Source organism: Trabulsiella odontotermitis (genome assembly GCF_030053895.1).
Lineage (GTDB): Bacteria > Pseudomonadota > Gammaproteobacteria > Enterobacterales > Enterobacteriaceae > Trabulsiella > Trabulsiella odontotermitis_C.
Genome location: NZ_CP125781.1, coordinates 1,198,361 through 1,313,703 on the forward strand (window position 1 = coordinate 1,198,361; position 115,343 = coordinate 1,313,703).

Annotated in this window: 97 protein-coding genes, 6 tRNA genes, 3 rRNA genes, 1 other RNA gene, 2 pseudogenes and 1 other annotated feature (2 of these 110 running past the window's edge); of the genes and pseudogenes, 44 read left to right on the forward strand and 65 right to left on the reverse strand. The window is 53.3% G+C overall.

Annotated features, from left to right (window positions below; genetic code table 11):
- From alaS to luxS, 12 genes are all read left to right on the forward strand, one after another.
- Positions 1 to 1,182, forward strand: the 3' end of a protein-coding gene (gene alaS / locus QMG90_RS05800) for an alanine--tRNA ligase (protein WP_283282981.1). The gene continues 1,449 nt to the left of window position 1, outside the view; 1,182 of the gene's 2,631 nt are visible here — the last part of the coding sequence; the start codon falls outside the window, past its left edge; its stop codon occupies positions 1,180 to 1,182.
- 237 nt (positions 1,183 to 1,419) lie between these two features.
- On the forward strand, positions 1,420 to 1,605 hold the full coding sequence (csrA, locus tag QMG90_RS05805; protein WP_000906486.1) for a carbon storage regulator CsrA: 186 nt from the start codon (positions 1,420 to 1,422) through the stop codon (positions 1,603 to 1,605).
- 283 nt (positions 1,606 to 1,888) lie between these two features.
- A tRNA-Ser gene (locus QMG90_RS05810) sits at positions 1,889 to 1,981 on the forward strand.
- A gap of 4 nt (positions 1,982 to 1,985) precedes the next feature.
- Positions 1,986 to 2,062: transfer RNA gene (locus QMG90_RS05815), tRNA-Arg, on the forward strand.
- Between the two features lie 62 nt (positions 2,063 to 2,124).
- Positions 2,125 to 2,201 (forward strand) — tRNA-Arg (locus QMG90_RS05820).
- A 164-nt stretch (positions 2,202 to 2,365) separates the two neighbouring features.
- A tRNA-Arg gene (locus tag QMG90_RS05825) sits at positions 2,366 to 2,442 on the forward strand.
- 165 nt (positions 2,443 to 2,607) lie between these two features.
- Positions 2,608 to 2,684: transfer RNA gene (locus QMG90_RS05830), tRNA-Arg, on the forward strand.
- A gap of 178 nt (positions 2,685 to 2,862) precedes the next feature.
- On the forward strand, positions 2,863 to 3,177 hold the full coding sequence (locus tag QMG90_RS05835; protein ID WP_283282982.1) for a BON domain-containing protein: 315 nt from the start codon (positions 2,863 to 2,865) through the stop codon (positions 3,175 to 3,177).
- A gap of 119 nt (positions 3,178 to 3,296) precedes the next feature.
- Complete coding sequence (gene yqaB / locus QMG90_RS05840; RefSeq protein WP_283282983.1) at positions 3,297 to 3,863, forward strand: fructose-1-phosphate/6-phosphogluconate phosphatase; 567 nt, start codon at positions 3,297 to 3,299, stop codon at positions 3,861 to 3,863.
- Positions 3,860 to 4,288, forward strand: coding sequence for a YqaA family protein (locus tag QMG90_RS05845; protein WP_283282984.1), 429 nt, complete (start codon positions 3,860 to 3,862; stop codon positions 4,286 to 4,288). The genes yqaB and QMG90_RS05845 overlap by 4 nt, the downstream gene beginning before the upstream one ends.
- A 78-nt stretch (positions 4,289 to 4,366) precedes the next feature.
- Complete coding sequence (gene gshA, locus QMG90_RS05850; RefSeq protein WP_283282985.1) at positions 4,367 to 5,923, forward strand: glutamate--cysteine ligase; 1,557 nt, start codon at positions 4,367 to 4,369, stop codon at positions 5,921 to 5,923.
- 151 nt (positions 5,924 to 6,074) lie between these two features.
- Positions 6,075 to 6,590, forward strand: coding sequence for an S-ribosylhomocysteine lyase (gene luxS / locus QMG90_RS05855; protein ID WP_054177681.1), 516 nt, complete (start codon positions 6,075 to 6,077; stop codon positions 6,588 to 6,590).
- 52 nt (positions 6,591 to 6,642) lie between these two features.
- Here the strand turns inward: luxS and emrB are convergent, their stop codons facing one another.
- The 6 genes from emrB to QMG90_RS05885 form a co-directional block, all read right to left on the reverse strand.
- Complete coding sequence (gene emrB / locus QMG90_RS05860) at positions 6,643 to 8,181, reverse strand: multidrug efflux MFS transporter permease subunit EmrB (RefSeq protein WP_283282986.1); 1,539 nt, start codon at positions 8,179 to 8,181, stop codon at positions 6,643 to 6,645.
- A 15-nt stretch (positions 8,182 to 8,196) separates the two neighbouring features.
- Positions 8,197 to 9,369 carry a multidrug efflux MFS transporter periplasmic adaptor subunit EmrA gene (gene emrA, locus QMG90_RS05865; protein ID WP_283282987.1) on the reverse strand — a complete coding sequence of 391 codons (1,173 nt, stop codon included), beginning with the start codon at positions 9,367 to 9,369 and terminating at the stop codon, positions 8,197 to 8,199.
- Between the two features lie 128 nt (positions 9,370 to 9,497).
- Complete coding sequence (gene mprA / locus QMG90_RS05870) at positions 9,498 to 10,028, reverse strand: transcriptional repressor MprA (protein ID WP_049849900.1); 531 nt, start codon at positions 10,026 to 10,028, stop codon at positions 9,498 to 9,500.
- 91 nt (positions 10,029 to 10,119) lie between these two features.
- Complete coding sequence (ygaH, locus tag QMG90_RS05875) at positions 10,120 to 10,455, reverse strand: L-valine transporter subunit YgaH (protein ID WP_283282988.1); 336 nt, start codon at positions 10,453 to 10,455, stop codon at positions 10,120 to 10,122.
- A complete protein-coding gene (locus QMG90_RS05880) occupies positions 10,445 to 11,191 on the reverse strand; it encodes an AzlC family ABC transporter permease (RefSeq protein WP_283282989.1) in 747 nt (248 codons plus the stop codon). The genes ygaH and QMG90_RS05880 overlap by 11 nt, the downstream gene beginning before the upstream one ends.
- A 135-nt stretch (positions 11,192 to 11,326) precedes the next feature.
- Complete coding sequence (locus tag QMG90_RS05885) at positions 11,327 to 12,511, reverse strand: MFS transporter (protein WP_283282990.1); 1,185 nt, start codon at positions 12,509 to 12,511, stop codon at positions 11,327 to 11,329.
- Between the two features lie 189 nt (positions 12,512 to 12,700).
- Between QMG90_RS05885 and QMG90_RS05890 the strand changes: the two genes are divergently transcribed.
- On the forward strand, positions 12,701 to 13,969 hold the full coding sequence (locus QMG90_RS05890; protein ID WP_283282991.1) for an RHS repeat-associated core domain-containing protein: 1,269 nt from the start codon (positions 12,701 to 12,703) through the stop codon (positions 13,967 to 13,969).
- 48 nt (positions 13,970 to 14,017) lie between these two features.
- Here QMG90_RS05890 and proX read toward each other — a convergent pair whose 3' ends face one another.
- The 8 genes from proX to QMG90_RS05930 all read right to left on the reverse strand — a co-directional run bounded on the left by proX (position 14,018) and on the right by QMG90_RS05930 (position 22,001).
- A complete protein-coding gene (gene proX, locus QMG90_RS05895) occupies positions 14,018 to 15,013 on the reverse strand; it encodes a glycine betaine/L-proline ABC transporter substrate-binding protein ProX (RefSeq protein WP_283282992.1) in 996 nt (331 codons plus the stop codon).
- A gap of 16 nt (positions 15,014 to 15,029) precedes the next feature.
- Positions 15,030 to 16,100 (reverse strand): glycine betaine/L-proline ABC transporter permease ProW, encoded by a 1,071-nt coding sequence (gene proW, locus QMG90_RS05900; protein WP_283282993.1) that lies wholly within the window; start codon positions 16,098 to 16,100, stop codon positions 15,030 to 15,032.
- Entirely contained in the window at positions 16,093 to 17,295 is a 1,203-nt protein-coding gene (gene proV / locus QMG90_RS05905; protein ID WP_283282994.1) for a glycine betaine/L-proline ABC transporter ATP-binding protein ProV, read from the reverse strand. The genes proW and proV overlap by 8 nt, the downstream gene beginning before the upstream one ends.
- Before the next feature lie 354 nt (positions 17,296 to 17,649).
- Positions 17,650 to 18,612: a class 1b ribonucleoside-diphosphate reductase subunit beta gene (gene nrdF / locus QMG90_RS05910; RefSeq protein ID WP_283282995.1), complete on the reverse strand. Its 963-nt coding sequence runs from the start codon at positions 18,610 to 18,612 to the stop codon at positions 17,650 to 17,652.
- Positions 18,613 to 18,622: 10 nt separating this feature from the next.
- On the reverse strand, positions 18,623 to 20,767 hold the full coding sequence (gene nrdE, locus QMG90_RS05915; protein ID WP_283282996.1) for a class 1b ribonucleoside-diphosphate reductase subunit alpha: 2,145 nt from the start codon (positions 20,765 to 20,767) through the stop codon (positions 18,623 to 18,625).
- Positions 20,740 to 21,150, reverse strand: coding sequence for a class Ib ribonucleoside-diphosphate reductase assembly flavoprotein NrdI (gene nrdI / locus QMG90_RS05920; RefSeq protein WP_283282997.1), 411 nt, complete (start codon positions 21,148 to 21,150; stop codon positions 20,740 to 20,742). The genes nrdE and nrdI overlap by 28 nt, the downstream gene beginning before the upstream one ends.
- A complete protein-coding gene (gene nrdH / locus QMG90_RS05925; RefSeq protein WP_283282998.1) occupies positions 21,147 to 21,392 on the reverse strand; it encodes a glutaredoxin-like protein NrdH in 246 nt (81 codons plus the stop codon). The genes nrdI and nrdH overlap by 4 nt, the downstream gene beginning before the upstream one ends.
- 282 nt (positions 21,393 to 21,674) lie before the next feature.
- Complete coding sequence (locus QMG90_RS05930; protein WP_283282999.1) at positions 21,675 to 22,001, reverse strand: ElaB/YgaM/YqjD family protein; 327 nt, start codon at positions 21,999 to 22,001, stop codon at positions 21,675 to 21,677.
- Between the two features lie 162 nt (positions 22,002 to 22,163).
- Here QMG90_RS05930 and QMG90_RS05935 point away from each other — a divergent pair, with 162 nt between their 5' ends.
- Complete coding sequence (locus QMG90_RS05935) at positions 22,164 to 22,511, forward strand: DUF2002 family protein (protein WP_054177695.1); 348 nt, start codon at positions 22,164 to 22,166, stop codon at positions 22,509 to 22,511.
- Between the two features lie 33 nt (positions 22,512 to 22,544).
- Here the strand turns inward: QMG90_RS05935 and alaE are convergent, their stop codons facing one another.
- Positions 22,545 to 22,994: an L-alanine exporter AlaE gene (alaE, locus tag QMG90_RS05940; RefSeq protein ID WP_283283000.1), complete on the reverse strand. Its 450-nt coding sequence runs from the start codon at positions 22,992 to 22,994 to the stop codon at positions 22,545 to 22,547.
- 475 nt (positions 22,995 to 23,469) lie between these two features.
- On the opposite strand from alaE, the gene stpA reads away from it, so the two are divergent.
- A complete protein-coding gene (stpA, locus tag QMG90_RS05945) occupies positions 23,470 to 23,871 on the forward strand; it encodes a DNA-binding protein StpA (RefSeq protein ID WP_283283001.1) in 402 nt (133 codons plus the stop codon).
- 71 nt (positions 23,872 to 23,942) lie between these two features.
- On the opposite strand, the gene QMG90_RS05950 is transcribed toward stpA, so the two are convergent.
- From QMG90_RS05950 to QMG90_RS05970, 5 genes are all read right to left on the reverse strand, one after another.
- Positions 23,943 to 24,470: a rhodanese family protein gene (locus QMG90_RS05950; protein WP_283283002.1), complete on the reverse strand. Its 528-nt coding sequence runs from the start codon at positions 24,468 to 24,470 to the stop codon at positions 23,943 to 23,945.
- Positions 24,471 to 24,479: 9 nt separating this feature from the next.
- Positions 24,480 to 24,779: an ArsR/SmtB family transcription factor gene (locus QMG90_RS05955; RefSeq protein WP_283283896.1), complete on the reverse strand. Its 300-nt coding sequence runs from the start codon at positions 24,777 to 24,779 to the stop codon at positions 24,480 to 24,482.
- Between the two features lie 115 nt (positions 24,780 to 24,894).
- Entirely contained in the window at positions 24,895 to 26,559 is a 1,665-nt protein-coding gene (tcp, locus tag QMG90_RS05960) for a methyl-accepting chemotaxis citrate transducer (protein WP_283283003.1), read from the reverse strand.
- Between the two features lie 102 nt (positions 26,560 to 26,661).
- Complete coding sequence (locus QMG90_RS05965) at positions 26,662 to 27,294, reverse strand: homoserine/threonine efflux transporter (RefSeq protein ID WP_283283004.1); 633 nt, start codon at positions 27,292 to 27,294, stop codon at positions 26,662 to 26,664.
- 251 nt (positions 27,295 to 27,545) lie between these two features.
- Positions 27,546 to 27,860: an ArsR/SmtB family transcription factor gene (locus QMG90_RS05970; protein WP_283283005.1), complete on the reverse strand. Its 315-nt coding sequence runs from the start codon at positions 27,858 to 27,860 to the stop codon at positions 27,546 to 27,548.
- Between the two features lie 202 nt (positions 27,861 to 28,062).
- Here QMG90_RS05970 and QMG90_RS05975 point away from each other — a divergent pair, with 202 nt between their 5' ends.
- The 4 genes from QMG90_RS05975 to QMG90_RS05990 are packed head-to-tail and all read left to right on the forward strand — an operon-like array spanning position 28,063 to position 32,443.
- Positions 28,063 to 29,052 (forward strand): ScbA/BarX family gamma-butyrolactone biosynthesis protein, encoded by a 990-nt coding sequence (locus QMG90_RS05975; protein WP_283283006.1) that lies wholly within the window; start codon positions 28,063 to 28,065, stop codon positions 29,050 to 29,052.
- 6 nt (positions 29,053 to 29,058) lie between these two features.
- Positions 29,059 to 29,712 (forward strand): HAD family hydrolase, encoded by a 654-nt coding sequence (locus tag QMG90_RS05980; RefSeq protein ID WP_283283007.1) that lies wholly within the window; start codon positions 29,059 to 29,061, stop codon positions 29,710 to 29,712.
- The gene (locus tag QMG90_RS05985; protein WP_283283008.1) at positions 29,709 to 30,932 is read left to right on the forward strand and encodes a cytochrome P450; all 1,224 of its coding nucleotides are present in this window, start codon (positions 29,709 to 29,711) and stop codon (positions 30,930 to 30,932) included. The genes QMG90_RS05980 and QMG90_RS05985 overlap by 4 nt, the downstream gene beginning before the upstream one ends.
- An 8-nt stretch (positions 30,933 to 30,940) precedes the next feature.
- On the forward strand, positions 30,941 to 32,443 hold the full coding sequence (locus QMG90_RS05990) for an MFS transporter (protein WP_283283009.1): 1,503 nt from the start codon (positions 30,941 to 30,943) through the stop codon (positions 32,441 to 32,443).
- A gap of 81 nt (positions 32,444 to 32,524) precedes the next feature.
- Here the strand turns inward: QMG90_RS05990 and QMG90_RS05995 are convergent, their stop codons facing one another.
- The 10 genes and pseudogenes from QMG90_RS05995 to QMG90_RS06035 form a co-directional block, all read right to left on the reverse strand.
- Complete coding sequence (locus QMG90_RS05995) at positions 32,525 to 32,797, reverse strand: GNAT family N-acetyltransferase (protein WP_283283897.1); 273 nt, start codon at positions 32,795 to 32,797, stop codon at positions 32,525 to 32,527.
- Positions 32,798 to 33,096: 299 nt separating this feature from the next.
- Entirely contained in the window at positions 33,097 to 33,297 is a 201-nt protein-coding gene (locus tag QMG90_RS22425; protein WP_346733137.1) for a hypothetical protein, read from the reverse strand.
- Positions 33,279 to 34,259, reverse strand: coding sequence for an IS5-like element ISKpn26 family transposase (locus QMG90_RS06000; RefSeq protein WP_000019473.1), 981 nt, complete (start codon positions 34,257 to 34,259; stop codon positions 33,279 to 33,281). Before QMG90_RS06000 ends, QMG90_RS22425 begins: the two co-directional genes overlap by 19 nt.
- 68 nt (positions 34,260 to 34,327) lie before the next feature.
- Positions 34,328 to 34,624: pseudogene (locus QMG90_RS06005) on the reverse strand (IS3 family transposase); the annotation flags it as partial.
- Positions 34,625 to 34,896: 272 nt separating this feature from the next.
- Positions 34,897 to 37,521 (reverse strand): autotransporter outer membrane beta-barrel domain-containing protein, encoded by a 2,625-nt coding sequence (locus QMG90_RS06010; RefSeq protein ID WP_346733138.1) that lies wholly within the window; start codon positions 37,519 to 37,521, stop codon positions 34,897 to 34,899.
- A 1,270-nt stretch (positions 37,522 to 38,791) separates the two neighbouring features.
- Positions 38,792 to 39,115, reverse strand: a complete 324-nt coding sequence (locus tag QMG90_RS06015) for a TA system toxin CbtA family protein (protein ID WP_080781780.1) — start codon at positions 39,113 to 39,115, stop codon at positions 38,792 to 38,794.
- A gap of 31 nt (positions 39,116 to 39,146) precedes the next feature.
- Positions 39,147 to 39,470 (reverse strand): type IV toxin-antitoxin system YeeU family antitoxin, encoded by a 324-nt coding sequence (locus QMG90_RS06020; RefSeq protein WP_080781779.1) that lies wholly within the window; start codon positions 39,468 to 39,470, stop codon positions 39,147 to 39,149.
- Positions 39,471 to 39,491: 21 nt separating this feature from the next.
- Complete coding sequence (locus QMG90_RS06025) at positions 39,492 to 39,713, reverse strand: DUF987 domain-containing protein (protein WP_080781778.1); 222 nt, start codon at positions 39,711 to 39,713, stop codon at positions 39,492 to 39,494.
- A gap of 8 nt (positions 39,714 to 39,721) precedes the next feature.
- The gene (radC, locus tag QMG90_RS06030) at positions 39,722 to 40,192 is read right to left on the reverse strand and encodes a RadC family protein (protein WP_032642914.1); all 471 of its coding nucleotides are present in this window, start codon (positions 40,190 to 40,192) and stop codon (positions 39,722 to 39,724) included.
- Positions 40,193 to 40,224: 32 nt separating this feature from the next.
- Entirely contained in the window at positions 40,225 to 41,043 is an 819-nt protein-coding gene (locus tag QMG90_RS06035; RefSeq protein ID WP_080781777.1) for a DUF932 domain-containing protein, read from the reverse strand.
- A gap of 345 nt (positions 41,044 to 41,388) precedes the next feature.
- On the opposite strand from QMG90_RS06035, the gene QMG90_RS06040 reads away from it, so the two are divergent.
- The 3 genes from QMG90_RS06040 (at position 41,389) to QMG90_RS06050 (ending at position 45,557) form a co-directional block, all read left to right on the forward strand.
- Complete coding sequence (locus tag QMG90_RS06040) at positions 41,389 to 42,300, forward strand: restriction endonuclease (RefSeq protein ID WP_080781776.1); 912 nt, start codon at positions 41,389 to 41,391, stop codon at positions 42,298 to 42,300.
- Positions 42,301 to 42,532: 232 nt separating this feature from the next.
- Positions 42,533 to 43,513 carry an IS5-like element ISKpn26 family transposase gene (locus tag QMG90_RS06045; RefSeq protein WP_117308960.1) on the forward strand — a complete coding sequence of 327 codons (981 nt, stop codon included), beginning with the start codon at positions 42,533 to 42,535 and terminating at the stop codon, positions 43,511 to 43,513.
- 226 nt (positions 43,514 to 43,739) lie between these two features.
- A complete protein-coding gene (locus tag QMG90_RS06050) occupies positions 43,740 to 45,557 on the forward strand; it encodes a hypothetical protein (protein WP_204572864.1) in 1,818 nt (605 codons plus the stop codon).
- 245 nt (positions 45,558 to 45,802) lie between these two features.
- Here the strand turns inward: QMG90_RS06050 and QMG90_RS06055 are convergent, their stop codons facing one another.
- From QMG90_RS06055 to QMG90_RS06075, 5 genes are all read right to left on the reverse strand, one after another.
- The gene (locus QMG90_RS06055; RefSeq protein WP_063845098.1) at positions 45,803 to 46,165 is read right to left on the reverse strand and encodes a hypothetical protein; all 363 of its coding nucleotides are present in this window, start codon (positions 46,163 to 46,165) and stop codon (positions 45,803 to 45,805) included.
- A gap of 35 nt (positions 46,166 to 46,200) precedes the next feature.
- Positions 46,201 to 46,641 carry a hypothetical protein gene (locus QMG90_RS06060; RefSeq protein ID WP_080781775.1) on the reverse strand — a complete coding sequence of 147 codons (441 nt, stop codon included), beginning with the start codon at positions 46,639 to 46,641 and terminating at the stop codon, positions 46,201 to 46,203.
- Between the two features lie 8 nt (positions 46,642 to 46,649).
- Positions 46,650 to 47,336 carry a helix-turn-helix transcriptional regulator gene (locus QMG90_RS06065; RefSeq protein ID WP_063845096.1) on the reverse strand — a complete coding sequence of 229 codons (687 nt, stop codon included), beginning with the start codon at positions 47,334 to 47,336 and terminating at the stop codon, positions 46,650 to 46,652.
- Between the two features lie 20 nt (positions 47,337 to 47,356).
- Entirely contained in the window at positions 47,357 to 48,094 is a 738-nt protein-coding gene (locus QMG90_RS06070) for a YaaW family protein (protein WP_283283011.1), read from the reverse strand.
- A gap of 141 nt (positions 48,095 to 48,235) precedes the next feature.
- Positions 48,236 to 48,736, reverse strand: a complete 501-nt coding sequence (locus tag QMG90_RS06075) for a hypothetical protein (protein ID WP_283283012.1) — start codon at positions 48,734 to 48,736, stop codon at positions 48,236 to 48,238.
- 617 nt (positions 48,737 to 49,353) lie between these two features.
- Here QMG90_RS06075 and QMG90_RS06080 point away from each other — a divergent pair.
- A complete protein-coding gene (locus QMG90_RS06080; protein ID WP_117308960.1) occupies positions 49,354 to 50,334 on the forward strand; it encodes an IS5-like element ISKpn26 family transposase in 981 nt (326 codons plus the stop codon).
- Positions 50,271 to 50,501 (forward strand): annotated as a pseudogene (locus QMG90_RS22435) (hypothetical protein). The gene QMG90_RS06080 and the pseudogene QMG90_RS22435 overlap by 64 nt, the downstream one beginning before the upstream one ends.
- On the opposite strand, the gene QMG90_RS06085 reads toward QMG90_RS22435, so the two are convergent.
- Together QMG90_RS06085 and QMG90_RS06090 are read right to left on the reverse strand one after the other, a co-directional pair.
- Complete coding sequence (locus QMG90_RS06085; RefSeq protein WP_430381674.1) at positions 50,467 to 50,847, reverse strand: DUF3987 domain-containing protein; 381 nt, start codon at positions 50,845 to 50,847, stop codon at positions 50,467 to 50,469. The pseudogene QMG90_RS22435 and the gene QMG90_RS06085 sit on opposite strands and share 35 nt — an antisense overlap.
- A 95-nt stretch (positions 50,848 to 50,942) precedes the next feature.
- Positions 50,943 to 51,158: an AlpA family phage regulatory protein gene (locus tag QMG90_RS06090; protein WP_007678426.1), complete on the reverse strand. Its 216-nt coding sequence runs from the start codon at positions 51,156 to 51,158 to the stop codon at positions 50,943 to 50,945.
- A 95-nt stretch (positions 51,159 to 51,253) separates the two neighbouring features.
- On the opposite strand from QMG90_RS06090, the gene QMG90_RS06095 reads away from it, so the two are divergent.
- Positions 51,254 to 52,552 (forward strand): hypothetical protein, encoded by a 1,299-nt coding sequence (locus QMG90_RS06095; protein ID WP_227113552.1) that lies wholly within the window; start codon positions 51,254 to 51,256, stop codon positions 52,550 to 52,552.
- 310 nt (positions 52,553 to 52,862) lie between these two features.
- Here QMG90_RS06095 and QMG90_RS06100 read toward each other — a convergent pair whose 3' ends face one another.
- The 11 genes from QMG90_RS06100 to smpB form a co-directional block, all read right to left on the reverse strand.
- On the reverse strand, positions 52,863 to 53,705 hold the full coding sequence (locus QMG90_RS06100; protein ID WP_080781770.1) for a hypothetical protein: 843 nt from the start codon (positions 53,703 to 53,705) through the stop codon (positions 52,863 to 52,865).
- A 147-nt stretch (positions 53,706 to 53,852) separates the two neighbouring features.
- Positions 53,853 to 56,477, reverse strand: a complete 2,625-nt coding sequence (locus tag QMG90_RS06105; protein WP_126802441.1) for an AAA family ATPase — start codon at positions 56,475 to 56,477, stop codon at positions 53,853 to 53,855.
- Positions 56,478 to 56,682: 205 nt separating this feature from the next.
- Positions 56,683 to 57,803 (reverse strand): IS3-like element ISSen4 family transposase gene (locus QMG90_RS06110; protein ID WP_108716776.1). Its coding sequence is split into 2 segments (ribosomal slippage): positions 56,683 to 57,545 and positions 57,545 to 57,803, totalling 1,122 coding nucleotides; the frame shifts between segments, so codons are not numbered across the junction.
- 475 nt (positions 57,804 to 58,278) lie between these two features.
- On the reverse strand, positions 58,279 to 61,908 hold the full coding sequence (locus QMG90_RS06115; RefSeq protein WP_126802447.1) for a DEAD/DEAH box helicase: 3,630 nt from the start codon (positions 61,906 to 61,908) through the stop codon (positions 58,279 to 58,281).
- 138 nt (positions 61,909 to 62,046) lie between these two features.
- Positions 62,047 to 63,288, reverse strand: coding sequence for an integrase (locus tag QMG90_RS06120; RefSeq protein ID WP_058682795.1), 1,242 nt, complete (start codon positions 63,286 to 63,288; stop codon positions 62,047 to 62,049).
- Positions 63,289 to 63,492: 204 nt separating this feature from the next.
- Positions 63,493 to 63,856, reverse strand: a transfer-messenger RNA (tmRNA) gene (gene ssrA / locus QMG90_RS06125).
- A gap of 60 nt (positions 63,857 to 63,916) precedes the next feature.
- A complete protein-coding gene (locus tag QMG90_RS06130) occupies positions 63,917 to 65,080 on the reverse strand; it encodes an HlyD family type I secretion periplasmic adaptor subunit (RefSeq protein WP_283283898.1) in 1,164 nt (387 codons plus the stop codon).
- Between the two features lie 7 nt (positions 65,081 to 65,087).
- The gene (locus QMG90_RS06135; protein WP_283283013.1) at positions 65,088 to 67,274 is read right to left on the reverse strand and encodes a type I secretion system permease/ATPase; all 2,187 of its coding nucleotides are present in this window, start codon (positions 67,272 to 67,274) and stop codon (positions 65,088 to 65,090) included.
- The gene (locus QMG90_RS06140; protein ID WP_283283014.1) at positions 67,271 to 68,677 is read right to left on the reverse strand and encodes a TolC family outer membrane protein; all 1,407 of its coding nucleotides are present in this window, start codon (positions 68,675 to 68,677) and stop codon (positions 67,271 to 67,273) included. The genes QMG90_RS06135 and QMG90_RS06140 overlap by 4 nt, the downstream gene beginning before the upstream one ends.
- 78 nt (positions 68,678 to 68,755) lie before the next feature.
- Complete coding sequence (locus QMG90_RS06145) at positions 68,756 to 78,211, reverse strand: BapA/Bap/LapF family large adhesin (protein WP_283283015.1); 9,456 nt, start codon at positions 78,209 to 78,211, stop codon at positions 68,756 to 68,758.
- A gap of 655 nt (positions 78,212 to 78,866) precedes the next feature.
- Complete coding sequence (smpB, locus tag QMG90_RS06150) at positions 78,867 to 79,349, reverse strand: SsrA-binding protein SmpB (protein ID WP_038157326.1); 483 nt, start codon at positions 79,347 to 79,349, stop codon at positions 78,867 to 78,869.
- Between the two features lie 152 nt (positions 79,350 to 79,501).
- Here smpB and QMG90_RS06155 point away from each other — a divergent pair, with 152 nt between their 5' ends.
- Together QMG90_RS06155 and QMG90_RS06160 are read left to right on the forward strand one after the other, a co-directional pair.
- Positions 79,502 to 79,939, forward strand: a complete 438-nt coding sequence (locus QMG90_RS06155) for a type II toxin-antitoxin system RatA family toxin (RefSeq protein WP_200906033.1) — start codon at positions 79,502 to 79,504, stop codon at positions 79,937 to 79,939.
- On the forward strand, positions 79,929 to 80,219 hold the full coding sequence (locus tag QMG90_RS06160) for an RnfH family protein (protein ID WP_054177791.1): 291 nt from the start codon (positions 79,929 to 79,931) through the stop codon (positions 80,217 to 80,219). The genes QMG90_RS06155 and QMG90_RS06160 overlap by 11 nt, the downstream gene beginning before the upstream one ends.
- A gap of 60 nt (positions 80,220 to 80,279) precedes the next feature.
- Here QMG90_RS06160 and bamE read toward each other — a convergent pair whose 3' ends face one another.
- The 3 genes from bamE to nadK all read right to left on the reverse strand — a co-directional run bounded on the left by bamE (position 80,280) and on the right by nadK (position 83,395).
- Positions 80,280 to 80,621 carry an outer membrane protein assembly factor BamE gene (bamE, locus tag QMG90_RS06165; protein ID WP_054177792.1) on the reverse strand — a complete coding sequence of 114 codons (342 nt, stop codon included), beginning with the start codon at positions 80,619 to 80,621 and terminating at the stop codon, positions 80,280 to 80,282.
- Positions 80,622 to 80,769: 148 nt separating this feature from the next.
- Positions 80,770 to 82,431 carry a DNA repair protein RecN gene (gene recN, locus QMG90_RS06170; RefSeq protein WP_283283016.1) on the reverse strand — a complete coding sequence of 554 codons (1,662 nt, stop codon included), beginning with the start codon at positions 82,429 to 82,431 and terminating at the stop codon, positions 80,770 to 80,772.
- Between the two features lie 85 nt (positions 82,432 to 82,516).
- Entirely contained in the window at positions 82,517 to 83,395 is an 879-nt protein-coding gene (nadK, locus tag QMG90_RS06175) for an NAD(+) kinase (protein ID WP_038157349.1), read from the reverse strand.
- Between the two features lie 121 nt (positions 83,396 to 83,516).
- Between nadK and grpE the strand changes: the two genes are divergently transcribed.
- A complete protein-coding gene (grpE, locus tag QMG90_RS06180; RefSeq protein WP_283283017.1) occupies positions 83,517 to 84,110 on the forward strand; it encodes a nucleotide exchange factor GrpE in 594 nt (197 codons plus the stop codon).
- 52 nt (positions 84,111 to 84,162) lie between these two features.
- On the opposite strand, the gene QMG90_RS06185 is transcribed toward grpE, so the two are convergent.
- Together QMG90_RS06185 and QMG90_RS06190 are read right to left on the reverse strand one after the other, a co-directional pair.
- Entirely contained in the window at positions 84,163 to 85,449 is a 1,287-nt protein-coding gene (locus tag QMG90_RS06185) for an HlyC/CorC family transporter (protein WP_283283018.1), read from the reverse strand.
- A gap of 19 nt (positions 85,450 to 85,468) precedes the next feature.
- Entirely contained in the window at positions 85,469 to 86,260 is a 792-nt protein-coding gene (locus QMG90_RS06190; protein WP_283283899.1) for a cytochrome C assembly family protein, read from the reverse strand.
- A 166-nt stretch (positions 86,261 to 86,426) separates the two neighbouring features.
- On the opposite strand from QMG90_RS06190, the gene ffh reads away from it, so the two are divergent.
- The 5 genes from ffh (at position 86,427) to rplS (ending at position 90,040) form a co-directional block, all read left to right on the forward strand.
- Positions 86,427 to 87,788 carry a signal recognition particle protein gene (gene ffh, locus QMG90_RS06195; RefSeq protein ID WP_038157311.1) on the forward strand — a complete coding sequence of 454 codons (1,362 nt, stop codon included), beginning with the start codon at positions 86,427 to 86,429 and terminating at the stop codon, positions 87,786 to 87,788.
- 249 nt (positions 87,789 to 88,037) lie between these two features.
- Positions 88,038 to 88,286, forward strand: a complete 249-nt coding sequence (rpsP, locus tag QMG90_RS06200) for a 30S ribosomal protein S16 (RefSeq protein ID WP_038157309.1) — start codon at positions 88,038 to 88,040, stop codon at positions 88,284 to 88,286.
- Between the two features lie 18 nt (positions 88,287 to 88,304).
- A complete protein-coding gene (gene rimM, locus QMG90_RS06205) occupies positions 88,305 to 88,853 on the forward strand; it encodes a ribosome maturation factor RimM (RefSeq protein ID WP_283283900.1) in 549 nt (182 codons plus the stop codon).
- A 30-nt stretch (positions 88,854 to 88,883) separates the two neighbouring features.
- Positions 88,884 to 89,651, forward strand: a complete 768-nt coding sequence (trmD, locus tag QMG90_RS06210; RefSeq protein WP_283283019.1) for a tRNA (guanosine(37)-N1)-methyltransferase TrmD — start codon at positions 88,884 to 88,886, stop codon at positions 89,649 to 89,651.
- A gap of 41 nt (positions 89,652 to 89,692) precedes the next feature.
- Positions 89,693 to 90,040 (forward strand): 50S ribosomal protein L19, encoded by a 348-nt coding sequence (rplS, locus tag QMG90_RS06215; protein WP_002437770.1) that lies wholly within the window; start codon positions 89,693 to 89,695, stop codon positions 90,038 to 90,040.
- A gap of 70 nt (positions 90,041 to 90,110) precedes the next feature.
- On the opposite strand, the gene QMG90_RS06220 is transcribed toward rplS, so the two are convergent.
- Genes QMG90_RS06220 through yfiR form a run of 3 tightly spaced genes read right to left on the reverse strand, consistent with a single transcriptional unit; the run spans position 90,111 to position 92,435 of the window.
- The gene (locus QMG90_RS06220) at positions 90,111 to 90,593 is read right to left on the reverse strand and encodes an OmpA family protein (RefSeq protein ID WP_283283020.1); all 483 of its coding nucleotides are present in this window, start codon (positions 90,591 to 90,593) and stop codon (positions 90,111 to 90,113) included.
- A 17-nt stretch (positions 90,594 to 90,610) separates the two neighbouring features.
- Positions 90,611 to 91,831, reverse strand: coding sequence for a diguanylate cyclase DgcN/YfiN (gene dgcN / locus QMG90_RS06225; RefSeq protein WP_283283021.1), 1,221 nt, complete (start codon positions 91,829 to 91,831; stop codon positions 90,611 to 90,613).
- Positions 91,824 to 92,435: a regulatory sequestration protein YfiR gene (yfiR, locus tag QMG90_RS06230; RefSeq protein ID WP_283283022.1), complete on the reverse strand. Its 612-nt coding sequence runs from the start codon at positions 92,433 to 92,435 to the stop codon at positions 91,824 to 91,826. Before yfiR ends, dgcN begins: the two co-directional genes overlap by 8 nt.
- Positions 92,436 to 92,727: 292 nt before the next feature.
- Here yfiR and aroF point away from each other — a divergent pair, with 292 nt between their 5' ends.
- Together aroF and tyrA are read left to right on the forward strand one after the other, a co-directional pair.
- Complete coding sequence (gene aroF, locus QMG90_RS06235; RefSeq protein WP_283283023.1) at positions 92,728 to 93,798, forward strand: 3-deoxy-7-phosphoheptulonate synthase AroF; 1,071 nt, start codon at positions 92,728 to 92,730, stop codon at positions 93,796 to 93,798.
- A gap of 10 nt (positions 93,799 to 93,808) precedes the next feature.
- A complete protein-coding gene (gene tyrA, locus QMG90_RS06240) occupies positions 93,809 to 94,930 on the forward strand; it encodes a bifunctional chorismate mutase/prephenate dehydrogenase (protein ID WP_283283024.1) in 1,122 nt (373 codons plus the stop codon).
- Positions 94,931 to 94,987: 57 nt separating this feature from the next.
- Here the strand turns inward: tyrA and pheA are convergent, their stop codons facing one another.
- The 4 genes from pheA to bamD all read right to left on the reverse strand — a co-directional run bounded on the left by pheA (position 94,988) and on the right by bamD (position 97,745).
- Entirely contained in the window at positions 94,988 to 96,148 is a 1,161-nt protein-coding gene (gene pheA, locus QMG90_RS06245; protein ID WP_283283025.1) for a bifunctional chorismate mutase/prephenate dehydratase, read from the reverse strand.
- Positions 96,149 to 96,170: 22 nt separating this feature from the next.
- Positions 96,171 to 96,297: a sequence feature (Phe leader region), on the reverse strand.
- The gene (gene pheL / locus QMG90_RS06250; RefSeq protein WP_211252867.1) at positions 96,225 to 96,296 is read right to left on the reverse strand and encodes a pheA operon leader peptide PheL; all 72 of its coding nucleotides are present in this window, start codon (positions 96,294 to 96,296) and stop codon (positions 96,225 to 96,227) included. It overlaps the preceding feature by 72 nt.
- 106 nt (positions 96,298 to 96,403) lie before the next feature.
- Positions 96,404 to 96,736, reverse strand: coding sequence for a ribosome-associated translation inhibitor RaiA (gene raiA / locus QMG90_RS06255; protein WP_038157291.1), 333 nt, complete (start codon positions 96,734 to 96,736; stop codon positions 96,404 to 96,406).
- Positions 96,737 to 97,007: 271 nt separating this feature from the next.
- Complete coding sequence (gene bamD / locus QMG90_RS06260) at positions 97,008 to 97,745, reverse strand: outer membrane protein assembly factor BamD (RefSeq protein ID WP_038157288.1); 738 nt, start codon at positions 97,743 to 97,745, stop codon at positions 97,008 to 97,010.
- A 132-nt stretch (positions 97,746 to 97,877) separates the two neighbouring features.
- Here bamD and rluD point away from each other — a divergent pair, with 132 nt between their 5' ends.
- The 8 genes from rluD (at position 97,878) to QMG90_RS06300 (ending at position 109,356) form a co-directional block, all read left to right on the forward strand.
- Positions 97,878 to 98,858, forward strand: coding sequence for a 23S rRNA pseudouridine(1911/1915/1917) synthase RluD (rluD, locus tag QMG90_RS06265; protein ID WP_283283026.1), 981 nt, complete (start codon positions 97,878 to 97,880; stop codon positions 98,856 to 98,858).
- Positions 98,855 to 99,586, forward strand: a complete 732-nt coding sequence (yfiH, locus tag QMG90_RS06270) for a purine nucleoside phosphorylase YfiH (RefSeq protein ID WP_283283027.1) — start codon at positions 98,855 to 98,857, stop codon at positions 99,584 to 99,586. Before rluD ends, yfiH begins: the two co-directional genes overlap by 4 nt.
- Before the next feature lie 128 nt (positions 99,587 to 99,714).
- A complete protein-coding gene (gene clpB, locus QMG90_RS06275) occupies positions 99,715 to 102,288 on the forward strand; it encodes an ATP-dependent chaperone ClpB (RefSeq protein WP_283283028.1) in 2,574 nt (857 codons plus the stop codon).
- Positions 102,289 to 102,707: 419 nt separating this feature from the next.
- Positions 102,708 to 104,248: ribosomal RNA gene (locus QMG90_RS06280) — 16S ribosomal RNA — on the forward strand.
- An 84-nt stretch (positions 104,249 to 104,332) separates the two neighbouring features.
- Positions 104,333 to 104,408 (forward strand) — tRNA-Glu (locus QMG90_RS06285).
- Positions 104,409 to 104,732: 324 nt separating this feature from the next.
- Positions 104,733 to 107,639, forward strand: a 23S ribosomal RNA gene (locus QMG90_RS06290).
- Positions 107,640 to 107,703: 64 nt separating this feature from the next.
- Positions 107,704 to 107,819, forward strand: a 5S ribosomal RNA gene (rrf, locus tag QMG90_RS06295).
- The 16S, 23S and 5S rRNA genes sit together here with 1 tRNA gene alongside, the layout of an rRNA operon.
- Positions 107,820 to 108,057: 238 nt before the next feature.
- A complete protein-coding gene (locus tag QMG90_RS06300) occupies positions 108,058 to 109,356 on the forward strand; it encodes an MFS family transporter (RefSeq protein ID WP_283283029.1) in 1,299 nt (432 codons plus the stop codon).
- A gap of 3 nt (positions 109,357 to 109,359) precedes the next feature.
- Here QMG90_RS06300 and QMG90_RS06305 read toward each other — a convergent pair whose 3' ends face one another.
- The 5 genes from QMG90_RS06305 to trxC all read right to left on the reverse strand — a co-directional run bounded on the left by QMG90_RS06305 (position 109,360) and on the right by trxC (position 115,091).
- Positions 109,360 to 109,683: a YfiM family lipoprotein gene (locus tag QMG90_RS06305; protein ID WP_283283030.1), complete on the reverse strand. Its 324-nt coding sequence runs from the start codon at positions 109,681 to 109,683 to the stop codon at positions 109,360 to 109,362.
- A 51-nt stretch (positions 109,684 to 109,734) separates the two neighbouring features.
- Positions 109,735 to 111,090: a CDP-diacylglycerol--serine O-phosphatidyltransferase gene (pssA, locus tag QMG90_RS06310; protein ID WP_283283901.1), complete on the reverse strand. Its 1,356-nt coding sequence runs from the start codon at positions 111,088 to 111,090 to the stop codon at positions 109,735 to 109,737.
- A gap of 110 nt (positions 111,091 to 111,200) precedes the next feature.
- Positions 111,201 to 113,864: a bifunctional acetate--CoA ligase family protein/GNAT family N-acetyltransferase gene (locus QMG90_RS06315; RefSeq protein WP_283283031.1), complete on the reverse strand. Its 2,664-nt coding sequence runs from the start codon at positions 113,862 to 113,864 to the stop codon at positions 111,201 to 111,203.
- Positions 113,865 to 113,897: 33 nt separating this feature from the next.
- Positions 113,898 to 114,596 (reverse strand): tRNA-uridine aminocarboxypropyltransferase, encoded by a 699-nt coding sequence (gene tapT, locus QMG90_RS06320; protein WP_283283032.1) that lies wholly within the window; start codon positions 114,594 to 114,596, stop codon positions 113,898 to 113,900.
- Positions 114,597 to 114,665: 69 nt separating this feature from the next.
- Positions 114,666 to 115,091: a thioredoxin TrxC gene (trxC, locus tag QMG90_RS06325; RefSeq protein WP_283283033.1), complete on the reverse strand. Its 426-nt coding sequence runs from the start codon at positions 115,089 to 115,091 to the stop codon at positions 114,666 to 114,668.
- 206 nt (positions 115,092 to 115,297) lie between these two features.
- Between trxC and QMG90_RS06330 the strand changes: the two genes are divergently transcribed.
- Positions 115,298 to 115,343, forward strand: partial view of a tRNA/rRNA methyltransferase gene (locus QMG90_RS06330; RefSeq protein WP_283283034.1) — the start only. Its footprint extends 1,025 nt past the window's final position; only the first 46 of its 1,071 coding nucleotides appear in the window; its start codon is at positions 115,298 to 115,300; its stop codon lies beyond the right edge, outside the window.

Sequence of the window (115,343 nt, forward strand, 5' to 3'; positions counted from 1 at the left end):
AGTGCGGGTCAGAACGCGGTTGTCGTGCTGGATCAAACCCCGTTCTATGCAGAATCTGGCGGCCAGGTGGGTGATAAAGGCGTGTTGAAAGGCGCGGGCTTTACCTTCACCGTCAGCGATACGCAGAAGTATGGCCAGGCAATCGGTCATCTTGGTACGCTGGAAACCGGTTCGCTGAAAGTGGGTGATGCGGTACAGGCCGATGTCGATGAAGCGCGTCGCGCACGGATCCGCCTGAATCACTCCGCAACCCACCTGATGCACGCCGCACTGCGCGAAGTGCTGGGTACGCATGTTGCGCAGAAAGGCTCGCTGGTCAACGACAAAGCGCTGCGCTTTGACTTCTCCCATTTCGAAGCCATGAAGCCGGAAGAGATCCGCCGCGTGGAAGATCTGGTCAACGCCCAGATCCGTCGCAACCTGCCGATCGAAACCAATATCATGGATCTTGATGCGGCGAAAGCAAAAGGGGCGATGGCGCTGTTTGGCGAGAAATATGACGAACGTGTGCGCGTTCTGAGCATGGGCGATTTCTCTACAGAATTGTGCGGCGGGACTCATGCCAGCCGTACCGGTGATATCGGTCTTTTCCGTATCACTTCCGAATCGGGTACTGCCGCAGGCGTTCGACGCATTGAGGCTGTTACCGGTGAGGGTGCCATGGCTAACCTGCATGCAGAAAGCGATCTTCTGAATGAAGTGGCACAACTGCTGAAGGGCGACAGCCATAATCTGACTGATAAAGTACGAACTGTCATGGAACGCACCCGTCAGCTGGAAAAAGAGCTGCAGCAGATGAAGGATCAGGCTGCGGCGCAGGAGAGTGCAAATCTCTCCAGCAAAGCCATCGATATCAACGGTGTGAAGCTGCTGGTTAGCGAGCTGTCCGACGTTGAACCTAAGATGCTGCGCACGATGGTCGACGACCTGAAAAATCAGTTGGGTTCCACGATTATCGTTCTGGCGACAGTGGCTGAGGGTAAGGTTTCTCTGATTGCGGGCGTGTCGAAAGATGTTACCGACCGTGTCAAAGCAGGCGAACTGATTGGTATGGTTGCTCAGCAGGTAGGCGGGAAGGGGGGCGGACGTCCGGATATGGCTCAGGCCGGTGGTACCGACGCGGCTGCACTCCCGGCAGCTCTGGCCAGTGTTAAAGACTGGGTGAGCACAAAACTGCAATAACTATAAACGCTTGCAGGCGCCAAAACTCAGGGGTTACGGCGCCTTGCTATGCGGTATCGATAACGATAAAGTCAGGTTGAAATTGTGTATATCGGCTAAACTTACGTTTAACAGAATGTGATGCCATGACTGCTTACGCGCTTGCGCGTTTGTCATCGCTTACTTTTTGGCGTTATATGATGGATAATGCCGGGATACAGAGAGACCCGACTCTTTTAATCTTTCAAGGAGCAAAGAATGCTGATTCTGACTCGTCGAGTTGGTGAGACCCTCATGATTGGAGATGAGGTCACTGTGACAGTTTTAGGGGTTAAGGGTAACCAGGTACGTATCGGCGTAAACGCCCCTAAAGAAGTCTCTGTTCATCGTGAAGAAATCTACCAGCGTATCCAGGCTGAAAAATCCCAGCAGTCCAGTTACTAAGGTTCTTGCGTCTCACTGTGTGGTGAGACGCAACCCACGATTTACCTCCTTTTTCATCGTATTTAACTCCACTTCCGCCGCGCCGACATTGCTGTGCTGACGCTGGTTGGCTGTTGATAAAACACCCTTTTTGCCGTTTTTGCAGGCTAATTGCGCGTGAAGTGTGCAAACGATGAAAGGTTCGGAAAAATTGTTTGACTTATAAGTCTCAGAAAGTAATATGTGCGCCACGCAGCGACGATGAGCTTAAATAAGTTCTTCGAAGCACTCGTAAGAGGCGTGTGGTGAGGTGGCCGAGAGGCTGAAGGCGCTCCCCTGCTAAGGGAGTATGCGGTCAAAAGCTGCATCCGGGGTTCGAATCCCCGCCTCACCGCCATTTTGCATCCGTAGCTCAGCTGGATAGAGTACTCGGCTACGAACCGAGCGGTCGGAGGTTCGAATCCTCCCGGATGCACCATCTTACTCAGTGTTGCAACGTAGTGTGATACTGAATCAGCGTATTAAAATCAGTTTCCTGATGCATCCGTAGCTCAGCTGGATAGAGTACTCGGCTACGAACCGAGCGGTCAGAGGTTCGAATCCTCTCGGATGCACCATCTTCTCCAGGATAACAGCGATACTGTTGTTTCATGGTCTGCGGAATACCCGCAAGCACCAGAGAGGATAACGTTGCGTAAGCAACGGCCCGCAGGGCGAGGCGCAGCCGAGTCATCCTCTCGGATGCACCATCTTCGCTGAATTTTAAAGTATGTTTTCCGATGCATCCGTAGCTCAGCTGGATAGAGTACTCGGCTACGAACCGAGCGGTCAGAGGTTCGAATCCTCTCGGATGCACCATCTTCTCCAGGATAACAGCGATACTGTTGTTTCATGGTCTGCGGAATACCCGCAAGCACCAGAGAGGATAACGTTGCGTAAGCAACGGCCCGCAGGGCGAGGCGCAGCCGAGTGCATCCTCTCGGATGCACCATCTTCTCTGAATTTTAAAGTATGTTTTCCGATGCATCCGTAGCTCAGCTGGATAGAGTACTCGGCTACGAACCGAGCGGTCGGAGGTTCGAATCCTCCCGGATGCACCATCTTCTCCAGGATAACAGCGATATCGTTGTTGCATGGTCTGCGAAATACCCGGATGCACCATCTTTCTCTTCGCTACTTCCTTCTTTCCCGACTGTGCTGTTTCATATTGGCAACTTTCTCCGTTCCGGCTAATTTATACATGTTATCAATGTGTTTAGATTGCAAGGAGAGTATTCCATGAAAGGTTTCAAAGCACTGGCTGCATTTGGCGTTGCGGCACTGGTTGCACTATCCCTGTCCGGCTGCGCAGGCTCTTCTACAAAGGAAAGCACCGGCGGCTACATTGACGATACCGTCGTGACCACTAAAGTGAAATCCGCGCTATTCGGCGACAAAGCGATAAAATCCAGCCAAATCAGCGTTGAGACATTCAAAGGGCGTGTACAACTGAGCGGCTTTGTGAATTCTGAAGCTGATGCGAAACGGGCGGTGGATGTGGCGCGTAAAGTGCCTGGCGTACGCGTTGTTGAAAATGACCTGCGGATCCGTTAAATCAGGCATAACTTCCCTAAAGGCACCGTAAGGTGCCTTTATCGTATCGCTATCCGGTGGCGACAAAAAACGCCTTTTGCGATAAAGTAACGTTTTGATATTCGGTTTGTGAGGGCGCAATGTACGAACGTTATGCAGGGCTGATTTTCGACATGGACGGCACGATCCTGGACACTGAACCCACCCATCGGAAAGCGTGGCATGAGGTGCTGGGCCGTTACGGAATTCGCTTTGACGAACAGTCCATCATTGCGCTGAACGGTTCGCCGACCTGGCGTATCGCAGAGGCCATTATCGCTCTGAATCAGGCTGATCTCGATCCTCACGCGCTGGCCCGCGAGAAAACAGACGCGGTTAAAATCATGCTGCTGGATTCGGTACAACCCTTACCGCTGATTGACGTTGTTAAAGCGTGGCATGGCCGTCGCCCGATGTCGGTCGGCACCGGCAGCGAAAGCGCGGTAGCCGAGGCGTTGCTGGCGCATCTGGGATTACGCCACTATTTTTCTGCCGTCGTTGCCGCCGATCACGTCCGGCATCACAAACCTGCCCCTGATACTTTCCTGCTTTGCGCTGAGCGTATGGGCGTCGAACCTGCAAAATGCATCGTGTTTGAAGATGCGGATTTCGGCTTACAGGCCGCAGCAAGCGCAGGCATGGACGTTGTGGATGTCCGGCTATTGTGAGTGATGGCCTGTCGCTCCTTTCACTGTTTGCCAGCAGTTTTCTCAGTGCAACCTTGCTGCCCGGCAACTCTGAAGCGGTGCTGGTCGCACTGTTGCTTGCCGGTGCCAGTAAACCCTGGCTTCTTGTGTTAATAGCAACAATAGGTAATAGCGCAGGAGGGGCAACTAACGTTATTCTTGGTCGCCTGTTTCCGTTGCGTAAGTCGTCGCGGTGGCAGGAAAAAGCAATGGGATGGTTAAAGCGCTACGGCGCGGTCGCGTTGCTGTTGAGCTGGATGCCCGTTATGGGCGATTTACTGTGCCTGCTGGCGGGATGGATGCGCATTCCCTGGGGGCCGGTACTCTTTTTTTTATGCCTTGGAAAAGCGTTGCGCTATGTCGTCGTTGCAGCGGCGACACTCCAGGGGATGATGTGGTGGCACTAATTGCTTTTTTGGTGACCTTTAATCGTCCACCATTACAATTATGCTTAATAAAACGATTTTGACAGGCGGGAGGTCAATTTGATCCCGGACGTATCACAGGCGCTGGCCTGGCTGGAAAAGCATCCTCAGGCGTTAAAAGGGATCCAGCGTGGTCTTGAGCGCGAAACGCTGCGTGTGAATGCAGACGGCACGCTGGCGACTACCGGACACCCGGAAGCGTTAGGCTCGGCGTTAACGCATAAATGGATTACCACCGATTTCGCCGAAGCTCTGCTGGAGTTTATTACCCCAGTGGATGGCGACATCGACCATATGCTGACCTTTATGCGTGACGTGCATCGTTACACTGCGCGTCATCTGGGTGAAGAGCGGATGTGGCCGCTGAGTATGCCCTGTTACATCGCACCCGGTCAGGATATCGAACTGGCGCAGTACGGCACCTCGAATATGGGGCGGCTGAAAACGCTCTATCGTGAAGGACTGAAAAACCGTTATGGCGCGCTGATGCAAACCATTTCCGGCGTCCATTACAATTTCTCGTTGCCGATGGCCTTCTGGAAAGCGAAGTGTGGTGTTGATGATATCGACAGCGGCAAAGAGGCGATTTCGGCAGGCTATTTCCGCCTGATCCGCAACTATTACCGTTTTGGCTGGGTGATCCCTTACCTGTTTGGCGCGTCACCAGCGATCTGCGCCTCGTTCCTGCAGGGTAAGCCAACAACGCTGCCGTTTGAGAAAACTGACTGCGGCATGTATTACCTGCCTTATGCGACTTCGTTGCGCCTGAGCGATCTCGGCTATACCAATAAATCGCAAAGCAATCTCGGAATTACGTTTAACGATCTCCACGACTATGTGGCAGGATTGAAGCGCGCGATCAAAACCCCGTCGGAAGAGTACGCGAAAATTGGCCTGCAGAAAGACGGTAAGTATCTGCAAATCAACAGCAATATCCTGCAGATTGAAAACGAGCTGTATGCGCCAATCCGCCCGAAACGCGTGACCCGCAGCGGTGAAACGCCGTCAGATGCGTTGCTGCGCGGTGGTATCGAATATATCGAAGTGCGTTCGTTAGACATCAACCCGTTCTCGCCAATTGGCGTTGATGAGCAGCAGGTGCGTTTCCTCGACCTGTTCATGGTCTGGTGCGTGCTGGCGGATGCGCCAGAAATGAGCAGCGACGAGCTGCTGTGCACCCGCACTAACTGGAACCGGGTGATCCTCGAAGGCCGCAAACCGGGGCTGACGTTAGGTATTGGCTGCGAAACCGCACAATTCCCGCTGCCGAAGGTGGGTAAAGATCTGTTCCGTGATCTCAAGCGCGTGGCGCAGACGCTGGACGGTATCGACGGCGGAAATGCCTACCAGAACGTGTGCGATGAACTGGTTGCCAGCTTTGATAATCCGGAATTAACTTTCTCAGCACGCATTCTGCGTTCTATGATTGATGAAGGCATTGGTGGAACGGGAAGGGCACTGGGAGATGCGTATCGCAATCTGTTGCGTGAAGAGCCGCTGGAAATCCTGACGGAAGCCGATTTTGACGCGGAGCGCAGTGCATCACTGCAGCGCCAGCGTGAGGCGGAAGCGGCGGACAGCGAGCCATTCTCAGCACTGGTTGCGCGACACGCGTGACAGAAAAGAAAAAGGCCACATCACTGTGGCCAAACTTTCATCTCTGAATACAGGGATGATGATAACAAATGCGCGTCTTTCATATACTCAGACTAGCTCCACCAGAAAGAGTTCATTTTATTTTAAAAAAAATCACTGTCGGAGGTGACGAATGCCATTACTAGATAGTTTCACTGTCGACCATACCCGAATGGAAGCACCTGCAGTCCGCGTCGCAAAGAATATGCACACCCCACATGGCGATGACATCACCGTCTTCGACCTGCGCTTTTGCATCCCGAACAAAGAAGTGATGCCGGAAAAAGGGATCCACACCCTGGAGCACCTGTTCGCCGGTTTCATGCGTGATCATCTCAACGGTAACGGCGTTGAAATCATTGATATCTCCCCGATGGGCTGCCGCACCGGTTTTTACATGAGTCTGATTGGCACGCCGGATGAGCAGCGCGTTGCCGATGCCTGGAAAGCGGCGATGGCCGATGTGCTGAAAGTCAAAGATCAGAACCAGATCCCGGAACTGAACGTGTATCAGTGCGGCAGCTACACCATGCACTCGCTGGATGAAGCGCAGGACATCGCCCGTCACATCATCGAGCGCGGCGTTCGCGTTAACAGCAACGCAGAGCTGGCGCTGCCGAAAGAGAAACTGCAGGAACTGCACATCTAGTCTCGTTTCCCGCAGCAAAAAAAAGCCAGTTCAATATGAACTGGCTTTTTTGTTAGTGCGCACCACCTCCGCCACCACCTGCACCAAACGGCGGTCGGGCAAACCATACCAGACCCAGCAGCACGAGGAAGATCCCGGCGGAGATCCAGAAAATCTCGTTAGCCGAGATGATCAGACCCTGATCGGTTATCTGCTGCGCTATCCAGCCGGAAGCCTGTTGTTGCGTCATCCCCATTCCCTGTAGCTGATCATACGTCTGCTGCGCGTTCGGGTTGAACGGGGTCACTGACTCCGTCAGTTGTGCGTGATGCATCGCTTCACGGTTCGTCCACATAGTGGTAGTGATCGACGTGCCGATCGAGCCCGCCAGCGTACGGGTAAAGTTCGACAGACTCGACGCCGCCGCCAGACGTTCCGGCGGCAGACCCGACAACGTGATGGTGGTCAGCGGCATAAAGAAGCAGGCCACGGCGAAGCCCTGAATAAACTGCGGCCACGCGGAGGCGCCAAAATCCATGCCCGGTTCAAAAGTGTATGCGCGCCAGTAGAAGCACACGGCATACATAATGAAGCTGAAGGTCACCAGCCGTCGCATGTCGAGTTTATGGGCGAAACGCCCGATAATCGGCGACAGCAGTACCGGGATCACCCCGACCGGCGCGGACGCCAGCCCTGCCCAGGTGGCGGTATAGCCATACACCTCCTGCAACAGCTGCGGCAGCAGAACGATAGCGCCAAAGTAGAGCATATAGGCGAGGCTGATACACAGGCAGCCGATAGTAAAGTTTCGCGACTTAAACAGCGACAAATCAACGATCGGGTTGTCGTCTGTCAGTTCCCAGACCACCAGGAAGCTTATCGCCACGACCGCCACAATGGTCAGCGTCACCACTTCAGTGGAGTTAAACCAGTCCAGCTCTTTACCACGGTCGAGCATGATTTGCAGGCTGCCGATACCCACCACCAGCAGCGCCAGACCAATCCCGTCAATCCGCCGCTGTTCTGTGCGGGTTTCGCGACCGCGCAGGGTTTGCAGGGTCATCAGCACCACGACCAGACCAATTGGCACGTTGATGAAGAAGATCCAGCCCCAGTGATAGTTGTCGCTGATGTAACCGCCGAGGATCGGGCCGCAGATAGGCGCCACGATAACAGTCATTGACCACAACGCCAGCGCGATGGAACGTTTGGCGGGCGGATAGTTACTTAACAGCAAACTCTGCGACAGCGGGATCAATGGCCCGGCGACAACACCCTGAATGACGCGGAAGAAAATCAGCATCGTCAGGCTGTTTGACATGCCACAGGCCCAGGAGGCGATGACGAAGGCGACAGTGGACCACAAAAACAGTTTCACTTCGCCGACGCGCTTCGCCAGCCAGCCGGTAATCGGAATGGAGATCGCGTTCGCCACCCCGAAAGAGGTGATAACCCAGGTCCCCTGGCTCAGCGACGAGCCAAGGTTACCGGCGATGGTAGGGATCGCCACGTTAGCAATGGTGGAGTCCAGCACCTGCATGAAAGTCGCAAGAGACAACGCAATGGTCATAATGACCAGCTGCGCCCCCTCCAGCGGTTTTTGCTGTTGCATTACACTCACCCCGGATTAGTTAGCGTTCGCCTGGACGATGTCGTTGATCTCTTTATTCACCGGATCGAGGCTGATTTCACGGGCATCACTTTCATAGGCCGGGTCGGTACGCACCTGGCTTGCCAGCATCTGGCCGTCGCGGTTGGAGGTATCCACTTCCACCAGCGTTGACAGACCAATACGCAGCGGGTGATCGGCGAGCTGCTTCGCATCCAGCTCAACACGCACCGGCAGACGCTGAACCACTTTGATCCAGTTACCGGTGGCGTTTTGCGCCGGGAGCAGGGAGAACGCGCTGCCGGTACCCATGTCCAGACCCACCACTTTACCGGTGTATTTCACGTCATCGCCGTAAATATCACTGATAACCGTGACAGGCTGACCAATGCGCATATGCGCCAGCTGCGTCTCTTTAAAGTTGGCATCGACCCACAGGTTGTTCGCCGGAACCACCGCCATCAGCGGCGTGGTCGGGCTAATCTGCGCGCCAGGCTGCACCGAGCGACGGGAGACGTAACCGGTCATCGGGCTGACAATCTTCGTACGCTGCAGGGCCAGCCATGCGTTACGCACGTCGGTTGCAGCTTGCTGAACAGCAGGCTGTTCTTCCAGTCTGGTGGCCAGCACCATCGCCTGATTGGCATTGTACTGTTGGATTGCCACGTCCAGTTCAGCCTGCGCACTGGCGACGGCATCACGGGCGTGTTGCAGCTCTTCACGACCAATCAGATTAGCGCTGCCGAGCGGAATACGACGGTTAAGGTCGGTCTGCGCCTGAGACAGTGCGGTTTTTTTGACGTCGATGTTCGCCTGCAACTGCTTGCTGTTGATCATCAACTGGCGGGTCTGGCGAACGCTGGAAGCCAGCTGCGTTTTGGCTTTTTCATAAGCCTGCTGCGCGTCGGTGGGATCCAGGCTGACCAGCACGTCGCCTTTCTGTACAAAATCGGTGTTGTCAGCCCAGACTTTCGTCACGCTGCCAGACACCTGCGCCATAATCTGAACCTGATTTCCCGCCACGTAGGCATCGTCAGTTTCTTCATAGTGGCGAAGGACCAGGAACCAATAAATGCCATAGGCCACGGCAATAATAATAAAGAGCAAAGTCAGCAGCAGAAGGGCACGTTTACGTTTACCTTTCTTACTGGCAGGTTGCTGCGGGGTTTGCATCTCCGCATTCGCGCTCATTGTGTATCTCCACGATCTTCTTATTTCACATCGGCTGGGCCGACCTGTTTATCAGAAAGGCCAGCAGTTGAGACCTGCTGGCCTGACGGTTTCTTTTTTTGAATCAGGATAGGTGAGCGATCCCTGGCTTAACGAAGGGCCTCTAAAACGGCGCCATCTTCATCCATTTGGTCAAGACGAGTCAGTAACTTACGGGTGATGTGCTCAAGCTGGTCTTTCTCTGCAGTTGTCAGAGAGGACCAGAGTTGATGCAGGCAGTGGTGTTGCGGAGGCAGAACCTCGCGCAGGAACTGGTGACCTTTTTCGGTCAGCTGCAGGTGCAGGCAGCGGCGATCATTGTCACTTTCGCGACGCTCGATCCAGCCACGTTTTTCCAGTTCATCAGCGATACGGGTAGCGTTGGTACGTGAAGAGCCCAGCGCACAGCTCAGCTCAGACGGCTGAATACTGTGGTTTTCCTGAGACTCAAGCGTAATCAGCGCCATAAACAACGTCTCGTTAATCCCCTGAGCTTTCAGCATTTTATTACGGTTTTCCAGCAGTTTTCCCTGCATATGCATGCTTAAACGGGTAAGGAGGATCTCCTGATAGGGAAAATCTTCATGACGGCTGGCGCGGAATTTTAGCATTTGTTCAATGGGCGTGAACGAACTATCCATTTGGGTATAACCTCATTAATTGCAGCCGATATAGTAACGATAGTGACAAATAAAGTAAATGAATTATTTGTGCGAAATTGATTATTCAAGTCTATAAAAGGAATAAATATTTCCATGCCAGCCCATAGGCCAGTGCGCTCAGCAGCACAGGGAAAATAATGCTGCGCGTTTTCCAGAAACTGACGCCCAGCACAGCAAAACCAAGCAGGGTCGGTAACAGGCGGCGGGCATCCGCCATCACTTCCGGCGCAGTAGACACCACCAGCAACGCGCAAATCGAGGCGATGCCGATAGTGTCGAGCAATACGCCAACCGCTCCCCGGCGTGACGGACGATGGTGCCCGGCCCGCAGGCGTAACGGCAGATAACGGAAGAGATAGTTAGCGCACCCCACCAGCAGGCCAAGGAACAGGACCTCAGTGCTCATTGAGTTCTCCCCGCAGGATGGACTGCGTCAGCGCGGTCAGACAGCCGCAGACGATACCGGCGAGGATCGCGGCGGGAATCGAAAACAGCGTTACGCCAGCCAGCGCGCCGACGAGCGATGCGGTGACGCACAGCGACTGCTTACGCTGGAATGACGCCAACAAAAAACTCAGGAACAGCGCAGGCAGCATAAAACCGAGCGCCGCTTCCACTGCCGGGAACCCCTCCAGCAGGCCGCTGCCGGAATATGCGCCCATTACCGTGCCGAGTACCCAGGACGCCCAGGAGCAAAAGGCGATGCCGATCATCCAGTTTTCGCTCCAGCCGCGGTTGTCGCGTACCAGTTTGGCAGTGGCGGCGGCAAACACTTCATCTGTCAGCCCGAAAGCCCACAGCGCGGTTTTGGGTTTTCGCATCTGCGCTGTGATGCGACTGCGCAACGAGGGGCCATACAGCACATGGCGCACATCCATCGCCATCACGGTCAGCGCCGCCACCCACAATGAACTGCCGGCAGCCAGCATCGCGGTGATCACGAACTGGCTGGCGCCCGCGTAAATAATGCAGGAGAAGAAGACGCTTTCGAGCGGCGTAAATCCGAGTTTCGTGGCATTCAGTCCAAAGGCAAACGCGACGGGAATGTAGCTAATGACAATCGGTAAACTGTCTTTCACGCCTTCGAACAGCGTTGACGGACCTGGCGACGGTACACCCGTCACTTCAGCAGGGGTTTCCATATTGCTTTTAATTGAATGACGAATAAATAACGGGAGAAAAAATCACCCGGGTTAATAAGTCGTTACACCTTAACAGACTGAAGGGCGGCTTAACACCCCGCAGTCTGGTATAGGTATGAGATGGGTGAATTTTACTTAGGATTCGGCAGCCATACGGTGAAAGCCGCGCCACCAGACCAGCAAATTCAGCGCGGCGACGACAGCGCCAGCGAGGCACACCCCGGTCCATCCCGCATGTTGCCAGGCCGATGCGGAAATCAGCGACCCCGCCGCACCGCCAATAAAGTAGCTGGTCATGTAACCCGCGGTCAGACGGTTGCGCGCCTCGGGTTTAATGCGGTAAATCACCGTCTGGTTAGTGATATGCACTCCCTGAACGGTGAGGTCGAGGATCAGGATCCCGATAATCAGCGCCAGCACGGAAACATGACCAAACCAGATGGCGATCCACGACAACAACAGCAGTATCAGGCCGATGGTGGTAGTGAGGTGAGACTTGCCTTTGTCCGCCAGCCCGCCAGCCGGACGTGCGCCCAGCGCGCCCGCTGCGCCAGCGAGACCAAACAGACCGATCACGCCTTCGGAAAAATGAAACGGCGCCCCCGCCAGCAGGAAGGCCATCGAGGTCCACAGGATGCTGAAATTGGCGAAGGTCAGACAGCCGAGCAGGGCGCGAGTGCGTAGCAATTTTTCCCCGGCAAACAGGTGGAAAATCGACCCCAGCAACTGCGGGTAGTTGAGGTGATTTTCCTGCTTAATTTTCGGCAATCCGCGCCACAGCGCCAGCGCCATCAGTACCATCAATGCGCTCGCGACCCAATAGACGGTGCGCCAGCCGCCGAGACTGGCGAGCAGACCCGCGACGGTGCGCGCCAGCAGGATCCCAAGCAGCAGGCCGCTCATGATCGTACCTACGACTTTGCCGCGTTTATCCGGCGTGGCGAGTGTGGCCGCCAGCGGCACCAGAATCTGTGCTACCACGGAAAACAGCCCGGTCAGCGCCGTGCCGATAATCATCAGCGTCAGCGACTGGCTGCTGGCGGTGATCAGCATCCCGCCCGCCGCCAGCAGCGTCATAGTGACGATAAGCCCGCGGCGCTCGAACATGTCTCCCAGCGGCACCAGAAACAGCAGTCCGGCGGCGTAACCGAGTTGTGCGGCAGTGACGATAAAACCCGCCTGACCGGCGGAAAGCGAAAAGGCGCGAGCGATGGTGTCGAGTAAAGGTTGTGCGTAATAGTTGCTGGCGACGGCCAGCCCGGTCGCCACTGACATCAGGGCGATCAGCGCCGGGCTAAGTCCGGAAGGATGTTTAGTCATCAATATTCATCAGGTAAGGAATTAAGCGATAGCATCATGATAACCAAAGAGAGAAAAATGAGGAGCGCATCAGGTGTCGGAAAGTGCCATTTGCCTTTATTTTGCCTGGCTCTGTTTTTTTAAGGCGCAATCCTGGTATTGCTGAAATGCCACACTCCCGTCTCATCTCACCAGACTGGAGTAACTTTTATGACATTACAACTGACCGGGAATGACCTTCATGGCAGTCCCTTTATGTCCGTCGCCAACGGCAGCCATTCGACCTTCGGCTGGTCGCCGTTTGGCGCGACTGCGCAACGCAACGGGTTGTCGGCCTCTCTGCCGGGCTTTAACGGCGAACGCGCCGATCCTCTCTCTGGCGTCACCCACCTCGGCAATGGCTATCGTGCCTACAGTCCGGTATTGCGCCGCTTCACCTGCGCGGATAATGCCAGCCCGTTTGGTGAGGGTGGCATCAATCCTTATGCCTACTGTGAGGGTGATCCGATTAACCATACCGACCCCAGCGGCCACGGGATTATTACCCTGATTATTCGTGCGATTGCTTTTGGTATCCGCGTGGGCCTGAAGGTGGCGATGTCAGAGGGAACAGCAGCAACAGTGGCGACGGCAGGGACGGTCGAAACCGGCGTGACAACGGCGGCAAGTGTGGCGACCGGGGTATCTGCCAGAGTGGTGAAAAGTAAAAACCCTGAAGCGTCGCGCAAACTGAAATGGGCTGCGATAGGTATGGGTGTTGCTGCTACTGCGGGCATCGCGGAATCCATCGGTACGAAAATTATGAGTTGCAGGAGAAGTGTTTCACAGGCCGCACAGCGGGTTCAGGGAGTTTCATTTAACGCAAGTGGTTCTATAGCGGAAATTTTCAATGAAACAGCAGAAATCACCGGGGAAACGATTGAAGCGACTAATGAAGCGCTTACCTCTGTCGCCGGACCTTCTCGTGCTGTTCAGTCCACCTTTATTGGCTTTCATGGCACGAACATTGAAGGGGCTGCCGGGCTAATGAGTGAAGGACCGAAGGGATTCTGCTTCTTTGTCACCAATACCTGGGAAAATGCGAACCACTATGCGCTAGCGGCAGCGGCGGGACGTGGTGGACAGCGAAGAATTATGCGTGTAGTGACCAGCGATCTCGAATTGGTAAGAGCGAATGCGGCTTTCAGGCCGTCAAACGCCGCGAATATCGCGGAAACCAGAATTGGACCTGCGGCCTATAAGTCGCTCAGTTTTGAATTCGTGAATACCCCGACGGATGCGACAGTTGCTTTTGAGGATATGTTCCACACCCAAACGGATATCATGCAAGCGGCCCAGAGAGAGTTCCTGGCACAACGTGGTTTGCAGGCTGTCAGCAGGAGTTCGTCGAGTGTTTCTTCATCGTCTGTAGGTAGTGCTATCAGTGAATCTGAAGCTGCCAATAACATGATGCAAGCACGGTTGGCGGGACGCCGTTAAAGGTTAAAAAAGCCCCGGGCTTCACTTCAGCGCCCGGGGCTTTTTATGTTATTTCTGCGCAGCCAGCGCTTCTTTCACCCAGCCGTCAAATTGCTGCTGGTGGGCTTTGATCCAGCCATCAACATGACCCTGAATGTCTGCTTCGGAGGCTTTGCCCTGATGCATCATGGCGTTCTGGGCGTTGATATCCGCAATCGGCAGTTTCATCACCGCGAACAGCTTCGCCGCCGCCGGGTTTTTCTCTGCCCAGGCTTTGTTAGCGACAATATGCATGGTATTCACCGGGAAGCCGTAGTTCGCGCCGTTCGGCAGTTTGGTATCGATGTCTTTCTGCTCGCCAGGCATCGAAGAGAACGGGACCTGCAGCCAGACCACATCTTTACCCGGTTTCAGCACATCACTCACCCAGTACGGCGTCCAGGTGTAATACAGCACCGGTTTGCCTTCTTTAAAGCGGGTGATGGTATCGGCCATCATCGCCGCGTAGTTCCCCTGATTATGCTCGACGGTTTTGCTCAGGTCGTACGCGCCAATCTGATGGTTAATCACCGCTTCGCAACCCCAGCCCGGCGTACAACCGGTCAGATCCGCTTTGCCATCGCCATTGGTATCAAACAGTCTGGCGATCTTCGGATCTTTCAGTTGATCGATGCTTTTGATGTGGTACTGCTCGGCGGTTTTTTTGTCGATCAGGTAACCCTGCGCTGCGCCAGTCACAAACACACCTTCACGATAGAACTTCTTGTCACCGCCTGCGGCGGCGTACATGTCATCATGCAGCGGCTGCCAGTTGACGGCGGTAAAAGTAGCATCGCCGGAAGCGATGGAGGTATAGCCGACGTTGTAATCCACTTCGCTCGGTTTGCTGACGGTATACCCCAGTTTTTCCAGTGCGCGGCTGACCAGCAGCGTCTGGAAGGTTTCTTCCGTGATGGTGCTTTGTACCGGTAAAACGGTAATGCCTTTGCCAGGCAGATCGGCAGCAAATGTGCTGGTGGATACAAGGGTGGCAAACGCTGTGGCAAAAAGTACGCGATGTCGCATCGTTGTTCCTTATTCGTTATTTAGTGAAAGGGCGTGTAATCAACCCAATGGGGCCGGTAGAGTACCAGCGACGATTGCCGCGACTGCGGGCGTCGCGACCCATTGCCTGGGTCAGGCGGTCGAGAATAATGGCGAGAATGACAATCCCCACGCCACCGACAGTCGCCAGACCCATGTCGAGACGGCCAATGCCGCGCAGAACCATCTGGCCGAGACCGCCAACGGCGATCATCGAGGCGATCACCACCATCGACAGCGCCAGCATCAGCGTCTGGTTCACCCCGGCCATGATGGTCGGCATCGCCAGTGGCAACTGCACTTTGAACAGCATCTGACGTGGGCTTGCGCCAAACGAGCGCGACGCTTCAATCAGATCCGCAGGCACCTGGTTAATCCCCAGAATGGTCAGACGGACAATCGGCGGCAGGGCGAAGATAATCGTCACCACGACGCCCGGCACGTTGCCGATACCGAATAACATTACGATCGGTACCAGGTAGACGAACGCCGGTGTGGTTTGCATGGCATCCAGCAACGGACGAATGACTTTTGATGCGCGTGGGCTGCGCGCCAGCCAGATCCCGAGCGGCAGGCCAATGATCATGCAGAAAAACAGCGCGGTGAGCACCAGTGCCAGCGTTACCATCGCCTGCGACCAGGCACCAATGGCGCCGATGGCAATCAGCGATACCAGCGTCGCGATCCCCATACCGAAGCTTGAGATCTGCCAGGCAATCAGTGCGAAAAGAATGATGGCGACCGGGGCAGGCATTCCCATCAGCAGTTGCTGGAAGGTGCTCAGAATGTAATCCACCGGCACGCGAATGCCCTGGAACACCGGACGGAAATGCATCACCACCCAGTCAATGCCGTGCGTCACCCAGTTGTCGAGCGGGATCAGCGTTTTATGGAAAGGATCCATAAAAGTAAAATGCTCCGGTTGCGGTGCAGGCGCGCTGTTCAGCCAGTCGGCGCCACCGCCGTCAGTCGGTGCTGGTGTTGAAGCGCCGCTCCCCCAGGCATCTGCCGATGCGGTCGCATTGTCCGTTGCCGGTGCGGCATCCCATGGATTATTTTGATCAGCCATTGTTTGCCCCCTCGCGATCTAAAGCCTGTAGCAGCATGCGTTTTGAAATGATGCCAACGTACTGTTGTTCTTCGTCCACCACCGGCACTGCGCAGGGCGCCTGACCGACGTGGGAGAGCAACTCGCTGAGCGGTGTCTGGGCATCGACGGCTAACGGTGCGTCAATCAATGCGGCGTCAATGTTCTGACCTGCGGTCAGCGCGGCTTTCAGGGAATCAATAGAGACAACGCCGAGAAATTTATTGCCACGTTCGATGACATAGCCGAATTCACGGTCTTCATCCTGTAGCAATTTCAGCGCTGAGCGCGGGCCGAAACCAGGTGTACGACGAAGCAATCCGTTCGGCGACCGGCGGGCAATATCTTTGGCGCTGAATACATGGCTAATATCCACACCGCGGAAGAAGGTGCGGACATAATCGTTAGCCGGGTTATTCAGAATTTCATCCGGCGTACCGACCTGAACCACTTCGCCATTTTGCATAATGGCAATACGGTCACCAATTCTCATCGCTTCATCGAGGTCGTGCGATATAAAGACAACGGTACGCTGGTGTTTGGCCTGCAATTTCACCAGCTCATCCTGCATTTCAGTTCGAATTAAGGGATCGAGCGCCGAGAAAGCTTCATCCATTAATAAGATATCAGGATTGATGGCTAATGCGCGGGCCAGCCCAACACGCTGCCGCATCCCGCCGGATAATTCGTCCGGATAAGCATGGGCATAATTCTCCAGCCCAACCTGGCGCAATGCATCAAGGGCTTTTTCCTGACGCTCCTGTGGCGATATTCCGGCAAGCTCCATACCGAACGCAGTATTATCTACTACGGTCATATGCGGCATTAGGGCGAATGACTGGAATACCATCGCAATTTTCTTTCTGCGAACCTCACGGAGTTCGGCGTCTGATATTTTTGCAATATCCACGCCGTCAATCAGCACCTGTCCGCGGGTGGGTTCAATCAGGCGATTGAGAAGGCGTACCATGGTCGATTTACCGGAGCCGGATAATCCCATGATGACAAATATCTCGCCTTCTTCAATGGCCAGACTGGCGTCTTTAACGCCAAGCGATAGTCCCGTTTTTTCCAGAATTTGTTCTTTCGAAAGTCCTTTTTCGATATATTTGAAAGCCCGCTGCGGATGCTCGCCAAATATTTTATAGAGATTTTTGATTTCTAATTTAATTGCCATGCAATAAGAGATTTCCTGTTATTTATTTGCGCTATAAATTACCCGATTAAAAATAATTGTCTGGCAATACCCTAACATACTCAGAATCTGAGACAACCCTTGATGGGAGAATGGCATGGCATTGAATGGGCGAGATTTGCCGGAGTTTCCCATGAGATAAGGGCTGAGCGGGAATTGAATTTTTGTCAAAAATTTGATGTCACCCAGCACAATTTCGGCTGGATCGTGATGATTCAGTCGAATATGAAGGTCCGATGACAGTGTAGTCGGTGGTAAATATTTGTGTGGAAAAAAAGGCTGGAAAGGGGAAATATTTCGGTAAAGTACCGTAAATAGTTTCCCCGAATATTATTATCAGAAATCCCAGTCTTCGTCTTCGGTGTCGACGGCTTTACCCATTACATACGATGATCCTGAGCCGGAAAAGAAGTCATGGTTTTCGTCCGCATTCGGTGACAGCGCGGCGAGGATCGCCGGATTCACCGCCGCCATTTCTGGCGGGAAAAGCGCCTCGTAACCAAGATTCATCAGCGCTTTATTGGCGTTGTAGCAAAGGAACGCTTTAACGTCTTCTTCCCAGCCACTGCCGGCGTACAGTTCTTCGGTGTAGGCAATCTCGTTGTCATACAGATCCATCAGCAGTTCCAGCGCAAAATGCTTAAGTGCTTCGCGTTTTCCGGCGCTCACTTTCTCCAGCCCTTTCTGATACTTATAACCGATGTAGTAACCGTGAACGGCTTCATCGCGGATGATCAGCCGGATAAGATCCGCGGTGTTGGTCAGCTTGCCACGGCTGGAGAAATACATCGGTAGCCAGAAACCGGAATAGAAGAGGAACGATTCGAGAAACACGCTGGCGATTTTCTTTTTCAGCGGTTCATCGGCGGCATAATAGTTGAGGATTAACTGCGCCTTACGTTGCAGCGGCGCGTTGTCTTCACTCCAGGCATAAGCGGCGTCGACGTCCCGGGTCTGGCACAACGTCGAGAAAATCGAACTGTAAGAACGGGCGTGCACCGCCTCCATAAAGCTGATGTTCGACAGCACCGCCTCTTCGTGTGGCGTCAGCGAATCGGGCATCAGCGACGGCGCGCCCACCATATTCTGAATGGTATCGAGCAGCGTCAGGCCGGTAAACACGCGGATAGTCAGTTGCTGCTCCGCGGGGGTGAGTGTCTGCCAGGCCGGGATATCGTTCGACAGCGGTACTTTTTCCGGCAGCCAGAAGTTGCTGGTCAGGCGGCTCCAGACCTCAAGATCCTTATCATCCTGGATTTTGTTCCAGTTGATGGCGCTGACGCGTGATAAACGGTTCATCCTTCTCTCCTTACAGCGCGCAGGACACGCAGCCTTCAATTTCAGTGCCTTCCAGCGCCAGCTGGCGCAGGCGAATGTAATACAGCGTCTTGATCCCTTTCTTCCACGCGTAGATCTGCGCTTTGTTGATATCACGCGTTGTGGCGGTATCGGGGAAGAACAGCGTCAGCGACAGCCCCTGATCGACATGGCGCGTCGCTTCGGCATAGGTATCGATGATTTTCTCCGGTCCGATTTCATACGCATCCTGATACAGCGCCAGGTTGTCGTTGGTCATAAACGGCGCCGGATAATACACGCGCCCGGTTTTGCCTTCCTTGCGAATTTCCACCTTCGAGACAATCGGATGAATGCTGGAAGTGGCGTGGTTGATGTACGAGATAGACCCGGTCGGCGGTACCGCCTGCAGATTCTGGTTATAAATGCCATAGCGCATCACGTCATCACGCAACTGCCGCCACATTGCGCGGTCGGGCAGGGTGATGCCAGCGCGGGCAAAAAGCGCACGGACTTTCCCGGTTTTTGGCTGCCAGTCGCCTTCCAGGTACTGGTCGAAAAACTCACCGCTGGCGTAGCGTGACTGCTCAAACCCGGCAAAGCGCTGACCGCGTTCGCGCGCCAGCATCATCGAGGTATGCAGCGCATGCCAGGTGATGGTGTAAAAATAGAAATTGGTGAAATCCAGCCCCTCTTCGCTGCCATAGGCGATCCCCTCGCGGGCCAAATAACCGTGCAGATTCATCTGCCCGAGGCCAATGGCGTGAGAGGCGGCGTTGCCCGCTTCGATTGATGGCACAGAACGGATGTGGCTCATGTCGGAGACTGCCGTCAGGCCGCGTACTGCCGTTTCAACGGTGCGACCAAAGTCGGGTGAATCCATGGTGTGGGCAATATTCAGCGACCCCAGATTGCAGGAGATATCGCGCCCGGTGTCGGCATAATCAAGATTCTCATCGTAAGTGGACGCGCTGTTGACCTGCAAAATCTCAGAACACAGGTTGCTCATGTTGATACGCCCGGCGATGGGGTTGGCACGGTTGACCGTGTCTTCATACATGATGTACGGATAGCCGGATTCGAACTGAATTTCGGCAAGCGTCTGGAAGAAGTCACGGGCCGAAATCCAGCTTTTGCGTACCCGTGCGTCGGCGACCAGCGTGTCATACATCTCGCTGACGGCGATATCGCCAAACGCTTTCCCGTACAGGCGCTCTACGTCGTACGGTGAGAACAGCGCCATTTGCGCGTTTTCTTTCGCCAGCCGGAAGGTGATGTCCGGGATAACCACGCCCAGCGACAGCGTTTTGATGCGGGTTTTTTCATCGGCGTTTTCGCGTTTGGTGTCGAGGAAACGCAGAATGTCCGGGTGATGCGCATGCAGATAAACCGCGCCTGCACCCTGACGCGCGCCGAGCTGATTAGCGTAAGAGAAGGCATCTTCCAGCATCTTCATCACCGGAATGACCCCGGAGGACTGGTTTTCAATCCGCTTGATTGGCGCACCGGCTTCACGCAGGTTGGAGAGCAGAAACGCCACGCCGCCGCCGCGTTTTGACAACTGTAGCGCTGAATTCACTGCACGACCAATCGACTCCATATTGTCTTCAATGCGCAGCAGGAAACAGGAGACCAGTTCGCCGCGCTGCTGTTTGCCGCCGTTGAGGAACGTCGGTGTGGCAGGCTGAAAGCGCCCGGAGAGTATTTCATCGGTCAACTGGTGGGCGAGAGTTTCATCACCCTGCGCCAGCGTGAGCGCCACCATCACCACCCGATCCGGGAAATGTTCCAGGTAGCGTTTGCCGTCGAAGGTTTTCAGCGTATAGCTGGTGTAATACTTCCACGCGCCAAGGAACGTCTGAAACTGAAAACCGCTGGCGTGCGCGTGGGCAAACAGTTCGACCACAAAAGTGCGCGAGTAGCGCGCCAGCACGTTGGCGTCGTAATACCCTTGTGCCACCAGCCAGTCAAGACGGGCATCCTGCGAGTCAAACACAACGCTGTTTGGCTGCACGTGGCTGGCCATAAACACCGCCACAGCGTCCCGGTCTTTGTCGAACTGAATGCGGCCCTCTGCATCATACAGATTCAGCATGGCGTTCAGGGCATGGTAGTCCGGCGTGCTCTGCATCACGCGCTCTGTGGTTGTCGTTGCCAAAATTCGTTCACTCCTTTTCGAACGCTGTCGATATCGTATTGGGTGCCCATCAACTCAAAGCGCCACAGGTACGGGACGCCGCATTTTTGCGCGATGACGTCACCGGCACGCGCGAACGCCTCGCCGAAGTTGCGGTTGCCCGAAGCAATCACCCCACGGATCAATGCGCGGTTATGGGGATCGTTTAAAAAACGGATCACCTGCCGGGGCACGGCGCCAGCGGTTCCGCCGCCGCCGTAACTGGGAACCACCAGAATGTATGGCTCGTCCACCTGGAGGCGTTCGCGCTCATTGAGCGGGATCCGCACCGCAGGCAACCCCAGCCGCTCAATAAAGCGGAGCGTGTTTTCGGAGCTGCTGGAGAAGAAAACGAGGTTGCTCATGCGCTGGCCGCAATGGCATCCGGACGCAGACGGTTAATCATATCCGGGCGAAAACCGGACCAGCTCGTCTCACCCGCCACCACAACCGGCAACTGGCGGAAACCCTGCGAGCGCAGCGAATCCACAGCCTCGGGGTGCTGGTCGACGTTAACCATCTCAAATTCAAATCCACGGCTTTCCATCGCCCGTTTCGTGGCGTGGCACTGAACACAATCATTTCGAGTGTAAATAGTAATGCGCATGATTCGTATTTCCGTTTAAAATGACAATGCGGCGCAAAAGCTGAGCGTCGGTTCTTGTGTGGTAATCACAGATGAAATACTAGATGTAGTTGAATTAAACTTCAACCATACAATATATAGTATTTTTAGGTTGATACGCCCTTGTTGATGAACGTGACGGGGAAGGGGGTTTTATCCCGATATTACAGGGTGATACCGCATTGAGAGCCTAAAAATAAAAACCCCTGTGGGCCGAAGCCAACAGGGGTAGACGCGTATTTATTCTCATCACTGACAGTATGATTATCGGCGTAAACTCAATAATGCGCCAATAAAAATTCCGACAGCGGCAGCCGCGCCAACACTCTGCCAGGGACGATCGCGTACGAAGGTACAAGCACAACTGACGGCATCGCGGGCTGTCTGTTGTACCACGGTCCGGCCATGCATTCTGGCGCGGGTTTCACGCAATAGCGACTGCGCCTTGCGACGCGCGGCATCGGCTTCGTCTTTGGCATCGCTGCCCCAGGATTTCAGCACGGCCTCCAGCGAGTCGGCCAGTTGGCTGACATCATTCTGAATATCCTGCACACCGTCATTCACGTCGTTTCTGTTTGGTCGGTTAAACATGTGACCCTCCTTCGTTTTCGCGGTGAAGTAAAGTGTAGAACAGAATTTTTATCCTCTGAGATAAATCACGCCTTATTCCTCCCTTTGTGGAATTTTCTGAAAGCGATGCTATTGCTGAATACGATAAGGTAGCGATGCAGTAAAAGATAACGAGGAATTCTTATGTATTTACGACCCGATGAGGTGGCGCGCGTTCTTGAAAAAGCGGGATTTACGATGGATAGCGTAACCCAAAAAACGTACGGATATCGCCGTGGTGAGAATTATGTATACGTCAATCGTGAAGCCCGCATGGGGCGTACGGCATTAATCATCCACCCGGCGCTGAAAGAGCGCAGTAACATGCTGGCGGAACCTGCGTCGGAAATTAAAACCTGCGATCATTACCAGCAATTCCCCCTCTATCTGGCGGGTGATGCGCGAGAGCATTATGGTATCCCTCATGGTTTCAGTTCGCGTATTGCGCTGGAGCGTTTTTTAAACGGATTATTTGGTGATTCCGTCAATTAGAAAAACGACTGGCGTTATGCCAGTCGCTAAATATCAGGCTTTGGCCTGATGATAATTGCCCACACGGAACAAGCGGCGGCAATAATCGAGGAAGTAACCGTAAGCGGCGCCCATCAACATCGAAATAACGATATTCGAACTCACCGCCGCGACAATCTGATGCCAGTCAGCACCTACTGTCAGCAGGATTGCGACATACACTGGCGACTGAAACGTCACATACGCCAGCACATCCGCCAGATTTTTCATCCAGCCCGCCGGACTAAGGCGTTTTGCCTGACGCATAATCACATCGCGATACATACCGTACGGCCATGCAATAAGAATATTGACCGGAATCGCCACCAGACGCGATGAAAGCGACTGCTCGAAGGTCATACCGGAGAGAAAAACTTCAATCAGCATGTTCACGACGGAACAGTAGACCACCATAGCGAAGGTATCTGCTGCTGCATGACGCAGGCGGGACTGCGCAGAGAACATCGATTTGCTCCTCAAAAGTAAGTCGTAAACACCAGGGAATGCCCTGTTTAGTAGCTTGATTTGTTGGGTGATTCGGTTGTTTATAGAATATACAACTGGATAAAAAGTAACAACTAGTGTTAAATTTTTATTTACGGACGTTTTGTCAATAAAATGCTCTACGATCGGCGATTTTTTACGCTTTTTGCTATTTTAATTGCTGACTATTGATAATTTTATTTTATTTCAATGAGTTAAGTTTATCACTTGTGAGTGATATGTCGTCTCAAGAAACAGACGTGCCGACGGTCATTCACTGCCTCATTATTAACGTCAGACGATAATGCCTGAGCAATATTTAATAATTAAGCAACTAATGTGAGTGCTAATAATTAAATCCGGCCCACACAAATATGAGTTTCAAAACGTTGGTGATTATATTAAACTACCCGTGTAGTGTATTATGTCATGTTTTAAATAAAGGTCTGGAATATATATGTCTTTAATTTTGCAAAAACTTAATAATATTCGTAGCTTGCGTGCGATGGCGCGGGAATTCTCCATTGACGTTCTTGAAGATATGCTGGAAAAACTCAGGATCGTGACTGAAGAAAAGCGTGCGGATGAGCAGGAGATGCGTCAGGAACGTGTGCAGCAGCAGGAAAAAATCAATGCCTGGCTTGAACTTATCAAAGCCGATGGCCTCTCGCCGGAAGAATTACTGAAGGGCAACAGCACGCTTTCACAAGGTCCGGCGAAACGCAAAGCGCGTCCGGCAAAATATCGCTTTACCGACACTAACGGTGAAGAAAAAACCTGGACCGGTCAGGGAAGAACACCGAAACCGATTGCCCACGCGCTGGCAAACGGTAAATCACTGGACGATTTCCTGATTTAATCTCAGGCGGTGAGGGTGACTTCACCGCCTTATTTTTGGCATTGTTTAATGTAAGCGTTAATAAATTCTGATTACGACGCCTGGCGATTCCACGGCATTACCGCCAGCAGTCGCGCCATTCCGCAAAATCCGCTCATGCCCGCCAGCAATAATCCGGCGCCGACAAACCCGCTTAACAGGAAAAAGCCTTCCGCAACGGTGTAGCCGAGGATCACACCGCAGAGGATTAACACCCCTGCCGCAATCTGTACCTGACGCATTAACGGCAGCGGCTGCGATTTATCTTCTTCTGTCGGCAGTCCGGCCTGTTTCCAGGCGTCAATCCCGCCCTCCATCAGCCAGACTTTGCCGGGCGCGGCGGCAGCAACGAGCTTCGCGGCATTATCCGACGACCGTTTTCCCGCCTGGCAATGAAAAATTACCTCATCGGCGGCCTGCAACGGCAGGCGTTCGCCTTTCTCTATGGCGCTGAGGGGAAACAGCCGCGCCTGCGCAATATGCTCGCGGGCATATTCATCGGCTTCGCGAATATCAATCAATTGAGCGCCCTGGCGGATGCGGGTTTCTGCATCGCGCGGGCTCAGGGTAGTACAGGTCATATCGTCTCCTTACGGGCACCAGATGGTTTTCAGTGTGCTGATGATTTGATTCACCGCCGGATGCCTGATGAAGTAATGCTGGCGCTGTGCGTTACGTTCGCAGTCAATCAGCCCTTCGTCACGCATTCTGGCGAGATGCTGGGAGGTCGCCGAGGGGCTAAGCCCGGTGATTTGCGCCAGCTCACCCGCAGTGGTACCGGGCGAACCGCTCAGCATGCACAGAATGAGAAGGCGACTGGGATGGCTCATCGCTTTCAGCATGGCAGCAGCCTGATCGGCGCTTTGTTGAAGTTGTTCGAGTTCGGTCATTTCTTTGTTTAGCATTTTCTAAATTTAGTAAATACTAAAATAAAAAAGAGCAAATGACCAGCGGAAACTAGAACGCATGACGCCCTCTCCGCTCGGAGAGGGCTGGAGGGAGGGATCAGAACGTTTCCCAGTTGCTGTCGCCGCCGGTTGGTGCCGAGGCCACCGGGCGCAGCAGTGCAGGTGTTTTCACACTGGCTGTCGGTTTCGCACTGAGCGTTGGCGAGCTGTTCAGGCGAAACGCGGCCACCGCCTGGCGCAACTGTTCGGCCTGATCTTCCAGCGCCGCCGCCGCCGCTGCGGATTCCTGTACCAGCGCGGCGTTCTGCTGCGTCACGCTGTCCATCTGCGACACGGCCAGGCTCACCTGTTCAATGCCGCGGCTCTGCTCATCGGACGCCGAGGCAATTTCACTCATGATATCCGTCACGCGGGTTACCGCTTCCACCAGTTCTTTCATAGTGTTACCGGCGTCGGTCACCTGACTGGAACCGGTATTCACGCGGCTGACAGAGTTGTCGATAAGCCCTTTGATTTCCTTCGCCGCCTGCGCGCTGCGGCTGGCAAGCGTGCGCACCTCACCGGCCACCACGGCGAAACCACGTCCCTGTTCTCCGGCGCGCGCCGCTTCCACTGCCGCGTTCAGCGCCAGAATATTGGTCTGGAAGGCAATGCTGTCGATGACGCTGGTAATGTGGGCGATTTGCTGTGAACTGTCGGCAATTTCGCTCATCGTGTGGACTACGGTATCCACGACACGCCCCCCGCGTGCGGCGGTTTCCGAGGCGGTTTTCGCCAGTTGTGTCGCCTGACGGGCGTTGTCGGTATTCTGTTTCACCGTCGCGGTCAGCTGTTCCATGCTGGCGGCGGTCTCTTCCAGCGATGACGCCTGTTGTTCGGTGCGGGAAGAGAGATCATTACTGCCTGCGGCAATTTCCCCCGCGCCGGTGTAGATGGAGTCCGTGCTGCCGCGTACGGCGCTGACGGTGGTCACCAGCGACAGCTGCATCTCATTAAGGCTCGCCGCCAGTTGCCCCATTTCGTTGCGGCTGTCGATGGCAATGGTCTGCGTCAGATCGCCACGGGCGATAGTACGAATGTGGTTCATAATGCTGCGAAGTGGTTTCAGCAGCAGATGCTGCAGGCCGAGCCAGATCACAATCAGCACGGCAATGACGGAGAGCAGGATCACCCCCAGCGTCCAGTGCATGTTAATGAAGCTGCGCTGGTTATCATCGGCGGCGCCCTTCAACAAGGTGTTGTTTTCCGCCCGCCAGCGATTGTAGCTGGCTTCCATGTCGTCCTGCGCCTGTTGGGCGTCGAGGTCGCCATAGGCCTGATAGTTGTCGGCGCGCAGATAGTCTATCGACTGGCGCAGCACGTCATGCATCTGACGGAAGGTTTTATCCATCTCCGCCGTCAGCGTCGCGCTCTGCCCGGCTACGGGCGGCAATCCTTGCCAGGATTTATAATAATTTTCGGCCTTGTTAAGGGAGTCGCCTGCGGTGTTGAGCAGTTTATTGATCGCCTCCAGAGAGGCCGGATCGCGCTGATTTTTTAGAAAACGGATCGCCACACGGGTGACGGTGACGCGGGTTTTGATCAGGGTGTTAACGCTGTCGCTTAGATTTTCCTGTTGAGCATTGAGGATCCCGGAGCGCTGGAAATTGTGCCGGTCATTACTGACCGCAGAATAAAACAGGCCCCCTGTTGCCGCCTGGAGTAAGCAAAATACCCCCAACGCGATAATAATTCCGGTTTTAACGCGAGTATTTTTCAGCATAGCGATCGTCCATCATTTAGGCAGGGTTGCCTAAGTAATATCGGCGCGAAACTATCAAACTTAAATTTAACAATCGCGCAATAAACGACCCTTTTGCAGATGTTATTTCCGCATCACGCCTTCCCAGATTAGCCTGATGGCAAACAGGCCGATCACCGCGCCAATCACCCGGCTGGCGATGCGCTGCATGCTGGCGTATGACCGCCGGACGGCGGGCAGAGAAAAGGCCTGGCTTAAGAACAGCCGCCAGGTGATGGAGCTGAGCACAATCCCCAGCCATGCCAGCAGTTTGGCCCAGCCAGGCGTCGTGGCGCTGAGGGTGACGGAAAAGATACTGATAAAAAACAGGACCGTCTGCGGGTTGGAGAGACAAGTGATCATCCCGGTACGGAAAAAGATATACCACGGTGCGACGATGGGGCGGGTCAGCGCGGGTGTCATCGGCGATGGCTGTCGGCGCATGCTTTTAAACGCGAACCACAGCAGATAGAGGCCGCCGCCAATTTTGATCGCCGAAAAGAGTCCCTCGCACTGAGTGATGAGCGTCGCCATGCCGAACAGGCCGAGGCCGGAATAGAGCGCATCGCCCAGCGCCACGCCAAGCCCGGTCAGCACACCTGCGCGCCGCCCGGAGGCGAGGCTGGTCTGCACCACCACGAACAGGTTGGCGCCGGGGTTGAAGAAGGTCAGCACAAACAGACCGACGGTAAGCAGAATGGCGTGCAAAGGATCCATGGCGAATTCACCTGCGTTGCATAGTCAGAGAAATCATAGCGGTATGATAAACCCTGTGCTGCGAAGAGGGTCACGGGTTAGCGTGAAGTTGAAAAAAGGGTTAACAGAAAACCGGTGCGTAAGGAAATAAAACAGGCGCTTCTGGCTGGACTATTCAGAACAGCCAGAAGTTTGTTCCACTGATATGTATTTAATAACGATATTCACACATTCAGTGTGTTATTTTCTGATGATACTCCATAGCACATTGATTATTCTTTGTCAGTATGACGAATAAGCTGAACCAGGCCTGGAAGCTCGTGTTCAATTTCATCCCATCGCAGCACGGCGACGGCCATATTACCCTTGTCAACGACGCGGATCAGCCCCGCTTCACGCAGCACTTTGAAGTGATGTGAGCGAGTAGCGCGCGTGACGGTGAGCCCAAAAGTGGAACAGTGACGCTCCGCTCCCGGACTGTCAGCCAGCAAACCCCGCACAATGGTCAAACGGACAGGATCGGCGAGAGCTTTAAATACTTTAACCATATCAAAGGGTAACGCTTCTTCACTTACCTTTTCTTCCATTCTTTCTCCTGATTTACAGATTTCTCTTAACAGATTCTTGACAAATTTCCAGGAATCCTGAATTTTATATATGTTCGATGAGTATCGAACGTACGCGTGGGGTGATACGTACGATGTGTGGCGAACGATTAATGGTTATCTTACTACGACTCAGTGAGATAACCCTAATCCTGAGATTAATGATTGATTTAATGGGGTTAACATGTCTTTCATCGAAGATGTTGAATCAGAATTCATAATCAGGACCGGTTCATATAATTATCAGAACACCATACCGAAATCATGTGTGCATCGTGCGGCGGTGGGCGAAGTCTTTTTAACAGACATCAGAAAGATCCACGATAATAAATACATAACCGCCGGGTATTTACCCAAATCACATATTTACTTTAACGATCTCCCTTTCCGAAAATCGAGTGAACGGGTGTATGACGCGATCCTGTTACTGGAAATTTGCCGTCAGACCTCGATTTACGTTACGCATAACTTTTTCGCCGTTCCCTACAGCGCCAAATTTGTCTTTGATGACGCCGATTTCACCCTTTTTGAAAGTGAAATTCCTTACAAAACGGAGTGCTCAAACGTCATTGTCGAAGTCGATATTATTGAGCGCAAATTCAGAAAGTCAGAGCTGACCGGCCTTATTTTCCGCATGGATATTTATGTCGATGGGCTGTGCTGTGCGCAGAAAATCATGAATATCTCGTGGATGGATGACAAAAAATGGCATCGTCTGCGCAGCCAGCGTCCGCTGGAAAATCACGATTATTCTGCCGTTGTGCCAGCGGAAATGCTGGAAGTCGGACGCCAGCTACCGCTGAATGTGGTCGTCGGCAACGCCGACATCAGCGAGCCCGGCATCACCACGACGGTGATTGTTGACCAGTCGCACCCGTCCATTTTTGACCATCCGCTCGACCATGTGCCGGGCATGCTGTTGATGGAAGCCTACCGTCAGACCGCGCTGCTGGCGATGCGCAGTCGGCTGGGAACCCGCTGTTATGATCTGGTCATTAGCCGTTACAATGTCAATTTTACCCGCTTCTGCGAATTTAATTCGCCAGCGTATTGCCATGCGTTGCTGGGTGAAATTTATCTGACAGAAGATAAAAAAAGCACCGTCATTCCGATGACGATTTCTCAGGATGAGAAAACAGTCTCTACGGCTGAACTCACTATTACCTTTAAGTAAAACAGTATGAAAATTATTTGGTTTGATTTTGGGGGCGTGCTGTCGCCATCGATTCCGGATCTCTTTACCTCGTATTACCTGAAAACCGGTATTCCGCCAGCCATATTGCAGCGGGGGATGAAAGAGGTCGCTGACGATATGAATATGGGTGTGCTGACTCCCATTGAAAAGGCGTTGATTACCGAAGCTGAGTGGGGTGCGCGTATTCGTCAAAAGATTGCGCTGTCGTCACCGGAAATCGATCTCTCGCGGGCGCAACTGGAAATGTTCGGCGCGCAGTGGTTCGACGGGATCTTACCGAACCAACTAATGATTGACCTGTTTCACAAGGTGAAAGCTGCCGGGTTAATGGCCGGGATCCTCACCAACAACGTGGTGGAGTGGGAGGATCACTGGAAACGGGTGATCGGTATCAGCGACCACGCGGATGCGATCGTCGATTCCTGCAAGGTGGGTTACCGCAAGCCCGAAGCGGAAATCTTCGACATCGCCGCAAAACAGGCGGGTGTCCGCCCGGACGAGTGCCTGCTCATCGACGACATGCTGGAAAACTGCATGGCCGCCGAACGCAGCGGCTGGCGAAGCGTGCATTTTAAAGAGAGTTCAAGCGTGGTGGCGGAGATCGCCCAACTGCTGCAGAAACAGGAGATCGTCCTATGAGCGTGATGCCTGAAGTCTTTCCGTCCGTTGCCGACATTCCGCATTATGACTGCACACCCGGTTATCAAACGCTGCAGCCCGCCACTTATCAGCAGGCAGGCAAAATCAAACTGCTGAGCGGGCATGAAGCCTGGCACGTGATTAACTATCACGACGTCAAAAAAGTCCTCACCAGTAACAGCTGCCTGCGCGGCCCGTCCAATCTTCCCGATGCCCCCAGTATTCTTCCGACGCTGACGCCGAAAGATCTGCTGCTGAACCTGGATTTTCCGCATCACGCCCGCATGAAGCGTTTTGTGGCGAAAGATTACAGCGCCAGCGGCCTGGCATGGCTTGCGCCGCATATTGTCGATGCCATCGAAAATCTGATGCAGCGCCCGCTTGCCACCGCACGCTTTGACCTCTATCAGGACGTGCTCGACCCGCTGGCGGTGCAGATCAACTGTCTGCTGCTCGGCATTCCGCTGGAAGAGAAAGACTATTTCCGCGTGCTGAGTGTGACGGTGCAAAAAGCCAATCCGCAGCAGGTGGATGATCTCATCGAGAAATTTACCGCGCTCTATACCTATGTGCGCGAGCATGTCACGGGTGAACGCCAGCATGATGACGAGGGGCTGATCGCCCGTTTTGTGGCAATGCGCGACAGCGCCACGCCGCCGCTCAATGACGATGAAATCACCGCGATCCTGCTCGGTTCGCTGCTGGGCGGCGATCAGAACACCCTTACGGTGATGACCAAAATTTTCTACGCCCTGTTGTGCACTGGCACGCTGTGGCAGCAGGTTGTCGCGGAGCCAGAGACCATCCCACAGGTGGTGGATGAGCTGATTCGCCTCACTAACCTCGGCACCGCGTCAGCGTTTCCGCGTATCTGCAGTGAGGACATTGAGTTATCTACTGCGCGCATCCCGGCGGGCGCCACCATTTTCCCGGACGTGTTTCTCGCCAACCGCGACCCGGAAGTCTATCCGCAACCGCTGACCATTAACCCGTTCCGCAACGGACCGCGCCATCTGCAGTTTGGCTATGGCATGCACCATTGCATGGGGCAGGAACTGGCGAAACTGGAAATCTGCACGGCAATAAAAACAGTAAGCCGCCTTGCGCCTGATTTGCAGTTAGCCCACGACGTATTACCGGAAAACTTTATCTGGAATGAAGGAATTATTCTCAGGAGACCTGCACAGCTCCCGGTTTGTATTACCCGTAAACAAGGCTAAATAAAATAATGGAAACACAAGTTGTCGAAGCAAAATCATCGCATAGCATGATCTTACTCTGCATTCTTATTGCAGTGTTCGTTGTGCCAACCTCGATTTCCGGGACGGCCATTGCGCTGCCGGCGATCAGTGCGGATCTCCATTCGCAAACGGCGTCGCTGCAGTGGGTGGTGAATGCGTTTAACTTAACGTTTGCCAGTTTCACGCTGGCGTGGGGCGGGCTGGCCGATGTGTTCGGCAGCAAGCGCTCGTTTATCGCCGGGGCGAGTCTCTATTTCCTCGCCTCGCTGCTCTCCTGGCATGCCGATAACATCTATGTGCTGGATGCTGCGCGTGCGCTGGCCGGGATTGGCGGTGCGGCGATTTTCTCCTGCGGTAGCGCCATTCTGATCCAGACCTTCAGCGGCGCGCAACGTACCCGCGCTTTTGCGCTGTTCGGCACCACAGCCGGGTTAGGCATCACCTTCGGGCCGACCATTTCCGGCTGGCTGCTGAGCGTCGCCGGGTGGCGTGACATTTTCATCGTCCATGCGATTGCGCTGTTTGTGGTATTGCTGCTGACCAGCGCCGTACCGGCGGCGGCGAAGCGGGCGGAAAAACCGTCGCTTGATGCCGCGGGCATTGTGCTGTTTATCGTGGCGTTATTCCTGCTGATGACCGGCATCACCCAGGGCGCAGAGCGCGGCTGGACCGATAACGTGACTCTTAGTCTGTTTGCCGCTGGCGTGGTGATTCTGGCGCTGTTTGTGCTGGTGGAGAAAAAAGCGGCGCACCCGATGGTGAATTTCGCTCTGCTGGGCAACCACTATTTTCTGTCGATGATCATGATCCCAGTGGTGGCGAGCTTCTGCTTCGTTACTCTACTGACCTGGTTCCCGACCTGGCTTATCGCCGTGAAAAGCCTGTCGCCGCTCGATTCCGGGCTGGTCATGCTGGCGCTCACCCTACCGGTGCTGGTGCTGCCACTGGTGGCCGGGAAACTGGTTACGCGTGGCGTTTCTGCCGACGTGCTGTTAATCGCCAGCCTGGTGTTGTTCATTGTCGGCCTGCTGTTGCTGTGGGCATTTAACGCGGGCGATATCTCGCTCGGTGAAATCATCCTCTGCCTGTTGCTGGTCGGTTCAGGAATGGGCCTTTCTGCCGGGCTGGTGGACGGCATCGCGTTGAGCGTTGTTGATCACCACGAAGTGGGCCGCGCGGCGGGTATTCTGAATACGTTTCGCCTGGGCAGCGAAGCGATTGCCGTAGCGATTTACGGCTCGCTGATGGCGACCGGCATTTTCAACGCGCTGGGGTCGCAGCCGACGCCCGCAGGGGAGACGAGCAAACAGTTTATTGCTGACGTGGTGTCGGGTAACGCTTTCGCCCGCGTCTCCGGTCAGGAATCCTCGATTCTGGAAAACATCTATACCCAGGCTTTCAGCCACACGCTGTTAGTGCTGCTGGCAATCTCTTTAGTGGCCTCGCTGTTTATCGTGCTGATGATGCGCAATAAGGCGGCGAAGGCATAACGTTTTGCTGTTGTGGGGACGGTAGAGGAAGCGTCATTTCAGGGAAGAGTTGCGCACCGGTGTGAGAACCGGTGCGTTTTTTTATGCGCGGATATCGTCGTATTCGCGGGTTGTATCAAATTCATGCTTTGCGAACGGGCAAAGCGGAATGATTTTACGATGTTCCTGACGCATTTTTTCGACCACGCGGGCGACCAGTTGTTTGCCCACGCCTTGCCCTTTCAGGCTCGGATCGACGTCAGTATGTTCAATGATACTCAGGTTCTCGCCCGTCGGGACGAAGACAATCTCCGCCACCTGCTGGCCCTGTGCGTCGTTGACGTAGAATTTGTTGTGGCCTTCCAGTATTTCCATCATTTTCTCGCTTATTTGTGATGCTCTATTATTTATTGCAACAATAAGCATAGTCTTTTTGTTGCCAGAGCAGTGCGCTGGAATCATGCCGGAGTATGAGTTTTTTCGTCATGATCCGTCGCTATAGTCATGATAGTGCTCACGACGCCATGGGGGAGTTATGAAACTGATTTTCCTGGTTCTGTCATTATTTGCCGGAGCTGCGCAGGCGGAGTCGTCCTGTTCCGCCTCAAGCAGCAACAGCGATCAAACATGCAGTATTACCTGTCCGTCAGGTCAGGCCGCCGTCTGCCAGAACTCTACCGGCAGCTCGGCGCCGACGTGCGAGTGTAAGGGAAGGTGCGAATAAGCAGGTCATTTCTTCCCAAGCTGACTCGCTGATTAAAATTTCGCGGATCTGGGCCGATTTTTTTCCCGCAAACACATCGAATCAGCCTATTTAGGCTATTTTTTCCACCATTTCTGGCGTTATTTCCGGTTTTTACTGAGATCTCTCCCACTGACGTATCATTTGGTCCACCCGAAACAGGTTGGCCAGGGTGAATAACATCGCCAGTTGGTTATCGTTTTTCAGCAGCCCTTTGTATCTGGCTTTCACGAAGCCGAACTGCCGCTTGATGATGCGAAACGGGTGCTCCACCCTGGCACGGATGCTGGCTTTCATGTATTCGATGTTGATGGCCGTTTTGTTCTTGCGCGGATGCTGCTTCAAGGTTTTTACCTTGCCGGGACGCTCGGCGATCAGCCAGTCCACATCCACCTCGGCCAGCTCCTCGCGCTGTGGCGCTCCTTGGTAGCCGGCATCGGCTGAGACAAATTGCTCCTCTCCATGAAGCAGATTACCCAGCTGATTGAGGTCATGCTCGTTGGCCGCGGTGGTGACTAGGCTGTGGGTCAGGCCACTCTTGGCATCGACACCAATGTGGGCCTTCATGCCAAAGTGCCACTGATTGCCTTTCTTGGTCTGATGCATCTCCGGATCGCGTTGCTGCTCTTTGTTCTTGGTAGAGCTGGGTGCCTCAATGATGGTGGCATCCACCAAAGTGCCTTGGGTCATCATGACGCCTGCTTCGGCCAGCCAGCGATTGATGGTCTTGAACAATTGACGGGCCAGTTGATGCTGCTCGAGCAGGTGGCGGAAATTCATGATGGTGGTGCGATCCGGCAGGGCGCTATCCAGGGATAATCGGGCAAACAGGCGCATGGAGGCGATTTCGTACAGGGCATCTTCCATGGCACCGTCGCTCAGGTTGTACCAATGCTGCATGCAGTGAATACGCAGCATGGTCTCCAGCGGATAGGGCCGTCGGCCATTGCCCGCCTTGGGATAAAACGGCTCGATGACTTCCACCATGTTTTGCCATGGCAGAATCTGCTCCATGCGGGAGAGGAAAATCTCTTTTCGGGTCTGACGGCGCTTAGTGCTGAATTCACTATCGGCGAAGGTGAGTTGATGGCTCATGATGTCCCTCTGGGATGCGCTCCGGATGAATATGATGATCTCATATCAGGAACTTGTTCGCACCTTCCCTAGACACTTCCGGGCCGTTGATAATATTGATTTTCATATTCCGTCGGTGGCATCTGATCGCTTGAACCATGCCGACGCTTACCGTTATAAAACATTTCAATGTAATCAAAAATATCGCTGCGTGTTTCTTCCCGTGTTCCGTAGATCTTTTTCTTTATCCCGGCACGCTTCATTAGTCGCCAGACACGGTTAATCCCGCATTGTTGCCCGCTATCTCGCAGGTCGAGATGGATCTTGCGATAGCCATAAACACAACCGGATTCCAGCCAGAACTGTTTGATTTGTCCTGTCAGCCTGAGCATCTGACTGATCTTTGTTGGTGGAAGAATCCGGCCCGTACTTCTTTATTCAGGCATAAAGACTGTGGGTGGTGATATCGAGACGTGTTGCAACACTGGAAACAGAATGGCCACGTAAGCCATTTTAAATGGCTCTGAGGTGTCTGTTAAACCTGTGGCGATTCAGTTACCCCAGGGAATTGAGAGTAAAAGCCCAGAAATATCCGGCATGAAAAAATGCTGATCACCTTAAGTGACCAGCATTAGGGAAATTCCCGGCTTTCTTAGCATCAGAATGCGACTTTGACGCCCAGCATCGCGGAGGTATCGCTGTAACCCTTATCCCCCATCTGTTGCGCCACGTTGCCCCACAGGGTGACATTCTTATTCAACTGACCTTCAACACCTGCTTTTACTTCGCCGATATTCTTCGTGCCAGCGTAGTCCACGCTTTCGCCATTCAGCGTTGCGCCAAAGTCCTTGCTGTTACGGATCCAGTTCACTTCCACAAACGGCTGGAAGTTACGGCCGGTGTTGTCATCGAGCGAGTTATGACCTTTGCCGAACAGACGGATGCCGAGGCGGGTCTGCAGGTTGCCATCCCCTTTGCCTTCGACACGCGTGCCGTTGGTTTCTTTATGGGAATCGGCTTTGACGCCCATCCAGGTTGCCTGGGCCTTCGGCTGGATATACACCGCCGACCGCTCGCTCAGATCGCTCAGTTTCCAGGTATAGCCCGCTTCTACAGAACCGGTAAAACCTTTGGATTTGTATTTCTCCGCGGCAACGTCTTCACCTGAGACGGTGTTGTCAAACCAGTTGTACAGCGCCCACGTATCCACATACGCGCCTTCCTGAGTTTCGTTGTTTTGCAGCCAGGTGCCATACATCCCGACGCTGTAACCGTCGATGGATGAATCCGCGCGATAACCCGTTTTGTTGCTGTTGCTGCGGCTCTTCTGGTTGGCATAACCCGCCATCACGCCGACATGGTAGCGATCCTGATTGTCGGTGCTCCACTGGGCAATGTCGCCGCCCAGTTGCATGACATAGCGATTGCTCTGAATGCCGAGCTGGCCGCTGTTGTCATGAGCGCGCGTGTGACCGCCGCTGTTACGCAGCCACAGGCTGGTGACAGACTCTTCGCCCGTGATGGCGTCGGTGTAATGCGTTTCGCCCAGACGGTCCTGCAGACGATGGTTAAATATCGTATTCGCGGCGTACAGGTTAGCGCCGTACAGGCCCGCTTCCGGGCGGACCAGCGCTTCCGGTTTTGTCGCCGGGACTTCTGGTGAGGCTGGCGCAGGCGTCGGCGTCGGTTGCGTTGGTTCGACGGGGTCAACCGGTTCCGGCGACAGGGCGCTGGTCAGATACCAGTTGTTGGCATTCTGCCCGTTGCCACGCAGCAGGTTATAGTCATACGCACCGGCAACGATACGACCGGACTGCTTAAATTCACCGTCAGAGGCACCCGCCACGCTAATCAACTCGATACCGTTGGTGGTCAGCGCGCCGTTACCGCCCGCGTTTTTCACCTGGACGGTCGTCGAACCGCTGGTGTTGCCGTTGATGGTCAGATGGTCCGTTTCCGAAGCGTCATCACCCAGCGCGGTGTTCATCACGATATGACCGTTTTCACCGTGGTAGTCGCCATTCAGCGTTAGCGTCTTAAAGCCAGGTGTGGCGCGGGTGGATCGGCTTGCGGCGCCGTCTTCATGCAGGAAGTTCAGCGTCGCGTCTTTCAGCGTCAGGTTGGTGACTTTTGAATTTCCGGTGATATCCCAGCGCGTGTTGCCACCGTTCAGCGTCATGTTGATGACGCCGATGTTCGAATTCGATACCGTTCGCCAGATTTCAGAATCCCCATAAAGATACGAATTATTCGCCGTGGCGATATCAATGACGGAATGCGGATCGGCAGAGATTTTGCCCCACGCGACCAGTTTGACGCCATCGATCGTCGCGGAGTTATAAATCGAATACAGGGTGCCGGCGGTCGTATCGTATGCCTTCTGGCTACCCAGCGTGACGTCGCCGAGGAAATGTGTTTTTTTGCCGACGCGGTCGAGCAAATAGACGTTTTCGCCGCCTTCTGTATCGACGGTTAATTTGCCGATGATGCTGTTATTTGCTGAATTAGTGACCCCTGAAATGCGGGATTTTTCTCCCCCTTTCAGGTAGATGTTCGCTTCATGGATCGTGGTGATCGATTTATCGTCGCTGGTATTTGTACCAAAATGAAGGCCGTAAAGGTCATTGTTGCTAGTCGCATTAATATTCAGCTTATTAACTTCCGTTTCGGCGTTCGCATAAATCGTGAAAAAGCCGGAAACTGCATTATGCACCGCCGGGTTATAGGCGATGTTGCTCTGCATTTTGATGTTAACTTCATTCATGAAAACATGCTTGCGGGCGCCATTTGCGTCGTTTGTATCCGCAAGGTTTACCCCATAGAGCGCACCCTGGGTTGAGGTTTCAAGGTCAACATTTGTTGTCCCGGTAATATTAACCGAGGCTTCATTATTCCATAGCCAAAGGCCGGATGCTTCATTAATACCAATAGTGTCCGGGCCATTAGAACGGTAGGTTACATTGATATTTTCGGCGTCCATTGACACATGGCTCTGAAGATAGATCCCTTCGGCGCGGGCCATAGGAAACAGCATGTTTTCTTTGGTCGTATTAAGATTAATATTCGTGGTGCCTTTCAGCACCAGATGGTTCGAGCCATGTGCGCCGATCCCGTTGAAGGCCGCGCCTGTGCTGTTGACCGTCAGGTTCTTCGCCGTAAATCGACCGTCGCCATACAGCTCAATCACATCGTCATTACCAATTGCGTGGATCTGATCAGAGGTAAAGTTCACGACGGAGCCATCGCCTAAATCCAGCTTTCCACCGTTCTGGCTGATTGCCACATCCGGTGAAATTCCGGCCTGGCCATTAACGGTTGTTTTGCCATTTACGATTACGTCAGCATTTGGAGAATAAACGCTAATGCGTGACCAGACCGAATCATTATTAATGGTGACCGTTTGTTCAGGGGATGCGGGAGTTATATAAAGCGAGTCATCCGCCGCACAGGCGGATCCGGAGGCCAGTATTGTACTCATAATAAGTGCAATTTTTCTCGGTTTGAACTTCCGGTGATAATAGAAAGACAGCATAAATGTACCTTTTAAATCCATATATTAGCGAGTGGTTTGTAATAAAGTTTAATAAGTGTGTTTCTATCGCAGTTTTTTATTTCCAATAATGAAATGAAAAAATAGTGAAATCTTTTCTGGGAATATAATTAACACGCTAAGGTTGTATTTTATTATTTGGTTTCTGTTGTGATTATTTTAGCGACCGATCGGACCAAATCATAATGAAATAGTCTTAAATTTTTCTTGCTATTAAATTCTTTTATATGATTGATTTAAGATATAAAAACCTTAAATTATTTGTTTTTTTGGCTTAAAAAACTAAATGAGAGTGGGCGAGCGGAAGGGGTTTAAGATATAAAAACTTTAAATTATTTATTTATCTTTTTTGGGGACTTAAAAAGCTGAATAAGAGTAGGGCGAGGTTAAAATCCAAATTCTTTGAGACATTGACTGAGCGCTGCGCGACTCTCAGTAAAAGTCACCCCCGCGGCGGCCAGTTTATTTGTGTTGAGCCGCACATCTCGTGCGTCAGGGGCTTCGGACGAAATCAACAGCTCCGGCAGGCGCGCTTCCTGACCCAGCTCGGTAAGGATATGCCGGGCGATCTCTAAATGTGAATGGGCCGGTTTACGGGGATGGTTACATGTCCGCGCCGCCAGGACAAAAAGTCTGTCGCCATTTTGCCGCCATTGCTAAACAAAAAAGGGCTACGCTTTCACGTAACCCTTTGTTTTATTTGGTGGGCTGGCGGAGTCTGAATTGGGTTTGTAATTAAATGAATTTATTGAATTAATGTCTAATTCAACTTTTCTATGGTGCCTAAGAAGGTGCCTAAAATTTTTACCATCTTCTTTTGGTGAGAAATGAGAGATTGGTTTGCAGCACTTAGGGACTCATAAGGCTTCGATCTTTGCTCATGGTAAAATGAGAAATATTATCAATATTTATTTGATTTTTTTAAATGTCAGATGCGATGCCGTTGCTATTTCCGCTACAGTAGCGGAAATAGCAACACTGAGCAGCATGTACTTAGAAAAATTTAAGATCTGGGCAACAGCCCGATGCTCTTTTTGGCACGCAGAATATCCGTTGCGGTAATGAAGGGCGTTTGCTCTTGCCATGAAAATCCCTTCCGGTCGATACGAACGAGTTCGTACTTTTCGACCAGGAAATTAACCGCATCGGCTAGAGTTATCCCCGCCTCGATATGTCCCTGAATGGCCGTGTCGTCATGAAATGGTGTGTCGTTGAGTGTCAGGCCGTAGTGGTGCTCCAGTAGATACGTTAACAGCTGCTGCCACACCATTACGGGCGACAGGCGTGACGAAACCGGCACCGTGGCCGGTACAGATGAAATTTGCATGAGTTGGATCCTGATAAAAGAAGAGAAGGTGTTACCTGGTTGCAAATGCCTGAGGATAAATAACGATGTAAACATAGCCATGAGAGCCGAGAGTGTCAGCTTCACAAGTTAGTCCGTTATGATACAACGTGACGCAATGCTGATGGCGCGGATTCAGTTCACCGGTTGTCAGCATCAATTCAAGCTGTTTCATCACTAGCGGAAATGCCTGATCCAGACACAGTGCCTCCTCCTCGTTAAACGTACCACTAATACCTGCACGGTCCGCCAGAAAATGCAGGCGACAGCCTTCCTGCACAAGCCTTGCACCGAAGCACGGCGAGATGTCGCGCTTCAGTCCCCATGAATTTTGCATTTTTCTACTCCTTATTAAATGTCAGTTGGTGGTAATGCACATCAGGCGTGTATACGGACCGTGGTTGTCACGACGGCGTTCTGCGTAAACCGCCAGCACACCGGAAATCTCCGCGACATCCTGACCGGTATAATGACTGGCGTTGCCGTGCCACTGGTATTTGCCCGTGCAGTAGCGAAAGATCCGGGAATCCGGATGCTGTCGCTGAATCGCCATCGCGGCCTTTTTATCGATGATTTTCATGGTTAGCCTCATAGCCAGCCACGTTCAGCAAAAGAAAGCACATCGATGCCAACAATAAGATGGTCCAGCACCCGTACCTCTACCATAGCCAGCGCGTTCACCAGATGTTGAGTGATGTTTCGATCCTGTTTACTCGGTTCTGTCTCTCCGGATGGATGGTTATGGGCCAGAATCACAGCGGCAGCGTTATGGCGCAGTGCCAGTTTCACCACTTCGCGTGGATGGACTTCGGTATGGTTAATCGTGCCCGTAAAGAGCGTCTCGCATTCCAGAAGACGGTTCTGATTATCGAGATATAAAACAAGAAAAACTTCGCGCTCCTGCAGGGCAAGACGCAGTTGTAGCCAGGTTTTGGTGAAGGTAGTGGAATTAAATTGTTCGCCAGGCTGGCGCTGATATTTTTCCAGTAAGCGGAGAGCGCGACGAATGGTGCGTGCTTCAGTTACCGGAAGATCAGGAGGTAGATTTATCTCTGACATGACAGGGCCTTGGAGGTAATAGTTAAAGTCGTTTATGAAGCAAGTTGAAGCATATTTTCAGCCATCACCCACAGAGCGCGATTGAGCTTTACGTCTCCGTCGATACCTTTGACAGCACGGGTTTGAGCACGCTGACCTTTCGTCGTTCGTCCTGACAGTCCGCCTTTTATCAAGTTCTCCTGAATGCGTTGGTAAGTGGTCCACAGGTCGTTGCTATCATCCTGCCAGCGGCGCGGGGAAAGGATTTGCGATTCCGTCACCGGCTGATGCTCTTCACCAAAGCGATAGGTTAATGCCGCTTTTGCCATCGCCTGCTGTGCTGGTGGAGGTAACAAAAGCGACTGCATGGCATCCCGCTTCTCCTCCACCCGGTCAAATATCCCCAGCACTTCGTAAGCCCCTTCAATGACTTTCTCCACCACATTGCCTTTATGTGGCACACGTACCTCACCAAAACTCTCACCGCAAATCAGCCCGTTCTGGCAGACTGCACGAAATAGCCCCGGCAACATCTGATATGAGCTGGAGCCGTCATGGCTGTTGAGCAGAATGATTTCCGGTACCTGCTTACCGGTTATTTGCCCTTCACGGCGCAGGCGCAGCATGTGTTTCGTGTGCTCTCGCTTGCTCTGGTCACGCACTCGGGTCTGGCAGGCAAAGAACGGCTGAAAACCTTCCTGCTTCAGGCTATCAAGCAGTGTGATGGTCGGAATGTAGGTGTAGCGGTCCGAGCGGGATTCATGCTTGTCGGTACCAAATACACTGGGAACATGGGCCATCAACTCCTCGTTTGTCAGTGGACGGTCGCGGCGAATCTGGTTAATTCGGCCAAAGCGGCTGGCTAATTTCATGCTAAAACTCCTTTGTAGTTAACGTAATAATGCAGAAAAGCCACACTTCCGGTCAGAAGTGCGGCTTTTCTGCATGGATGTGATATCGGCAGGGGTAACTGTTCTGTTGTTGAAGGGAACGACATTTAGCTCATATCCTCTATGAGCGAGGGGCAAACGCATTGCATTCGGATTTCTGAATTGTAACTGTAGATAGTAATAAAGCTGGATGCAGATTATTCTCTTGCATCCCTTATGATTATCGTATTTAAATCATGTGATTGTTTTTGTCGAGGCTGAAGTGGTTCAATGCCTAAAATATTAGTTATACAATTATTCAGATTGTATCGTTAAAAAGGAGCTTTTGTGGCTGCGTTAGATTTAAAGGAAATTTCACCTGCTCACGAAGGGTTGGAGCGTGATCAGTTTGAACTTTTTGCTAGAGAGTTCTTGCTTGCTCAGGGGTTTCTAATTATATCAGATCCTGATAGAGGTCCTGATGGGGGGCGCGATTTAATAGTTGAAGAAGAACGGTTTGGACCAGGAGGGAAGAATACAATTCGATGGTTAGTAAGCTGTAAGCATAAAGCCCACTCAGGTTCATCGGTAAGTCCCGGTGATGACACAAATATCAGGGATAGACTCGAAACGCATAACTGCCAAGGTTTTATTGCTTTTTACTCAACTATACCAAGTAGCGGCTTAGCCCAAATACTAACTGCATTGCGTCCCAAGTACGAATATATCCAATATGATTGTGAAGCTATTGAAAGACAATTACTTGAGAATCCGAGAGGCCGAGGTCTTGCTGCCCGATATACTCCAGTTTCATTTAATAAATGGATGATTGCTTCTCAAATGGTTCATACACCAGTTGTAAAAAATGACCCGCAGCATAGTATTAATCACTTTTTTCTGCGACATCCGCATGTGAATTTAAAAGATGCTTTAGTTGAAGCTACTGCTCGTAATGTCCCATTATTTATAGTCATATATGATCCTGAACATCCTAGCAACAGCCGCATTGAGTATTCTTTAGGATACTTCATGGAGTATCACACTACAAAAAAACTAGTTGATCGGAGTTTTGTTGCTGTGGTAGTACCTAATCTGACCCCTGAAATTATAGCATTGGTACCAGCGGATGACCCACTAGAAAATTGCCTTTGGGTTGTGATGCAACCAAATGGGGAAATAATACGACGAGAAGGCGTATATGCCAATGCAGACGAAGGAATGAAGCGTGTTAGAGCAGTAATAACATTGCTTGGACTCTAGTATATTTATTCAAAAAATTTAAAAAGGCTGTAAGTAGCGGCATTTCTTTCTGGCCTTTTGAATTTTCACTTTGTCATCTATTAAAACCAATCTAAGCCACGTCCGCTTTTGGCAGGGAACAGACTTTTATGACAACCTTCTATTGCCCGCAAGAAACTATCTAGGGAAGGTGCGAACAAGTTCCTGATATGAGATCATCATATTCATCCGGAGCGCATCCCAGAGGGACATCATGAGCCATCAACTCACCTTCGCCGATAGTGAATTCAGCACTAAGCGCCGTCAGACCCGAAAAGAGATTTTCCTCTCCCGCATGGAGCAGATTCTGCCATGGCAGAATATGACCGCTGTCATCGAGCCGTTTTATCCCAAGGCGGGCAATGGCCGACGGCCCTATCCGCTGGAGACCATGCTGCGTATTCACTGCATGCAGCATTGGTACAACCTGAGCGACGGTGCCATGGAAGATGCCCTGTACGAAATCGCCTCCATGCGCCTGTTTGCCCGATTATCCCTGGATAGCGCCCTGCCGGATCGCACCACCATCATGAATTTCCGCCACCTGCTCGAGCAGCATCAACTGGCCCGTCAATTGTTCAAGACCATCAATCGCTGGCTGGCCGAAGCAGGCGTCATGATGACCCAAGGCACTTTGGTGGATGCCACCATCATTGAGGCACCCAGCTCTACCAAGAACAAAGAGCAGCAACGCGATCCGGAGATGCATCAGACCAAGAAAGGCAATCAGTGGCACTTTGGCATGAAGGCCCACATTGGTGTCGATGCCAAGAGTGGCCTGACCCACAGCCTGGTCACCACCGCGGCCAACGAGCATGACCTCAATCAGCTGGGTAATCTGCTTCATGGAGAGGAGCAATTTGTCTCAGCCGATGCCGGCTACCAAGGAGCGCCACAGCGCGAGGAGCTGGCCGAGGTGGATGTGGACTGGCTGATCGCCGAGCGTCCCGGCAAGGTAAAAACCTTGAAGCAGCATCCGCGCAAGAACAAAACGGCCATCAACATCGAATACATGAAAGCCAGCATCCGTGCCAGGGTGGAGCACCCGTTTCGCATCATCAAGCGGCAGTTCGGCTTCGTGAAAGCCAGATACAAGGGGCTGCTGAAAAACGATAACCAACTGGCGATGTTATTCACCCTGGCCAACCTGTTTCGGGTGGACCAAATGATACGTCAGAGGGAGAGATCTCAGTAAAAACCTGAAATAACGCCAGAAATGGTGGAAAAAATAGCCTAAATAGGCTGATTCGATGTGTTTGCGGGAAAAAAATCGGCCCAGATCCGCGAAATTTTAATCAGCGAGTCAGCTTGGGAAGAAATGACCTGCTTATTCGCACCTTCCCTAGACAATAATGATGATACTGGGTTAGCATCTCATTTTGAGGGATTTTCGCTTCGTCCATTTTCATAGGGAATCGGATATGATCGACGAACTTCAAGCCAGCAAATCTTGCTATTTCTACCGCCAAAAAGCTCCAATCACGAAAGTTGCGATCACGGAACTGTTCCGGGATATCAGAAAGGCGCAAACTTCCCCCTCCAACAATTTTTTCTCTTTCATTCGGCAGCCCCACGGAGCATCAATTTGGTCTGCTTTGTGCTTTCAATTCGACAAAGTACCGGCTTTCCTGCCTGGCACTAAAGGTGTGATCGACCGGGTAACCGGATATTTGCTGATAGTCGAGCACCGCGATTATGTTGCAATTTTCAAATCCCAGATCGATATCCTTCCTGATTTCTCGAAAAGGTATTTGCAGCGTATCGGTGCCCAAGATGTCGACCGTGGACTGACGAGTAAGGACTCGGTATTTGCCCGGGTTCGACTCAGGCATATGACTCTGTCCCGCTTTGCATTGCGCAGCAAGACGCTTGAAGGCGAGAACCTTCAGAACAATGTAGGTATGGCATCCTCGGCTCGATTTGCCCCGTTAGGTTACAGCTTCACTGAAGAAGACGAACACTTTTCAACGACGCCGCGCACCGGGCGAATCTCGCTTCGTGCGGATCGTGCAGGCTATTTGGAACTAGTTGATTATGCCTGTCGTATCATCGAACGCTTACAACCTCGTCCTGGAAGACCATCATCCTCCCCTTTCCTGGCAGCTTTCGCACGACCGTTGGAGCTATCAGATCTGACGGCAAACCCCACCCAATTTGCAGTTGATACCGCCATCCTCGGACAGGCCATCTTTGATGACAAAATCATTCGCTTGGTCAAGCGTGACGGAATGGGCTATCGAGAGCTGCCAAAGGCAGAGGTTGATCTGTTACTCACGGAGCTCACAAATATCTTGCGCGTTGCCAAAAACGCCCATGGCAAGTTGCTGGTGTTACAGCCAGTAACAGGTTTAGAGGTAGGTGAGATCGCGATCAATAAAACGCGAATCGCTCTAAAACGCCTTTCGCTGCCTTTGCTCGCCGATGTATACGTAGAGGATACTCATTTCGCACTTGGCGCGGATGATAATCGCGCCCCGCTTAAGCAGTTCATCGACAAACAGGACACGTTTATCGTCTTGTTTGACCAGCCGAAATTTGCCTATTTAGATGGCAGTCTTTATCAAGACGACACTTTGGTCAATGGTGGCACCCAGTTCTTGGGCTATCTCTTCGGTAATACAGAGTTAGCAACCGTCACTGATGAGAAAGGTTCCTTTACTGCTGCCCATCGTACTTTCGATCCAAATTCTACGTTCGGGGCAGTACTGTCGACGATCGCTCGAGAAGATGATGTCATAGTCTGCGATGATCTCGGTGATGAATGGGCAGATTTCGTTGGGTTTAGAACGGATCCTGCTTCCCCAAGAGTCACCTTCTATCATGCAAAGCACGGTGAGCTGACACTCGGAGCCGGCGCATTTCACATTTCAGTAAGTCAGGCGATCAAGAACCTAGGCAACCTCACATTGCCCGCTCCAGCCATGAGCAAAAAATTTACCCGATGGGGGCGACTTTACAGCAATAACAATGTGAGGACAGGTATTCAACGTACATGCCGTGGCACACCTGCTGATTTAAAGACTGCAGTGGAGATTTGCAGGAATGCCCCGCACACCTCAAAACGTGTGGCCATTGTGACTTCATCTCTGAGCAAGGCTGCAGTTGAGCAAACATTTAGGGATATTGAAGCGGGTAATACCCCGAGTCCATACTTTGTCCAGCTATATTGGTTGCTATCATCCTTCTTCGCTGCGTGTACTGAGGTCGGAGCATTCGGGTGCGTAATATGTCAGGAATAAACAAGCGGGATTTGAGGATCCGACTCATCACTTATAATTATAAGGCGTTGAGCGGCATATACTCAATATGCTGAAGTAAAGATGTATAATATGGTTAATTCTTCGTAAGGGGAGGGACCTTACGGGGGAGGGGTTTATAATGGCTATTAATACGCAGTATTAATACCTGATTTCTTTGATATAAAGATTGATACCACAACAGGGTCTGACAACTGATTGTCAGACCAGAAATTATTCAAACGAAATCAGTACTTCATCAGCCAGTCCCCCTGACTGGTGATGACATTAATCTCTGCCACACTGCATGGGCCTTTAATGTAGACGGCAATCTCTTTCCCGTAAGGCAACGTTGAAGGTACCAAAGCTACAGGCTTACTACCTGCGTAAACCGTGGGCATCTTCTGAATCGGGCAGTTACCCCGGTTAACGACAACATCGTTAATGGTGACGCTGTCAGTCAGTGACTGAACATGAACACGCTGCTGATGCAGATTCGGGTAATACGGATTCTTAACCTGCTCAAGACCAATCCTGACGGGAGCCTCTGCGGCGTGCAGCAGAGGTGAGACCACCAGTGCCACGGCGAGGATACTCATTGCTGTTTTCATTATTTTTTCCTTATTTTTGTTGGAGCAATAAAGGCTCACATGCGAGTCAGACATCCTGATTTATCAAACTCAGGCAAAATCTTTGCGGAATTGCTGAAGGTGAAGGTAGCGGAGGTCAGTCCGGTCGCCGTTATATGGATACGATGGGATTTTCTGGCTGCATCCCAGAAGGCTTCGAAGTTACTGCCCCCGGCATCAGAAAACGTGTCGTTAATCAGGAACGTGTCGCCACTGTCGGTTTGTGCCTGAACGCTGCGCCCATCATCATTGCCGCTGGTGAGCGTTTTGCCATCGGGTGATGTGTACCGGACGAACACATTGTCGTCGGGCGAGCAGGTCATCAGCAGTTCAGCCCCCTGTTTATTCTGAATGAGGTATTCAGTAACGCCCTGAACCCGGGTACTGGTCCACTGGTTTACGGCCGCTCCAGCCTGCGCGGAGGCAAGCAGTATCAGTAAAAACGTTATTTTTTTCATGATGTTCCTTATGTTGCAGTATCAGCCAGTACTTTCCGCAAGTACTGAAAGTGGGGTAAAGAAAGAATAAAATGTGGATCGGCGGTCAGTGCATCAATCTGCCGCCTGCGCAGAAATTGCCTTTTCGTCAGAAAGACATCTGCGATGCTTTCCAGGCGAAAGACATAAGCCTGCTGCTGGTATTCACCCAGCAGATACCAGCTGTTTTCGAAATAAATCAGACGATAGGGGGCGAACCAGCGGTACTGCTCTGTATCCACGGTCAAGTCCAGCAAAGTACGGTCGAGGATCGCCTGTGTAATGCGCCAGAAACCACCAAAGGGGGTCGGTTTACGCCCTGGAGGCGAAAGCCAGACGATATAGGGCGACGGGATGCTACTGTCGGTCAGCACCGCTATCAGCTTGTTATCCATTGCCGGAAACAATTGCTCTATGCTGGTGGCGCGGGCAAAGTGAAGGATCGCCCTGTTGGTGTGAATGCCGGAAAGCGGCTGGGCCAGTGACCAGCTTCCCTGTCGGTATATCAGTTCCAGACAACTCAGACGCTCCCGAAAGTCCCGACGAAGGGTACGTTCAGAGATCTTAAATTCCAGAGCCAATGCCTGTACCGATAATTGTTCCCCCATCAGCAGGCGACTGATGATGATCGCCAGCCTTGATGCCATGCGATCGTGTTGTTTTTCTTCCGCAGACATAGTGAAGGATTTCCGTGTAGTTACTGTGAGTGGTGAAGATGTTGCTGACGCAGACAAGCGACCAGCAGACAAGCCGGCACGGTGACACGCCGTGCAGGGCCTGCCATATCCACAACCAGCCAGCCAGAGCTCAGTGCTATACCAACCGGTCCCGCCAGGACGGCGATGGAGCGGCTCAGTGTCAGATAGGCCACCATCGGCAGGGATCGCCCCAGTATCACTCGTGCCAGTGTACTGACCATCACTGCTGATAGGCGATAGGCTGCAAAGCCCGAGGCCCGGACGGCAGTCCGTATGGCCATTAAAATCAGCGGTGCTGTCGGTACGGTCAGCTCAGTGCCCATACTGTCAGCAAACTCCAGCAACTCTTCGGCTGACATCTCACTGAGACTTTTTTCAAGTAACGCCATCAGCAGGGAAAGCTCAATGGCTTCGGTGGTTTCCTCCTTCCGGTATTTCACGCCCGTATGGTCACAGACATCGCATAACACTTCCCGATACAGCACGCCTTTCCCACCCCGGAATACACTGGCAATACTGCTGGCACCAAAGGTCTGGATTTCAGCGGCAATCTCCTGCCAGTAATTACGGTGCGCTGGATAAAAACGTTTGTAGTTGTCGCTGCCGGACAGCGTTTCCGTCCAGCGCAGGGTTTTGTCCCGTGGGTCATGGGTAATGAGGCTGACCAGTAAATCCAGGTCCTCATTCTCACAACGCCCCAGAAACCGCAGGTCAGCATCTTCGCGATAAACGGCCATTAGCCCTCCATTCAGGTCTGTATCGTCAGGACAAAAACGATAACAAACCCGCCTGTAAGGACATGGCCGATGCGTCAGGAAAATCAGCGTGTTATACGAGTAATGACGGACAGGTGATGTCCGAAAATGAAATACAGAGGATTATGCTGCGCAGGGCGGAGTTACCGGTGGAATAAACAGACGAATGGCGAGTTGCCCCGTCAGGCGGGTGACGAGCCAGGCGGCACCACCGTTGAGTACCCCGCCCAGTAACGGGAGCAGCAGGCTTTCCCTGAGTAACACTTGACTGTTTTTCAGCAGTAATGCATCGCGAACCACCGTCAGCAGAGCGGTCTCGGCCTGAGGCTGGCTCAGTGCGCGGGTCAGTAACCGGGTGATGATGCCACTGATGGCATCCGAGCAGGCATCCCCGGCCAGCGCGCCCCAGCAAAGCAGGCGTACCCGTGGGTCTGCAGTGTCATGGCCTCCGATGATGGCAACGGCTGCACACAGCCGCATCTGAATGAACAGCGAAGAGCAGACGTCGGCGGTGACGGTCAGCGGCAGCAGCGCGCCACCGGTAAGACCACAAGAAAAGCCGGAGCCGCAGGCTTTCAGGGACTCGTACAGCACCAGCGATTCAGCCGCATCAATACGACTCATGTCATTCTGAAGGTAACTGTCGGCCAGCACTGCGGCAGAGTCCGTGACGGCGGTACCTTCCACCGCCAGGGCATACATCCCGTCAAAGAGACGCTGTAATACAGTAATATCCAGACTATCCTCCTTATCGACAACTCCAGATGGTTGTCGTTAAGGTGATATATATCTGTATTTTTTTATTTTCAGTTTTAGCCGAAATCTCATAGTAAGCGACTGTGTATTCTTTATGTAATTTTTTACGTGTCTGGCATATGAGATGAGTTAGTCTCAAAAAATGCCTATGAGTAAATGGTTAGCTTTCTCCTGTGATTTATTTTATTTAAGAAATAACTCCAGAAAATAAAATGATGTGTTCTGCGATGGTTTTGCTTGCTTCTATTGCCTCCGGTGGCGGTGTTTGGTAATAAGTCGCTCCGTATTGGTATTATTAAATAAAAGAAGGTGAGTGTGTAATGCAGAAAACATATTGAATTCCGTTGGGGGTTGTTATTATAAAATGAATGATATTTATCTGTAACTTATTCGGAATACAGATGTAAATTATACTAGGGAAGGTGCGAACAAGTTCCTGATATGAGATCATCATATTCATCCGGAGCGCATCCCAGAGGGACATCATGAGCCATCAACTCACCTTCGCCGATAGTGAATTCAGCACTAAGCGCCGTCAGACCCGAAAAGAGATTTTCCTCTCCCGCATGGAGCAGATTCTGCCATGGCAGAATATGACCGCTGTCATCGAGCCGTTTTATCCCAAGGCGGGCAATGGCCGACGGCCCTATCCGCTGGAGACCATGCTGCGTATTCACTGCATGCAGCATTGGTACAACCTGAGCGACGGTGCCATGGAAGATGCCCTGTACGAAATCGCCTCCATGCGCCTGTTTGCCCGATTATCCCTGGATAGCGCCCTGCCGGATCGCACCACCATCATGAATTTCCGCCACCTGCTCGAGCAGCATCAACTGGCCCGTCAATTGTTCAAGACCATCAATCGCTGGCTGGCCGAAGCAGGCGTCATGATGACCCAAGGCACTTTGGTGGATGCCACCATCATTGAGGCACCCAGCTCTACCAAGAACAAAGAGCAGCAACGCGATCCGGAGATGCATCAGACCAAGAAAGGCAATCAGTGGCACTTTGGCATGAAGGCCCACATTGGTGTCGATGCCAAGAGTGGCCTGACCCACAGCCTGGTCACCACCGCGGCCAACGAGCATGACCTCAATCAGCTGGGTAATCTGCTTCATGGAGAGGAGCAATTTGTCTCAGCCGATGCCGGCTACCAAGGAGCGCCACAGCGCGAGGAGCTGGCCGAGGTGGATGTGGACTGGCTGATCGCCGAGCGTCCCGGCAAGGTAAAAACCTTGAAGCAGCATCCGCGCAAGAACAAAACGGCCATCAACATCGAATACATGAAAGCCAGCATCCGTGCCAGGGTGGAGCACCCGTTTCGCATCATCAAGCGGCAGTTCGGCTTCGTGAAAGCCAGATACAAGGGGCTGCTGAAAAACGATAACCAACTGGCGATGTTATTCACCCTGGCCAACCTGTTTCGGGTGGACCAAATGATACGTCAGAGGGAGAGATCTCAGTAAAAACCTGAAATAACGCCAGAAATGGTGGAAAAAATAGCCTAAATAGGCTGATTCGATGTGTTTGCGGGAAAAAAATCGGCCCAGATCCGCGAAATTTTAATCAGCGAGTCAGCTTGGGAAGAAATGACCTGCTTATTCGCACCTTCCCTCAGTATTCAGGGCTTTGATCTCTGTTTTTACCGCATTTAGTTCTATCAAATAGTCACTATATTTTTCCAAATAATCTTCGTTCAGCTGTTCTTCAAAACGTCTCAATGGTTCCATCAACAGATTATCGACAGTGGTTTTACGCTCGCCAGAGCCTGCCAGCGTCAGCAGAAAAAGAGAGACTGGCCCGCGAATATTTCCTGGACGGATGACATCAATCTGACTTTGGCAAACAAGGGAAATAGCGCCTAAAACGGATGCACCAATCAGAGGTATAGGTGCCTGTGTTATCTGGTGTACTTCATAAATTGTTTTTCTAATAACTGGAGGAAGCTGATCAACAGGAAAATTATCATGCTTTTGCATTGTGTGGTTTCCATAGAGAAGAAAATAAAAGAAAGTTGTCGGTATCAGTTGTGATGCCATTTGGTCACAACTGATACAGGGATATGAATCAGACCTCAAACCTGCGGGCAGCATTCCTCCAGCCATTTATCGATTTCAGATTCCATCCAGCCAACAGAGTGCATACCCAGGCGGCGCTGTTTAGGGAATGTTACGTCATAGCGTGGCGACTTCGGATTTAGCCAGTCATAGATTGTTGAGCGGCTGATTCCAATTTTTTTCACAAGTGCGCTGATGCGCAGAATTTTTACCGATGGGGTAATACAGGTCATTACGTCACCTCATTGTTTTAAATAGTTAATATTTTGTTTTCTTACCTAACACCGGTGTTTTTTGTGTACGGAGGGGATTGTAATGAAGTTCTTTAGTGTCTAAAATTTCAAGTTATGAGCTCCTTTTTTTGACACTAAAAATGCCAGCGACAACACCTATCCAAAAAGCAGCTTTTGATGTGATCGATACCCTTCACTTCACTCAGGTTGTGATGAGTGAGGTATGTAAAGATCCCATTGCAGAGTGGTATCCCCGCATTATCCTCAAAATCAACAATATGCTGCGAGAAGTTGGAATGACGGGAAAACAGGCTGTGATAGCTAAGCACTATCTGCTGGGGGCACTGGAAATTTATCTATCTGTAGATGGCAAACTTTCTTCAGCCATTGCTGAGTATTCTGAACAGTCCGATACAAATACGCTTTTTGAAGAAGGGACTATTTATGACAAGAGTACTCAAACGGCGAGGAATTTTAGTCTTACAATGTTATACGCTGCTGCGGAGAACAATGGTGTGCAGGGTGAGTTCATTGATAGAGCTGTTGAAGAGTTGGTAAATGATCAAGATCTAGAATTATCAGCAACACCCTATCTCATTAGATATCGTCTTGTCGAATGCTGCTATGCATTGGAATATACAGAGACCCCTCTTGCGTTTTATCGGGAGCTGGTAAGTCTTGGTATTATCTCATGTGGAAAATATTCTCTAAATATTGACGCATATGCGAAAAAAAATGAGTCAGGGGTGTCGTTGTTGTTTCTCAGAGCATGTTTGCTTTTCGAGTTTAAGATACTTCAACGAGCGGTAGCGGTAATGTTATCGCTAAAAAACAACAATACGATTGCGTTACCATCTCCTGACCCAAGAATGTCTGCCTTAGAGCAAAAAAATATTTCTGATTACTATAAAAGGTTAGTGGATGACTGGTTTATGGGGGAGGGGAGGCAATCTTTTGTGAGTTTTCAATGTAAAGGCGATATTTCGATTAAGGATGTAGAGGTTTTTCTTGGGAATATAAATAAATATTATCTTCATAAACGTATGTTTAGCGGAACCCAAGGCAGTTGGCTGGGAACGCTGGGGGCATTTGATATTGCATGCGAACATGATGAAGAACCTGAGATGGCCATTTATTATGAGGAAAATAATAGTCGGACTATTTCAGAAAAAATAAGATTGAAGTATTTGGAGTATGGTTTTAGTGTATCAGCTCGGAGCCTTTATCTCCGATATAAATCTGTAAAAAAAGAACGTTACTCTCAAGTTAAGTATTATTGTTTTCTTTTATTGAATCAGGGGGGGATCACCCCTTGGTTTCTTGATAATAATAATTATTACGATATGGCTTTGAGGTTCTGTAGTACAGGAACTAACGAATGTAATTATCCATAAAGCATAGGTGGCAGGTATAGTGTTCATTTGGCGATGTGAAAGATTATTACCTTTAGAGGAAGTTTTTATATTTCAAAAATAAGTGGTGCATCGCTTAATTAAAAACATTAATCTGTACGAAGAAGAACTCCGGAATATTGGTTTTTTTTGCCCACCTTACCAGACTGTTCTTATCTCTTTTGTATAGTTCTGAAAAACAAATTTTTAACAAGCTTACCTTGGTAAAATTCCATTTAAAAATCGATCTTATGCCTAATCAGCCCTAAAAATCCTTACTCTAATAACAGTAACTTCAATAGATTGGGAAAAATTATCCCCCCAGTGATTTTGCTGCCTTTTTTATCAAGTTTTCACGACACTTATAGCAAACTAAAAATAAAAGAAAGGATAATGTCGTGCTGACTATTTTACGTAATAATTCATTCGCTTCTAGTTGCTCTTGATAAGAATCTGCAAGTTCATTATATGTTCTCGATAACAGTTGAATCGAAGAAAAATATGACACCATTGCACTATCGCAAATCTCTGATGGAGAATGCTGATCTTGAGAAATATTGCGCATTATTACTCGGGTTTGCGCAACCAAAGCAGCAGATACTTTATCGCGAGATGACGGTTCCTCCAGTCCCGAAACTAATGCCATATAATCCTTAGCCGCATTTTGATTACACTTCGCAAGTTTGGGGTAAACCTCGTGTAGATTATCTGCTATGTTGTTAACCAGTTTTCGAGTTTCTTGAGGAAGGTGTACATACCAGCTTCTATATTTTGACTCTTCAAAAGGTTTCAACATACCAATAATAATCGGTCTCTCTGCTACCCAAAAATCCAGATATCGGGATTCAGATATGTTTAATTTTAATGCAATTCTAGCTACTTCTATAGACGCATGCTCTTTGGATAGCATTTCATTCTTCATTTCATGTTGCTGATTATGATACTCGTTGCGCAGGTTCGTGAATAATTGCAAGTGTTCGATGACGATATTTTCATAATATCCTGGCGGAGTTTCAGGGATTTTCTTTAAACTCAGCCACCCCAAATTAAGCAGTCCAATGCTTATCATGAGTAGTATTGCAGCTATTTCATATCTGTTTCTTTTTATTTGGTAAAAAAATATCATTGATACAATGCCATTGCTGATGTTATTCATAAGTAAGTTGCTCGCTAGCTTCCAGTTGAACCGTGGGGCTAACCCGATTCAACTCATCGAGAAAGCCAGCAAGCATCTGAACGGCTAAAGCTACGTTTAGGGAGGCTGATTGCGACACCACCCGGCACCAGTTTCACTGTGTATCACTTACTGATTTCTCATGGCGCTAAGGGCTGCATCAAGCGACACAATCGACTCCACTATTGTTCTTACTGTGGAGCGGTCGAATTCGTGGTCTCGCTGTGAATCGTGCACGCCGCTGTTCAGATATCCCCATTCAATGCTGGAGCCGTTAACTCCGAGTAATCTTTCTAATGCAGCAACTGCAGCCGGGGCCCCGGGATGCTGCCCTGCAATGCGATTGACGGCCGATTTCAATTTAGAGCATTTATTATTCAATTCCCAAGGCGAACGTGGTCCACTGAGTTTAATATCAATGCGTCCGTCACCGCGTCTGCCCATCCAAGACCAAAGGCTGTCTGTAAGGCTTTCCAGGGCGGGACGTGACTGACGAAGAGCTTCACGCTTTTCATCCCCATCTAGAGCCTGCTGCGCAAGCAGAACGTAATTCTTACTCGGTGGATTGCTGTCTACTCGCAGTTCGTGTTCACCATCGTGTGGTAGGAATTTGTAGCGCTTAATGGCTCCTGCCCTTGCTGCACCTAACTCCTGTTGAATTCGGATGAGGAATTCTTCGGCATGGGAAGTCAAGATGACCTGTTTGTCGTCCAGTAGCCCATCTTCAAAGAAGGTACGCCATATACCGTCTCGATGCTCATCATCAATCGCATTAACCACATCATCAAAGATAACCACCGGGCATCCTTGGACAATATTTTTGGCCAACAGAATTGCGAGGCCAAGACATTTGATGTGTCCCTCACTGAAAATGATTAGCGCATCGTAACGAATGCCTGGTTCACCGGCGAATTCGACTTCAATTTTGCCATTTTCAGCAACTGGCAGATGAAGTGCATGCAGCAGATCGCTAGGTGCATCGCTTCGGTTAAAAGCGTTATACAGATCCCGAGCCTGTTCACCCAATCCCTGAAGCAATATGCCAGGTAGTGCGGCCATGTATCTTTGGATTTCCGGTAGGAATCCGTCGTAAGCTACCTTAATTCGTTGATTTAACTTTATGACAGTTTCTTCTTCAGCAATGGCTTGGAGCAGATCTCGATTATTGTCATTGAACTGGGTCAGATTAGATTGAGCTGCAGCTAGTTCAACGTTGGCGGCTGTGCGCTGCGTACGTAGTCTTTCAATTTCGAACCGATACTGAATCAGACGGTCCCGCTCCTCGGTCAACGCACCACGTTGATTATGTACTGCGAGGGACTGTTTATCGATATGCTCAATCTCTTTGGCAATGCACAGGAGTGTGTTCCAGGGCTGTTTCTCTCCTTCAACCCAGCACTCAAGCCACGCTCCAACTGATGTCTGGGGTAATTCCGGCAGTACTGCAGCATGAAGGGTTTCCGGGCATGCGGCGATTGCTGCCGTTACGGTGCGACGTATTTCCTCCAACAGTAGCTGGAGAGACTCGTTCAGCTCTGTTCGTAATGTTTGCTCCCGCAACTGAATCTGTGCCAACTGCGCCAGGGCTTCAAGTCCCGTACGCGCTCGTATAAAAGGATCCTCTGCTACGGTATCAAGATTTGTACCACAAGCAGGGCAGGTGGTTGCTCCGACAGCTAAGGCCTGCACTGCTTCATACAGTTTTGCATACGATACCTCGGTCGCGCGTGATGCAAGTTCCCTTGAGGTCTCTTGCCAACTCCCATGTAGACGGTATGCTTCAGCGAGAAGCGCTTCCAGTCGGGATTGCGTAATCCCATAAACCAGTGGTGGGACAGCATCAAGTTGAGATTGAATATATGGCAGACGTCCCTGCTGAAGTTGTGTACCTTCCAGCCATTCAACGCATGCCTGATAGGTCGCTTCGGGGGATATGCGCTGCGCAAGCGCATTTTCCTGCAATTCAATCAAAGCTATTTTCTGCGGATGTGCTGCAATTACCTGCTCTGAAGCTGCTACCTGCTTTCTCCGTTCGACCAACTGAGCTGCCATTGGTCCGGAAAGCATCAGATCTTGATCGAGTGATGGGTTAAACCCACGGACAAATTCACTGAACTGATCTACACCAAACAACGTTGCGATTAGCTGTCGCTGATCGCTAGGGGTTCTTGCAGCAATACGGGCAAAGTCATCAAGCCGGTTCTTCTCAATGAAACAAAAACGATACTCTGATTCATCAGGCTGGACGGGCCGTAAGTTCTGAGCCTCACCGGCAAGAAGCACTGGCGCATCGTGGTGCTTGAGACGAGCGTTATTGCAATAAAGCCTTTGCTCCACCCGCTTTAACTGCGCTTCACTGATAGTGCCCAGCATTGACACTTCGAGAGCCTCAAAGAAGCTGCTTTTACCTGTACCGTTTGCACCGTAAATGAGAGTGATATCGTGGGAGAGGTCAAATATCTCCTGCCGCATGAATCCACGGAATGGACCAACCTCAAGCTGATGCAATCGGCCCAGAGCAGAACCTGCTTCAGGGGCGTCAGAATTGCCTTCGTAAGCGATGGGCTGATCAATTAGATGTCTTAGGGCTAGGGGGGCAAGACGAACTGAACGCGCCCGGCGAGTCGAGCCGACTTCAGCGAGAGGTTGGATATGATCGAAGATCAGATACGCAAGTCGCCGGACATCATCAGAAACGTCCTGCTGCGTTAAACAATCGAGAAAGCGTTGGTACTCCGAAACAATGCTTGCCATGTATTCTCCTTTACACAGTCAGACGCAGTAGCGCATCCCTGCCTTGGTCATTGTCGTTTGACGTTAATTTGCTTGGCACAACGGGTCTCAAAGGTTTTCGGCATTCAACGCATTGCGCTTCTGTGAGAATGACGCGAAACCATCGGATTCATCTTATCTAAAAATTATCGGCATTGTGACCTGCCCCCACGATTAGATACAACACTCAGTTAGTAACGCCGGAATCTTCATTCTCAGAATGACCCTTTCTCCAGCCCGCTGCAAATTCAGACGGTGTCTGATAATTCAGCGTGGAGTGCGGGCGGCATTCGTTATAATCCTGCCGCCAGTCATTAATAATTTTCCTGGCATGAACGATATCGCTGAACCAGTGCTCATTCAAACATTCATCGCGAAATCGTCCGTTAAAGCTCTCAATAAATCCGTTCTGCGTTGGCTTGCCCGGCTGGATTAAGCGCAACTCAACACCATGCTCAAAGGCCCATTGATCCAGTGCACGGCAAGTGAACTCCGGCCCCTGGTCAGTTCTTATCGTCGCCGGATAGCCTCGAAACAGTGCAATGCTGTCCAGAATACGCGTGACCTGAACGCCTGAAATCCCAAAGGCAACAGTGACCGTCAGGCATTCCTTTGTGAAATCATCGACGCAGGTAAGACACTTGATCCTGCGACCGGTGGAAAGTGCGTCCATGACGAAATCCATCGACCAGGTCAGATTGGGCGCCGCCGGACGGAGCAGCGGCAGACGTTCTGTTGCCAGCCCTTTACGACGTCTTCTGCGTTTTACGCCCAGGCCACTGAGGTGATAAAGCCGGTACACGCGCTTATGATTAACATGAAGCCCTTCACGGCGCAGCAACTGCCAAATACGACGGTAGCCAAAACGCCTGCGCTCCAGTGCCAGCTCAGTGATGCGCCCTGATAAATGCGCATCAGCAGCCGGACGGTGAGCCTCATAGCGGCAGGTCGACAGGGATAAACCTGTAAGCCTGCAGGCACGACGTTGCGACAGACCGGTCGCATCACACATCAACATCACGGCTTCCCGCTTCTGGTCTGTCGTCAGTACTTTCGCCCAAGAGCCACCTGAAGCGCCTCTTTATCCAGCATGGCTTCGGCAAGCAGCTTCTTGAGTCTGGCGTTCTCTTCCTCAAGCGACTTCAGGCGCTTAACTTCAGGCACCTCCATACCGCCATACTTCTTACGCCAGGTGTAAAACGTGGCATCGGAAATGGCATGCTTGCGGCAGAGTTCACGGGCGGGTACCCCAGCTTCGGCTTCGCGGAGAATACTGATGATCTGTTCGTCGGAAAAACGCTTCTTCATGGGGATGTCCTCATGTGGCTTATGAAGACATTACTAACATCGGGGTGTACTAATCAACGGGGAGCAGGTCAGCTAAAGCAGACTGATTTGATGAGATAAGGGTTTAGATGAATTCTCCATACCCTTAAACGATTACTTCCCAGTTGATTTGCTTGGTTTCAGTCCTGGGGTATTGCCGGGTGTATCCTTATTATCACGTCTGCGTTGATCGGGTTTTCCTGTTGATTTTGCGATTGGTTTTGGACCAGGTTTAAGCCCCATAATCATACTCCTTAGCCATGTCAGAGGTTATTCCTCAGTGTGGATATAAGGGGAGCGGTAAGAATTATCAAGCTTGGATGGGCGGTGAAAAGTGACTGCTTGACTATTATGTGAGCAATGTCAGATTTTAACACATAGCGGCCAGCCCATTACTGATGTTAGCCAAAAATGAGTCGCGATGAGCCCTCAATAATGAGGGCCACCTCGGAGATTGTTAGGCTGATTTCGCCAATTGCCGATGCAGGACCTGAAGGCTAGTTCCCGCCCCTGCCCATGCAGCAGCCGAGCCGACCACATACAGGTTTTGCTTGGCGCGTGAGACGGCTACATTGATTATGTTTGGTGGGCTTGCCGCCCACTGACGTGCCCTTTGCTGACTCGCTTTCGGCGCACCCAGCAACAGGATTACTGTGTCCGCCTCTCGGCCCTGGAACGTGTGGATTGTGCCTACACGATCACGGCACCATTCATCCAGCTTTACGCCGAACGTTCGCAGCAGATCAGTTTCACTGTCGAGACGCCGACGCATGTTCTGCTCTACGATCTTGAATGGTGTGATGATAAATACGTCCGGATTTGTAATGCCCGATGCTGCCAGCTCTTTGAGCATTCGCACAACCGCTTCGCCCTCGTCGGGACACCACTTCGTCTCAGCATCGCCATTGATATCCACCCAGTGAGATCTCCCCAAAGCCGAGCCGATAGATCCGGGTTTTTTAGGCCCGACAGCATGGACCATCTGCCCGGCATAGGCGATGGAGTTAGAAACATCAAACATTGGGTTCTGGCAACGCCTGTGAACGAGCAATGGCAGCCCGACTTCTCGATCACCTCCGTCCACGACGAAGGTGGATTTGAAGCGCGATGCCTGATCAGCAAGGGTCTGCGTAGATGCTGCGGGGGCAGACCATTCGACTTGGTCAATGTCAAAGAACTTGCAGATTTCGGCGTTCAGCTTTTCAGGAAGTGAAACTACAGGTGGGATTTGCAACGGGTCACCTACCACGATGGAGCGCTTTGCCCGCATGATAGCTCCAACTGCTGCCTGAGGAACGGCTTGGCCCGCTTCATCTACCAGAAGCCAACCAATGCTCTCTGGTGGCAGATCCCCGAACATCGTCCGAACAGAGGCGAATGTCGTGGACACGGTCGGCACAACCACGAAAAGGCTTGACCAAAGGTCGGGGAGAAGTTCACGGTGAGCGGAAGACTGGAAGGCACCAGCTACCATGCCTGACATCAATAACCCAAGGTTGTGTTGCAAGCGGCTGGCCGAAGCATCGATGAACGTTTTATGCACAGTCAGGGCAGCGGCGAAAAGATCCTCCCGCAGGCGATGAACCTCATCGGGAAGCCAGGGTGCAGTGAGGTGGATAGCCTCGTGCTCGCGCTCGAAGAACCTCTCATCAACGACCCTGTCTCCCATACGGTTTCGTGCCTGTGCCTCGGTTGCCTTCAATTTCGAGACAGCCTGACATTTGCTGGAAATTTCCTGGTCGAGTTGCTGTAACTGGGACTCAGTATTGCTCCACTCAGCCCTTGCAAGCTCTAGGGCACCGTCCGTCCCCTGCGCCCGTATGACTGATTGCTGCAAGGTCGCCGAGAGCTTCTGCAGTGTCGATCTCCACGACTTCCAGGCCGCAGTCGCAAACAAACGGGAGAAGAAACCTGGACGGCAAGCAAGATGGCTGTCGAGCATGATCTTGTCCTGCTCGATCTGCGATTTTGCCTTCTCATGCTCTCGTTGGCAGGATTCAGCAGTCTTGTGTGCCTCTTCGACGGCTTCATTCAGACTCGGTCGACGCTGTTCAGCTCTTTGAAGTTCGGTGATCGCTCCCTTGAGCGCCTGGATATCCCGTCGCATCTCTTCGATGCTGGCGATTTCGGCGTCTACCGTCTCCTTAAGTTTAAGAAAGGCGGTTCGCGCTTTCTGCCAGGCCGCAGCAGCATCCGCTTCGTTGGTGCTGGGCCGCTCATTGACAACCACGCTGGGCATCACGCGATCGATGGTTTCGCCAGTTCGCTCGTCCTTGATCTCACGCATGACATTTATGCCGCGAGCTGCTTTCAGGTAGGTAAGGAAACCACCGTCTTCATTCCACCAGAAACCTTGCTGAAACGCGCCTCGGTTGCTGCTCTTGCCGAGAGCTGCGGCGATCAACCCCCAGGTTTCGACAGTGTCGGAGGGGATGTCCCCCTCGGCCTCGGCTTCGAAATAGCCGGCGCGTTTGGGATTCGCAATCAGGTCGCTGATGGACCGGAAGTAGGCGATCTGTTCATGGCGACCATTGGCTTCCTTGAGAGGAAGCTCTTTACTGACGTTTTCGACTGCTTTGTTATTGGAGGAGGCTACGACGATCTCATGGCCCTTCAAGGATGCATGTAACTTGTAGAAGTGCAGGAATGCATTGGAACCGAATGCCAGCTTCTCGCCTGTTGTGGAAAAGGCATCCTGCGGTTTGTTGAAGCCGGACATCGCCGTGGCCCGATCGAGAATGCATCCAACGACGATATCCCGGAGAAGAGTGGTCTTTCCGGTTCCCGGAGGCCCATTGACGCCGATGATACCTGGAGCATCATTCAGCTCAGCACGCGCCGCATTCACGGCAGCCTGTTGAAGCAGCACCAGTGGATGGCCGCCTTTCGAAGGCCAACGAGCCTGCGGCATGAGCGACGGTGCGACGAACGGCTCAACTGCGGAAATGGGCGATAGCACGTCGATTTTCTGGTCAGGTCTTCCAATTCCCATGTAGCGGCGCAAACCGGTTCCGGCTTTGCCCGTCTCGAGCAATTTGGTTGCTTCACCGAGATCTTCAAGATAGAAGGAATTCAGTAACGAAGGTTCAGGCGGCGCCTTAGCCTTGAAATGATGAAACACCTTAATCGCGAATGTGGGTGGCTCAACCAAATGCTCGGGTACACTGAACTGCGATACAAGCCATTTATAAGCGTTATGAACAACATTCAGATCGATCGGTATGGGTTCTCCATCTTTGTTGTGGTGGCGAACCATTCGATCCAGATGCTCGATAATGCGCGGCTCAACATTCGGCCAATTCCCTAAACTCCCAAGCTTCAGATCGAGAGCCGGCTTGAGTGCCCAGGCAAAACTGGACACGGCAACGCCTTTGTCCTCAAGCACAAAGCCTTCTTTGTCGATCAGGATCGAGCCGATGGCCGCTTTCTTACCGTCCGGGCGTGAACGCTCCTCATCCTCGCCAAAAACCTTGACCAGCTCGTCCGTCGCCTTGTCGAGAGCGATGGAGCCGAGGACGACCTCGAAATAAAGCTTATAACTGGGCTTGCTGCGGGCATTTGGTCCCCATGGAACACCTCGCTCCAATAGAGCAACCCTAGAGCGGTCGCCGGTTGCCATATCCTCTGGGCGTTTATAAGCTTGAGGCGACAGCGCTTCGAGGGCTGTCCATGCTGCCAGTATTGCTCGCGCATCATTCGCCTTACCTGATGGAGAAAAAGACGGGATCGGACCAAGGTCGATTTGGTCTTTGTCGAATTGCTCTCGTATGGCAGAGTCTGGGATGGCCTTCAGTTGAAGTTGCTCTTCCGCAGCAGGCGAATTGTGGGGCACAACTCGAGAAGATTGAATGGACACCGAATCGGGATGGTGTGTTGATGGGCTGGAAGCCGACATGGCGACCACGCTGTGGCCGCTAAGTGCAAATAGAGATTGCTCGATTTTAGCCGTCAGCGTCCGCGCCCTGGCAGTGTTGCGAAAGGTCAGCTCGCTCAACAACTGTTCAAGTTCGCTAACATTGTTGCTGGACTGCTCGAAGATTGCTTCCAGATCGAAGATTGATTTTTGCGCATACTGCCGTGTCTTCATTTATTTCTGCGGCTCCATATCACTTCAATTAAGAGATATTATGCTAATTAGTTTGATTTCTAAAACTATTAGCTTTCGCTTGAAATATAAATTCTCATCTGGCCCACTACTAAAGTGGGAACTGTCATTAATTATCCGTCATCCCGTTAAACGCTCTCCCCTCATACCGCCCTCAACCATACTTCCACGATCAGCAGCCATCACAAAATCAGCCCACCACTGCATCATGGGCCGCCGCTGCTCAAGATAATCACTGCGGTTATAGGCACGACGGACCTCATTCTTATCTACATGCGCAAGGGCCGCCTCAATAACATCAGGTGGGAAGCCTTGTTCATTTAGGGCTGTACTGGCGATAGATCTCAGACCGTGTGAAACGAGCACCCCACCAAAACCTGCGCGTTTCAGCGATGCGTTAACTGTCTGGCTGTTCATCGGCTGGTTTGGCTTGATGCGGCTGGGAAAGATAAATTCTCGATTTCCACTTAACGGCTTCATCATCTCCAATATCGCAATCGCTTCATCTGACAATGGAACAGTATGGTCACGGTTCATTTTCATGCGTGCTGCAGGAATCTTCCACTCTCGCGCTTCTATGTCTACCTCTTCCCAGCGAGCTTCAGCCGCTTCAGCAGGGCGGGTAATAGTAAGAAGTTGCCACATGAACAGGCAGCGTGTGGAAAGGATAATGTTGGCTGTTCGCATTGTCTGCATCAGTTGAGGTAGCTGATCCGGTCGAATGCTGGGCATGTTCTTTTTCTGAGGCTTCTCGAAGGCTTTACCGATATTAACGCTGGGAACAGCATCAATCAGGCCTGTATTCTGAGCATATATCATGACTTCATTGATACGTTGGCAAAGGCGACGGACGGTTTCCAGCGCGCCTCTTGCCTGAACCGGTTGCACGGCCTGAACCAGTGTATGAGCTTTAATATCTGTAACGCTAACGTCGCCAATCGCAGGAAAGACATCTCTTTCAAGAGAGCGCCAGATATCTTCCGCATAGTCCTCTGTCACACTGGCCTTCTTCACATTCCACCAACGTTCAGCCACGAGCTGGAAAGTATTGGTTTTGGCTTCCAGCGAACTGCGAAGTTGTTCCTGCTGATGTTGCTGTGGATCGATTTGTTTCGCCAGGAGTGAGCGAGACTTTGCTCTGTAGTTTCTGGCATCGGCAAGGGTAACTGACGGGTAGGGGCCAATGCTCTTCTTCGCTCGTTTCTTAGTGACAGGGCGAATGTAGCGAAACTGCCAGATTTTACTCCCGCTGGATTTGATGAGTAGCTCAAGGCCATCGCCATCATAGAGAACGTAGTCCGCTTCTCTGGGTTTAGCAGATTCGATTTCCTTAACGGATAGAGGTTTGGTTTGTCTTGCCATTGCCGGGTTTCCATAGTTTTAGGCACCTCAAAAACAATATAGCTTTATGAGGTGCCTAACAAGGTGCCTAAAAGGTTCGGATTTAATTAGTTCTCTTCGGACTTCGCGGGACAAATTGAGGGCACAAAAAAGCCCGCAGGGCTTGCGCCGTGCGGGCTCTTAGGACTTCATCGGATGACTCTGGTAATCACCGATGGAGAATTTTGGTGGAGCTGGCGGGAGTTGAACCCGCGTCCGAAATTCCTACATCCTCGGTACTACATGCTTAGTCCAGTCTTTACATTCGCTTGCCAGCTGCGGACGGACACGCCACTAACAAACTAGCCTGATTAGTTTTAACGCTTCAACCCCAGGCAGGGCATCCACGCGATCTCTTTTAGGTTTGACCTCTCTTGATCCCCGTCCTAAGAGCGGAGGCTAGGGAGAGAGGGCTCTGAGCAGGTTATTAAGCTGCTAAAGCGTAGTTTTCGTCGTTTGCGACTATTTTTTTGCGGCTTTTTACGAGGCCAACCGCCCCTCGGCATGCACCTTGGGTTTCGCGAATCCCGTCGAATCCAGAATCAGCCCCAATGTGTTCTGACGATTATAACAGATTTATGAAGCCCTTTGCCAGCCGGGTTCTGCTCACTTATCGCTCACGTAGCGCTTCTTTTGCGCGATTGAACGGTTTGAGCAGGTAATCGACGATCGATTTTTCACCGGTTTTGATATCCACGCTGGCAATCATCCCCGGCACGATGGCGAAGTGGCGCCCCGCTTTGTTGACCAGATAATCCTGATGGGTACGGATAAACACCCGGTAATAGACGATCTCCGGTTTCACTTTATCCTGAATGGTGTCCGGCGAGATGGTTTCAACTTCACCTTCCAGCCCGCCGTAGATGGCGTAATCGTAAGCGGTGATTTTCACCAGCGCGCGCTGGCCGGGGTGGATGAAGGCGATATCACGCGGGGAAAGCCGTGCTTCAATCAGCAAACGATCGTCAACCGGAACGATTTCCATCATCTCGCCGTTGGGCGGGATCACGCCGCCAATGGTGGTCACCTGGATATTTTTCACAATTCCGCGCACCGGTGAACGAACGGTCAGCCGCGTCACTGAATCTTCACGCCCTTTGATAATGGCGGAGAGCATATCCACTTCGGCGTTGGCTTTTGACAACGACTCCCGCGCCTGCACGTAATACTGCGAACGCAGATCGGTGATTTTTAAGCCCAGATCGCTCTTCTGCCGTTGCAGTCGCAGCACTTCCACATGGCTGGCGGCCCCGCTCTTTTCCAGCCGCTCGGTGATCGCCAGCTCTTTATTGACCGACACCAGCGCGGTGCGCAGTTCGGCTTCTGAGTCTTTCAGTTGTGCGCGGCGGGAGTTGAACAACCGTGTCTCGGAGGCGATCAGTTCCGGCCAGGCGTTGAGTGATTCTGGAAAGGTGAGGGGAAGATCGTTCACCTCCGCATACAGGCGCGCACTGGAGGCTAGCGACGCGCGATAGCGTGCGGCGCTTTCGCCGACGTTAGACTCAGATCGGGTTGGGTCGAGACGCGCGACGATCTGCCCCGCCTGTACCTGATCCCCTTCGCGCACAGTCAGTTCGGCGAGGATACCTCCGTCGAGCGACTGCAAAATCTGCTCGCGGGAGCTGGGCACCACTTTGCCGGTGCCGGTCGAGACCTCATCCAGAATGCCGAACCAGGCCCAGACGCCAGCTACCACAAACAGCAATGTGCTGAGCAGGATGATCCGGCTCGATCCGGCGTGCTCGTGGTGATGGCGTGCGTCGGGGGCGTCCATCGCGGCATCATGCAGACTGGTTTTCATTTTTCCACTCCCGAGTACTGGACTGCGCTGCCATCCGGCTGTTGTTCATCGCCTGCGCTTTTGGCGCATCCATCACCACCTGGCCCTCTTTCAGCACCACCACGCGATCGACCAGGTCTAAGATTGGCACGCGGTGGGTGGCGACAATCAGCGTGCGGTTGCCCAACCATGGGGTGATGCGCTGGATGAATTCCCGTTCGGTATAGTCGTCGAGCGACGCTGTGGGTTCATCAAGCAGAACAATATTTGGCGAGCGCAGCAGCATGCGCGCCAGCAGAATCGATTGCCGTTGCCCGCCCGACAACCCCGCGCCGCCTTCCATAATCGGGTGATCGAGTCCTTTTTCTAAGCGCTTGACAAAGTTGTCGGCACCGCTGATTTCCAGCACCTCAAAAATCGCCTCATCGCTGGCGTGCGGCGCGCCGAGCGTCAGGTTCTCGCGCAGCGTGCCGTAAAACAGCCGTGCGTTCTGGCTGAGCAGACCGATGTTGCGCCGCAGATCGGCGGTGTCGATGTGCGCCATGCTGAGGTTATCCAGCCGTACGTCGCCACTGACGGTCTCCATGCCACCCGCCAGCGCCTGCAACAGCGTTGATTTTCCCGCACCATTGCGCCCGAGCAGCGCAACGCGTTCGCCAGGCAGGATCTCAAGGCGTGAAATCCGCAGCGGAATGCGCTGCTCTTCGCTGTGATAGCGAAACTGCGCGTTTTCAAACTGATAATGTCCGTGAAAAATCGCCTGATGGACGAGGTTTTCATCGCGCCCGGTTTCCGTCGGGAGTTGCATGATGCTGTCCAGCCCCTGTTTGGCTGCCTTCACCTGCTGCCAGCGGGCCAGCACGCCGCAGAGATTCGCCATCGGCGCGATCATGCGTGATGCCAGCATTGAGGCGGCCACCACCGAACCGGTGGTCAGTTCGCCGTCAATCACCATCGGCGCGCCGAAGAGAATAACGGCGGTGTAAACCAGACTCTGAATGGTCATCCCCCAGCTGATTAGCCCCTGCGTCAACTCGCGGGTGCGCAGGCCGGACTCCGCGGTGATGCGAATGTAGCTGTTCCACTGTTGCAGAAAACGGTTTTCCGCCTGCATCAGTTTGATGTCCTCCAGCCCCTGTACACTCTCCACCAGCACGGCGTTGCGCAGCGAGGCTTCGTGGGCAGACTGGTTCGCCAGCAGCGCCAGCCGCTTTTGCAGTAGCAGGCCGGGAAGCACCATCAGGATTGCCGCAACAGGCGCAATCCACGCCAGCGGCGGCGCGATGATCGCCAGCACGACAATGAACAGGAAAAAGAAGGGCAGGTCGACGAGCGTCGACATCGTCGAGGAGGTGATCATTTCGCGGATCTGCTCCAGATCGCGCAGTTGTGAAATAAAGCTGCCAGTCGATCGCGGAATCGCGCTGTTGCGCAGCCGTAGCGCATGACCGAATACGCGATCGGAAATCCGCATGTCCGCCCGTTTGCCGATCACATCCATAATATGGCTGCGCGCTACTTTCAGCAGAAAGCCAAAAATCACCGCCACCAGCACGCCCGTCGCCAGTACATACAGCGTCGGGTATGACTGCGCCGGGATCACCCGGTCATAGACCTGCATCGAAAACAGGATCCCGGAAAGCGACAGCACGTTCACCAGAAACGCTGCCAGCATCACCGGGCCGTACGGGCGCCAGTCGTCCAGCACCAGCGTTTTCATCCAGTCCGGGCTGAAGCGGGTCACATAAGCGTCCACGCGGCGGTCCCGTAACGCCGAAAGCGGGCGCAGTACGGCGATAAAGCGGATCTCCGCCAGCAGCGCGTCAAGCGGCAGGCGGTTGGTGCGCTGTTCGTGGTCGATGAGGCAGATATCCACGGTTTCCTGACCGTCAAAATGCTCGATGACCACCAGTTGCCCGTCGTTCAGCGAGGCCACCACCGGCAGTCGCCACTGGGAAATCGCCTCCGTTGATGGCGTTAACTGATGGAACGACAGACCCGCCTGGCGCGACAGCTGCGTCAGGGCAGAATGCATGCCTTTATCTTTAAACCACGGCGCGTTGGCCTGTAATGTGCCGGGCGAACAGGCCACGCGGTAATGCGCAGCGACATGGCTTATCGCCAGCGCCCAGTGGCTGAGCGCGCGTTCGGTCAGCAATTCTTCAACGGGCGGGGACGTGTGGGTCATGGCTGGATCTCCACGGACTGAATGCTGCGGTTTTCTAAGCCGAAGGCATTACGCAGCTTGCCGCTGTTGTAGAGGCAGTTAAGCTGCAACTGATGGAGCTGGCTGAGCGTCTGTTGTTGCGCGAAACGCGCCTGAAAAACTTCCTGTTCAGCGTTGAGCACATCGAGCAGCGGGCGCGAGCCGAGGTCAAGATACTGCTGTTGATACAGCTCGCGGGTGCGCTCGCTCAGCGTCTCCTGACGCTGCAATACCTGCAACGCGCCGAGCAGATTCAGCGCTTCACTGCGGGATTCCATCAGCTTTTGCAGTACATCGAGGCGGGTACGTTTGATGCCAGACTGTGCCGCGTCCAGCGCATGAGTGGCGGCGTTGCGCCGTGCGGTCAGGCCGCCGCCCTGGTAGATGGGCATTTCGACTTTAACCCAGGTGGAATACTGGGTGCGATCGAGCGCGTCATGGCTGGGGTATTTATCGTTGAGGTAATGCTGTACCTGCGGCTCCAGCGAAATGGTGGGGGTCATCTGCGCTGTAGCATAATCGAGATTGGCTTTCGCCACATTCGCCTGTGCCCGGGCGGCAAGCACTGCAGGCACCAGGCGGTCATCTGGCTGGGCGATATCGCAGCTTTTGCCGAGCTTTTGCGGGAATTCATCGCTGATGGCGTTGAGATTATCCCAGCCGAGCCAGCTCATTAACGTCGCCTGTGTACTCTCCAGACTGGCCTGATACTGAATCAGCTGAGAACGGGCAGATTCAATGCGGGCATCGGTTTGCACGACATCTGAAAGGGACGTGGCGCCTTCATCATTGCGCTGCTGCGTCAGTTTGCCGATGGCGTTCAGCGCGTCCAGTTGTTCTTCAGCAATCGCCACCATCTGCTGCCAGGTTTGTACCTGCACCATGGCGATGGCGGTGTCGTGACCAACGCTGTCGATGCTGACCAGCACATTGGCCTGCTGCTGCGCGACACCAGCGCTCTCTGCGCGCACCTGGCTGTCGACTTTGCCAAAGTCATAAAGCATCTGCGACAGCGACAACACCAGCGACGGACTAAAGCCGTGATCGAGATAGGTGTTGGAGTAGCCGTTGTTCATTCCGGCGCTGATCTGCGGGTAGTATTTTGCTTTCGCGACGTTTACCTGTTCAGTTTGCGCCCACAATTTACCAATTGCTTCGTTGATCGACGGGTGCCAGTTGACTGCCCGATTTACCGCCTCATTTAACGTCAGTATTCCCGGCGGCGCCGCGTCCAGCTTTAATGTGGAGGAGCCATCCAGCGCGGGGAGTTCTTGCCCGGCCAGCCCTTGCGTCGTGATACGCTGCGGTTCGTCATCGGCATAAGTCGCCTGCGCCACGCACAGACAGCTTGCCAGCCAGCAACTGGCAGGCAGTAATTTTCCCATAAATTGTCCCTAAGAAAGCTGATTACGTTGTTTTCAGCGCCCCGGACGTACGTGCGTCCGGGGCTGCCGTCGGTCTTATCAGGTCACAATGTGGTTCTGTTGAATCAGCTCATCGAGCGTGGTGTGAACGTTTTCCAGTGTCACGAGGTTAGTCGCGTGGTACGTCGAGCCGGTACCGTCGCGGTCAATGGAAATCACCGTGTTGTTGCCGCTGGCGGAGACCGTCAGGTAGTTGCCGAGCGAGGAATTCTGCCCGTTCCAGCCCACCAGCAGGTCGCCAATATCTATCTTGTCGCCCTGCGTCAGCGAGAAGTTGCTCCAGCTGTCGGTGGTGCCGTTGCCGCCGGTGGCGTCATTGCTGCTGAGCAGGTGATAAATCAGCGTGTCGCCGTAGACGCTGCCAACGACCCTGTCGGCCTGGGCGGTGCTGACTGTCTGCGGGTTCATGTCGATGGTCAGCGTGGCGCTGTCGGTGTGACCATTTTGATCGTTGAGCGTGTAGGTGAACGTCTCCTTCTGGGTGATGGTCGAAATGGCAACGCCGTTGTTGAGTGTATAGGTGTAATGACCGTCAACGCCGACAGTCAGCCTGCCGTAGAGGCCGTTAATGGTGGCTTCTGCGTTGCTGCTGGTCAGTGGATTCAGCGTGGCGGTGCTGCCGCCAGCGCCGTTGACCGTCAGCAGGGTATGTACGCTGGCGAGCTGATCGGCCGCTCCCGTCGAACCGCTGCCATCGAAGATATTGCCGGTGACGGTATTGGTACCAGCGCTCTCGAAGTTATCGAGATCGATAGTCGTGCCTCTGACGCTCGGGGTGATGGTGATGCTGCCAATGGACAATGCGCCGACGTTGCCGGTATAGGTCAGTGTATAGCTGCCGGAGTGCAGCTCCAGACCCGGCACGGTGACATCAATTGCACCGCCCAGCAGCGAACCGCCGCTGAAGTTGCCGCTGGCGACGATGGTGCTGCCGTCTTTGATCGTCCAGTTTACTGTCAATCCGCCCAGTGCCAGTGCCGAGGCAATCTGGAAATGCAGGATCACATCTTTCACCGCCGAGCCAGCGGTAATATCAATGGTGCCGTTACCGGTGGCGGTAGTGGGATTAAGCAGCGATGACGTCCAGGTTACGGTGCCAACGCTGCTGTCGGTAAACGGCTGCGAAGTGTCCTGTAGCGTGGTGACCGCCATAACGCTACTGGTGTCGTTGACCGCATCCACACCGTGCGGCGTCGGGGTGATATTCAGCGTCGCGGTACTGGTATCGCCATTAGCTCCGGTGATCTTGTAGACAAAGCTGTCCGGCGTTTTGATGCTGTCGGCGCCGACGCCGCTTTTCAGTGTGTATGTGTAGTTGCCTGCGGCATCGATCGTCAGCGTGCCGTACAACCCGTCGAGCGTCGTGGAACCGGTAGCAGAGACAAGATGCCCGTTCACTTCGGTGACTGTCGCGCCACCACTGTGGGCGTCGTTGGTCAGCACGTTCCCCGACGTCGTCGCACTGACGCTGTCGACGTTGTAGGTGTGATCCGCGATCACATCCAGCGTGTAGCCCGTCAGCACCGAAATACCGCTGGCGGTGTTGAGCAGGAACAGATACTGACCGCCCGGCAACGTCAGGGTTAACGGATCTGACTGGCCGCCGAGCAGCGGGGCATTTAGCCAGTTATCCACCACGCGATACTGTTCATATTGCTGTGTGGCATCATTGAAACGGTAGATATAAAGGTCGAACGACGACGCCAGCGCCACGCCACCGACGCTGGATTGCAGCGTCATGGTACGGGTGGATCCCTCTTCAACGTCGAAGATAATCGGGTTGCTGAGATCGTCCAGCACGTTAGCATTCAGTACGTTGCCCAGGTTGACGCCGACGACGGTAAAGCCGCCCTGCGACGAAGCGCCATTATTCACTGCCGACACGTCGGTATCAAATACCAGTGACGTGCTGTCATCTGCCGCGGTCACGCTACTGGCCGTCGCGCCCGCGCCGAGGGTTACGACAAGATTCGCCGATGCGTTGCTGCCGTTCTGGCTGATGGTATAGGTAAAACTTTCTGTTCTGCCCAACACCGTCGCCGACGTATCGGTCAGGGTGTAGGTGTAGCTGCCATCCTGATTGATATGCAGCGTGCCGTAATTCCCCTGCACATCAATACCGCCTGACGGCACGGTGATGGTCGTGCCGCTGGCGTCGGTAATGGACGTCACCACCGTGCCGGTCGGGGCGTTATCCTGTCCGCTGTTCGGATCGATATCGCTGATCACGTTGCCGGTTTCGCTGGTGCCGCCAGTGATCGTCCCGGCACTGGTCTGGTCCACGGTGACGTCGAGGCTGGTGTAAGAGCCGGTAGCCAGCAGATCAGTGTTGTAGCTCAGTACGCGATAGCTACCGCCAGGCAAGCCTTCCAGATTCAGCGTGACGCCGGAGGCGCCAAGCGTCAGCAGGTTGAGGAAGCGTGGATCGGTGGAGTCGGCGTAGGTGGTCCACATTTGCAGGTTGGTGTCGTACACCTGCACCAGGATCTCCATAGAACTTAACAATGACAGCACCACGCCAGTACCGGCGGCATTGATGATGACGTTACCGCTGCCGCCATCGGCGATAGTGAATTCCACCTGAGCGGTGTCATTCCCCAGCACCGAGGCCACGTTGCCCAGCGCGCCGACCAGCAGGACGCCGTAATCATCGTAGTGCTGCGTGGTGACTTCGGCGTCGGTGACCAGCGGCAGGTTGACAACGTTGTCGTTTGCCGCCAGCGGCAGGTCGGGCGCGGTAGCCGTATACGGTGGCGAGACGTTGCCCGCGCCATCGGTCGCCGTGACGGTGAGGCTTTCCCCGTCAATCTGGCGGGTCGGCAACGTGGCTGTCCAGTTGCCACTGCCGTCGGCAGTGGCGGTGAGGGTGGCGCCGCCAGGCAGGGTTACCGTCACGGTACTGTTGGCTTCGGCGGTACCGCTGATTGCACTGCCATCAGTGCTGACCGTCGCCGTTGGCGCGTCCGGGAGGACGGTATCCACGTTGATGCCAAACGCCTGTGAGGGCGCACTGGTGCCGTTCACGTTGGCCGCGGTGGCGGTAAAGCTGTGCACGCCGTTATCCAGCGCGGTTGACGGCGTAAAGCTCCAGTTGCCTTGCGCATCGGCGGTGGTGCTGCCGAGCAATGCTCCGTTGTCATACAGCGTGACGACGACGCCTGCCTGGGCGGTACCGTGGAGTTCAGGCAGGGTATCGTTAGTGCTCTGACCTTTTGCCACGCTGCCTGCCACCGGAGCGACATCATCCAGCACGCTGGAGATAACCGGCATAGCCGGGATCCCGGTGGACGGTGCAGTAAAGCTGGTGGACGTGCCGGTGTTGCCTGCCCGGTCAGTGGCGGTGGCCGACAGCGTTTCGCTGTTGGTCTGCGCCGGGATAAGCGTTGCCGTAAAGGCACCCGTTCCGTCAGCAGTGGCGGTGCCCAGCACGGTGCCATCAGCCGCCGTGATCGTCACCGTACTGCCTGCTTCCGCCGTCCCGGTCACCTGCGTGCCGGTATCGTTCACCGCGAGCACAACCGGCGCGGCAGGCCCGGTGGTATCAATGGCGATAGTGGTAATCGCGGAAGGCGCGCTGGTATTCCCTGCGATGTCGGTGGCCGAGACAGTGAACGCGTGGTTGCCTTCACCGAGGGCGGTGCCTGGCGTGAAGGTCCAGTTGCCGTTAGCATCCGCCTGCACCTGACCCATCTGCGTGCCGCCATCGAAAATCGTGACGGTGGCGTTGGCTTCCGCCGTGCCATTCAGCGTCGGGGTGGTATCGTTAGTCGGTTGTGTGCCGGTGACTGGCCCGGTGACACTGCCTGTGTTATCAACAATGCTGCTGATAACCGGTGCCGCTGGCGCGATGGTATCGACCCGGACTGTCCAGTCGGCTGACGTTCCACTGGTGTTGCCTGCGGCATCGGTGGCGGTCAGGGTGAAATCATGCGAACCGTTGGTCAGCGCTGTCGGCGGGCGGAACGTCCAGTTACCGTCACTGCCGACAGTGGTGGAGCCGAGCACCACGCCATCACTGTAAAGCGTAATGACCGATCCAACATCTCCAGTGCCGTTCAGCACCGGACGGGTATCGTTGGTCGTGCCGCCGTCGGCTATTGCGCCAGTGTGGGGCGTGGTGTTGTCCGTCACGCCGGTAATCACTGGCACTGCTGGTGGGGTGATATCGACCACGACGGTAAAGGCGCTGGATGGCGCGCTGGTATTCCCCGCCGTATCGGTGGCGGTGACGGTAAAGCTGTGGTTGCCGCTCGCCAGCGGGGTGAGCGGGGTGAAAGTCCAGCTACCGTCCGGTTGTACGGTGACAGAACCCAGTACTGTGCTGCCGTCCAGAATGGTTAGTGTGGCGCCTGCTTCACCCCGACCACTTAAAGCCGGTTGTGTGTCGTTGGTCACCTGGCCGCTGGTCAACGGGCCGGTGACGCCAGGGCGATCGTCCACTACCGAAGTAATGGTCGGTGCTACGGGTGCAGTGGTATCCACCACCAGTGTAAAGGTGGGCGAAGTGGCGCTGGTGTTGCCCGCCGGATCAGTCACTTTGATGGTGATCGGATGGCTGCCATCAGCAAACGTAGTGCCGCTGTAGCTCCAGTTGCCGTTGTTGTCTGCGGTGGCCGTGCCGATCAGCGTGCCGTTGTCGTAAATCTGTACCGTGGCGTTGGCATCAGTGGTGCCGCTGAGCGTCGGGACGGTATCCCGTGTCGGATCGCCGGTGGTCAGCGCTACGGGTGTAGTGCCGGTATCATCCGTGACGGTGGGGAGCGCAGGCGTGGCAGGCACTGCGGTATCGACGTTAAAGTTAAAACCGGTCGATGGAGCGCCGACATTGCCCGCGCTGTCGGTCGCAACCAGCGTGATGTTGTGCGGCCCGTCACCGAGCGGCGTAGTCGGCGTGAAGACCCAGTTACCGCCAGGACCAACCGTAATGGAGCCAATGGCCGTGCCATTATCATTAATCGTCAGTACCGATCCCGGTTCAGCGGTTCCCGACAGAGTCGGACGCGTATCGTTAGTGGTGCCACCACTGGCGATCGCCCCGGTAACTGGCAATTGATCATCAATGATCGCGTTAAGTACTGGCACGCCCGGTACCGCAGTATCTACCGTAATCGTAAAGTCCGGCGATGAGCCGCTGTTGGTCTGGCTGACGGCGAAACGATGTGGACCGTCGTCAAGCGGTGCCGTGAGCTGATATTGCCAGTCGCCATTGCTGTCGGCGGTGACGGAATCCAGTCTGGCGCCATCCAGCCAGATGGTGACGATGGCACCAGGCAGCGCTTCTCCGCTAAGGGTCGGCAGCGTATCGTTGGTGCTGTCGCCATTACCAAGCGGGCCGGAATTCGGGTTGACATCATCGGTGACCACGTCCAGCGTTGGCGGCTGAACGGCACCGGGGGTGTTAGTAGCGTTAAAGCCAGTGGACGGCCCCTCATTCCCCGCTTTATCCTGCGCGACTGCGTTCAGCGCCTCACCGTTAAGTTGTGCCGGGTTAATCGTCACTCTGAACTCACCGTTAGTATCCGTCAAACCTCTGCCGAGCTCGGTTCCGGTACTATCGGTAATGATAACTGTGCTGCCGATTTCTGCGGTTCCGCTGATCAGCGTGCCGTTAGCATCGACATTCACAACGGTCGGCGGCGGTGGCGGCAGCGTGTCCACCGTTAGTGTGATGGAGTTTGTCGGCGGCAGCGTATTACCCGCGTTGTCTTCCGCGCCAAAGCTGAAGGTATGTTCTCCCTCGCTCAGTACCGGGCTCCATGTCCAACTGCCGTCCTGGTTGACCGTGACGCTGTCGAAAGGGGTGGTGGTGTCTGTATCATAGATCAACACCGTGCTGCCCGGCTTGCCAGTACCGTTGAAGGTGAGCGTATTGTCGTTGGTTGACGCTCCGTCAGCCAGGGAACCTGTCTGCGGATCCAGATTATCAATGACATCAGTCAGTACCGGCGCGGTGAGCGGTACGGTGTTCACGGTTAACGTAAAGTCGCCAGAGACGGGGCTGTTGTTCCCGGCGGGATCACGCGCCACGGCGGTCAGCGTCCAGGTACCATCCTGTAGTGGGGTGGTGGTGGTAATCGACCACTCGCCGTTGGTCACGGTCGCTTCGCCAATCACCGTGGTGCCGTTGTACAGTGTCACGATGCTGCCATCTACACCGGTACCGTTTATCGTCGGGGTGCCATCATCGGTGGTGCCGCCGCTGGTAATCGTCGCGGGTGTACCAACGTTGTCGTCAGCGTCACTGATGACGGGTGCTGCAGGCGGCGTGGTATCGATGGTAAAGGTGATAGGGTCTGATGCCACGCTAGTGTTGCCTGCCGGATCGGCTTCTTTCACCGTCAGTGTATAACTGGCCTCTGGCAGTGCCGGGGAAGGGGTAAAACTCCAGTTGCCGTTGCTGTCGACCTGGGTTGAACCGATGGGCGTGTTGCCGTTGTAGATCGTGATCAGATTTCCGGCATCGCCGGTGCCGCTGATCGTGGGTGTCGTGTCATTGGTGGCGCCATTATTGCCCACAATACCAGTACCGGGAGCGGCATTGTCAGTGATCGTCGGAACCGCCGGTTTGTCTGGTGCGGTCAAATCGACCACGACGGTATAGCTGCCGGAAAGCTCTCCGGTGTTACCTGCCGGGTCGGTCGCCGTTGCCGTCAGCACGTTATTGCCTTCCGGCAAATCGGTAGCGGGCTGGAAGGTCCATTGCCCGTTACTGCCGACAGTGGTGCTGCCAATCTCGTTGCCGTTGTTATAAATCGTTATGACAGAGTCCACTTCCCCCTCGCCTGAGAGCGTGGGGCGCTGGTCGTTCGTGGCGCCGCCGCTGTCCAGTGCCATGCCATTGCCACCCACCACAATGGTGACTGAGTCGATGAGTGGCGCGTCCGGTGCGGTGCCGTCAACCGTTAAGGTGAAGCTCGCTTCGCCGCTTTCGTTGCCTGCCGGATCGGTAGCGGTGGCGGTCAGGGTATGCGAGCCGTCACCCAGCGGCGTTTCCGGGGTGAAAGTCCATGCTCCATCATCATCAACTATGGCGGTGCCGAGGGAATCGCCATTGTCGTAAACAGTGATGGTCGAGCCAGCGACACCGGTGCCACTCAGTTGCGGTTGCGTTTCATCCGTCAGTTGCGCGTCAGTCAGCGTAGTACCTGCGTCGTCTTTGACTGTATCAATGGCAGGCGTTGCTGGTGCGCCGGTATCGATAGTCACTGTAAACCCGGACGACGGCGCGGTGGTGTTGCCGTTGCTGTCGCTGGCGGTTACGGTGAACGAATGTTCGCCATCGTCCAGCGGTGTGGTGACCTGATAGCTCCAGGTACCTGAAGTGCCGACGGTGATGCTGGTGAGCAGTGTGTCGCCATCATAAAGCTTCACCACCGATCCCGGCTCGCCGGAGCCGCTGATCATCGGTGTGTTGTCATTGGTCAGGCCGTTATTCGCGACGGTACCGAGAACCCCCGGCATATCGTCAGTCACCCGGGTGATCGTAGGTATTTGTGGTGGCGTGGTGTCGATGACCACCACAAAGGCGCCTGATGGCGGGCTGGCGTTGCCGCTGACATCGGTCGCGATGACTGTCAGCGAATGCGACCCCTGACTCAGTCCAGAAGAGGGTGTAAAGCTCCAGTTGCCCTGCGTGTCTGCCGTAGTCTGCCCCACCAGCACGCTGTTGTCGTAAACCTTGATGATGGCATTGGCTTCTGTGGTTCCCGCCAGCGTGGGTGTCGTGTCATTGGTGGTCTGCCCGTTCTGCAGCGGACCGACCGTATCCGGCACGTTGTCGGTAACGGTGAAACCCGCAGGCGCATCAGGCGCAAAGGTATCGACAATCAGTGTGAACGCGTCCGTGGGATCACTTTCGCCGAGCGGGTTGATTGCCGTAACGGTAATTTCATGGTTCCCTTCTGCCAGCGGCGGTTGCGGCGTGAAGCTCCAGTCCCCCTCGCTGTCAGCCACCACTGAGCCGATGGCGTTACCGTTATCGTAGATCTGAACCGTCACGCCGGGCTGCGACGTGCCGCTGAAGGTGGGGGTGTTGTCATCGGTGGGCTGATTATCCGTCAGTGCGCCGGTGACATTACCTGCGTTGTCCACAACGGCGTTCATTGTCGGCGCAACAGGTGCGGTGGTGTAAACGTAGAACGTATCGCCTTGCGTTACCGGGCTGGTATTGCCTGCTTTATCCGTCTGCGAGACGCCAAACTGATGCGTGCCGTCGACCATCGGTGTGCCGGGCGTGAAACTCCAGTTCCCCTGGTTGTCGACGGTGACGCTGCCGATGGGCTGACCGTTATCATAAATCGTGATGATATTGCCCGCTTCGGCGGTGCCGGAAAGTGTCGGGGTGCTGTCGTCCGTGATCGCATCAGCCGCAATGGCGCCTGCATCGGGACCTGCGTCGTCCATGAGTGCGGTCATGGCAGGCGCATCCGGGACGTCGGTATCAACGTTCAGCGTAAAACTGCCGGAAGGCTGGCTTTCCCCTTTCACGTTGGTTGCAATAACTGTGAAGGCATGGTTGCCATCGCTCAACGGTGCTGATGGCGTAAAATTCCAGCTGCCGTCAGCGTCCGCTCTGACGGAACCAATCTCCGTGCCGTTATCGTAAATGTGAACGACGGAAAGTGCGGTTGCGGTGCCGTACAGTGCCGGGCGAGCATCGTTTGTGAACTGGTTTTGTGTTAACTCACCGGTTTGTGCGGGAACGTCGTCCTGCGCGCCGTCGATGACCGGCGTTTGCGGGAATGGAATGTTTGGCGCGTTGATATTGGCGGACGGACCATCATTGCCGGCATCGTCAGTCGCCGTGGCCGTCAGTTGCTCACCGCTCACATGGGGTTTACTCAGCTCAATGGCGAAATTGCCATTGCTGTCTGCTCTGCCGCTGCCTAATACCGTGCCCTCAGCATTTTTAATAATCACCATACTGCCCGGTTCTGCGTTGCCGGTTACCGTCGTTCCTTCGCTGGAGATGTTCATGTTCGTCGGTGCGCCGGGCGGTGTGGTGTCGTTGCTGTCACCTGAACCCGCGCCGTCACCGCCGTTATCGGAACCATTGTCCTCTGAACTACCACCGCTACCGCCGGTGGAGGCTGCGGCGGCAATCCCACCCGCGACAGCGATCCCGCCCAGCGCCCAGGGCCAGAGCGCGCCACCGGCTTCACTCCCTGATTCCGTCACCAGCAGAGCATTGATATCGTCAATGTGTTCAAACTGGAGTGCAGTGTCGGGATCCTCTACCCACCAGAGCGCGCCCTGGCTGTCTTCCAGCACCAGCTGGCTACCACCCAGCTCTGACGACGCGTAAAAATTCCTGATGGTGATCGTCTCACCAGAGTGCAGGGTGATAATCATGTCCTGGTTCGAGCGGGCAATACTGGCGATATCCGAACGTTCAAGCTGGAGTTTAACGATCGAAGACGAATTCAGGGTAATGACAGAAGATTCAACTTGCTGAGAGACACCGGTCACTTTAGAGATAATGGATACTGGACGCATCGTTATCACACTCCAATCTGATGAACGCTGGGTTCTTTCGGTAAGCAAATAGCAATAAGAGAGCGACCGCCCTGGACAGGGTGGTTTTTGCATTTTTGCTGAAACTTTTATGTGATGAATAACTAACGTTATATGAGTGTCAGAGGCATAGATTTTTCTTTTAATATTGATGGTTAAAAATGATATAGCCAGAAAATATGAAAAGCGCAAATGAAGCTGAAATTAAATAAAGTGTATGATGAGTTAAGCTACAGTGAAATAAGCGATAAATGTGCGCTATCACTAACACGGAATATTCCTGATGGTTATACATGTTGTGATTAACATATTGAATATTAAGGTTTTATCTTGTAGATGAGAGTGGTGTTGACTAATTGCTATACTAAACTATTTCAGTATATCCCTGTATTTTGCGTGTGTTTAGGGGTGTGATTGTGATTAAAATAAATAAGCGGTAGGGCAAAATAAAGCAGGGAAGATGGCAGGTAGTTGGTAAGTAATATATCGTATATTTAATGGCATCAGATTATGCAATTCCGCAGACGGAAAATGGCAAGGGTAAAACGGCTTTAAAGAGAGGATGTTATTAATTAATTTTACTTAGGGAGTCTCGGCTATTCCTTAAATAGAAATAGCCGGAAAATAAATGTGTGTTTTAGCGGCCAGCATTTTTCATGATACGCGCTTTATCCACCTGCCATTCACGTTCTTTCACATCTGAACGTTTATCATGCTGTTTTTTACCCTTAGCCACGCCAATTTTGACTTTGCACCAGGCATTTTTCCAGTACAGCGACAGCGCTACAACGGTATAGCCTTCACGATTAACGCGGCCATAGAGTGTATCCAGTTCGCGCTGATTCAGCAGTAGCTTACGGGTGCGGGTGGGATCACAGACGTAGTGGCTGGAGGCCACCGCCAGCGGTGTAAAGTTAGCGCCAAACAGGTAAGCCTCACCTTCTTTCAGGAGCACATAGCTGTCGCCAATGTTGGCTTTCCCCGCGCGAAGGGACTTCACTTCCCAGCCCTGCAGTGCGAGGCCTGCTTCGAATTCATCTTCGATAAAGTATTCGTGACGGGCGCGTTTATTCAGCGCAATGGTGGCTGATCCAGGTTTGTGGGTTTTTTTCTTGGTCATAATGTCCTGAAGTCATCGCTATTCTGATACAGATTTACCCCGATCTTTCCTGCGAGGTGTGATGCGCTATCTTAGCACGAGTTAAGGCTGAACGTGTCTTTAACAGAGGATAAATGCTACAATTTGGCCGGTGTTTGATCATGGAAATTGCTATGCCTCAGATTAGCCGGACTGCGCTGGTGCCTTACAGCGCGGAACAAATGTATCAGCTTGTGAATGATGTGAAATCCTATCCTGCGTTCTTACCGGGTTGCACCGGCAGTCGCGTACTGGAGTCTGGCCCGACGCAGATGACAGCGGCGGTGGACGTTTCTAAGGCCGGGATCAGCAAAACATTCACCACCCGCAATACGCTGACCAACAATCAAAGCATTTTGATGCATCTCGTCGATGGCCCGTTTAAATCATTGATGGGGGGCTGGAAGTTTACGCCGTTAAGTCAGGAAGCCTGCAAGATTGAGTTTCATCTCGATTTTGAATTCACCAATAAGCTCATTGAGCTGGCGTTTGGCCGTATCTTCAAAGAGCTGGCCGCCAACATGGTGCAGGCATTCACGGTCCGTGCAAAAGAGGTTTACAGTGCCGGGTAAGATTACGGTAGAAGTCGCCTATGCGCTGCCGGAAAAGCAATATTTGCAGCGCGTGACAGTGGATGAAGGGGCGACAGTAGAGCAGGCGATTATCGCCAGCGGGCTTCTTGAGTTGCGTACGGATATCGATCTCAGTAAAAACAAGACCGGTATTTTTAGTCGACCGGTTAAGCTGCATGACGAAGTGCATGATGGCGACCGTGTGGAAATTTATCGCCCGTTGATTGCCGACCCAAAAGAGTTACGTCGCCAGCGGGCAGAGAAATCCGCCGGGCAGTAATCCCGGGGTTATCGGCCATAAAAAAAGCGCTCAGTGAGCGCTTTTTGCATTTCTGAATACTTACTGACTGGTCAGGGCAGGTTTGTTATCGATGTTCGTTAACACACCAGCACTGCTGAAGGTCAGGGTCAGGGTTTGCTGAGTCGGGTTTTCATGACCTGGTTGCTGACGGAACACGTAGAACCAGGTATTAGAGCCAAACGGATCAGACATCATCGGTGTACCCAGAGCATAAGCAACCTGCTGTTGCGTCATACCGACACGAATTTTTGATACGTCGTTAGGTGCCAGATAGTTACCCTGGTTGATGTCAGGACGGTAAACCACTCGCTCCAGAGTGGAACAGCCTGCGGTCATCATCAGAAGAACCGCTGCGGCAGCAGTCAGCATTTTACAGCGCATAGTGATTTGATTCCTTTTCGGGCCCGAGCAGCGCGCGGCTCATATGTAATATGCCGATGATAATAGACCTTTAGTCAGTTTAAAACCTCTGCCGGCAGGTCTAACGGCGTTTTTATTGTGAACTCAGACTCTGAGAAGCAAAAAAAGTTTACGCTGCCAGCAACTCTTTCGCATTTGCGAGGGTGTTGCGGGTGACTTCGCTGCCGCCGAGCAGACGCGCCAGCTCCTGCAAACGCGCGCGTTTATCGAGCGGCAACATGTGTGTTTCTGTCATTTCGCCGTCGGTTTCTTTGCTGACGTAGAAATGATGATGACCGCAACCTGCTACCTGCGGCAGATGGGTGACACACATCACCTGAGTGGATTCGCCCAACTGGCGCAGCAGTTTTCCGACAACGGCGGCAGTCGGGCCGCTGATACCCACGTCGACTTCATCGAAAATCAGCGCCGGGGTTTCCATTTTACGCGCGGTGATCACCTGAATCGCCAGTGCAATGCGCGACAGTTCGCCGCCAGAGGCTACTTTCGCAATTGGCTGTAACGGCTGCCCGGGGTTGGTGGTCACGCGGAATTCAATGCGATCGGCGCCTTCTGCCGTGAGGTGTTTTGCATCAAACTCGACATCAATGGTGAACAGGCCGTGCGGCATTGACAGCGAGTGCATGCTTTCGGTGATCAGCTGCGCCAGCTCCTGCGCACTGTTATGGCGCAGCGTATGCAACTGTTTCGCGGCGTCCAGCGCTTGCTGATGATGCTGGGCCACGGCGTGGCTCAGGGTTTCCTGAGAGTCTGCCTGATCGTCAAGCTGCTGCTGTTCATCCAGCAGAGACTGGTGAAACGCGGGCAGTTCTTCCGGGCTGATATTGTGTTTGCGCGCCAGCGAGATCTGACGAGAAATGCGCTGCTCAAGTTCGAACAGACGGTTCGGGTCGAGATCCAGTCGGTCACAGTAGTGGCGTAGTTCGTCACTGGCTTCGCTGAGCTGGATGGAGGCCTCTTCCAGCATATCCAGCAGGCCGGAGAGTTTGCCGTCCATACCGACCAGCTCGCTGACCAGCTGTTTTGCCGCGTAGAGCTGGCTGTTAAGGTTCACCTCTTCGCCATCGGCAAGGATCGCCAGCGCGTGCTGGCTGGTGGTTAGCAACTGGCCGCTATTCGCCAGGCGCTTGTACTCTTCGTCGATCTGTTCGAACTCGCCCGGCTGCGGGTGAAATTCATTGAGCTCTTTCAACTGGTATTGCAGCAGTTCCGCGCGGGCGAGGCGCTCCTGGCTCTGCTGCTGATGCTGTGCCAGATCACGGCAGCTCTGGTGCCACTGATGGTAGCGGTCGCTCATTTGCTGCGTAAGCGTGGCCTCACCGGCATAGCCGTCAAGCAACGCTTTCTGATGCTCCGGTTTGACGAGTAACTGGTGCGCATGCTGACCGTGAATTTGAATCAGTAACTGACCCAGCTCCCGCAACTGCGACAGGGGAACGGCAGTGCCGTTAATGAAACCACGCGAACGCCCGTCAGCGCTAATGACGCGGCGAAGTAAACACTCACGTCCGTCGTCGAGCTGATTCTCTTCGAGCCAGCGCAAGGCGGCAGGGGTATCTTTCAAGGAGAAGCGCGCGCAAAGGTCGGCACGACTGGCGCCAGCGCGGACCATATCCGCTTCGGCGCGCCCACCCAGGCATAACCCCAGGGCATCAATAGCAATGGATTTACCTGCACCGGTCTCGCCGGTGATTGCCGTCATACCGCTTTGAAAATCGATTTCAAGCTCACGCACGATGGCGAAATTACTGATGGTCAGTTGTGCCAGCATTGTTGTTTTCCTGTATGAAAAACCATAACTGTGTTTTCATACAGTATAAACGGGTTTTTTATACAGTAAAGCCCCTTGTTCAAAATCAGAACAATTTTTTTGACCAGCCCAGTTTGGTGCTTAATGTATTGAAATAGCTGTAATCTTTAGGGTGGATCAGATTGAGGTGATAATCGCAACGGCGGATCAGCACATCTTCACCTTCCTGAATCGGCAGGGCGATCTGGCTGTCGCAGCTGATTTCAAGATCGCTGCGGCGATGGGAAAAGCGCAGGCGGATGGTACTGCTGCTGTTGATGACCAGTGGCCGTGCTGACAGCGTATGCGGGAACATCGGCACCAGCGTAATGGCATCTAGCTGTGGCGTCAGGATGGGGCCGCCCGCCGAAAGCGAGTAGGCCGTGGAGCCGGTGGGCGTTGAGATGATCAGGCCGTCAGAGCGCTGCGAGAACGCAAAGGTCTCATCAATATACACCTCGAACTCGATCATATGCGCCACTTTGCCGGGGTGGAGCACCACTTCATTGATAGCTGTGCTGATGCGTTTCTGGCAGTCCTGCTGGCATACCTGCGCTTCCAGCAAAAAACGTTTTTCGCTGATGTAATGGCCTTCAAGTACATCGGCGAGTTGCTGATGCGCGTTGTCCGGGTCGAGATCAGTCAGAAAACCGAGATTGCCGCGGTTAATACCAATCACTTTGATGTCGTAACGCGCGAGCGTACGGGCCGCGCCCAGCATATTGCCGTCGCCGCCGACCACCACTGCCAGATCAGCCTGCTGACCGATTTCCGCCAGCGTACCGGTGCGGACATCTTTCAGTTGCAGCTCACGCGCGATCTGTTGCTCAATGATGACGTCATACCCTTTAGTACTGAGCCAGCGGTACAGCATTTCATGTGTCGTCAACGCGGTAGGGTGACGCGGATGTCCTACAATCCCAATACACTTGAAATGATTGTTCATTTTCTCGAGTCCTTGTACCAAATGTATGATGACAATATGTCCGCTTCCCTTGAATCCCGGAAACTGATCCCCATAATAAGCGATGTTAGCGAGACGAATACGAAAAAACGCGGAGAAATTCATGAGTAGTAAAGAACAGAAAACGCCTGACGGGCAAGCCCCGGAAGAAATTATCAAGGAACAGCATGATGAGGTTGAGGCCGTAGAGCCTGATGCGTCTGCTGAGCAGGTGGATCCGCGCGATGAACAAATTGCGAATCTGGAAGCTCAGCTTGCTGAAGCGCAGAATCGTGAACGTGACGCGCTGCTGCGTGCCAAAGCAGAGATGGAAAACCTGCGTCGTCGTACCGAACTGGACGTTGAAAAAGCGCATAAGTTTGCGCTGGAAAAATTCGTCAACGAGCTGCTGCCGGTCATCGACAGCCTCGATCGCGCGCTGGAAGTGGCCGACAGGGCTAATCCGGACATGTCCGCGATGGTGGAAGGTATTGAGCTGACGCTGAAATCGATGCTGGATGTGGTACGCAAATTTGGCGTTGAGGTCATCGCGGAAACGAACGTACCGCTGGATCCAAACGTGCATCAGGCGATTGCGATGGTGGAATCTGACGATGTTACCCCGGGCAACGTGCTTGGCGTAATGCAGAAAGGTTACACCCTTAATGGTCGCACGATCCGCGCTGCGATGGTGACCGTCGCGAAGGCGAAAGGCTAATTCGCCGCCGTAGTGCCGGGGAGGCGGCTTCGCCTTACCCGGCCTACCACATTTATTCCGCCACGCTCTCCCGAATCGATTTCACCGGCACCACTTTCACCTGCTTAATCATGTTGTCCTGTACGTCGAGAATATCGATGTCGTACTGATGAATGCGCACGCGGGTACCGACTGCCGGGATTTCTTCCAGCGCTTCCAGAATCATGCCGTTAATGGTACGGGCTTCGTCTTCCGGCATATGCCAGTTGAATGCTTTGTTGAGTTCGCGTACGTTGGCGCTGCCGTCGATAATCACCGAGCCGTCGTTCTGCGGTGTCACTTCCTCCGCCAGCGATGGCGACATTGAGGTGGTGAAATCACCGACAATCTCTTCCAGGATGTCTTCCACGGTGACCAGCCCCTGAATATCGCCATATTCATCAACGACCAGTCCCACTTTCTTTTTATTACGCTGAAATTTCACCAGTTGTGTGCTGAGCGGAGTGCCTTCCGGCACGTAGTAGATTTCATCCGCCGCACGCAGCATCACCTCTTTGGTGAACTCCTTTTTCTCGGTCATCAGCCGGTAGGCTTCACGCACGCGCAACATGCTGATGGCGTCGTCCAGCGAATCACGGTAGAGCACAATGCGCCCGTGCGGGGAATGAGTGAGCTGGCGGACGATGGATTTCCAGTCGTCGTTGATGTCGATGCCGACAATCTCATTGCGCGGCACCATGATGTCGTTGACGCTGACTTTTTCCAGATCCAGCACCGACAGCAGCATGTCCTGATTACGGCGGGAAATTTGCGAGCGTGATTCGTTAACAATGGTTCGCAGCTCGTCTTTACTGAGCGCGCCGCTAATGACCGTATCGGCTTTGATCCCCATAAGACGCATCAGCATGCGGGTGATGGTGTTCAGTAGCCAGACCAGCGGCATCATTAATATCTGCAACGGCGCTAACAGAAAACTGCTCGGGAAGGCGACTTTCTCCGGGTACAGCGCGGCGATGGTTTTCGGCAGTACTTCGGCAAACACCAGCACCACAAAGGTTAATACCCCGGTGGCGATCGCGACGCCCGCATCGCCATACAGCCGCATCCCGACGATGGTGCCGAGCGCCGAGGCCAGAATGTTAACCAGGTTATTGCCAATCAGAACCAGACTGATGAGGCGATCAGGTTTGCGCAGCAGTTTTTCTACGCGCTTCGCCGGGCGGTTGCCTTGCTTGGCCAGATGACGCAGCCGGTAGCGGTTCAGCGTCATCATGCCGGTTTCGGAACCGGAGAAATAGGCGGAAATGACCACCATGATGATCAGCGTGATGATCAGCGCAGTGGTTGAGATATGTTCCAAGACGGAATTCCTTTATCGCTTAACCCGCGAATTGTTGGATAAGACGGCTGCCAAAATAGGCCAGCGTCAGCAATCCGGCGCCCGCTACGTTAAACCAGACGACGCGACGACCGCGCCAGCCTTCATGATAGTGGCCCCACAACAATACGATATAGACAAACCATGCGATGATGGAAAGGACAGCTTTATCGAGATTTTCGATGCTGAAGAGATTCTGCATATAAAACAGGCCGGTGCAGAGTGTGAGCGTGAGCAACACGACGCCGACCTGGGTGATGTGAAACATTTTTCGCTCAATGCTCATCAGCGGCGGCATGTCGTTACTGAATGCCAGCTTTTTGTTTTTCAGCTGATAGTCGATCCAGGCGAGTTGCAGGGCATACAGCGCGGCGATGATGAGCGTCGCATAGGCGAACAGCGACAGGCCGATGTGGATCATCATGCCCGGTGTGGCTTCAAGATGCGTGATGAACTCATTGGGCATGAACGTGGCTAACGCCAGGTTGATCAGCGCAAAGGCGTAGACAATCGGCAACAGCAACCAGCCGCGATTGCGCGAGGCGACGATGGTCATCACGGTGCAGATCAGCAAACTTACCAGCGAGCCGACGTTCAGGATGCTCAGGTTCTGCCCACTTTCGCCACCAGGGAAAATGCGCGCCTGCAACGCAAAAGCGTGGCTGATAAGCGCGACAACGGCGGAAAGAATCGCCATGCGCCGCCAGCCGCTGTTTTTTTGCAGCAAACCGGGAATGATCAACGCGAGGCTGACAGAGTAAGCGACCAGAGCTAACAGGGCAAAAACAGGCATATAGGTGTCAACGGTTTGCTGGATAAGAAAGAGAATCAGTATACCGTCAGGAATCGTCTGCTCCAACCGTTGCATCACATCTCAGGTTGTGTCGTGTTATACTGCGGCAAATTTCTGGCTTTTTGTCGCATCAGCGACTGAACGTTTCCACCTCAGGCGAGAGACAATGTTTGATAATTTAACCGATCGTTTGTCGCGTACGCTGCGTAATATCAGCGGTCGCGGACGCCTTACTGAAGACAATATCAAAGAGACCCTGCGTGAAGTGCGCATGGCGCTGCTGGAAGCTGACGTTGCGCTGCCGGTCGTGCGTGACTTTATCAATCGCGTGAAAGAAAAAGCGGTAGGTCACGAGGTCAACAAAAGCCTGACGCCAGGACAGGAGTTCGTCAAAATCGTTCGTGACGAACTGGTTGCGGCGATGGGTGAGGAAAACCAGAGCCTGAACCTCGCAGCACAGCCACCGGCAGTGGTGCTGATGGCCGGCCTGCAGGGGGCCGGTAAAACAACCAGCGTCGCAAAACTGGGTAAGTTCCTCCACGAGAAGCATAAAAAGAAAGTGCTGGTGGTTTCAGCGGACGTTTATCGCCCGGCGGCGATCAAACAGCTGGAAACCCTGGCGCAGCAGGTTAGTGTCGATTTCTTCCCCTCTGACGTGGGGCAAAAACCGGTTGATATCGTTAACGCGGCGCTGAAAGAGGCGAAGCTGAAATTCTACGACGTGCTGCTGGTGGATACCGCCGGTCGTCTGCACGTTGATGAAGCGATGATGGATGAAATCAAGCAGGTTCATGCATCGATCAACCCGGTAGAAACGCTGTTCGTGGTCGATGCCATGACCGGTCAGGATGCCGCAAATACGGCGAAGGCGTTCAACGAAGCGCTGCCGCTGACCGGCGTCGTGTTGACTAAAGTCGACGGCGACGCCCGTGGCGGTGCGGCGCTGTCTATTCGACACATCACCGGTAAGCCGATTAAATTCCTCGGTGTTGGCGAGAAAAACGAAGCGCTGGAGCCGTTCCACCCGGATCGTATCGCCTCCCGTATTCTCGGCATGGGCGACGTGCTGTCGCTGATCGAAGATATCGAGAGCAAAGTCGACCGCGCGCAGGCGGAGAAGCTGGCGAGCAAGCTGAAAAAAGGCGACGGCTTTGATCTGACCGATTTCCTTGAGCAACTTCGTCAGATGAAAAATATGGGCGGCATGGCGAGCCTGATGGGCAAACTGCCTGGCATGGGGCAGATCCCCGACAACGTAAAAGCACAGATGGATGACAAAGTGCTGGTACGGATGGAGGCGATTATTAACTCCATGACGCTGAAAGAGCGCGCCAAACCAGAAATCATCAAAGGATCCCGTAAGCGCCGTATTGCTGCCGGTTGCGGTATGCAGGTGCAGGACGTTAACCGCCTTCTGAAACAGTTCGACGACATGCAGCGCATGATGAAGAAAATGAAGAAGGGCGGGATGGCGAAGATGATGCGGAATATGAAAGGGATGATGCCTCCGGGATTCCCGGGGCGTTAACAGGCCTGGCTTATTTGCCATTTTGGTACCGGGGTGTGCTCGAAATGCTCACGTACTACGTGTACGCTCCGCTTTCTGCGCGCACGCCGGCGCCAAACTGGCTGCAACGCCGACGGCCCTTGAGATCACGGTTTATTAACTGCTGATTGCAATTTTCCCAAAAATCAGTAAAATTTTCGGGCTTTTAATATGACACCGGGCTCCGTTCCTCGATGGGGCCCGGTTGTTTTATTCACACAAGAGGATGTTATGGTAACTATTCGTTTAGCTCGTCACGGCGCTAAAAAGCGTCCGTTCTACCAGGTTGTTGTCACCGACAGCCGTAATGCACGCAACGGCCGCTTCATTGAGCGCGTTGGTTTCTTCAACCCGATCGCCGCTGGCGCGGAAGAAGGAACTCGTCTGGATCTGGATCGTATCGCTCACTGGGTTGGCCAGGGCGCGACTGTTTCCGATCGCGTTGCAACGCTTATCAAAGCAGCAAACAAAGCAGCTTAATCTGTCACGGTGGTCATGATGAGCAAGCAACTCACCGCACAAGCACCCGTCGAACCGATCGTATTGGGGAAAATGGGGTCTTCATACGGTATTCGTGGTTGGCTCAGAGTGTTTTCCTCCACTGAAGACGCCGAAAGCATTTTTGACTATCAGCCCTGGTTTATCCAGAAGGCGGGTCAGTGGCAAGAAGTCGAGCTGGAAAGCTGGCGTCACCACAATCAGGATATCGTCATTAAGCTGAAAGGCATTGACGATCGCGATGCCGCGAATCTGCTGACCAATTGTGAAATTGTCGTAGATTCCTCGCAGTTGCCGCCGCTGGAAGAGGGTGACTACTACTGGAAAGACCTGATGGGCTGCCAGGTAGTGACCACAGAAGGCTACGACCTCGGTAAAGTCATCGATATGATGGAAACCGGGTCGAATGACGTTCTCGTCATTAAGGCAAACCTGAAAGATGCGTTTGGTATCAAGGAGCGGTTGGTTCCGTTCCTCGATGGGCAGGTTATCAAGAAAGTCGATCTCACTACTCAAACGATTGAAGTAGATTGGGATCCTGGTTTTTAAACCTCCGGATTACCGGTAAAAGACGGCGCTATGTGGATTGGCATAATCAGCCTGTTTCCTGAAATGTTCCGCGCGATTACCGACTACGGGGTAACTGGCCGGGCAGTAAAAAATGGCCTGCTGAGCATCCAGAGCTGGAGTCCTCGTGACTTCACGCACGACCGGCACCGTACCGTGGACGATCGTCCTTACGGCGGCGGACCGGGGATGTTAATGATGGTGCAACCCTTACGGGATGCCATTCATGCAGCAAAAGCCGCGGCAGGTGAAGGCGCTAAGGTGATCTATCTGTCACCTCAGGGACGCAAGCTTGATCAAGCAGGCGTCAGCGAACTGGCCACGAATCATAAACTGATTCTGGTGTGTGGTCGCTACGAAGGAATAGACGAGCGCGTAATTCAAACCGAGATTGACGAAGAATGGTCTATCGGCGATTACGTTCTCAGCGGTGGTGAGTTGCCAGCAATGACGCTGATTGACTCGGTTTCCCGGTTCATTCCGGGGGTACTGGGGCATGAAGCTTCAGCAACGGAAGATTCCTTTGCTGATGGATTACTGGACTGCCCACACTATACTCGTCCTGAAGTGTTAGAAGGCATGGAGGTCCCGGCAGTGTTACTGTCAGGCAACCACGCCGAGATTCGTCGCTGGCGTTTGAAGCAGTCGCTGGGCCGTACCTGGCTTAGAAGACCTGAACTTCTGGAAAACCTGGCTCTGACTGAAGAGCAAGCAAAGTTGCTGGCGGAGTTCAAAACGGAACACGCGCAACAGCAACATAAACATGATGGGTTGGCATAACGCCCCCAAATATCAGTTTACCCAGGATAAGAGATTAAATTATGAGCAACATTATTAAGCAAATTGAACAAGAGCAGATGAAGCAGGACGTACCTTCCTTCCGTCCGGGTGATACCGTGGAAGTGAAAGTATGGGTTGTTGAAGGTTCCAAAAAACGTCTGCAGGCATTCGAGGGCGTGGTTATCGCTATTCGTAACCGCGGTCTGCACTCTGCATTCACTGTTCGTAAGATTTCCAACGGCGAAGGCGTTGAGCGTGTCTTCCAGACTCACTCTCCGGTAGTTGACAGCATTGCTGTTAAACGTCGTGGTGCCGTTCGTAAAGCTAAACTGTACTACCTGCGTGAGCGTACTGGTAAAGCAGCTCGTATCAAAGAGCGCCTTAACTAAGATTCGCTCAGGCGACATCCTGTTTAAAAAGGGCTGGCCGAAAGGCTGGCCCTTTTTTTATCTCTGCGTGTTATGGCTCGCTGATGACAATGGCGACGCGACGGTTTTCGGCGCGGCCCTGCGCGGTTTTGTTGCTGCCAATCGGGAACTGTTTGCCAAGTCCGCGGGTGGTCAGATTGCTGCGCGGAATGTGTGCGCCTTCGGCCCAGGCATCGGCCACGATGTTGGCGCGCTTAAGGGAAAGCGCTTCGTTGTAACTGTCTTCGCCGTAATTATCGGTGTGACCATCCATGCGCGCATGGGTAATGCCGGTGGTGGCGAGACGTGACGCCATGCCTTCGATTTGCTGTTTGCTGCTGTCGTTCAGCGTGTAGTCGTTTTTACCGAACAGAATTTTATCTGAAAGCCCAAGTGACCAGTCACCGTTAAGCTCGTTAAAGCCATACGATTTCATCGCGGCGACCTGTTCAGGCGAAAACTTTCCTTGCGGCGACTGACAGCCTGTCAGAAACAGTGTTGCCAGCAAAGCCGGTGCGAGGTAACGACCGAGCATATTCCTTTCCTTATTACTTATGATGAAGTCTTAGCACGTTGATTTTTCATTAAATACATATTTCGGTCCGCCAGCTCCTGCAGGCTTTCAACCGACGTATGCTCCCACGTCAGCGCATAGCCGACGCTCAGTGAGAACGGGGTGTAAAGCCCGTTGTGGAGATCGAACGGACGAACGAAATGCTGTGACAGCGCCGTGCAAATGCGCTGCACTTCATTTTCGCTGTGAACGCCATACAGGATCATGGCGAACTCATCACCGCCAAGCCGGTAGGCGATATGACGTTTGCCGCCGAAGTCGCTCAATCGTTTTGCCACTTCCATCAGTACGCAATCACCAGCGGCGTGTCCCCAGGTATCATTAATAAATTTGAAGTTATCGCCGTCGAGAAACAACAGCGCAGAACTGGTTTTAGCGTGGCTGTCATTCATCAGCGCGGCGATAGAACTGCGAAATGAGGCACGGTTCGCCAGTCCGGTGAGCGGGTCATGCAGTGCGGTACGCAGCAACTGGGCATTTTTGGCCTGCAGTTTCAGCTGCCACTCCTCCATTTCATCAAGCAGGCTGTTGAAGTCCTGGGCAAAATGGTGAAATTCTTCGATCGGCTCTTCAGGGACGCGGCGGGAAAAATTACGGTTGGTACGCACGTCATGAACGACATCAGTAATATTTTGCAGCGCCGTCACCACATCAGAATGCAGGTGGCGGGTGACCAGCAACGCCACCACTGCCGCCAGCAGAATGCAGGCAGTGAGTACCATCAGCGACATCCAGATAAAATGGCTGATCAGGCTGGCGCGCGCGGCTAAGTGAATAACGCCGACCATCTGTTCGTTATGCCAGACTGGCTGCGATACCGGCACGGGAAACAGCCAGCGGCTGACCAGACTGTTCAGTGCGTCCTGCTTTTCGCCGGGAATGTATGACCAGTAAGCAAAGCGCTGGAGGTTGCGATCCATCACTTCGGCCACGGCGAATTGCCCCTGTTTGCCGAGCGTTTTGAGCGTCTCCGTGGCGGCAGTGCTGTCACCGAACACCAGCGACGCCTCAAGGCTGTGGCTCATGGTGGCGCCGGTCAGTTCGAGGTTTTTTTGTGCATACTGTTTCAGCGTGAGGACGGACGCGATGCTTAACAGCAGCCAGACCAGCATCATCGTAATCACGACGCTAACCACGCTGATTCGCCGCAAGGTGCGTTTAAACGTCGGGCGTTGAAGAGGGGTCATATCCTTATTCATGCTCCTTAGTCCGTGCCAGCATTAATACCTCAGGATTTACTCTGACGCCGCTGCGGGTAAGTACGTCAAGGTTTACGGAAAATTTCACCGTCGCTGAATGAAATATCAGGCAAAAGGCGCTGCCCGCAGCACATTCAGGGTTTTGCTCGGCAATGGTCAGCACGGGGCGGGGGTGTAGTTTTCCCGCTAAGGCCATTTGCTGTGAAGGTGATTCACTGCCGAAATAAAGCGCGTTGCAGCGGGCCGTCAGGGCCTCCTGATCGTTTTTCACGACAACAGGTTGGTAGGGGAGTGGCGCAGAAGTTGCATCGCTTAAGGTCTGCGTAAAGCGGGAAGAAGAAAAAACACACAAGCGTGGCGTTCCGCTGAGATCCGGCCAGCGTGTATAACTGATAATGCCAGAGACAATAGCGCGAACTGAGCGATCGGCGGCAGGGGGTGTTGCTGCGAAGAGCGGTTTACCTGCAAAAATAAGCGCCAGTAGCCCCAGGAGCTGGCAAGAGATTTTCCAACGCGGGTTGCTCACCAAAAACCGCCGTACAGCCTGAAATAAAACATGAGTAGATGTATTTTTAAGAATATCACCATTCACTGAGGTAGTCATTACGACCTGAAATTGATTATCTGCCCTTAAGTTGAATCTCAATCAGAATAGGGAGACAGGTGACAGTATTGCCGGTCAATCCTGCTTGAACTGGTTTTCGCTGATGAATGAGAACAAATTGAGAGTGTAAAGTAATAATTACACGTGGTATGGCGAGAAAATGGCTTAAAATTAGCTAGTGTAAAATAATATTTACGAGCTGTGGCTTGTATTCTTTACTGTCTGTGATATCGTGTTGTCATCCTCAGGTGAGGAAACCACTATCGCAAACGAGCTATACAGGATCGCCATCATGCAAAAAGACGCGCTGAACAACGTACATATCTCCGACGAACAGATACTGATCACCCCGGAACAGTTAAAAGTCGAATTTCCGCTGAGTGCTGAACAGGAAGCTCAGGTTGAGCATTCCCGCCAGACCATTTCCGACATCATCGCCGGTCGCGATCCGCGCCTGCTGGTGGTGTGTGGACCCTGCTCGATTCACGATCCGGAAACCGCGATTGAATATGCTCGTCGATTTAAAGCACTTGCCGCAGAGGTCAGCGATAGCCTCTATCTGGTGATGCGCGTCTATTTTGAAAAACCCCGTACCACGGTTGGCTGGAAGGGGCTGATTAACGATCCGCACATGGATGGCTCGTTTGATGTTGAATCTGGTCTGAAAATTGCGCGTCGTCTGCTGCTCGAACTGGTGAACATGGGGCTGCCGCTGGCGACCGAAGCGCTCGATCCGAACAGCCCGCAATACCTGGGCGATCTCTTTAGCTGGTCGGCGATTGGTGCGCGCACCACTGAATCGCAGACCCACCGCGAGATGGCCTCCGGCCTTTCCATGCCGGTCGGCTTTAAAAATGGCACGGACGGTAGCCTCGCCACGGCGATTAACGCCATGCGCGCCGCCGCAATGCCGCACCGCTTTGTCGGCATCAACCAGGCCGGGCAGGTTTGCCTGTTGCAAACACAGGGGAATCCGGACGGGCATGTGATTTTACGCGGTGGCAAAGCGCCGAACTACAGCCCGTCAGATGTCACGCAGTGTGAAAAAGAGATGGAACAGGCAGGACTCAAACCCGCGCTGATGGTAGATTGCAGCCACGGTAACTCGAATAAAGATTACCGTCGTCAGCCCGCCGTGGCCGAGTCGGTTGTGGCGCAGATCAAAGACGGAAACCGTTCTATCATTGGTCTGATGATTGAAAGCAATATTCATGAGGGCAATCAGTCGTCCGAACAGCCGCGCAGTGAGATGAAATACGGCGTGTCGGTCACCGATGCCTGCATTAGCTGGGAAACAACGGACGCGCTGCTGCGTGAAATCGATAAAGATCTGCGTGGCCAGTTGAAGGCGCGTCTGGGGTAAGAGGAACGTTATGGTTGCTGAACTGACCGCGCTGCGCGATCAAATTGATGAAGTCGATAAGGCGCTGCTGGGGCTGCTGGCGCGCCGTCTTGAACTGGTGGCGGAAGTCGGCGAGGTAAAAAACAAATACGGCCTGCCGATTTATGTGCCGGAACGTGAAGCCTCAATGCTGGCGTCACGCCGCGCAGAGGCGGAATCACTCGGCGTTCCCCCGGATCTTATCGAAGATGTCCTGCGTCGGGTGATGCGGGAATCTTATTCCAGTGAGAACGACAAGGGCTTCAAAACATTGCGCCCGGGTTTGCGTCCGGTAGTGATTGTTGGCGGCGGCGGGCAGATGGGGCGTCTGTTTGAGAAAATGCTGACGCTGTCCGGCTATCAGGTCAGAATTCTGGAAAAAGAAGACTGGGCGCAGGCAGAGGAGATCGTTTCTGACGCCGGGATGGTGATCGTCAGTGTACCCATCCACGTAACGGAGCAAATCATTGCGAAACTACCGGTGCTGCCTGCGGACTGCATTCTTGTCGATCTGGCGTCGGTGAAAGCGGGGCCGTTACAGGCGATGCTCACCGCCCATAACGGGCCTGTTCTCGGACTGCACCCGATGTTTGGGCCAGACAGCGGCAGCCTGGCGAAGCAAGTAGTGGTCTACTGCGATGGCCGCCAGCCGGAAGCGTACCAGTGGTTCCTGGAGCAGATTCAGGTGTGGGGGGCGAGGCTGCACCGCATCAGCGCCGTCGAGCACGACCAGAATATGGCCTTTATCCAGGCGCTGCGCCACTTTGCCACCTTCGCTTACGGCCTGCATCTGGCGGAAGAGAACGTGCAGCTTGAACAGTTACTGGCGCTCTCTTCACCCATCTATCGCCTTGAGCTGGCAATGGTCGGACGCCTGTTTGCGCAGGATCCGCAGCTTTACGCCGATATTATTATGTCGTCGCAGAGCAATCTGCGGTTAATCAAACGCTATTATCAACGATTTGGCGAAGCCATTGGGTTACTGGAACAAGGTGACAAGCAGGCGTTTATCGACAGCTTCCGCAAAGTGGAGCACTGGTTCGGCGATTACGCAATACGCTTTCAGAATGAAAGCCGGGGGTTGTTGCGTCAGGCGAACGACAGTCGTCAGTAAACTTGCGAAAAAACAAAAAAGCCAGTGGGGAAACCCGCTGGCTTTTTTTGTCCCGGTTTACTCAGGCGAGACCGGCACCACGTTTTCGCTGGGGTAGCAGCCAAGCACTTTCATCGAACGGGTAATTTTACCCAATTCTTTCAGCGCTTTTTGCATCGCTTCTGACTCAAGATTGGCCTGGATATCAAGGTAGAACATCTCTTCCCACGGATTGCCGTAGATCGGGCGCGATTCCAGTTTGGTCATGATCAGGTTGTGGTTACGCAGTACCAGCAGCGCTTCTACCAGCGCACCCGCCTGCTGACCGGTGGCGATAAGCAGAGTGGATTTCGCCGGCACCTGGCGGGAGACGTCGATCGCTTTTCGCGCCAGCACCACAAAGCGGGTGATATTCTGCGTCTGGTTGGCCAGGTTACGCTCTAACACCTGCAGGCCATACAGTGCGCCACCGGCTTCGCTACCGAGCGCGGCGACGTGCGGCGAGTTCGCCTGCGCCACTTTTTCCATGGCGGCGGACGAGCTTTCAGTATATTCAATTTTCCAGTGCGGATAACGGTTCAGGAACTGGCTGCACTGCTGGAACGGTTGTGGATGGCTGTATACCGTCTCAATGCTTTCAAGATCGGTCGAACCGGACACCAGCACGCAGTGATCGATAGGGATCGTCAACTCGCCAACAATCGACAGGCTGGTGTGCTGTAACAGGTCGTAGACGTCGTTGATCGCCCCGGAGCTGGTGTTTTCAATCGGCACCACTGCGTAATCGGCCTGACCGGTTTCGACCTGATTAAAGATGTCGGCAAACTTTGAGCAACCGCTTTCAATAAATTGCTCGAAATGACGGGCCGCGTACTGGCGTGCTGCCAGGTGAGAATAAGAGCCTTTAGGCCCCAGAAATGCAATACGCGCCGAATGCGGGTTAATTTTGTTGAGATGCTGCTGGAGCAGGGCTTGCTGAGTCAGGACGGAGTCTTCAATGATGAGCTGGAAAAGGCGGGTAATGTAATGCGCGTCCAGATGATGGTCTTTCCCCAGCGCAATCAGCCGCTCCAGCAAATCGCGCTCGCGATCAATATCACGCACAGGACGATGCGACGCGAGTTTCGCTTTACCGACCTCCACGGCCAGCCCACGGCGTTCGGCCAGCAAAGCCAGTAACTTTTCATCCAGCGCGCTGATTTTGTCGCGCAAAGCCAGTAACGGGTTTTCCGATGTCATAGAGTCGCCTTAGTCGTTAGCAATAAAAAAGGCCTCCCGGTTTGGGAGGCCTTATTGTTCGTCTTCGCATTCTTTCTTATACGACGAAACGCCTCCCGGTCAGGGGGAAGGTAAAAAAGAATGCGAAGAAAAACGGTGTACGCTGCATGGAAAATTCCTTATGTCTGCTCAGGTAACAGTACCCGGACTGTTTTCATGCTGTCAACAAAAAACGCGCCCGGAGGCGCGTTGGCGATACACTCAATTGTGAAGGTTTCACTCTTGTTCAACGAAGTTAACGTCTTTCACCGATGCATTGGCGCGACGCGCTTCTCCTTTGTGTTGCACTTTATTGAGCTGCCGTTCCAGCTTGTTGATCAAATCGTTAATCGCGGTATACATATCTTCGTGCTTAGCGCTGGCAACTAGGTGCCCGTTTGGCGTGTTAATCGTCGCATCAGCAATAAAGCCCTGAGGCTCTTTCGAAAGAATGATATGCGGGTTAATCAGGTGAGTTTGCCACTTATCCAGTTTGGCGAGACGGTCGGCGACATGTTGGCGGATAGCCGGAGTAATTTCCATTTGTTTGCTGGTAATGTTCATTGTCATAAATTTACCTCTTGTCTTTCCCGTCTAAGTGATTTCAGCATACCGTTCCTGATGTCAAAATGTGTGATGTAAATCACGTTATTTTGTCACTTTTTGTCAACGAAATCTTTTTGTGAGGCAGGACAGGAACAGGTGATTTTCTCCTTGAAGAGGGGAAGAAAGGGAGCCATAGTTGATGAGTTGCGTCGGTGAGGTTTTCCTTACTGGTCGACGAAAAACGAACAAAAAAACGGCAGCCATTGGGCTGCCGTTTTACGTATCAGAAATGGGATCAGGTATTGCTACTGTTGGCGGCAATAATTTTCGCGACCTTATCCGCCTGCGCATTCATCTGCAGCTCGCGATAGGCGTTTTCCATCTTCGGCAGTGCGTCACGCGTCGCCTGGGCATCCGGGTAATTGCGCAGCATGCCTTCTACGCGGTTGACAACAGCCACCCATGCGCCACGATCGGTGTAGTAATCCACGACAGACAACTCATACTTCGCCAGACGATCTTTCAGGAATACCATTCGTTTGTAGGCATCTGAGGCATACTGGCTGTTTGGGTAGCCACGAACCAGTTTGGAAAAGTCACTGAAGGCATCACGGGCATGTTGCGGATCACGATCAGAGCGATCAACGCCAAAGAAGCCCTGCAATGCGCTGTCATCCAGTGCCATATTGGTCAGGCCACGCATGTAGATGACATAATCGATATTCGGATGCGTCGGGTTCAGGCGCATAAAACGGTCGATCGCCGCCTGAGCCAGCGGCAGATCGGCATTTTTATAATATGCGTAGATCAGATCCAGCTGCACCTGCTGAGAGTAAGGACCAAACGGATAACGGTTGTCCAACGCTTCCAGTTGCGTTATTGCCTGTTTCCAGTTACCGTCCTGCAGCTTTTGCTGAGCGGTAGCATAGATTTCATTCGGCGGGTTATCGGGCACCTCTTCCTTTGAACCAGAGCAACCCACCAAAGCCAGGCTCAAGGTGGCTGCTGCCACCAGATATTTCATGCGCGTCATGACGTTTTGACATTCCTCAAAATGTGTATACGGGAGATTCTCTGTTCCTGCTCCCGATTAAGACCAGCTACAATAGCACACTATATTAAACGGCGAAGCCGTAAAACCCAACGTTAAACGAAGAAGCTGTATATGGCACAACGAGTACAACTCACCGCAACGGTGTCCGAAAATCAACTCGGTCAACGATTAGATCAAGCTTTGGCCGAATTGTTCCCGGATTATTCGCGTTCGCGCATAAAAGAATGGATCCTCGACCAGCGCGTGCTGGTCAACGGCAACATCGTCGACAAGCCAAAAGAGAAAGTCCTGGGCGGCGAAAGCATCGCTGTCGATGTTGAAATCGAAGAAGAAGTGCGTTTTGAGCCTCAGGATATCCCCCTCACTATCGTCTATGAAGACGATGATATCATCGTCATCAACAAGCCGCGTGATTTAGTCGTACATCCTGGCGCGGGCAACCCCGATGGCACCGTACTGAACGCCCTGTTGCATTATTATCCGCCCATTGCCGATGTTCCGCGCGCAGGCATTGTCCATCGTCTCGACAAAGACACGACGGGTCTGATGGTGGTGGCGAAAACCATTCCGGCGCAGACCCGGCTGGTCGAGTCGCTGCAGCTGCGTGAGATCACCCGTGAGTACGAAGCGGTTGCGATTGGTCATATGACCTCGGGTGGTACGGTTGAGGAACCGATTAGCCGCCATCCCACCAAACGCACCCATATGTCGGTTCACCCGATGGGCAAACCGGCGGTAACGCACTATCGCATTATGGAACACTTCCGTGTGCACACGCGTTTGCGTTTGCGTCTGGAAACCGGGCGTACACACCAAATCCGCGTGCATATGGCGCACATTACTCATCCGCTGGTGGGTGATCAGTTGTACGGTGGCCGCCCGCGTCCGCCGAAGCATTCTTCCGACGAGTTTATTTCCGCACTGCGTAAATTCGACCGACAGGCGCTACACGCAACCATGTTGCGTCTCTATCATCCGATCACCGGCATCGAAATGGAGTGGCATGCGCCAATCCCACAGGACATGGTGGATCTCATCGACGCGATGCGCGCTGATTTCGAAGCCCACAAAGATGAAGTTGACTGGTTATGACGAAGATAATCGTTCCACAGTGGCCCGCTCCGCAAGGCGTTGTGGCCTGTAGCTCTACACGTGTCGGCGGCGTCAGCCTGCCGCCGTATGATTCACTGAATCTGGGCGCCCACTGTGGCGATGATCTTGCGCATGTCGAAGAAAACCGTGCGCGGATGTTTGCGGCGGGCGGTCTGCCGTCTGAACCTGTCTGGCTTGAGCAGGTCCATGGTAAAGAGGTACTGACATTAACTGGCGGAACTTATGATTCGAAACGGGCGGACGCCGCTTACAGTCATATTCCGGGGCAGGTGTGCGCGGTGATGACTGCGGACTGTTTGCCGGTACTGTTTTGCAACCGCGCCGGTACCGAAGTGGCGGCGGCGCATGCGGGATGGCGTGGTCTGTGTGCAGGCGTGCTGGAAGAGACGGTAGCCTGTTTTGCCGACCTGCCGGAGAATATTATGGCCTGGCTCGGTCCTGCCATCGGCCCGGACGCTTTTGAAGTCGGGCCTGAGGTACGCGACGCGTTTATGGCGAAAGACGCTAATGCTGACCGGGCTTTCCGCCCGGCGGGTGAAAAATATTATGCCGATATTTATCAGCTTGCGCGCCAGCGTCTGGCGAATGTCGGAGTTGAACAGGTTTACGGTGGAGACCGCTGTACCTTCAGCCAAAAGGATGATTTTTTCTCTTATCGTCGCGACAAGATCACTGGCCGTATGGCAAGTTTCATTTGGCTGATATAACCTATAGAATCAAGACGATCCAGAATGCTGATTTATTTTTCGCATAGTTCAGGTCTTTAACCTTGAATAATTGAGGGATGACCTCATTTAATCTCCAGTAGCAAATTTGACCTGTTATGGGAGGAGTTATGCGTCTGGATCGTCTTACCAACAAATTCCAGCTTGCTCTCGCCGATGCCCAGTCCCTTGCACTGGGGCACGACAACCAATTTATCGAACCTCTTCATTTAATGAGCGCCTTACTGAATCAGGAAGGGGGATCGATTCGTCCATTATTGACCACAGCTGGCGTCAACGCTGGCCAGTTGCGCACCGCCATTGAGCAGGCGCTGAGCCGTTTACCGCAGGTGGAAGGTACCGGCGGCGACGTGCAGCCATCGCAGGATCTGGTTCGTGTGCTGAACCTGTGCGACAAGCTGGCGCAAAAACGTGGGGACAACTTTATTTCGTCAGAACTCTTCGTTCTGGCAGCGCTTGAATCGCGCGGTACGCTGACCGATCTGCTGAAAACTGCCGGAGCAACAACCGCCAATGTGAATCAGGCGATTGAACAAATGCGCGGAGGTGAAAGCGTGAACGATCAGGGAGCCGAAGACCAGCGTCAGGCATTGAAAAAATTTACCGTCGATCTGACCGAGCGTGCCGAGCAGGGCAAACTCGATCCGGTGATCGGCCGTGATGAAGAGATTCGTCGTACTATCCAGGTACTGCAACGCCGTACCAAAAATAACCCGGTGCTGATCGGGGAGCCAGGCGTCGGTAAAACCGCCATTGTCGAAGGGCTGGCGCAGCGAATTGTCAACGGCGAAGTGCCGGAAGGGCTGAAAGGCCGTCGGGTGCTGGCGCTGGATATGGGCGCGCTGGTGGCCGGGGCGAAATACCGCGGTGAGTTCGAGGAGCGTCTGAAAGGCGTTCTGAACGATCTCGCCAAACAGGAAGGCAATGTCATCCTGTTCATCGATGAGCTGCACACCATGGTGGGTGCCGGTAAAGCTGACGGTGCGATGGATGCCGGGAACATGCTGAAACCTGCGCTGGCGCGTGGTGAGCTGCATTGCGTTGGGGCAACCACGCTGGATGAATACCGTCAGTACATCGAAAAAGATGCGGCGCTGGAACGTCGTTTCCAGAAAGTGTTTGTCGCGGAACCGACGGTGGAAGACACCATCGCGATCCTGCGTGGTCTGAAAGAGCGTTATGAACTGCACCACCACGTGCAGATCACCGACCCGGCGATTGTAGCCGCCGCGACGCTCTCGCATCGTTATATTTCTGACCGTCAGTTGCCGGATAAAGCCATCGACCTGATCGATGAAGCAGCCTCCAGCATTCGTATCCAGATTGACTCCAAACCGGAAGAGCTGGACAGGCTCGACAGACGTATCATTCAGTTGAAACTGGAACAGCAGGCGCTGAAGAAAGAATCTGACGAAGCCAGCCGTAAGCGTCTGGATATGCTCAATGAAGAGCTGGACGACAAAGAGCGTCAGTATTCTGAGCTGGAAGAAGAGTGGAAAGCGGAGAAAGCCTCGCTGTCCGGCACGCAGACCATCAAAGCCGAGCTGGAGCAGGCGAAAATCGCCATTGAACAGGCGCGTCGTGTGGGCGACCTGGCCCGCATGTCTGAGTTGCAGTACGGCAAAATTCCGGAGCTGGAAAAACAGCTGGAAGCGGCCACGCAGTCCGAAGGCAAAACCATGCGTCTGCTGCGTAATAAAGTCACCGATGCGGAAATCGCCGAGGTGCTGGCGCGCTGGACCGGGATCCCGGTCTCCCGGATGATGGAAAGTGAGCGCGATAAGCTGCTGCGTATGGAGCAGGATCTGCATCAACGCGTTATCGGACAGGATGAAGCGGTTGAAGCCGTGTCGAACGCGATTCGCCGTAGCCGCGCCGGGTTGTCCGATCCGAATCGCCCGATTGGTTCGTTCCTGTTCCTCGGGCCGACCGGGGTCGGTAAAACGGAATTGTGTAAATCGCTGGCTAACTTTATGTTCGACAGCGACGATGCGATGGTACGTATCGACATGTCCGAGTTTATGGAGAAACACTCCGTGTCTCGTCTGGTCGGTGCGCCTCCGGGCTACGTCGGCTATGAAGAGGGCGGTTATCTCACTGAAGCGGTGCGCCGTCGTCCTTACTCCGTCATCTTGTTAGATGAGGTGGAAAAAGCGCACCCGGATGTTTTCAACATTCTGTTGCAGGTGCTGGACGATGGACGTCTGACGGACGGACAGGGCAGAACGGTCGACTTCCGTAACACGGTCGTCATTATGACCTCTAACCTTGGTTCCGATCTGATTCAGGAACGCTTTGGCGAGCTGGATTACAGCCATATGAAAGAGCTGGTGTTGGGTGTGGTCAGCCACAGCTTCCGTCCGGAATTCATCAACCGTATTGATGAAGTCGTTGTGTTCCATCCGCTGGGTGAAAAACACATCGCGTCTATTGCGCAGATCCAGCTGCAGCGTCTGTATAAACGTCTGGAAGAGCGTGGTTATGATGTCCAGATCTCTGACGAGGCGCTGAAACTGCTCAGTGAAAATGGATACGATCCGGTGTATGGCGCGCGTCCGTTGAAACGTGCAATCCAGCAGCAGATCGAAAACCCGCTGGCGCAGCAGATCCTTTCCGGTGAACTGGTGCCGGGCAAAACGGTACGCCTGGAAGTGAAAGACGACCATATCGTTGCCGTGCAATAAAGCTAAAACGGGCCGCAAGGCCCGTTTTTGTTCTAAAAGCAGACAAATTACGGCTTCTGATGGCGTAATTGCCTGGAAATTGAGCGAACAAAATGTTTTTTTAAATTTCCTCTTGTCACCTCAGAATTACTCCCTATAATGCGCCTCCACTGACACGGCACAACGGCAAACACACCGGCCTGTCAGGTGAAGTTAACCGAAATAAGATGTTGACTTCATAGCGGGAAAGCGTATTATGCACACCCCGCGCCGCTGACAAAAAGCGAAGCGGCAACTGCTCTTTAACAATTTATCAGACAATCTGTGTGGGCACTCGGAGTGACTGGATTCTTGACGTCCTCGGACGAAAAATGAATACCAAGTCTCAAAGAGTGAACACGTAATTCATTACGAAGTTTAATTCTTAGAGCATCAAACTTAAATTGAAGAGTTTGATCATGGCTCAGATTGAACGCTGGCGGCAGGCCTAACACATGCAAGTCGAGCGGCAGCGGGGGAAAGCTTGCTTTCCCGCCGGCGAGCGGCGGACGGGTGAGTAATGTCTGGGAAACTGCCTGATGGAGGGGGATAACTACTGGAAACGGTAGCTAATACCGCATAACGTCTTCGGACCAAAGTGGGGGACCTTCGGGCCTCATGCCATCAGATGTGCCCAGATGGGATTAGCTTGTTGGTGGGGTAACGGCTCACCAAGGCGACGATCCCTAGCTGGTCTGAGAGGATGACCAGCCACACTGGAACTGAGACACGGTCCAGACTCCTACGGGAGGCAGCAGTGGGGAATATTGCACAATGGGCGCAAGCCTGATGCAGCCATGCCGCGTGTATGAAGAAGGCCTTCGGGTTGTAAAGTACTTTCAGCGGGGAGGAAGGTGCTGTGGTTAATAACCGTAGCAATTGACGTTACCCGCAGAAGAAGCACCGGCTAACTCCGTGCCAGCAGCCGCGGTAATACGGAGGGTGCAAGCGTTAATCGGAATTACTGGGCGTAAAGCGCACGCAGGCGGTCTGTCAAGTCGGATGTGAAATCCCCGGGCTCAACCTGGGAACTGCATCCGAACTGGCAGGCTTGAGTCTTGTAGAGGGGGGTAGAATTCCAGGTGTAGCGGTGAAATGCGTAGAGATCTGGAGGAATACCGGTGGCGAAGGCGGCCCCCTGGACAAAGACTGACGCTCAGGTGCGAAAGCGTGGGGAGCAAACAGGATTAGATACCCTGGTAGTCCACGCCGTAAACGATGTCGACTTGGAGGTTGTGCCCTTGAGGCGTGGCTTCCGGAGCTAACGCGTTAAGTCGACCGCCTGGGGAGTACGGCCGCAAGGTTAAAACTCAAATGAATTGACGGGGGCCCGCACAAGCGGTGGAGCATGTGGTTTAATTCGATGCAACGCGAAGAACCTTACCTGGTCTTGACATCCACGGAAGTTTTCAGAGATGAGAATGTGCCTTCGGGAACCGTGAGACAGGTGCTGCATGGCTGTCGTCAGCTCGTGTTGTGAAATGTTGGGTTAAGTCCCGCAACGAGCGCAACCCTTATCCTTTGTTGCCAGCGATTAGGTCGGGAACTCAAAGGAGACTGCCAGTGATAAACTGGAGGAAGGTGGGGATGACGTCAAGTCATCATGGCCCTTACGACCAGGGCTACACACGTGCTACAATGGCATATACAAAGAGAAGCGACCTCGCGAGAGCAAGCGGACCTCATAAAGTATGTCGTAGTCCGGACTGGAGTCTGCAACTCGACTCCACGAAGTCGGAATCGCTAGTAATCGTGGATCAGAATGCCACGGTGAATACGTTCCCGGGCCTTGTACACACCGCCCGTCACACCATGGGAGTGGGTTGCAAAAGAAGTAGGTAGCTTAACCTTCGGGAGGGCGCTTACCACTTTGTGATTCATGACTGGGGTGAAGTCGTAACAAGGTAACCGTAGGGGAACCTGCGGTTGGATCACCTCCTTACCTGAAAGAACCTGCCTCTGAAGTGCTCACACAGATTGTCTGATGAAAAGTGAATAGCAAGGCGTCTTGCGAAGCAGACTTTGTGTCCCCTTCGTCTAGAGGCCCAGGACACCGCCCTTTCACGGCGGTAACAGGGGTTCGAATCCCCTAGGGGACGCCACTTGCGCGGTAATGTGTGAAAGGCGTTGCCCACTGATATCTCAAAACTGACTCAGTGAGTCATGTTTGAGATATTTGCTCTTTAAAAATCTGGATCAAGCTGAAAATTGAAACACTGAATAGTCGAAAGATTATTCGTGAGTCTCTCAAATTTTCGCAATCAGAAGACAACACTGTCAGAGGTGATGTGAGCGAAGTGAAGACAAGGCGTACCGCACGTAGCGAGCGCAGTGGACTTAATGTCCATGAGCATCGCGAGTACGGAACAACGCAGTATTCACGACGCGCAACAAGCCGGACAGAACAAGACATCTTCGGGTTGTGAGGTTAAGCGACTAAGCGTACACGGTGGATGCCCTGGCAGTCAGAGGCGATGAAGGACGTGCTAATCTGCGAAAAGCGCCGGTAAGGTGATATGAACCGTTATAACCGGCGATGTCCGAATGGGGAAACCCGGTGCACTTCGGTGCATCATCGTAACATGAATACATAGTGTTACGAGGCGAACCGGGGGAACTGAAACATCTAAGTACCCCGAGGAAAAGAAATCAACCGAGATTCCCCCAGTAGCGGCGAGCGAACGGGGAGGAGCCCAGAGTCTGAATCAGTTTGTGTGTTAGTGGAACGGTCTGGAAAGGCCGGCGATACAGGGTGAAAGCCCCGTACACAAAAACACACAGGCTGTGAACTCGATGAGTAGGGCGGGACACGTGGTATCCTGTCTGAATATGGGGGGACCATCCTCCAAGGCTAAATACTCCTGACTGACCGATAGTGAACCAGTACCGTGAGGGAAAGGCGAAAAGAACCCCGGCGAGGGGAGTGAAACAGAACCTGAAACCGTGTACGTACAAGCAGTGGGAGCACCCTTTGGGGTGTGACTGCGTACCTTTTGTATAATGGGTCAGCGACTTATATTCTGTAGCAAGGTTAACCGAATAGGGGAGCCGAAGGGAAACCGAGTCTTAATTGGGCGTTAAGTTGCAGGGTATAGACCCGAAACCCGGTGATCTAGCCATGGGCAGGTTGAAGGTTGGGTAACACTAACTGGAGGACCGAACCGACTAATGTTGAAAAATTAGCGGATGACCTGTGGCTGGGGGTGAAAGGCCAATCAAACCGGGAGATAGCTGGTTCTCCCCGAAAGCTATTTAGGTAGCGCCTCGTGAATTCATCTCCGGGGGTAGAGCACTGTTTCGGCCAGGGGGTCATCCCGACTTACCAACCCGATGCAAACTGCGAATACCGGAGAATGTTATCACGGGAGACACACGGCGGGTGCTAACGTCCGTCGTGAAGAGGGAAACAACCCAGACCGCCAGCTAAGGTCCCAAAGTCATGGTTAAGTGGGAAACGATGTGGGAAGGCCCAGACAGCCAGGATGTTGGCTTAGAAGCAGCCATCATTTAAAGAAAGCGTAATAGCTCACTGGTCGAGTCGGCCTGCGCGGAAGATGTAACGGGGCTAAACCATGCACCGAAGCTGCGGCAGCGACACTAAGTGTTGTTGGGTAGGGGAGCGTTCTGTAAGCCGTTGAAGGTGGTCTGTGAGGGCTGCTGGAGGTATCAGAAGTGCGAATGCTGACATAAGTAACGATAAAGCGGGTGAAAAGCCCGCTCGCCGGAAGACCAAGGGTTCCTGTCCAACGTTAATCGGGGCAGGGTGAGTCGACCCCTAAGGCGAGGCCGAAAGGCGTAGTCGATGGGAAACAGGTTAATATTCCTGTACTTGGTGTTACTGCGAAGGGGGGACGGAGAAGGCTGTGTCATCCGGGCGACGGTTGTCCCGGTTTAAGCGTGCAGGTGTGTGCTCCAGGCAAATCCGGAGTGCTTTAACACTGAGGCGTGATGACGAGGCACTACGGTGCTGAAGTGACAGATGCCCTGCTTCCAGGAAAAGCCTCTAAGCTCCAGGTAACACGAAATCGTACCCCAAACCGACACAGGTGGTCAGGTAGAGAATACCAAGGCGCTTGAGAGAACTCGGGTGAAGGAACTAGGCAAAATGGTGCCGTAACTTCGGGAGAAGGCACGCTGGTGCGTAGGTGAAGTCCCTTGCGGATGGAGCTGAGACCAGTCGAAGATACCAGCTGGCTGCAACTGTTTATTAAAAACACAGCACTGTGCAAACACGAAAGTGGACGTATACGGTGTGACGCCTGCCCGGTGCCGGAAGGTTAATTGATGGGGTCAGCCGCAAGGCGAAGCTCCTGATCGAAGCCCCGGTAAACGGCGGCCGTAACTATAACGGTCCTAAGGTAGCGAAATTCCTTGTCGGGTAAGTTCCGACCTGCACGAATGGCGTAATGATGGCCAGGCTGTCTCCACCCGAGACTCAGTGAAATTGAACTCGCTGTGAAGATGCAGTGTACCCGCGGCAAGACGGAAAGACCCCGTGAACCTTTACTATAGCTTGACACTGAACACTGGTCCTTGATGTGTAGGATAGGTGGGAGGCTTTGAAGTGTGGACGCCAGTCTGCATGGAGCCGCCCTTGAAATACCACCCTTTAATGGCTGGTGTTCTAACGTGGACCCGTAATCCGGGTTGCGGACAGTGTCTGGTGGGTAGTTTGACTGGGGCGGTCTCCTCCTAAAGAGTAACGGAGGAGCACGAAGGTTGGCTAATCCTGGTCGGACATCAGGAGGTTAGTGCAATGGCATAAGCCAGCTTGACTGCGAGCGTGACGGCGCGAGCAGGTGCGAAAGCAGGTCATAGTGATCCGGTGGTTCTGAATGGAAGGGCCATCGCTCAACGGATAAAAGGTACTCCGGGGATAACAGGCTGATACCGCCCAAGAGTTCATATCGACGGCGGTGTTTGGCACCTCGATGTCGGCTCATCACATCCTGGGGCTGAAGTAGGTCCCAAGGGTATGGCTGTTCGCCATTTAAAGTGGTACGCGAGCTGGGTTTAGAACGTCGTGAGACAGTTCGGTCCCTATCTGCCGTGGGCGCTGGAGAATTGAGGGGGGCTGCTCCTAGTACGAGAGGACCGGAGTGGACGCATCACTGGTGTTCGGGTTGTCATGCCAATGGCACTGCCCGGTAGCTAAATGCGGAAGAGATAAGTGCTGAAAGCATCTAAGCACGAAACTTGCCCCGAGATGAGTTCTCCCTGAGACATTAAGTCTCCTGAAGGAACGTTGAAGACGACGACGTTGATAGGCCGGGTGTGTAAGCGCAGCGATGCGTTGAGCTAACCGGTACTAATGAACCGTGAGGCTTAACCTTACAACGCCGAAGATGTTTTGGCGATGAGAGATGATTTTCAGCCTGATACAGATAACAGAATTTGCCTGGCGGCTTTAGCGCGGTGGTCCCACCTGACCCCATGCCGAACTCAGAAGTGAAACGCCGTAGCGCCGATGGTAGTGTGGGGCTTCCCCATGTGAGAGTAGGACACTGCCAGGCATTAATTAGGTGAAGAGGCCATCCGGAAGGATGGCCTTTTTGCGTTTTTGTCTGTCAAAAAACTAGCGTCCCCACCTGCGTAAAATCCTGATTCGTGATCCTGCTAACAGAATTCGTGATCATAGTCGCATACTTGAAAGTAACAATTATGTAACATTTTTGCCACTTATTTTATCATCTTAGTGGCGTGCAACGTCCAACGAGACAAGCATCCATCTTTGGCAGGAGAACGATGACAATGACCGAAACGAGCATAGCTGCGCGTGATTCATTGACGGGCAGCGATACCCGGCGACGGGTGTGGGCGATTGTCGGCGCCTCTTCAGGCAATCTGGTGGAATGGTTTGATTTCTATGTCTATTCGTTCTGCTCTCTTTATTTCGCCCATATCTTTTTCCCCGCAGGCAACACCACCACGCAATTGTTGCAAACGGCTGGCGTATTCGCCGCCGGATTTTTGATGCGCCCGATAGGTGGCTGGCTGTTCGGTCGTATCGCCGATCGCCACGGACGTAAAAAATCCATGTTGATTTCTGTCTGCATGATGTGTTTTGGTTCATTGGTGATCGCCTGCCTGCCAGGCTACGCCACGATTGGCACCTGGGCGCCGGCGCTGTTACTGCTGGCCCGGTTGTTCCAGGGATTGTCGGTCGGAGGAGAATATGGCACCAGCGCGACTTATATGAGTGAAGTCGCCGTGGAAGGACGCAAAGGATTTTACGCCTCTTTCCAGTATGTCACGCTGATTGGCGGACAACTGCTGGCCCTGCTGGTTGTTGTCGTCTTACAACAGATCCTGAGCAGTGAAGATCTCCATGCCTGGGGCTGGCGGATCCCGTTTGCACTGGGTGCGGTGCTGGCCATTGTCGCGCTGTGGCTGCGTCGTCAACTGGATGAAACCTCACAAAAAGAGACCCGTACACTGAAAGAGGCTGGCTCGTTCAAGGGATTGTGGCGTAATCGTAAGGCGTTCCTGATGGTGCTGGGTTTTACTGCCGGTGGATCGCTGACGTTTTACACCTTCACCACCTATATGCAGAAGTATCTGGTCAATACCGCCGGAATGAGCGCAAACACCGCCAGCATCCTGATGACAGTCGCGCTGTTCGTGTTCATGCTGATCCAGCCGCTCATCGGTGCGTTGTCAGACAGGATTGGCCGCCGGACATCCATGCTCATCTTTGGCGGCATGGCGACAGTATGTACCGTTCCCATATTGTCCGCGCTGCAGAGTGTGACATCTCCCGTGGCTGCATTCGCGTTAGTGATGTGCGCGCTGCTTATCGTCAGCTTCTATACCTCGATAAGCGGCATCCTGAAAGCCGAGATGTTTCCGGCACAGGTCAGGGCACTGGGGGTTGGTCTGTCGTATGCGGTAGCGAATGCGCTGTTTGGCGGATCGGCAGAATATGTCGCGCTGTCCCTGAAATCAGTTGGCATTGAGTCGGCGTTTTTCTGGTATGTGACCCTGATGGGTGCGCTGGCGTTCCTGGTGTCGCTGATGCTGCACGCGAAGGGAAAAGGGCTACGTCTCTAGCGGTTACTGATGCGCCAGTTGCCAGACGGCAAACCCCGTTGTGGCGCCGGCGACATCCCAGGCAAAATCTTTCCAGCTCCAGCCGCTTCCTGCCGGGCGGCTGTCCCACAACTCTTTACCCGCCCCGAGACTGACAGAAAACAGCAACCCAATTGCCGCGCTGCGATCGCGGCTGATGCCCTGATGCTGCGCGTATTCATTGCCTGCGGCAGAGAGCATGGCAGACGCGAGAAAATGCTGCGCCTTATCCTGCCCGGCCCACGGGTCATTCGCCATATGGCTACAGCCGCTGAGGAATAACACTGTGAAAAGCAACAAGATGCGCATGAGGCGGGCTGACTCCATAAGAAAAGGCCCCGGATGAGCGGGGCCAGAAAATTACAGAATACGGCTGATCAGCTTGTCTATTCGGATCCGGCGCAGACGGCGGATCAGCTTACGCACTTTCACCGGGTAATCGGCGATGCTTTGCAGATCGCGATAATGTTTCACCACGGTGGTATGCGTGCGGATCAGTTCCAGCTCTTTTTGACGGGATGCCGCCAGCTGATGTTGCGGATCGTGGATGAGGATGGCGTTCTCGAGATCCAGTCGCCAGGCGCGCGGGTTGAGATTATTGCCCGTCAGCAGCATCCATTCGTCATCCACCCACATGCCTTTCAGATGATAAGTGTTGTCATCATCTTTCCATAAACGAACCACGAGCTGATCGGTGTTTACGTAGTATTGCAGGCGGCTGAGGAAGCGACGCAGGTTGATCTCATAGAGATACGGCAGGGCGCCGATAATCTTGAACGGCTGATCTTCCGGGATATAAAAATCATTGGCGGTTTTGTCGCCAACGATAATCTCCACTTTTTTCCCTTCCCGCAGTAGCTGGATGATATTACGCACCAGCAGGGCAGGCAGGTTGAAATACGGTGTGCAGATGGTGAGCTTATGCTCCGCACAGGGCATCAAATGGAAGATGGTTTTATTCAGGACGCTTGATTTGCCCAGCCCGACCAGCGGCGTGACTGAAAGCTGTTCGTTATCGGCATCGCCCTGATAGTGATAGCCGGTATCGCGCAATTCCTGACGATACAGACGCACGTCGTTTTTGATTTCCGGGCTTCTCGGGCGATCAGGCTTATCCAGACGATGAACGCCACGCCCTTGCACGAGATTGCTATCGGCCCAGTTAAACATGATGTCCGCCATCTGCTGATTACGCACGCAGTGGTAACGGTCGTAGCGGTACTTATCATGCTGATGCAGGTAGACGTCATTCAGGCTGGCGCCGCTGTAGAGCACACAATCATCAATGATAAAACCTTTGAAATGCAGCACGCCCAGCGCTTCACGGGTATTGACCGGCACGCCATAAACAGGCACATCGACGCCTGCGTTTTCCTGTGCCATACGGCAATACCAGTCCGCGTTGGTGTTCGATGCCGCCGCACCGATACGGCCACGCTGCGCCCGATGCCAGTCGACCAGCACGCGGACGTCTAATTCAGGGCGTTGACGTTTGGCGTCATACAGCGCTTGCAAAATACCCTTGCCACCGTCGTCCTGCTCAAGATAAAGCGCAACGATACAGATACGATGCGTGGCGCTGGCAATCTTCGCCAGCAGGGCTTCCCGAAAATCCGCGGGAGCGTAAAAAAACTCGACATCATCAACTGACTGAGAGAGCTTAGGTAGTTGAGCAAGGTGTTGTTGATGTTTATTTCGCTTAAATTTTGACAACATCACAGTGCAATTCTTCTCTGTTTATTGAAGGGTCCTCTGTACCATGCAGACGACAGAAGCGAACAATAATACCACCACTACTGGCTAAAGTGGTCAACATTTCCAGCGACTTACTTACCATCGCCAGCAGACGCCAGTTTAAGCGTTAAGCCAACGATACCTTCCTCCAGTTGAATGTCCACCTCGAAACCCAACTTACGCGCCAGCGCCACCATGCCCTGATTATGAGGCATTGTGATCCCCGTGAGTCGTACCAGACCGTGGTCGCGGGCATAGCCAATCAGTTTTTCCAACAGCATGCGCCCCAGACCTAATCCTTTCAGATCCGAACGCACCAGCACGGCGAATTCTGCATCCGTATTATCAGGATCGGAAATCGCACGCGCGACACCGAGGATCTCCGGCTCGCTACCAGTAAGCCGCACTGCGACAAAGGCCATTTCTCGATCGTAGTCGATCTGGGTCATGTTGGCTAAATCGTCATGGGTAAATTCGTTGATCTCGCTGAAGTAGCGATAGTAGAGATCTTCCTTCGTCACTTGGGCGATAAACCGCTGTAGCGCGGGCTCATCTTCCGGCAGGATCGGCCGAAACAGGCAGCGCTCGCCGTTTTTCATCTCGACCCATTGTTCCAGTTGTTGCGGATAAGGGCGTACCGCCAGTCGACTTTCACTGTCGCCTTCAAACGGCGCAATCTCCAGCGTGACGTCCAGGGCAGTAAATTCGCCGCCTGACGCCAGTAAAGGATGAATGTCGAGACGCTGGATTTCCGGGCAATCCACAATCAGGTTGGAGACCTGCACCAGCAACTGGCTCAGCCCGGCGACGTCCAGCGGACGCAACGCGCTGCGACCGCGGATCTTTTTATTTTTGATCGCCTGAATCACCAGATAACGGGCGAGGTTCATGTTCAGCGGCGGCAACGCGACGGCGGCCTGATCCTGTGCGCGCCATTCCACTCCACCTTCGCCGAGCATAATCAGCGGGCCAAACACCGGATCGTGCTCAACGACGACCCGTAATTCCTGAGCGCCCGCACGGTTCGCCATACTTTGTACCAGCAGGCCATGAATGCGCGCCTGCGGCCACGTCATTTTTACGCGGTCGAGCATCGCATCAGCCGCACGCTGGACTTCAGCCGCCGTGCGCAGATAGAGCATGACGCCTTGTACTTCCGATTTATGCGGAATATCGGGTGAGCGCAATTTCAGCGCCACCGGATAACCAATCTGTTCGGCAATATGCACCGCCTCCGTGCTGTCGGCCGCAATCCAGGTCGGCAACGTGTGCAGACCGTAAGCCTTCAGTACCGGCTGGACTTCATGCGTGTCGAGTGAGGTTGCGCCATCGGCGATGGCCTTCTGCAGCAGGATATGCGCTTGCGCCGCATTGGCCGTCAGGTTCAGCGGGATCGTCGGCGTTTCACGCAGTTGTTTCTGGTTTCGACGATATTCAACCATGTGCATAAAGGCGGTTATTGTCCCTTCCGGCGTGCGATAAGTAGGAATACCGGCGTCGCTAAACAGGCGCCGCGCCTCTTGCGAGGAATATTCACCGCACCAGTTGGTCAGAACGCTCACATATTTGCCGCGTGGATGTTTTTTCACGGCGTCAATCAGCGCCAGTGCACTTTCTGTTCCGGGTGACGCGGCGCTGGGGGCATGGATCACCAGTAAGGCATCAAAGTCCTGGCTGTCCAGGAGGATATTGATCGCCGAGGTATAATGCTCGCTGAACGCGTCATCGCGTAAATCCAGCGGGTTAGCCACCTCCACGCCGTCATGCAGCGTCTGGCGTAGCCGCGCAAGCGTCTCTTCGCTCAGCGTCGCCAGCTTACCGTTGCGTAGCCAGAGCTCATCCAGCGCCAGTGCCGCGGGTGCCGCGCCGTTGCTGACGATCATCAGCTTGTCGCCGCGCAGCGGGCGCATATGGCTAAGGGTTTCAACGGCCGAAAAGAGTTCGTGCGTGTCCTGCACACGCAGTAAACCCGCGCGCTGAATAGCGGCATCCCACGCGGGATCAATACCTGAGTTCACATGCAACAGGCGCTGTGCGTCCGGGCTGCGGCCGCTTTTAATCACCAGAATGGGTTTATTCCGCGAGGCGCTACGGGCGGCGGAAACGAACCGGCGCGCATCGCTGAGATGTTCCAGATAGAGCAGAATGGCGCTGGTTTTGGTATCGCGGGCAAGATAGTCGAGCAAATCATCGACGTCGATATCCAGACTGTCGCCGAGAGCGATGAAGTAAGAAAACCCCATCTCCCGTTGCTGCGCCCAGTCAAGGATTGTGTTAGACACGGCGGCGGACTGCGAAATAAACGCCAGCTTGCCAGGGCGAATCGGTACTGGTGAAAAACTGGCGTTCAGCCCCTGCCAGGGCGCCAGCAATCCGAGACTGTTTGGCCCTAAAAGCCTCATCTGATAACGGCGAGCACAGACTTTCAGTTCGGCAAATTGTTCCGGTGGCGAGGAGAGGATAATGCAGGTTTTGCATCCCTTTTCGCCTAGCGCTTCCAGTAAGGCCAGATTTCGTTTCGCATGAGTGCAGAGCACCGCCAGATCGGGCGTAAACGGCAGGCTGTCGATATCCGGCCAGGCGAGAACGCCCAACACCGCCTTCCAGTTCGGCGTAACGGGCAACACCGGGCCGCTGAAGCCGCCGGACAACAAATTGCGCATCATCAGATAACCGGCACGCTGAGGCTTCATTGAGGCGCCAATGACGGCGATAGATTTGGGTCGAAGTAGCGCTTCCAGGCCACGTTGGCTCATACCGGTCTCCTTTGCACAAGTGACCGGATGATTCTAAACGCTTTCTTCCATTTCTGCTGTGACGCTTCCCTTATGCTGCGTTTTTCCTGCCAGATAGCGCGAGCGAAAGCGACCAAAATGATCCCCAAGCGCGGCGGCAGCATCGGTGTCGCCTGCCAGATCCAGCAACGCGACAGCCACTTCCGCGGTACAGTATTGCCCTTCAGCATGCACTTCCCGTAGCCGGTACGCCGACACGCGCGACAGATCGACTGAAATCAGCGGTAGGTTATCGAGCCACGGGCTTTTGCGGAACATTTTCCGTGCTTCGGTCCAGGTACCGTCAAGCATGATAAACAGTGGCGGCTTACCGCTGGCCGGCGTGCTGATCACCTGACGATCGGGCCCGGCGTACGAGGCCGGGAACACCACCACGGGCTGATAATCCGGGTTATGCACCAGATCCAGCAAAGCTTGCGGCGGCGTGGTTCGCGACCATTGAAACGCTTCGGTGTCGGGCAGAATATCCGCGATGAGCCGCCCGGTATTGCTTGGTTTCATCGGCTCGGTATCGAACATCACCAGGCAAAAACGGCTTCTGGCGTGGGCGGTGGTGAGGGTATCGCACAAACACTGTCTGAGCGGCAGCAGGCAACGCTGACACCGACGAATTCGGTTTCCTCTGGCGAGAAAAGGGCGGGTGGCACGCGCAAGGCGTTCCGCGCGTAATCTGAGAACGGCGTTATCGGTCATGGGTGTCTGGCAGAAAAAACGCCATTGTCGCAGAGGTTAAAACGGGGCACAAGTTGTGCCCCGGCAGGATCAGGATGGCGTGGCCTCGTTCAGCCAGTTGTCAAACGGCGCTTTCGGCACGGCACCATTCAACATATCAATCACTTCGCCATTCTTGAAAATCATGATGGTTGGAATACTGCGAATACGAAACCGGGCACTCAGCTCGCGTTCCGCTTCAGTATTCACTTTTACAAAGCGCATTTTTCCGCTGCGCTCTTCCGCGACATCTTCAAAGATCGGCGCAAAGCTTTTGCAGGGGCCGCACCACGGCGCCCAGAAATCGACCACGACAGGAAGATCGTCTTTCAGCAGTTTATCCAGTGTTGCGTCGGTGGCATGGATCACGTCACCATCAAACAGGTCGTGACCACAGCGTCCACACTTCGCTGCATCGTTAAGACGATCGTCGGGGATGCGGTTGAGCGCCTGACAGCTGGCACAAACGGTATTCATAACTAACCTCGGGTCTGAAAGGGCAACGGCATCACGCCGCGGCCAGATTGTTTCGATAATGTTACATATTATCGGCGAAGGCGCGTAAATGGACAAAGTGGTTTATTCAATGAGTACAATAGTCATAGTCTTTTGTAGGAAGTCATGGCGAAGCGCGACCACATCGGGTAATCTTCGCGCTTCGCGCAGCGCAGGTGGAGAAAGAGATGAACGACGAACTGAAGAATAAAAGCGGCAAGGTCAAAGTGATGT

Coding starts and splice junctions, on each gene's coding strand:
- trxC (WP_283283033.1), bottom strand. CDS start 115,091: ATGAATACCGTTTGTGCCAGCTGTCAGGCGCTCAACCGCATCCCCGAC.
- QMG90_RS06115 (WP_126802447.1), bottom strand. CDS start 61,908: ATGAAGACACGGCAGTATGCGCAAAAATCAATCTTCGATCTGGAAGCA.
- emrA (WP_283282987.1), bottom strand. CDS start 9,369: ATGAGCGCGAATGCGGAGATGCAAACCCCGCAGCAACCTGCCAGTAAG.
- QMG90_RS06090 (WP_007678426.1), bottom strand. CDS start 51,158: ATGACCTGTATTACCCCATCGGTAAAAATTCTGCGCATCAGCGCACTT.
- QMG90_RS06135 (WP_283283013.1), bottom strand. CDS start 67,274: ATGACCCACACGTCCCCGCCCGTTGAAGAATTGCTGACCGAACGCGCG.
- QMG90_RS06120 (WP_058682795.1), bottom strand. CDS start 63,288: ATGGCAAGACAAACCAAACCTCTATCCGTTAAGGAAATCGAATCTGCT.
- QMG90_RS05980 (WP_283283007.1), top strand. CDS start 29,059: ATGAAAATTATTTGGTTTGATTTTGGGGGCGTGCTGTCGCCATCGATT.
- QMG90_RS05990 (WP_283283009.1), top strand. CDS start 30,941: ATGGAAACACAAGTTGTCGAAGCAAAATCATCGCATAGCATGATCTTA.
- ffh (WP_038157311.1), top strand. CDS start 86,427: ATGTTTGATAATTTAACCGATCGTTTGTCGCGTACGCTGCGTAATATC.
- yqaB (WP_283282983.1), top strand. CDS start 3,297: ATGTACGAACGTTATGCAGGGCTGATTTTCGACATGGACGGCACGATC.
- QMG90_RS06140 (WP_283283014.1), bottom strand. CDS start 68,677: ATGGGAAAATTACTGCCTGCCAGTTGCTGGCTGGCAAGCTGTCTGTGC.
- QMG90_RS05955 (WP_283283896.1), bottom strand. CDS start 24,779: ATGACCGAACTCGAACAACTTCAACAAAGCGCCGATCAGGCTGCTGCC.
- QMG90_RS06300 (WP_283283029.1), top strand. CDS start 108,058: ATGACCGAAACGAGCATAGCTGCGCGTGATTCATTGACGGGCAGCGAT.
- nrdF (WP_283282995.1), bottom strand. CDS start 18,612: ATGAACCGTTTATCACGCGTCAGCGCCATCAACTGGAACAAAATCCAG.
- QMG90_RS06000 (WP_000019473.1), bottom strand. CDS start 34,259: ATGAGCCATCAACTCACCTTCGCCGATAGTGAATTCAGCACTAAGCGC.
- alaE (WP_283283000.1), bottom strand. CDS start 22,994: ATGTTCTCTGCGCAGTCCCGCCTGCGTCATGCAGCAGCAGATACCTTC.
- QMG90_RS05885 (WP_283282990.1), bottom strand. CDS start 12,511: ATGACTAAACATCCTTCCGGACTTAGCCCGGCGCTGATCGCCCTGATG.
- QMG90_RS06190 (WP_283283899.1), bottom strand. CDS start 86,260: ATGCCTGTTTTTGCCCTGTTAGCTCTGGTCGCTTACTCTGTCAGCCTC.
- nadK (WP_038157349.1), bottom strand. CDS start 83,395: ATGAACAATCATTTCAAGTGTATTGGGATTGTAGGACATCCGCGTCAC.
- tcp (WP_283283003.1), bottom strand. CDS start 26,559: ATGCTGAAAAATACTCGCGTTAAAACCGGAATTATTATCGCGTTGGGG.
- stpA (WP_283283001.1), top strand. CDS start 23,470: ATGTCTTTAATTTTGCAAAAACTTAATAATATTCGTAGCTTGCGTGCG.
- QMG90_RS05880 (WP_283282989.1), bottom strand. CDS start 11,191: ATGGAAACCCCTGCTGAAGTGACGGGTGTACCGTCGCCAGGTCCGTCA.
- QMG90_RS06130 (WP_283283898.1), bottom strand. CDS start 65,080: ATGGACGCCCCCGACGCACGCCATCACCACGAGCACGCCGGATCGAGC.
- QMG90_RS05985 (WP_283283008.1), top strand. CDS start 29,709: ATGAGCGTGATGCCTGAAGTCTTTCCGTCCGTTGCCGACATTCCGCAT.
- QMG90_RS06305 (WP_283283030.1), bottom strand. CDS start 109,683: ATGCGCATCTTGTTGCTTTTCACAGTGTTATTCCTCAGCGGCTGTAGC.
- csrA (WP_000906486.1), top strand. CDS start 1,420: ATGCTGATTCTGACTCGTCGAGTTGGTGAGACCCTCATGATTGGAGAT.
- QMG90_RS06065 (WP_063845096.1), bottom strand. CDS start 47,336: ATGTCTGCGGAAGAAAAACAACACGATCGCATGGCATCAAGGCTGGCG.
- bamD (WP_038157288.1), bottom strand. CDS start 97,745: ATGACGCGCATGAAATATCTGGTGGCAGCAGCCACCTTGAGCCTGGCT.
- tyrA (WP_283283024.1), top strand. CDS start 93,809: ATGGTTGCTGAACTGACCGCGCTGCGCGATCAAATTGATGAAGTCGAT.
- QMG90_RS05965 (WP_283283004.1), bottom strand. CDS start 27,294: ATGGATCCTTTGCACGCCATTCTGCTTACCGTCGGTCTGTTTGTGCTG.
- QMG90_RS05890 (WP_283282991.1), top strand. CDS start 12,701: ATGACATTACAACTGACCGGGAATGACCTTCATGGCAGTCCCTTTATG.
- rluD (WP_283283026.1), top strand. CDS start 97,878: ATGGCACAACGAGTACAACTCACCGCAACGGTGTCCGAAAATCAACTC.
- proV (WP_283282994.1), bottom strand. CDS start 17,295: ATGGCAATTAAATTAGAAATCAAAAATCTCTATAAAATATTTGGCGAG.
- QMG90_RS06075 (WP_283283012.1), bottom strand. CDS start 48,736: ATGAGTCGTATTGATGCGGCTGAATCGCTGGTGCTGTACGAGTCCCTG.
- QMG90_RS06055 (WP_063845098.1), bottom strand. CDS start 46,165: ATGAAAACAGCAATGAGTATCCTCGCCGTGGCACTGGTGGTCTCACCT.
- QMG90_RS06100 (WP_080781770.1), bottom strand. CDS start 53,705: ATGAATAACATCAGCAATGGCATTGTATCAATGATATTTTTTTACCAA.
- QMG90_RS06020 (WP_080781779.1), bottom strand. CDS start 39,470: ATGCAAAATTCATGGGGACTGAAGCGCGACATCTCGCCGTGCTTCGGT.
- pheA (WP_283283025.1), bottom strand. CDS start 96,148: ATGACATCGGAAAACCCGTTACTGGCTTTGCGCGACAAAATCAGCGCG.
- QMG90_RS05930 (WP_283282999.1), bottom strand. CDS start 22,001: ATGTTTAACCGACCAAACAGAAACGACGTGAATGACGGTGTGCAGGAT.
- QMG90_RS05970 (WP_283283005.1), bottom strand. CDS start 27,860: ATGGAAGAAAAGGTAAGTGAAGAAGCGTTACCCTTTGATATGGTTAAA.
- QMG90_RS06080 (WP_117308960.1), top strand. CDS start 49,354: ATGAGCCATCAACTCACCTTCGCCGATAGTGAATTCAGCACTAAGCGC.
- QMG90_RS06015 (WP_080781780.1), bottom strand. CDS start 39,115: ATGCAAATTTCATCTGTACCGGCCACGGTGCCGGTTTCGTCACGCCTG.
- QMG90_RS06025 (WP_080781778.1), bottom strand. CDS start 39,713: ATGAAAATCATCGATAAAAAGGCCGCGATGGCGATTCAGCGACAGCAT.
- radC (WP_032642914.1), bottom strand. CDS start 40,192: ATGTCAGAGATAAATCTACCTCCTGATCTTCCGGTAACTGAAGCACGC.
- rplS (WP_002437770.1), top strand. CDS start 89,693: ATGAGCAACATTATTAAGCAAATTGAACAAGAGCAGATGAAGCAGGAC.
- QMG90_RS06220 (WP_283283020.1), bottom strand. CDS start 90,593: ATGCTCGGTCGTTACCTCGCACCGGCTTTGCTGGCAACACTGTTTCTG.
- luxS (WP_054177681.1), top strand. CDS start 6,075: ATGCCATTACTAGATAGTTTCACTGTCGACCATACCCGAATGGAAGCA.
- raiA (WP_038157291.1), bottom strand. CDS start 96,736: ATGACAATGAACATTACCAGCAAACAAATGGAAATTACTCCGGCTATC.
- QMG90_RS06085 (WP_430381674.1), bottom strand. CDS start 50,847: ATGCAAAAGCATGATAATTTTCCTGTTGATCAGCTTCCTCCAGTTATT.
- proW (WP_283282993.1), bottom strand. CDS start 16,100: ATGGCTGATCAAAATAATCCATGGGATGCCGCACCGGCAACGGACAAT.
- QMG90_RS06145 (WP_283283015.1), bottom strand. CDS start 78,211: ATGCGTCCAGTATCCATTATCTCTAAAGTGACCGGTGTCTCTCAGCAA.
- QMG90_RS05950 (WP_283283002.1), bottom strand. CDS start 24,470: ATGACCTGTACTACCCTGAGCCCGCGCGATGCAGAAACCCGCATCCGC.
- clpB (WP_283283028.1), top strand. CDS start 99,715: ATGCGTCTGGATCGTCTTACCAACAAATTCCAGCTTGCTCTCGCCGAT.
- yfiH (WP_283283027.1), top strand. CDS start 98,855: ATGACGAAGATAATCGTTCCACAGTGGCCCGCTCCGCAAGGCGTTGTG.
- nrdI (WP_283282997.1), bottom strand. CDS start 21,150: ATGAGCAACCTCGTTTTCTTCTCCAGCAGCTCCGAAAACACGCTCCGC.
- QMG90_RS05835 (WP_283282982.1), top strand. CDS start 2,863: ATGAAAGGTTTCAAAGCACTGGCTGCATTTGGCGTTGCGGCACTGGTT.
- nrdH (WP_283282998.1), bottom strand. CDS start 21,392: ATGCGCATTACTATTTACACTCGAAATGATTGTGTTCAGTGCCACGCC.
- QMG90_RS06045 (WP_117308960.1), top strand. CDS start 42,533: ATGAGCCATCAACTCACCTTCGCCGATAGTGAATTCAGCACTAAGCGC.
- aroF (WP_283283023.1), top strand. CDS start 92,728: ATGCAAAAAGACGCGCTGAACAACGTACATATCTCCGACGAACAGATA.
- QMG90_RS06050 (WP_204572864.1), top strand. CDS start 43,740: ATGATCGACGAACTTCAAGCCAGCAAATCTTGCTATTTCTACCGCCAA.
- trmD (WP_283283019.1), top strand. CDS start 88,884: ATGTGGATTGGCATAATCAGCCTGTTTCCTGAAATGTTCCGCGCGATT.
- QMG90_RS06155 (WP_200906033.1), top strand. CDS start 79,502: ATGCCTCAGATTAGCCGGACTGCGCTGGTGCCTTACAGCGCGGAACAA.
- ygaH (WP_283282988.1), bottom strand. CDS start 10,455: ATGAGCACTGAGGTCCTGTTCCTTGGCCTGCTGGTGGGGTGCGCTAAC.
- smpB (WP_038157326.1), bottom strand. CDS start 79,349: ATGACCAAGAAAAAAACCCACAAACCTGGATCAGCCACCATTGCGCTG.
- bamE (WP_054177792.1), bottom strand. CDS start 80,621: ATGCGCTGTAAAATGCTGACTGCTGCCGCAGCGGTTCTTCTGATGATG.
- QMG90_RS06315 (WP_283283031.1), bottom strand. CDS start 113,864: ATGAGCCAACGTGGCCTGGAAGCGCTACTTCGACCCAAATCTATCGCC.
- pssA (WP_283283901.1), bottom strand. CDS start 111,090: ATGTTGTCAAAATTTAAGCGAAATAAACATCAACAACACCTTGCTCAA.
- yfiR (WP_283283022.1), bottom strand. CDS start 92,435: ATGACTACCTCAGTGAATGGTGATATTCTTAAAAATACATCTACTCAT.
- mprA (WP_049849900.1), bottom strand. CDS start 10,028: ATGGATAGTTCGTTCACGCCCATTGAACAAATGCTAAAATTCCGCGCC.
- QMG90_RS06060 (WP_080781775.1), bottom strand. CDS start 46,641: ATGAAAAAAATAACGTTTTTACTGATACTGCTTGCCTCCGCGCAGGCT.
- QMG90_RS06105 (WP_126802441.1), bottom strand. CDS start 56,477: ATGGCAAGCATTGTTTCGGAGTACCAACGCTTTCTCGATTGTTTAACG.
- QMG90_RS05995 (WP_283283897.1), bottom strand. CDS start 32,797: ATGGAAATACTGGAAGGCCACAACAAATTCTACGTCAACGACGCACAG.
- recN (WP_283283016.1), bottom strand. CDS start 82,431: ATGCTGGCACAACTGACCATCAGTAATTTCGCCATCGTGCGTGAGCTT.
- QMG90_RS06035 (WP_080781777.1), bottom strand. CDS start 41,043: ATGAAATTAGCCAGCCGCTTTGGCCGAATTAACCAGATTCGCCGCGAC.
- rimM (WP_283283900.1), top strand. CDS start 88,305: ATGAGCAAGCAACTCACCGCACAAGCACCCGTCGAACCGATCGTATTG.
- dgcN (WP_283283021.1), bottom strand. CDS start 91,831: ATGAATAAGGATATGACCCCTCTTCAACGCCCGACGTTTAAACGCACC.
- proX (WP_283282992.1), bottom strand. CDS start 15,013: ATGCGACATCGCGTACTTTTTGCCACAGCGTTTGCCACCCTTGTATCC.
- rpsP (WP_038157309.1), top strand. CDS start 88,038: ATGGTAACTATTCGTTTAGCTCGTCACGGCGCTAAAAAGCGTCCGTTC.
- tapT (WP_283283032.1), bottom strand. CDS start 114,596: ATGACCGATAACGCCGTTCTCAGATTACGCGCGGAACGCCTTGCGCGT.
- QMG90_RS05975 (WP_283283006.1), top strand. CDS start 28,063: ATGTCTTTCATCGAAGATGTTGAATCAGAATTCATAATCAGGACCGGT.
- grpE (WP_283283017.1), top strand. CDS start 83,517: ATGAGTAGTAAAGAACAGAAAACGCCTGACGGGCAAGCCCCGGAAGAA.
- QMG90_RS06070 (WP_283283011.1), bottom strand. CDS start 48,094: ATGGCCGTTTATCGCGAAGATGCTGACCTGCGGTTTCTGGGGCGTTGT.
- emrB (WP_283282986.1), bottom strand. CDS start 8,181: ATGCAACAGCAAAAACCGCTGGAGGGGGCGCAGCTGGTCATTATGACC.
- QMG90_RS05935 (WP_054177695.1), top strand. CDS start 22,164: ATGTATTTACGACCCGATGAGGTGGCGCGCGTTCTTGAAAAAGCGGGA.